The organism is Bacillus sp. FSL W8-0770, from assembly GCF_038008705.1.
In the GTDB taxonomy this organism is placed as follows: Bacteria; Bacillota; Bacilli; order Bacillales; family Bacillaceae_G; genus Bacillus_A; species Bacillus_A cereus.
This window is the reverse complement of record NZ_JBBOZR010000002.1, coordinates 173,014-288,356: the sequence shown is the minus strand read 5'-3', so window position 1 is coordinate 288,356 and position 115,343 is coordinate 173,014. Positions and strand designations below refer to the sequence as shown.

Genomic DNA, 115,343 nt, shown 5'->3' with positions numbered 1-115,343 from the left:
TTTCGAGAAAATCCATTTTATAGCCATATAGACCTTGTACGAAGGTTCTATTTTTCAACGTATCTTGTAATACGTCTACTAATGGGCCGTTACCAGATAAATAAACTGCATTTTTCATCTCGTGTGCAATGGTCAGACCTAAATATGTTTTACCTGCTCCTGGCTCGCCAGATACCAAAATAAGATGATGGGTATTTGTATGTTGGGCTTCTTCAATAATTGAGCGTACAGTTTGTTGTACTTCTGGGAAATTACTGCTTGATACAGCTTTAATGTCAGGGAGTGGTTCATTATTTAAAATAGAACGAGCAGCTTCTAGCATAGAAGGTGAGGGTTCATAGACACCTTCCATTATTTCCTCTAGCGTTAAAGTTGGTACTTTTGTTTTATTGATTATTCGTTTAAGAATGCTTTCCAATCCATCAACTGTTGAAATGGTTACTTGATAATCTTTTTGGAAAACCCAGCGTTCGCCTTTATAGTTTGTAAGCAGTAAAACACCAATGACTTGTATGTTAGATTGTTGAATAGTCGAGTGATAATGTTCGAGATCACGCATATAAAGAGATGTTTGGATATATTCAGAAGGGGAAACGCTATTATAACTTTTACATTCGAGAACGATTAAATAACCATTAATTAATAAAAGTACATCAGGACGACGACCGCCTCCGCGTAAAATCTCATATTCAAAAATAAGTGATGCATCTAAATCAGAAAATCGATTAAATAAATCTTGTAGTTTATTATAACTATCAATCCATGCTCTCTTTTGAGAATCTATTTTTGGATCATTTGTATTGGTTTTATAGACGTGATCTAGCAGTTGTTTAACAAAAAAGTGTACATCTAATTGCTTAAATTGTTCAATAGTTCCAGCCCAGCCATAGTTCAAGATAAAGGCCTCCTTGATGTGTAGTAGGATATATTCTTATTATAAGGAATAATATAACTAGCTTGGAATGAAAAATATTTAGGTCGTATTTTTCCTAAATTATTGTGTTTCAATCTATAATTAATGAGGCAAGCTTTCAACTAGATACATAAGAAATGCCTAGAAAAAATGCACATTGAGTGTTAGATGTAGTTTAATACTCAATGTGCAATTAATATTGGTTTTAGTAAATTGTAAGTAGAGCTATAAATAAATTTGGTAGTTTTTTTATTATTAATTTATCCAATTTTTTATTTTATCTAGTAAGCTATCCTTATAGCGTTCCCTAAATATAACAGTATTTTTTACGTCTTCTTTTTTTAGAATTCTTGTGTAGTTTTTGTTAGGATTATTTTTGTCTATTTTCTTTAAACGTTGGTGACTATATCCTAATATTTCGAGTTTATTTAGACTTTTTATAAGATATATTTTTGAACCATCATCTTGTTTAATATAAAATGCATCTTTACCTAGTGGATCAGAAAGGTAAGGTATGTATATTTCAAGCACAAGTATTGTACTCACTAAAAGTGAAACTATAATAAAACCTATAATTTCATTAATATCCGATATATTTAACGATCTATCAGATAATATATAGAAATATAATACGGTAATTGGTGTTATGAATACTGTGAAAATAATAATGTGAAGTATTTGGATAAGTAAAATTTTCTCTTGATTGAAAAATAGCTTTTCTATACTAGAAGCCCTAAGTATTGTGCATGTTTTTAGTAATAGTAGACCTGCAGCAACGTAATATGTAATATTTAAATTTTGAAAAATGTTTGTTAAGTCCATATGATGATATTAACTCCTGTTTGATAATATTTATTATTTATTACTTATAGTACACTAGTTATTATAAGTAATAAGTAAGTATTGATTAGCGGGTTTATTAATTATTTAAAAGAAATCCTCCTTCACAAAGTTTGAATTTAATAAACTAAAAATTAAGAAAAATGAATAAAAAATTGGAATGGATTGTTTTTTAAAGGGGTATATATGGATCTACATTGCTGCTTCTTTAATCTATTAATAAGATACTAGTTGAAATAAATAATATATTTTTCTACTACATAACATTATTATATCATATTATTATATCTTGTTATAATGTTATATAATATGAAATGATCTTAGTCTAGAAGTAGAAAGACATTTTTTATTATAAATACTCATCAAAAAATATTGATTATCCTGTTTCTTGGAGTAGTGGATAATTGAAGGCTATAATTTTTATTTATAATAGACTAAGATCGATAAGTAGTTATATTGGCTAAGACACAAGAAAAGTGATTCAAGTCAATCAAAGATTAAGCGGTAGATCTAATCTGTTATAAATTTGGAGGATATGAATTTTTTTATGGTTTTTACCAGTGAATTATGCTTTTGAAAATTAAATGATTTTTTTAAAACTAGCTTTCTTTTTAATAGAAAGCTAGTTTTAAATTCTTTCACTTAAAAAAAATAAATATTATATTTTTTCTTTAAATTTTATATAGGAGAGGAAATAGGCTAAGATAAAGATACTATTAGTAGATTTTTTTATTTCAAAATTAGTTTGAATGAAGGGACAGTTTGCTAAATACACTATGTTGTTCATTTCCCTCTTGGTTCATACTTGCCTGATAAGATGAAAATCCTTTATATGTTTTTCTTTTCCATTGCCATAAGCCATTACTTTGATCGAATTCACCATAGTAATGATTGTAATCAAGCTTGTTTCCTGTGTTTTTATTAAAATTATTGCTAATAAAAATACGGCTATTACTAGCATAAATTTGGTTATTGGTAATTACATTGTTCCGGGTATCGTAATTTAATTCGATTTGGCCACTCTCTTGATCTTTTGTATCATTTTTATAAATCACATTGTTCGTAATTGTGTTATTTTCTGCATATCCTTGCTGACTATCATACCCACCAATTGCAATGCCACTCATGATATTATTGGATATAGTATTCTCTCGAACGGTAATTTGGCTTGCGCTTTTTCCTGCATGTTCGCTGGCTACTTCAATACCAAGGTCGTTTTCATAGCTCTGATTCTGCTCAATGATAATGTCCTTCCCACCATCCACGTAAATACCATCAGCTGAATATTCATTATAACTAGTATTATTGATGGATGAATTATGATGGACAATGTTATTACGAACAATTCCATTCCGTGCTTGATCTAAAGCAGCTACTGGAGATACTCTTTCATGTCCAATCAGAACAATTCCAATATTGTTGTTATCATGTACTTTGTTATTGGTAACTTCAAAGGAATCTACATTCCCATTCACAGCAATTGCTTCACTCAGTCCTAATTTCAAATTTGCTACTTCGTTATTATCGATGAAAATATGATTTGAATTATTTTGTGCACTAGATGAAGTACCGTAGACCGCAATACCATGTGCGTTTCCATCCTGTACATTTGCTTCAATGTGGTGAATATAATTATTTCTAATATCAATGTAACGTCCTGTTCCAGTGATATAAATACCAATAGGGGTTTCGTTAACTTTTGTTGACTTTAAGTTACGAAATTCTAATCCCTTTACTTGAATATAATTTTTGTCTTCTATTGTAAATAATCCATCATCTTCTAATTTGACCTTAGAACCATCGAGAATGACTTTTTCATCCTGGTAATTTTGAAAAGTAATGGGTGCGCCTGAGGCACCAGAACGAGCGACACGAACCTTTTGGTTATAAACTCCGCCTCTTATGTATATTGTACTTCCTTCTTTAGCGACGTTAGCAGCTTTTTGAATGGTAGCGAAAGGTTGATCTAATGTGCCGGGATTGAGGTCATTTCCTGTTGGAGATACATAGTAATTTGTAACAGAAATTCCATTGCTATTGGATTGTGCAAAGGTAGAGGTAGGGAGTGTGAAAATTAACATACTGAAAGAAAGTATAAAGATAAAAAGCGATTTTTTTAATAAGGGAAATATGGTTTGATATTTCATCATGATCCTCCTTCTTTATTAAGCATTCCTTCTCAACTATATAGTTAAAACTGACGATTTATATCTTGTATCAATAAAAAAACAGGAATGTATTGCGGGTTAAGGGACATCAACTCCTATGGTCTATGTCTTCTATCTGAAACTAAATTTTTAATAATTCATGGTTTTTCGTATAAAATCAAATCATATATACGTGTACTTAAAGAAATATGGATATTAAAATCGGTAGACGAGGGAATGAGAGATACTGATACTAATTTTAAGGAGAGTTATTCAAAATATGTTTTCTATTCAATTAAAGTTTCCCTGTGTATCATGTTAACTGTTGTACTAATTTGATTGGTAAGATTAACAGATAATTATTTAAAGTGGGGGTGGTTCAATAAATCTGAAATTAACATTGTTTAATATGAGTGTTAGAAAAAATTTATCAAGTTTTAATATTCGGAAAATCATTTATATAAACAAGTATGTTATGGTAACCTTTAATAAAAGGGGGTAGCGTATATGAATGTTGAAATTATTTCTAAAGAAGAAATCACAAAATTATTAAACGACTGGTATCAAGCTATAATTTCACAAAGTGTATTACAGTCTAATAAAATAAAAGAAGAGATTGCAGATAAAATCAATAATATTAAGGAAGACCAAACAATATTAGTCTACTATGCTTTATTGAATGCACGGTATAATCTGCTAATTCGTGATATGGATAGTTCAAAAGATATTTTGGATAAAATTGAGCCATTACAAGAGTCTACAGAAACATTTTTAGAGTACTATCATCATTTATTTAAAGCAATTTATGCTACTAATACAGCAAACCATAGTGAAGCAAGAATGCAATTTGAAAAAGCTGAAACGTTTTTAGAGTACATGCATGATGAAATTGAAAAAGCTGAATTTAATTATTGGCTTGCAGTCCATTACTATCACGTATTAAAACCAATCCTAGCAGTTCAATTGGCTACAAAGGCGAATGAAGTATTTTCAATTAGTCCAGGGTATGAATTAAAAACTGCAGCATGCTTAAATACTTTAGGGATGGCACACATTCGACTAAATGAATTCGAAAGTGCAGAGGAATATTTACTTTCAGCACTAGGTACCTTCCAAAAATCTCATGACGAAAGTCTTACTAAACGTGTAAAGCACAATTTAGGACTTTTATATGCAAGTCAAAACATGTCAGAGTTAGCAATTAAGCATTTAGAGGAATCACTAGAAAACAACGCTAAAACGATGTTTCTTTTAGCAAGAGAACATTTTAAGTTAGGTCATAATCATAATGCTAATGAATATATTGAGAATGGCTATAAGATTAGTGACTTATGTTATCGTCATCATTTTCAAATTTTAAAAGCAGTCCATAACTATGCACCACAAGAAGAATTAGAAAAGGTGGTCATGGAAGGTATTTCGTATTTTGAAAAAGAAGAATTATATGATTGGGTAAAAGAATATGCTTATCTTTTAGGTAATATATTCTATGGTTCAGAAAATCACGAAAAAGCCAGCAAGTATTTACACATCGCTTTAGATGCAGACAAAAAGAGTATAGAAAGAAGGGCGCTAAAATGAAAAAAGCAATCTTATTAATGATGATGTTATCCGCTGTTTTTACTTTTGGTCTTACTAATGTAAAAGACGTATCACAAAATGAAACTATTGAAGTGTTTATGGATCATGGAGAGCATATTTAATTATCTAAAAAAAGAGGGAGCTGCGAGCACCCTCTTTTTTTATTATGAACATAATAATTTAGAAATAACATAAGTAGCAGTAGGAATGAAAAATATAAGGGATAATGTTCCATAGTACCAAATACAGTCTGATTTACATTCTTAAATACCAAACCATACATTCTTCTTTACACCCAATGCTTTTAAGGGTGGAGTTACGGCTAGAACGATTGAACCGCTTCGATTTACATCACCAACTACTGCTAACTTTGTATGCATAGGGTCTAATCCCATTTTGATGCAACTTACTGAAGCGTAAAAACTTCATAGAAATACACATAAGATGATTTTATTCGTTAGGATTGAATAGTCATACACTGTGATTGTCCCTTCATAATAGAGCGTATGTTCTTTTATGAAGGGGGATTCCTTTTTGACGATCAGCGCCACCAGCACAGACAACGCCAACTGTTTTTGTATCATCCTGATAAAGCTGATGTAAAGTGAGTTTGGCTTTGTTTAAATCGCGTGTAATAAAAAGGTGATAATGTTCTTTCGGTAGATGATGAATCAGTTGTTTTGTTTGTTCAAAATTAGCATCCAATAAAGTATTAATAATTTCATAGTATTTTAAAGCTGCATGAGCGCGGAAAGATGAGTTTAAATGTAGCTGAGAATGAGTTCTATAATGTGCTGCATTTGTAAATAAAGAATTAGGATGTTTAGAGTGAACAGTCACGTTTTTTCCAGCGATCGCAGTATTCCATAGAGCGAGACCGCCTTCCTCACCAGAATAGATCTTTTGTCCTTCACCAATTAAACCAATTGTTACACTCCACGGTTTATTATTTGTTGTAACATTCATTATAATATCCGGTTCGCTTAAGTTTTGAGCTTCTCGATTTCTTCGAGTGAGTGATTGGTCGACTTTTTTTGCATCCCATGCTCGTTGGGCCTCATCAAAAATGATTATTTGTTCTTTTGGAATCATTCTCTTTTCGAGAAAATTCATTTTATTATTTTGATTTGCAATAATCCTAATCAGTTAGTAATTAGAATCAAATAAGAAATATAGAAATAGGGGAAATAATGTGAATTGGAGATTCCTTTCTGAGAGTAGGGAGTCTCTTTGAAAGCGCTACTGCTAATCAAATGATATGTTAATTAGATTTGAATATTGTATGCATCGTCTTTTCTTCAATAAATATTAAGTGATGAACTTCATATGTAGTATATAAGGAAATTATCTCATGGGTTATTTGTAAATATTAGATGGGGAGTATTGGATACCTACATAACCTAGGGATTTAGATGAAATAAATAGATAAATAAATATTTACGATAGCCTTCCTATTTTTCTTAGACTTCTTTTAGTGAATCAAAATTTAAATTCTGTTTACATCTTTTGTACTAGTAGAACTAAATCTAAAAGTATGTACAATTACACCATTTGACTAATGGGTAAACTTTACAAACTCTTATATACTAGTATTGTGTCTAGCCTTTTTAGGTGCAGTACACAGCCGGTGATTGGCTAGTGGATGTTCTTCCATTTTGCCAGTGCCGTTTTTTTGTTGGATAATAGAGAAAATGAAGTTTTTATAAGGAAAGAAGGGGTTGTTTTGAAAGATGTAAGTTCTATCTTTATGAGAGAAAAGATTGCTAGTTCTTATCTTTATTTCTTTTCTTGCTTTGGTTATTATAACTATATTTTTACGTTAAATTAAAATCACTTTTCCTCCAACAATAATAATATTGTTGTTACTATTTATGGGGATTGCAGAGCATTTTCCTGTAAGATTTTGGAGAGGAACTAGCTCGCTTACCTTTCCGATAATTTACGCTATGAGTTGGCAGTTTGGAATCCATATAACTATGTATCTCAATCCTTACTTTTATTTTTCAGATGATAAGATTATAACATACTTTGTTAATCCTTCCTTTTAAAGTGTTATTCGGAATAATTTTCTATCGTAAGAAAGATTTCTTTTTTTAGTAAATAAATTCATTTACAATAATATTAAGATGAATTTAAGGCGACGGGAGGGTCTCTATTGAGTGGTCTAACAGATGCACAGAAAAAGAAGGCGTATAAAGAAATTATGCCAGTACCAATAAATGTTCATGAGGAAACAGGGGGGAGTTTAGGAGAGTTCCTAAGTTTATCAAGTATGGATTTTGGGAGAGGCATGCTAAATCATCAAAAATATTGCCTGTATGAATCATTAGATTCGTTCGAATCCATCGTTAAAACAGAAAAGGTTGAACCTTCAGATATTGATAATATCATTTTAACAACGTCCTTGAAAGCATTTTCTTTATCAAAAAAAGAAGAAAATAAAGGGGACATTTTGTATTCTATTCCTTCATTTTCTTATGGCTTTCCTCTTTTACTTTCTTATCATTTAATATTACAACATGTAGTTGGTAGTCTATCTTCAGAAATTGGAGTTAGATTTAATAAGAATTCTGGAATTCTTATTTTAACAGATAATATTGAATTATTGTCCCACATTTGGAGAACTTCAATCGATAATACCTTTTTGAGGGATTACATTAAGATATACACAGTTGAAGCGGAGAAATTTAAAACGTTTACTTTTAATGAAAATAAGAGTAAAAAGAAAAAAAATAAAATTAATAATAATGATGGGACGCTGCCATGGCTAGCACTTTTCAGAGCGTATAGGCATTCTCTTCCAGAAAATTTAGATATGGAGCCAGATGTTATTGTAATTGATTTATTGCCATTTCGACATAGAGCTAGAGCGATGAATCTAGTAAAATGGGCAAAAAAACATGCTAAGCATGTGATAATAATAGCTCCGGCTCGTGATGAAATCTCATTAAACATTGCGGCGGAGCTCGATAATTGTATCCCAGTAGATATGTATACAATTGAGAGTTTCGAAAACCTTTTTAATATAAATATAGATTCAGTTTCTAATCCAGTCACTGCAGCTTGGAGCATCCAGTCTTCTATTCCTTATCTTAAGCAAGGAGAACGAGAAATAACGATTCAGCAAATTAAAGGATTACGCTCCTTAAATCAAAGTTTTAATCGGGCATTGGCTATTTTTGATAAAAGTTATACCGAATCAGGTAAACAAGTTCTTAGCTTTAAAAAAGTACAGAATGTTCTCTTAAAAATGTTATCAATACCGATTCCTCTGGAATGGTACGAAAGAACAAGATGGTCACAAGGTAAACCAACAATAAAAGAAATATTATTAACAGTTTCTAAAATTCAGAGTGATGGTTATGAAGAAAAAATTATTGTGGATACTTTAATGCCGCATTTGTTAAAAGATGTTATTGAAATTTATGATATTTTATTAGAAATGGGAGACAGCCCTAGGGGAAAAGTAATTAAAGAACTTTTAAATACTTATATGGATAACAAGGATAATATCTTGATAATAGTTTCAGATAAGCTTGTTGCTGAGGAACTTAAAGTATGGCTTCGAGCCACATTAAATGTTACTTTAAATGATCTAATAAAAGTTAATGTGATGACGCAGGAGAACTGGGCAAAAAAACAGTTGAAAGAAATATATTTAGATGAGTTAAATGAACCAGATTTTGTGATTTTGGTTAATCCATGGAATAAAAAGTACCTGAGCTCATCTTATTTTTCAAAAAGGACCGAAGTACATATTATTGAGGGATTTAAGGAATTACCACTTATAAAGTATCAGATTAATAAAATGACAAGTAATTTATATCCACAACGGCTGAACACTACCTTTAGTAATTTTTTTGGGGCTAATATTGATGCTTCTAATAAAAAAGGAACTGTACCATTAGTGAAAATCAATTTTAATAATCATATAATTAACTTTGCAGATACTAGAGTTATATCTGATATATCTAACAAAACGGAAATTGATTATTTATTTAAAGATGATGTTCTAATTAAAATTTTAACAGAGGAAAATGATTTCGATGAAGAGTGGGGACTAAATTCCAATATTGCTGATAAATCATATCTTGACAATCTATTTGTTGATAATTTTTCAGATACTTATTTTACATGTGTTAAGGTTTCGGTATCAATAGGTTTAAAACAGGATAAGGATAACGATAACTATGTATTTATCCCTAATGATTCTACAGTGAAAGTTAAGAAATTTAATGAGCCGGATGTTAAAACTATTAACCCATTAGAAATGAAATCGGGTGATATTTGGGTTAGGATAAAAAAACAACAGAGAAAAGAACTTTTTAATACTATCCTTAGTATGTCATCTAATGCGTTAATCATGAAATGGATAGAAGCGAATGCAAATGAATGGAAAGATATGTTAAACTTATTGTGGCATAAATTTCATCATGGTAGCACGTATAAATCTGAATCATACGAAAAAATTTTAAATGCCATTAATAACAATGGCGGGAAAATTATTTCCCCATTAACAATTTCTAACTGGATTAATGGAGATGTTTCCCTTGTTCGAGATTATGCTAATGTTAGAGCTATAGCTAGGGTCTTAGGAGAGAAACAATATGAAGATAGAGTTCAGTCAATTTATAAAGCAATGAGGGAACTTTGGGGTATTCATATTAAATTAGGAAAAGCTTTGGGTAAAATTGTTACGGAGCAAGCTACAGGATTAGTAGAAGGATATGAGTTGGATGAATCACGATGGATAGATTTAGGAAAAGGAATGCGTATTTCAATGAAAGATGTCTTGGATATACTGGAATTTTCTGAAATTAAACGTCTGGATATAAATCAGGAATATTTGGTTCATCCAAGTATAGTAGAAAAAATTATTTCAGGCGAAACAAAGAATTTGTTTATTGAAAGGGGATTGGTTAGATATGGCGAAACGGCAGAGGATCAGTAAACAGCAGAATACTAATAACGAGATTAAGTTTGTTGAACATATGGAGCAAATTTTAAAAGATGGTTTACGAGGAAATAAAGAAAAAATCGTAATTGGTGAAGAGCCTATTCGACGCTTTTTTTCAGGTGTTTTGTTTCCAGATATTGAATTTATGAATCAGGTAAATGAAGAAGACGAGGAAAATGATCCGCAGCCTCAGTTTAAGAGTTTGGCGAAAAATTGTAATATGGGGCTGGAGTTTTTAGTAGACCCGAATAAAGTAAATGTAAGGGGAACAATTTCAGGGAAATTCAATTTGTATCCAAGGTTTTTCCCTACTTTCCTAGAACAGAGCAAGTCATTTGAATACTTAATTAATAGTGAAAGTGAAGATAATCCCCAATCAAAAATATTGGATGACATAAATAAGGTCGAGGCAGAAAATATTAAAATTAGTTCTAATGACACTAAAAGGACAAATGAACAAAATAAAGGGCTTAAATTGTTAGAAAAATATGAACAAACGGAAGTTTGTTTTAATGATTTACCTTTTGAAATAGATTTTAATGAATTAGAACAACAGAATATCCCATTAAAAGAGATTTTGAAAGAAGAAATAACGCAGCTTTTAGATAGGGAAGATTTATTTTCTGTATATTCGAATGTTATAGAAAAAACGGGTGCTGTACCACTCCTTAAAAAACCAGAAACAGAAGAAGAATTTAAAGATATGCTGGAGGGAATAAAGGAATCGAATACTAATATAGCTAATTGGGATGCAAATTTAGTTATTGATCCAGTTTATTATAAGGACAAATTAGGAAATAATTTATTGAAAATTAATATAAGTTTATTAAATGATACGAAGGTTCCAGATATAACAATAGGAGAAAAAACAACAGGTCATCCAACACAATTTTTTGATTGTTTTTTCGAAGTTAAAATTCAGCAAGGAAAACACATTCCATTTTATTTTGATGGAGCTATCGATGATTACAAGTATGACAAAAGATATAATGTCAAAGGTATTAATTGTGTAGGTATTTATAAAGAGAATGATACGGATAGTGAATTAACTTTATCAACAGAAACTATTCCATCTTACTTTCAAGAACATTATAGAACACGGGAAGATTTATCGGTTGCTTTTGAAGATCTTACAACACCAAAATTAGTGGATAGAACGCTTTCAAATGTAGTGTTAGAAATGAAAAATTATTTAAGAAAGTGGAAAGATTTTATTGATTACAAAGGTGATGAAGAGAAGCAACTAATAACTGAAGAGGAAATTAGCAGTTGTACCAAAGATATGAAGGAATTCGAAGAGGAAATCGATTCGTTTGAATTAGGAATATATGCACTAAAGATGGATTCAAGGCTGATGACTGCCTTTAATATAATGAATAAGGTGTTTATGGAATCAGGGAAAGGAAAATATACTTCTTGGCGTTTATTCCAAATCATATTCATAGTAAGAATTTTGCCAAGTTTATATGCTCGAGAAATGCCTGAAACTGATAGTAAAAAAGAGGAAATTGCTACATCTGCAAAATATGCAGATGTATTATGGTTCCCAACTGGTGGAGGTAAAACAGAGGCATATCTTGGATTGGTAGTTACAGCGTTATTTTATGACCGATTAAGAGGGAAAAAGCGAGGATGTAGCTCTTGGATTAGATTTCCGCTCCGCATGTTATCCAAGAACCAACTAGATCGTCTTGCTAAGATGTTAATATATGCAGAGGAATATAGACAAAAAAGTGATGAGATTCCTTCGAAGGGAAAACCATTTTCAATAGGATTTTTTGCAGGGGGAAGTAATACCGACAACTTTGTAAAAGATAATATGAGAAAGAAGTATTTCGAAAATGAGATAAGTAAAAAAAGGAAAATGTTGTTACATAAATGTCCTAGGTGTGACAAAAACCTAAAACTTGAATTCAATGAGTCTTTATGGAGATTTGAACATCAATGTACTAACCAAGAGTGTTTTGTTGTAAAAAGTAAAGAACTAAATGGTGTTGTACCAATATATATTACTGATTCAGAGGTTTATAGATTTGTTCCAAGTGTGTTATGCGGAACCGTTGATAAGTTAGCTATTATGGGGAGATATAGAGAATTTTCACATATTTTTGGACAGATTGGTGGGACATGCAATAAGCATGGGTTCTATTCTGATAGGTGTATCGTTGGAGCATACGATGAATATCTATCTTGTAGTGAAAAAGTAAAAAATACGGCTAAACATAAGGGTGATTTATTAAAGAAAAAAGATAGCTTTTATGATCCAGTGCCATCTCTATTTATTCAAGATGAGCTGCACTTATTAAAAGAAGAATTAGGGGCATTAAATGGTCATTATGAGGGAGCATTAAATGAATTCGCTAGGTCATTTGGAAGAAAACCGGATCATTTACCTAAAATTATTGCTGCAACTGCTACAATTGAATCGTATGAACATCATATTAACCATTTATATTTACGTGCACCTAGGAAGTATCCATCCATGGGATTTAAAAAAGGTGAATCTTTTTATGCTACAAGTACACCAACTGTTAAAAGACGTTTATATTTGGGGATTTTGCCACATTCACGTTCTCAAGAAGAAGTAATTGGAAGATCGGTTTACTTATATCAAAAAGAAATTAGAAATTTACATTATAAATCTAGTTATATTTTTAAAGAATTCGGGTTTGAAGGAATTGATTGTGAAGAGGATTTTTTAGAATTACTATCAAAATATGATTTGTCTACAGTTTATGTAAATCAAAAGGCTATGGGATTAGACATTGCAAGACGTATGGAAGAAATAAAAGATCCAGAATTTAGTATACAGACGGAAATGCTGACGGGCGATAATGACATGGATAAAATTATTGATGTTATTGATAAAATTGAGTCTCAAGGTGGAAGAGTAGAATATAAGAATAAGCTACAGTTGTTAATTGCTACCAGCCTTATTAGCCATGGAGTAGATTTAGAAAGAATAAACAGCTTTTTTATGGCAGGTATGCCTTCAAAACAAGCTGAATATATACAGGCATCAAGTCGTTCTGCTAGATCGCATGCAGGATTAGTATTAGTAAGCTTTCGAGCGAATGACCTGCGAGAAAGATCACAGTATCAATTTTTTATTCAAAATCACACTTTTATGGATCGTTTAGTAGATCCAGTCCCAATCAATCGTTTATCTTTAAAAGCAATAGAGAGAACTTTGCCAGGATTGTTATCGAGTTTATTATTAAACGTACATTCTCAAAAACAAAATAAAACTATTTATAATTGTGGTTTGTTTCAGCAGTATATTGCAGATAGGGTTACAAGTGGAGACTCGGTTAGTAAAGAAATCATTGAGCAGTTGGAGAGAATATATGGTGCAGGATATGAATATTTTTCACTAACAGCTCGAGAACGGGTTAAAGAAACAATTGAACGAATATATAGAGAAAAAGAGCATCTTTTAAATACAAGTTCAAAAACTTTAAAATTTAAGGATGAACAAGTGTTAAATCCCATTTCAAGTTTTCGAGATATAGAAGAAGGGCTTACAATACAGTCTTGTAGAGAAACAGATGTTATTTTAAGGTATGCACTCCCTCTTAGCGAAAGGATTGGTAAGTAATTATGGTTAAGAATTTTAAAAGGGGTAGAAGTCAAGTTCTATTTCGTTTTCTTCCTGGAGCAGTTTTTATGGAGAAGAAGAAGTGGTATCAAGTAACAGATATAGAATTAAATAAATTAAATGAGAAGACAGGTCACCTTCTTGAGGAAGTTAGAAAGTATGTTAGCGATTGGAAGGTGAATTCAGGGTTAAATACCAATTTATATCCTGAACAGGATGAACTATATTTTTTTGGTGAAATCGATCAGGTTGAATTTTCACTTTTTCCATTAGTTTTTCATTGTAACAATCGTTCTTGTGAAAATGTACATTATTATTTTAATCTTGAAGATTTGTCTAAAAAAAATCCAGAATTAAAATGTCAATTTTGTAGAAATGATGTTATAAAGCAATACCCTTATGCTCTTGTGCATCTGAATGGAGACCTTCAGTCTATTAATGTTAAAGCTAATAAAGGTGCTAAAACTTGGCATGAAAAATATGATGGAATTCGAATGCGTGATACGAGGCGTTTTACTACTGCAACTTGGTATAACTATAAAAAACATATATCACTAGGTGAACTGGGAACTAAGCATACTAACCTCCCTTTAACTGGAGAAATGCTACAAAGTAACAAGCGATTTTTGGGAGGAACGCACCTGTCAGAAGGTGATATTCATTATCCAGCATTAAAATCAATGGTTAATTTAGAACAACAGGTATTAATAGAAAGAAAAGAACATGAAAGTTTTGCACATATCCAAATGGCAGCTTTATTACAAGTAGATTCAATCAATACAGCAAATTATTCGCAAAATTTCGAGGTTGAAAAAAACAATAGTACGCTGCAAATATTATTAAATTCTGCAAAGAATGAAGAAGAAAGAAGAATAATATTAAATACAATTAAAAGTAGTGACTTGGGTTCGCAATTTTCAGGTAAGGATATTAAGGAAGAAGTAGAAAAGGTATTTGAACAGAATTTTCCTATTGAAATGGTTGATGAAGACAGGTTATTACATGAATTTTTATTTTCATGGTATGAAAATGAAGGACAAACTATTGAGGATAAGTTAGAAGAATCTAAAGCGAATGGTGACTTAGTACAAGAAACTGCTTATTTAAGAGCAAAAAATGAGATTAAAAATCTTGGTTTAGAAACAGTAGCATTGTTGGAGAAGTTTCCTGTTATTACTATGGGGATAGGATATACTCGTAAATCATTTGATAGAAATCGATCCATTTTAAATCCATTCCGGAAGCAGATAAATAATAAGCGATATACAGTAATTCCAGTTTTGAAAAATGATAATGAAGCTATTATTTTTAAACTAGATCCATTAAGAATTTTAAGATGGTTAGAAATAAATCAATTGATAAGCCTTGATAGTAGATTTCCGAGTGATAAGAGAGAAGCACATGCGATATTATATAAATATTTACGTCTTGCCAAAATGGATAAGGAAAATATAGTAATGCTCAATCCAGAAGATTACACTGAGAATCAAAGGGTTTTAGCATCAATTATGACATATCAATTGGTGCATACAATGTTACATATGCTATTACATGCTGGCAAGTCAATTATAGGATTAGACGTAGATAGTATGTCAGAGTATATATTTCCATCAGCTTTGGCTGGCACAATTTATGTTTCTAAATTACAAGGTGGAGGCATGGGTGCTCTTATTGCTGCATTTGAAAATGACCTTGAAAGATGGCTTAGAAATACTTATGAAAAGTCTCAGACGTGCTTATATGACCCAATTTGTAAAGGGCAGCATGGTGCTTGTCATGCTTGTTCATACTTGAAATTTTCATGTCAGCACTTTAATCGTGGTCTAAGCAGAAATTTGTTAACAGGTGGTTATGTTGGAGAAATACCCGTAATTGGTTATTTTTCTAAAGAATTAGACGAGGTAATGGAGAAGGGGAAAGTAAATTTTGATAAGGCTTATAAATTTAACTAAAAAAAACAAGTTAGATTGTTCATTAATTAAATGGGCTGGAATTTTCCGTTATTTACAGTGTATTCAACCAAATGGCTTTACCTTAAAAGAATGGATAAGCTTAAATAAACAACATATAGATGAAGGTATTGTACATACCCTTTTTAGAATATTGGAAGATATGGAATTAATAAAGGAAAGTCAAAAAAAATATATTGTCATTAATGATATTCAGTTGCAAAGAATATTTGAATTAGCTGAAATGGTAGGACATTTTGATTATGCTTCGTTAGAAACTGCGAATGAACAACTATTGTGGACTAATCCACATGGTATTGTTATCCCGAAGGGAATTTCGAAACATTTCGAATACCTAAATACATGGATCCAAAATTTAATACAAACAGCAAATAAAAGAATAATATTTTTTTCACCATACTATTCAGTTGGTGGTATACAACAATTAATGATAAGCCTAAAGGCGCTCAGTGGAAATAAAAGTGGTATTACTATAGATTGGATAGTAAATGATTTTGATTTAGATATGAATAGAAAAGCTTTTGAATATTTATTAGAACAGTTTTTATACGAAAATATTCAGATGAGAATATTTGAACCTTTAGAAAAACAAGAGAAAAAATTATGGCTCCATGCTAAGTTATTATTAGTAGATCAAGAAAAAGGCTATATGGGATCAGCGAATTTTAGTGAACGGGCATTGCAAGCACAATTTGAGTTGGGAGTTCCACTGAGTGAACAACAAACTAAGGCATTGGTCCAACTTATTGATTTTTGGATAGTAAGTGGTCAATTTAGCGAAAAAATACTAGTGTGAAGCTTAAAAATATGATAAGTAGTCGCTTTAAGATGATGGAATTTTTTAATGCAGATACTAACTAATATGGTTTTATATTGTGATAATTTTATAATGGGAAAAGAGTACATCGGGAACAATCCTTATGTACTCTTTTCTATAGATATGTCGTGTATTTTAAAAATTTCATGTAACAATTAATTGAATATAAGATATTAAATCTATGCTTTTCAGAAAGAAATGTATGCATATTGCAGTCCTAAATAAATGTGTAATATTTTTATTCTTGCATGTTCTTTGTCGATACCAAAGATTTTCGAATTCACAGGCTAAACACCATTTGAAAGAAATATTGCGTTTATACCAAATGGTTCAAGGGTATATATATATCCTCAAAAAATTTGGGTGTATTTTATCTGAAAATTACAATTAATAAAGGCGCTATGAGTAAATTTATGTCTAAACTTATATATTTTTAAAGATTATTGGAGTATATATTATATAGTGAAATAATGATAGAATTTTAATATACAAAAACAAAGGGGAAGGTGGTGACAGCTAAAATGGATAAGTTTAATAAAGCGTTGGATGAAGCGATTTCAGCGTGGAGTAATTTAAGTGACGAGTGGGAAAAAATTGAGTTAACACATTCAGACAAGCTGGCAGAAAAGTATCCGTTCAATAAAGATTTTAGAGAAGTATTAATGGATATGATGGATTGGAAAGAGAGTTTGAAAAAATAAAGGACTTTCTTTTGGAAGTCCTTTATTTTTTCAATGAATTTAATTATACAATGTATAAATTTCGAGTAATAGTTTGGAAATATATTTTGCAGGAGGAAATAAAAGGCCCATACATATTAAAGAAGTAGAAGTGATGAAAGGTCTTACTAAAAGAATATTCATTTGTCAGAAGAATGAACAGAAGACCACAGATTAAAGTAATGCTTAAGATGTTGAAAGAGATTAATAAATATATAATTCATATTCAGTTGATATGGATAGCTACCGCAGTGCCCTCCTTTTTTACTAATACGAGAAAAGGAACATTTTTTATACTCTGTATTATAAAGTAATATATATCATATTAAGGATAATAAACAGCCTTTATCAAGGGCATGCATATCCCATAAATTTTGATTTAAAGTATCAGTTTCATTAATATTAGCACATCTCCTTATTGGAGCATATTTTATAATTGTATTTTTTTTGATATAATTAATTGCAAAAAAGAGCAGAAAACTTTTTTCCTACTCTTCTGTGCTAGTCATAATAAATGTATTATAATAAAGTATTTTCTCTTAAATCAACAAACTCGCCATTTAGAATTCTTTGATGTAATTCTTTAGCCTCCTCCAGATCTTGAGCAAATCTGAAAACAGATGCAGCAACAAACTCCCTATCTAAATCACAGCTTATCCATTTTCTATCTAAATTTTCTGCTGTCTCACCTGTAGTATTAGATCCTGCAAAGATGTCTAATACAGTATCATCAGGTTCAGTAAGAAATTTAATAAAAAACTCAGGAAGTTTAGCTGGAAACCTAGCAGGATGTCCTTTTACTCCTGCAAATTTACAATACTTTAAATATTTTGAGTTGCTTTCTGAGTTAGGAATCTGTAATAAGTTTGAAGGTATTGCCCCTCCATTATCCTTATTAAATCCCCCTGATATATTATGACCTGAGGGTCTTTCTTTTGGGTCATAATATTTTTTACCATCTTTAAGTAGCTTTTGCATTCTATCAGAATAAGGTACTAATACATTTCTTACATCAGCTTTAGGAAACTCTGTTTTAGAAAACCACCAAACGGTATTTACTGAATCCTTAGCTCTAATTTTTCTTTTATTAACCCACTCGATAGGAGATGGTAACTTTGATGAGTTATACCAAAAAAATTCCTCAGCTAAATGAAATCCTAACTCTTCTACAAACTTAATCAAAACTTTGTAATTATAAAGATTTCTAACAGGAACTCCTTTTTGATAAGCTCCACCTAAATCTAGAACAAAACTACCATCCTCAGTAAGTTTATCCTTTACTTTCCTTGCAAACCCTGTAAGCCATTCAATATAAGCATCTCCATTAAGATTGCCGTAGCTTTTTTGTCTGAGTAAATCAAAAGGTGGAGATGTCATAACAAGGCTAATAGAGTTGTTATCTAGGCTGTCTAACAGGTCTAAAGAGTTACCCTGATAGGCCATTCCTTTTCTTGTTTGATAAGCTAATTCCAATTGTAACACTCCTATATTAGTTTCCACATCCTGCTATTTCACACTATAGTGTGCAGATTGTCTATCCTAATTATAATATAATTTTTCTTATAGTGAAACCCTGTTATATAAAATGATTTAATTAAGAAATTGAGGCAAAATATATGGATTATGAAAACATCTATACTAAAGACCTACAAAAACTAGGAGAAAAGATTAGAGCAATGAGAGAACAAAAGGGTTACTCTCAGGAAACTCTGGGTTTTAAAGCAGGTCTCCACAGAAATTATATCAGTAGTTTAGAATTAGCTCAAAAAAATCCGACTTATACAACATTGATTAAACTTGCAAGAGCTTTAGAAGTTAGAGTACAGGAGCTAATACCTGAGGAGAAAAAAATATGACACTAAAGATTAAAGAGGATGTTAAATATTTATTAGATTTGGCTGATGCATTACAAAAAGAGGCAACAAAAGAGAATATTATTAGTGTATTTGATGATGGAGGATTTAGAGAGTTACTATTAACAAAGATATTTGGACTTAAAAAGATGGCAGGAAGACACGGAGATGATGGTCTAGATGAGGAGACAGGTAATCAGTATGAGCTTAAAACTGTAAACCTTATTGATACCAAAGGAGAGCTTAGATTTAGACCTGGCATTACAACCTGTCATCATGTTAATGATGAGATTATTAAGAGGTACAGGGCTGTATCGGGATTTTTAGTAGGTATATTTTATATTAATGACCCTGTTAGAATATATGAAGTTCCTACAAAAGCATTGGAGCCATATTTTACAATGTGGGAAAACAGACTCAAAACTGAGAAAAGATTAGAACATATAAATAATCCTAAGATTAGTTTTGTTGATATTATTAATAACGGTATCCTGCATTATCATGATAAACAATATGATGAATATTTTAAAATACTAGATGAACACAAACCAATCAAAAAGGCTAGAAAAATTCAATTAGATCAAAAACTTAAAATGGTTAGAACTTCAGATTTAATGAGTAAGAATATAGAGCCGGTTAAAGAAGTAGAGCAATTAAGCCTTCTGGATAATTAAACCAGAAAGGCTTTTTTGTATAAATATATAAATAAGAAGTGAAAAATAGCTCTTTTTAATATCAACTAAATGCTCTTTGATTATCTTTATTAAATTAGAAAAAGAAACATTGAGACTTATAACAAATCAATGTTTCTTTCCCTTCCAGTTTATTTTAAATATAAGAAGTCACTAATAAATTTTAAATGAAATTCTTAATTAAATAAAATGATGTTGCTGATTATTATTCCTTTTATATAAAAGAACTATCCATAACCAAGAAAATTCCATATATTGAATGTACAGTATGTAGTTGAAATGATTCGCTGATAGGTTACTTAGTTGAAAGAGAAAAAAGATAAGAAAACTAGGAATTGTTTTTGTATTGTGGACATTGGTATTAATCGACTAACAGGTAAAAGAAAGTAAAATAAGGAAGAGGAATTACTATCAAAAAGAAGAAAATGCTTTAACAAAGCTACTTTTATAAGTTCATGTTGAGACATATATAATCTAGTAAATTCATTAATGGTGAAAATCTTAAAAGTTGGCTTAATACGAAAAAGTATAATGTTTATATTCAAACAGAGAATTTACTAAAAGGCTATTCGAACAGACATAGTATCCTATTTTTAGGTAATGTGAAATTATCCAGATTATAACACCATTAAATGTGCAAAAATACGTCAATTGGTTGAAGAAGAAAGGTCTAAGAGGTGAACAATTGAGAAGATAATCAAAAAGATCATATTTAATGATGCAGTAAACGTAAAAGACCACCCATTGCGGGTGGTAGATTTTTCGTGTTATGTTATATAATGAAGTCTTTATTTAAGAAATATTAATGTCAGCCTTATTTGCTTTTTCAGTTAAGTAATTACAAAACGCGGAACAGGTTATTAGCATAAATTGAGCATCTTCATAAGAAACATTTGGTACATCTTTATGAGCGTGGCGAATACCATCGTTATCACTTGTATACCAGTATATTCTTTTGAATCCTTCTTTTAATGTATCCTGAATGACTATTCCGTTTTGTTCTAGTTTATTTAAAGCTTGTCCTAGAGTTCCTTTTTCATCTTTTACAATAACCTTACATATAGATTCAACTGCGCTTATCGATTCTTTAATAGAATTAATATAGTCTGGATTAGTTCGATTAGCCATTAAACGCAAGGCCTGTTCTATATGCATACTTACAAAGGACTTAGTACCACTAGAACTCATTGCCTTTTCAATGGATTCCCTCTCTTGTTCTGTAGTAATTTGAGTAAGTATATTACCTGTAAATCTATAGGCGGATTTTTCTTGTTCTAGAATCCGGTTACACTCTTTTTTAAATAACTCAAAATTATCAAGAAAAGGAAAACTTTTGGCCACATATTCGATGAAATCATATGCTTGGTACCATTCGGCTGCGAAGTATCGAGTTTCTATATATGCAATAAAACTATCTAGATTAGAAGGTATTTTACTAAGGGGTAATTTGTAAAAGTCATACCATAAAGTAGCTGTTAGTATATTTAAGTTCTTTAAACCTTCTTTTTCTGAAACGCTAGATGTAGAGCTTTTATATTTTTTGTATTCTGTTCGCCAAATAAAAGTATAAAAAGAATTCCATAAACCGTTGCGTAATGGTTCGTTCATGGAATCGATTTGTATTAAGTGTTTTACAGGAACAAATCCCGTTCGTTCAGAAAATCGCATTAAAATTTTCCTCCATATAATGTATTTTTATTACATTATATCAATAATTAGATAAATTAACCATTTGTTTAGCCAATCTTAAACTGAGGAAAAATTTTTTGAGTTTAGAATTTACTCTTACTTTTCAAAAGGGTAACATAATTTTCGGGATTTATAAGGTTTGAAAACTACGAAAATTCAAAATAACGATATTAATTTGCATCCTCCTTATGTTCTACGATTAATAGTATCTCATTTATAACGGGAATACTCAATTCATTAGCAAACTTCTCAAACACTTTTTTCGGTATCTATTCATCTTCAAACTCGTTAATCTACTGGTGGATCTTGTAATATGTATCGTATGATCTGTTTTTGGGGGTTACTTTTCTTTAATCCTCTACTTAAAGGATTTCTGTATAATAATTTTCTTTTTCAATATAACCAAACTCCACTTTTTAAGGAAACATTGAAACATTTAATTCTTTTGCCATCATAAGTGAACTAGTAGCCCATTCTACATATTGTTGAGGAAGTCTATGTGTTATCGCTTGTCATTTCTCTTTTACCGTAACGATAGGTGTGTTCATTCCTAACATACCTACAAACAATACTTCATAAATTGCCCTTTGTTCCTTTTAATTTAAGGTATTGATAAAATGGCATGCTTGTTAACATCGATATAAATTTTAGCCCCTTGTTTGTTAACCATATAATCCTTAGTAGTCACGTTATATCCTCCATCTTTTTTATTGTAAGAACAAGTATAGTATATAATATTTTTCAGTATACTGTTTTAGATATTCGAAGTTGGTTTTTAAAAAATTATAAACAGTCAAACTTTTCGTTGCTACCACATTACTTTCGATAATTAAAAAAGAAAAAAGTTGTTAGGGCTGATAGCAAATTTAAGCAGTAAAACCCACTTCCTTTCCGGTTTATATACTAAAAGAAAATGGTTTTTCCATAATATAGTTGAGAATATCTTTTACAGCATAAGCAATGTTCCAATGTCGTACACAAAAATTGATACAATTGTAAAAGATACAGGAATAAACAGAAAGTCCGTTGTGGAGTGTCTTAAAGCGTTGTATGAAGAGGAAATTCTATACTTTGTACACTTTCATATTAACAATTCAATTATAAGGAACTACTGCACAAGATGGATTCATAAAGAGTATACTTCTGAATGGGCAATTTGAGAAGCAAAATCCCAATACAAGATAGATAGAAAAAATTTTAAAGGTGGAGGCGTTGGAGTATCAGAGGAATAAAAGGGACGGTTAAAGCCGTCCTTTTTGTATTGAAGTAGATGATTGAACGTGAAGTCGTAATTTCACTGCATTATACTTAATAAAACCCGTCTTTTATTATCTGCTTACGAATGAATTGGATAGGGAACAAATTTAAAGAACAGGTTTAAACATCCTGTTTTCTCTAAAAATATATATGTAAAATATATGGTATAATATTCCTGTATTGATTTTTCAAGTACAGGCTATACTTGAAATTTATGTCATTTGAAGTTATCCATTTAGGATAATGAATTAAGTTGAATTTTGTCTAAGAAAATTTTTAATTGGATGGGGGAACGTGTTTTGACGAGTTATATAATTCCATATTTAGACCCAGAAATACATAATAGGGAAGAAGACCCGTTATTCTCAGAGTATACTTATGGAAATAGTAAGAAGAATGGTTGGATTTTGAAAACTAAAGTTTCGAAGGGGGATTTCTTATTTTTTTATAAAAGTATAGAAAATAACCCCTGCATTACCGCATTTTACGAAGTGGAAAAAGTTTTGGATATTCAAAAAGCAAAAATGGATAATACAATCATGATAAAATATAAAAATCCGCACTTATTTAGAAATAAGGTTCAAGAGAATGAAGTAATTGTTTTTGGTAATCCAGAAAAATCAATGGTATTGGATACCCCTCTGATAGTTAACAGGGCATTACTAGAGGAATTATCAATTGATTATAATCCATCTCCAAATCAAACAGAATTGCAAGCTCTTACGTTAAAGGTCAGATGGAAGCGGTTAAATAATTCACAATTAAAAATATTGCTTAAGAAAGTGAATCCACTGCATAGCGAGGGTTTTCTGATATTTCAGAGAAAAATGGAATCACCGATTGTTTTGGATAAAACCGAAAAAGAATCGGTTGTTAAGGCACGTATAGGTCAGTCAATTTTTAAAAAGGCGCTTTTAGCTGTAGAAAAGAAATGTAAATTGTGTGGTGTATCGGATGAACGCTTCTTAGTAGCTAGCCATATTAAGCCCTGGAGTCAATCTAATGATAAAGAGCGGTTAGATGTTAATAACGGATTGTTATTTTGCCCTAACCATGATTCTTTATTTGACAAAGGATATATTAGTTTTGATAAAGGTGGGTCGATTTTAATTTCAGATAGTATAGATGAAGTAACTAAGGTTTTTCTAAATACCAATGAAACCATGAGGATAGAGTTGAATGAGCAACAACAGAAATATATGAATTGGCATCGGGAGAATATTTATAAGTCTGAACAATTGGTTTAAAAGCTGATTAATATCCAAAAAGGATTGATGAAAATGAAAGAGGTTCAACTTCATGAAATTTTAATTGCAAATCCGTACCTAATTGAAGAAGGGTGTATTTTTTAGAAAGTGAGGTTAACTTGAGTGGAAAACGGTGCGATCTGTTATTTTTGGATAAAAACAAAAAGAAACTTTTTGTTGAAGTTAAATTAAAGGTAAGTGATAGTGCTGTAGGTCAATTAATTCGATATGATGGGCTTGTAAATAATCCAGATGCCCGATTCATGTTGGTTGGACTTACTTTTGTAGAAGGGCTCAAAGAAGGACTTAAAAAACACGGTTATGAATATAAGGAAATTAATCTTGAAAATGTTAAGGAAAACAAAGGAAACATTGCCTTATATAAAAAGAAAGTTCCAAGAAATATATCTAAGTTTGAAACTGTGGAGCAATTAATTCAAACGTATAGTTTAAGGGAACAACGAATTACTAAAGAAATTTTTGAATATGCTTATGGTCTAGAAGGTGTTTATTATTATCTGGCAGATGGTATTATGATGAGACGAGCATCTAGACGTTTTAAGTTTTTATCAATTTCAACAAAAGGAAATAGAGTTTTGTTCCATGTCCCTACTAAAATGAGAGATTCTGTTTTTGAAAGGTTTAGAGACAAGATAAAGATTTTCATCCCCGCTGACACAAGAGACAAAAATCAGATTAATATAGAGTTGAAAAACATTATTTCTCTAGAAAGCATTAAGAAATTGATTTATTGTGCATATCAAGAGCGTGAATGATGCTTAAGTTTAATGACTTTAATTGATTTCTTGAAATTTAAGAATGTGTGTAACTTATTTTAGTAAAGATGTAAGGGTGTAACCCGATTATCTCAAGTAACTACTGAGTTGATGTTTTAAATTGAATATGTCTATGATAAACAGGGGGAAGGAATTTATTGAATTTCTACATGTTAAGCTATTAGCACGATAGATCAAGAGATTGTTGTTGACGCTAATAATGCCCTTGTTCCTATATATTAACATCTCTATACGGTAATATACGTAAGTTGAGGGGATTATTACAAAAAGCATAACCCTGTTAGTAAAATAGATTTAACTAATTCTCTAATATTAAGAAGATAACTATGTTTATGGTAAAAAATATATATGGTGGAGGATTTTTATGACTGATTTCTTATATTACCCTGGTTTTGAAATAGAAGATGATGAATGGTTAAAGTTTGCTTTACTTTATATGATAAAGGTACATACTATAGTTCCTTTTGAAGCTGACAACTATTTAAGTGTTAAACACAGGGATTTAAAAAACTCAACTAATTTATTAGAAAGTTACCGTCCAACCTATGATGAAGGAGAAAAATCCACGTATGATGCAATTGATATTATTCAAAATATTATTAATAAACCCAAACGAAACCTTGGAATTTTAGGTGAAGTTAATATTCTTGATTTTTGGAGACAAATACAATATCAAGATACTGAACTATTCAATACAAAGTTTTCTCCAGAATTTGTTAGTTTTTGTGGTGATTACGGTCTTTGTCATGAAACTTATAACGGCATTAGACTTCCAAAGCAATTAGCTTTAATTTATATGTCAGTCTTTGCTCATAATATTGGAGACCATACAGGGATGTCGGTTATTACGGATACAAAAGAGCAAAGGCAAATCTCTAGAATAAATAATAAAGCTTGGAAATATAATCCTTGCTTCGAAGAGCTAAAATCTATGAAAAAATTAATTGAACTTCAAATTCCAGTAAACTTAAAAGAAATTCCTCTTGTGGAAATAATAAAACTGCGTAATAAGCAATCTTTTCAAAAAAAATTGAATGCCTTTCACACCGCCCTTAGTGACTTTACAAACACTACAGGACAAAATTTAACAGAAGGTAACTGTATGCAAATCAAAGAACATCTTAAGGCTTCAATTCTTGACCTAACTGTTGATATTACAGGGGTTGCAACTGGGACAGTGGCTACTGCGTTAGGGGTATGGTTAGTTTTTTCTAGTCATGGCAGCAACTATGAATTAGCAAAAGAGTTTTTAGGTTTTGGAGCAACAGTAGGCGGAGCAATTCAGGTTTATGATAAGATACAAACAACTCAAAATAAATATTTAGCTGCAAGATATCTTACTGATTTAAAGAAATTAGGTAGGAATTATCGGGCATTATCACCAATGAGTTAAGTAGTTAGTTAAACCAATTGAATCATTTGATACGTACTGCATATTAATAAAAATTTGATTTTATTTTGTACTTGTTTAGTCAATTAATAGACTTTAAGAGCATTAGAACGCTTGACTTCCTTTTTAAAGAAAACTACTAGTTCTATAAAATGGAAATAACATTTTAATAGAAGGTGATATTAGATGGCTGATTTTGATGAATTTATTCAAGTTTGGCAAAAGAAAATTGAAAACATGAAAAAACAATTTAGTGAAATTAACATAAAGCAATCGCTCGATATAATGGAAGAAGTCGCTGTTTACGGTGCTGAACAAGGTTGGACAATTCCTCTTCATACAACCATGAGGGAAAGTCAGGAGCTTATACATGGAAAATCCAAAAGTGAAATGGACAAAGTATTTGAGGAGCACTATTTAATAGAAGAAAATTATATGAAAATGAAAAAAAGACTTACCAGCAATGCTTTTGAAGGGAGATGGGAAGTACTACTTGAAGAGTGTTTTCAAAATTACGAGGAAGGTCGTTTTAGGATTACTATTCCCAGCTTATTTTCTATATTAGAAGGAACATTGTTTAATATTGTTCAAGACCAAGATTGGAAGCAAGCTTTCAGAGAAAAGGAAAAAGAGTTGATGGAAGGGAGTATAAGAAATCAAGTGTATTACTCAGTAATAACCTTTATTAATCATGCTTTTTCTTTCGGTAAATTTAAAGAACTTAATTATAAGCCAGCCTTAATTAATCGTAACTGGGTGCTTCATGGTAGATATAATGTCAACGAATGGGAGCGGGTTGATTCTTTAAGACTGTTTAATGCCCTATACAGTATCACTCTTTTAAATTTCAATACTCAAAAGAAATAAAGAGGAAAAGTAATGGCTTAACCTAGAACATGGCTTCATAAAGTTATAAATGCTCTCAAGGAGATTGGAGGGCATGGAATTCTTAACGATATTGCTAAGAAGATAATCGAAAGAGATGTTATGGGCTTTAATACTGTTGAATATAAAAACGAATTCATTTAAAGATTTTGTTTAACTTTGACCTCGAGAAACCTTGCGAATAATCGTTCTACTGCATTTTCCTTTGTAATTCTTTCAGCTTTTCGCTTATGTGGTTGTCGTTTTCGCATGTTTTTTTTCGTTAAAGTATCCTAAAGACAATAAAAAACACTCCCTGTATTCTGAATTTCAGATTTAACGGAGTGTTGTGTTTCAATCAATATTTGAGTGGAACCTAATGTTAATTTTTTAGGTTTGACAGTATACATATATCAATGTTTTTCAAGTTCATAATTGATAATCCGCCTATAACCCTGTCAAGATAGAACTGTATGTACTCAAAAGAGCCCGTTAGTAACCTAGAATTTGTATGTGTCCAAGAAATTAAGGACATTATCTATGTGAAATTCCATGCAATGCACTTTAATATCCTGGTATTTCACATAATTGTTGACCAAGTTGTGACCAATTACTTTATTTGCACATGTATAAAATTTTTATGCGTAGCCTAACATTTTTTTCTTGTTTTGTGCCATAATATATAATATAAGAAACGGAGGTGTAATAATTATGCGCACACATGTGCTTTATTTTTATCAAAAAATAAAATGTTTAGATAGCGATGATTTAAAAAGTGCAGACATTCTAACCCAGTCATCTCCACTGGTTGCCTCCGTCGATAAAGCTATTAGAAAAAATAATGAACGGTTAAGTGCAAAACTTAGACCATTTGAGTTACAACAAGATAGATTACTTTCGTTGATTCAAAACGCTGATTATTTAGGTATTCAAGTACTTGATATTGAATTTACTGAAGAAATCGATTTAGAACTGCGTGATGAATTAAATGAAGCGTTACTTACAAATGATAAATTTTATATTAATCGAGTGTTAAGCATGATTTTGAAGAATGGGCATGATATTTTCGCTATCTCCTATTTAGAAAATGGAAGGACTTTTCGTATTACAAAGTTCGCTGTAGCGGAAATTCCTGCTGAAATAAATGAGTTAGCTTCTCTTGCTTTTTCTTTACCTATAGAATTAGCGACTGGGATTAAAAATATTCCAGTGGAGAGGATGTAAAGTATGTTAAATTTAGATAGAAAAAATTTTTTCACACAAACGATACAATATTTATTGTTACTTATATTGTTTAACCAATTTTGGGGTGAGGAAAAATGGTTTGCAAATAAACTTCGAGATTCACTATTAATGATAGGAATTTATGTATCATTTTTATTAGTTGGTTGGTTCTCTTTTTTATTTAGACCGATTAGTATATCTGTTGTTCAAAATAATGCCCTAGGTAGTAACATAGAATTTACTTTAATTACGCAAGAAGGTAATAGGATATCAAGTGAACTTCAGCGCACAGTTAAATTAGACCTGGAGGTTACAAGGAAAGGTAGTGTATGGTGGCGTATATTACTTCGGTTAATCAAAAATAAGGAACTTTTATTAGAAGTTGAGCCTACGCCTAGACAATTGATGCTTCAAGCGAAGGACCAATTTCAAAATGATGAAATAATAGTTGATAATCAAACGGGTTTTAAAATTAGTTTAAATAAAATAATAAATGATCTTGGATCTTTACAGACCGGTAAGAATAACGTGGTTATAACGAAAACATATCCGTATTACATTGCTAATCATACTGATATAAGTATTCCGGATAATTTATCAGCGAGTGTTATTCCGAGATTTACTGTCAATGGCGAAGGATTAAAATGGCTTAAATTTTTTATTAAGGTAGATATTAAAGAGCAGAAAGTAAGATTTTTTCGTAGATAATAGGGGGAGTAGCATTGTCTAAAAATAACACCAAAATTGTAATTTGGGCTATGGAGCCACGCTTTCGATTGAATTATATTATTGAATTATTACAACTGAACTATAAACAAGAGATTGATTATCTTGTTGATCATGCTGATTTATCAGCCTATGATAAGACTCTTCAAAATAAATGGTTACCCGCTCCTGGAAGGGCTGACTTTGTCATTGAAAGAATGAATATTGTAGGGCAAGAAATTGAGTATATTCCAGCCTTAGGCCAGTATGAACTCCAGTTAGGAGCTTCAAAAGGACTAATTAATAACACTCCTCTTCCAAGGGATATAAGGGTATTTAATCGTTCTGTGAATGCTGTGTTCTTTGAATATTTCGGTAGAGTGTATTGCGCTTTAGAAGTGAGTGCAAGCCAAGAAGGAAAAGTAAGATCGGCTTTATTTGGTCAAGGTTACAGAAACCCAAAAGAAGAATGGGGGAAAGTATACTATAAAGATATTGATACATATGCTTTGGATAGCAGATTTTTCTATTGGATCTTTAGTAAAAGAGGACAAAGTATACCGTGGAACGGTTCAGAGGATGAAAGTATCCAAGTGGTAGATGTTTCGGCTGTTTCACAACTTGCTGAAAGACAAGCTTATGATAGTACAAGTCAAGGGGCTAATGTTTTAGGATCAGTCCAAGCATTATCTGGATTAGGAAGTAATCAGAGTGTGTATAATGGAGGTTTTTATTTTTTAAAGCATAATGACTTTAGTTTGTTTATGGAAATAGGAGCGGATGGTTCCTGTACAATAGATACTGGAAGATCAAATTTTATCAAAAATGGTCAAATTGAAAATGTATCACAGAACTTCCAATATTTGATTCTAGTACTCTACACATCTCTATTTCCTGGTTTGAAAGAATTATATAATACAGAGCGTACAGGTGGGGTATGGACAATTCTTAGAGAAGCCGATCAAAGAAAACAATGGGCTTTAGAAGTAGTTAAAGAATTATGTGAGGAAAACGAAATAGCTTTAAGTGAATTAGAATCAATTCTTACATAAATAAAAAGCCTGGTCAATTTGAAGTGCCCCCGAAAACAGGACACATATCAAAACACCTAAACCATCTGTTCCTTAAATTCTTTAGGGGATAGGTGGTTTAATTTCTCTTGAATTCGCACACAATTGTAGTAATGAATGTATTCTAGCACAATCATTCGTACAGTTGTGTTGGATACTTTTGTTATCTTTTGTGAATAGAAAGCTTCACTTTTTAAATGGCCAAAGAAGCTTGCCATGACGGCATTATCATGGCAATTTCCTTTCCGGGACATGCTGGTGATGATGCCGTTTTGTTTGGCATACGCTTGAAATTCCTTCCCAGTATAAATACTTCCTTGATCTGAGTGAAGGATGACATCTTTTACTTTTCGTCCTCTCATCGCTTGTTTTACTGTCTTTATCGCTAAGGCTAGATTTTGCGATTTACTGATGACATAACTTATAATGTCACGATTAAAGGCATCCATAATCGTTGATAAATACAAAGTACGCTCTCCAAATAATAAATAAGTTACATCTGTAAACCACTTTTCATTTGGGGCTGACGCTTCAAATTGACGTTCTAATCGATGAGGAGTTACGACTGGTTCCGCACCATTCATCTATTTCTTTTTCTTACGACGTACTTTTGAGAGTATATGATATTGTTTCATAACCCGTAATACCTTTTTGTGATTGACACACATCCCCATCTTTCGAAGAGTAGCAGTCACTCTTCGATATCCATATCGTAATTTATGCCTAAGACAGACCTTCTTTATTCTTTCTTCTACCTCATCTTTAGGGCGTTCCGTTATCTGTAACCAACGATAAAATGTAGAACGCGGTAATTCTAATACTTTACACAGTTCTTGGGCGGTTACCCTTGTTTTTAATTCATTCCATAGAGTAATAACGGTATGTGGTTTCAGCTCCTTTCGATTTCCAGATACTTTCCCCATACAAGTAATTTTGTTTTTAATGTTTATTTTCTAATCGTAGCTTTTCCAATTCACTAAGTTCGTTTGGCCCTTTTCCATAAGCATATTGTTTTCCTACAGGTTGTTGAAAACGGTGCGTTTGACCGGTCCTATACCATTTCATCCATGTCTTAATTTGGGAAACATTTTTAATTCCAAGCTTCTCCATAATGGTCCGATTGGAATACCCATCCTTTTTCATTTCAATCACTTTTCACTTTACTTCTTCTGGGTAATGAACTCTTGTTTTTTTCATGTACCACTATTCGGGTTCACTTTAATTTGACTTGGCTTTTTATTTATGTAAGCAAGGTTGAATAATTATCTTATGTTTCGAGTGGTGTCCTCTAGTTAGGTATAATGGTTCATGTACATAAAATCCATTGACCAAAATTACCTTTAATTATTAATAGATAGTGACAAGTTTCTAAACGACATAATCAAAATTTAATTTATATTAATTGAATATAATTTTAAAATGCTAATCTCAAAATAAAAATAACAATAGTAAATTGTTATAAAATAAATATTACCATATAAGTTGTATAATATTAGATGAATATAGATATTTGGAGGGATTTCATGGATAGTAAATTAACAATGGGGTTATCAATGCAAGCGAATAAAGGGATATACGCATTGTTTCTCGGATCAGGTGTATCGTATTCAGCAAGGATTAAAACAGGTTGGGGAATTATCGAAGACATTTGTGACCATATTAGAACATTGAGACCCGAAACGGTGGAAGAGGGAGAAATATCTACTGATTGGTATAATAGAATTTATCAAGTAGAGCCTCGATATGATGATTTACTTGAGATGATAGCTCCAACACCTGCGGAAAGACAAGGCTTTTTGGAAAAATATTTTGTACCAACAGAACAAGAACGAGAAGATGGGATGAAAACACCTACACAAGCGCACCGTTCTATAGCTCAATTGGTTAAAAAAGGTTATATCAAAGTTATTCTTACAACAAATTTCGATCAACTAATGGAACAAGCTTTAGGATTTGAAGGGGTAAACTATCAGGTAGTGCATGATGAAAGTTCTATTGCGGGTATGAAACCTTTATTACATTCAGATTGTACGGTTATAAAAATTAACGGAGACTATAAGGATAATCGTTTTCGTAATATTTCAGAAGAACTATCCTCTTATTCTCCTAAGCTAGAAGAACTTTTGAAGGATATTTTTGATAAATGTGGACTTATTATCTCTGGATGGTCAGGTGAATGGGACGTAGCGATTAAAAATATTATGAAGAGTATTAGCAGTCGAAGATATTCTTGGTATTGGCATTCATATAGTGATCAACTAACAAGCGGAGCGCAGGAGTTAGTTAGTTTTAGAGATGCACAGGTAATACTTGATAATAAAGGGGCGGATGGTTTCTTTTCTCAATTATTAAATAATGTAGAGGCAATTGAAAATCATCTCACAGTTAACACTTTTACTGTCGAAACTATTATTGCACAGGCGAAAAATTTACTAAGTAAAAATAAAATAATAGAGCTTCATGATTTAATGATGTCTGAAACAGAGAGTGTAATGCAGAGCATTAGAGAGCTTCAAATGGATAAATCATTTAATGGTTTGGAAGATTTTAAGAATTCGATCAGAGGATTAATATCAAAGTCGGCAAATCTATGTGCTTTACTCACAACAATTTGTTATTATAATGAGCATTCTCGCATAACAGAATTTGTTATTGATACATTATCAAGGCTAACATGTATGCCTAATATTGAGGGGACATATTTGGAGGTAAATGAGGGGATTAGAAGAGTACCTGTAATTGTTGCGACTTACAGTGTAGGTATAGCTTTATTAAAAAGGAACTCATTCGGAGAGTTAGAAAAGATGTTAACGAAACCGCTTCTATATGATAATTTTTATTCGGAGCATGATATGAAATATTTAGAGTATGCTAACCCACGTGTTCTTCATGGATATCTAAAGGAAGGTGGTGATAGCAGCTATGTTCCAATGAGTGAAATGATTTTTGAACAATTAGGTGATATATTTAGCGGTATTTTACCAACAGATAGGGAGTATATGGAATGCTTCGAACTATTCGAATTGATATTTTGTCTAAAATCAAGTCAATATCGATCAGGTAAAAGCTATGGTAGGTTTGTTTATCATCATTATCAGCCGTACTTTAAAAAATTCCTAATGGATGGTGCTAAGGAAAAAAAGAAATGGGCTGCTTTAGAGCTGTTTAATTATGATCCCTCAATGTTTAAAGCTGTTTTGGAGTCGCTTCAAGAAACAACAGGAACTGAGTTGTGGCCATTTGATTTAGCACAGCATTACCAAGTTGACTAAAAATGAGCATTAAAGAATGTGTACATAAATTTTATTAGAAAAATGATTTTTAAAATAAAGTTAAGGGCGATTATTAGGTTTTGTAATAATTGCCCTTAAACAATTTTAATGGTGTTATTAAATGTAAAATATTATATGTGAATTTTAGAAGAGATTATTGATAGAGCACTTTAATAAGATTCAAGATTTATTAGATACTTATAGTCATGTATTACCGAGTATGCAACTTGAGACTGCAAATAAAATAAATCAGCTATTATTCTAAGTTATTGTACAGGTGGATGTTTTAAATGGAGAAAAATGGTTTAAATTATTTATTAAAATAAAATACGCCGATTAATTTTATTGAAGGCAAGGATATAAGGGTAGTTATTCAAGATGATGATATTCAAAATGAAGGATGGAAATCAAATGTTAAGGCTATAAAACTTTTAATTGATGAGTTGCCTGTAGGATTTATTCAAAAAGATACAGAAGACTTTTTAATTAATGAAAAAATTACTTTTCTTTTACTTAATTCAATTGCTGAATTGTTGAAGGATAATGATCCTATTGGATTTATACGCAATAAAAATAATATGGAAGTAATAAGTTATCTCATAGACTTAGTAAGTGATCAAAAATGGGAATATAATCCAGTTTTTCAAGAGTTTATTTAAGAATGAAACGACGATTAAACAAAAACATTTGAAGGAGATTATTGATGTCTTATTGCTATTGTACGAAGTGTGAGAGTGTTTATAGATGTGAAGATGTAAAAGTGTGTTGTGGTAATAAAAATAATTTAATTGACTGGGCAGAATTTGCTTTTATTATGGGATATTCTTTATATCCTGTTGAGAAGAAATATGCTGGGTTTCATTTAGATTTATATAAACGTTTAGATGCTAAATCTATGTATGGTCTTAGGGAATATGATCCTGAACTTTTTTATTATGAGTTTAATGGCTGGAAAGAGAGTGAATTAAAAAAACATAAATAATAACGTTATATTATTATAATGCGTTTAATAGTGTCGGGCGAAAGTCGTAGAATAAATGTCCTAAATTATTTTGTAGAGGGCAGCAAGTGGAGCGAGGTAGTAAATGAACAACTTTATGGTAGGGTGACCAATATGTGACCAGAAAGTCTGTGACGGCTTTAAAATTAATAAATATAAAATAGAACCTCCTTGATTATCAAGGGGGTTCTTCATATGATCCCGACTGGGTTTGAAGCAGTGACCTCCACCCTGTCAAGGTGGAGGCCTTTTAGCTAATTTAGTCTTCCTTTTGTATTAAAAACTCCCAAAACTTCTTTAATTCCTCCTGCTTTTGAGGAGAGGCGCTTTTAATAGCTTTAAACCACTGTTCTAATTCTGTATCAGTTACCTCAATATTATCTCTTGTAATGAATCCTATTTCTTCTAATAAGGATTTTGTGCTTATATTCATGGCATTTGATATCTTTTCTATTACTAAAAGTGTGGGTTCTACAGGTTTTCCAGTTCTTGAATCTACACCTTTTTCAAGTTTGTCTATATAAGTATGACTAACATCACATTTTTGAGCAAACTCGCGTAAGGATAGTTTATTTGTTAAACGATAATTTTTTATAATTTCACCAAGAGTTTTCTTCATATTTAATCCTCCTAGTACAATTGTAAACAATAATTTACAAAAAGAAACTAAAATAGAGAAAAAATATGTAAAACATTGTTGACGATTAAGTAAACTATGGTTTACAATTGTTTTGTAATCATATGAATACATAAGTGGAGAGGAGTAGAGCAATGAATAAGATAGCTGAATTAAGGAAAGAAAAACTAATATCACAAGAAAAGTTAGCGGCACAAGTTGGTTTATCGCGCACTTATATTTCTGAGATAGAGAATAATAAAAAACAACCTAACGTTAAGTTAGCTATAAAAATAGCAAAAGTTTTAGGAACAAGCGTGGAATCTATTTTTAGTCCCTCTTGTAAACTATAGTTTACGATGGTGGAGGTAGAGAATTTGATTGCCAATATAGCTGTTCCATCATAATTTAGATAGTCCAATTAATAGTAAAAAATACAGAAGAGGAAGTGTTTAATATGAATATGAAAACATTTGAAATGCGTGAAAAAAGATTAGCGGAACTACTAGGTGCAAAGGTACTATGGGAATTTATAAGTGCTGTTACAGAAGAAATTGAAAAGCAGGAGTTAGAGTCTACACCTGGATTATTAGAAGATCTATTCATACATGTGAAAGAAACGATTCAAATTCAAAATGTGAATCAACGCATAACAAAAGCCCCTGTACAAACAGAGGTTGATGGTATAAATAAAGATACATTATTTATGGAAGCGTATGTAGAATTAATTAATCATAAGTTTGTTATTTCTGAATTAGCTGTAGAGCTTTCATCTGTTCTAAAAGAATTAAATTGTTTTGTTCAATCATCTTTGCCACAGCTTCAAAGTGAGCTTGATTCTCAAGAACCTCAATCTGCTTCTCTTTAGGGAGTGATTGAAGTATTCTTTACACTCATATATGTTATTGCCGGAGTCTTGGATTAATTTATTATATAGTATGGGTAGGAAATAGATTCGATAGTTTACAATGAATTATATTTTGCCATTTGCTGGCGTCTGATACAAATAAGACAGTAATTTTCGGAAGTAGTGTGATGTCGTTGTATATAGTGTGGGAAACTTTAAACGATCAATTTCGTCAATAATGATGAGATCAATCCTAAATTTATCTGCTTTTTTAAAAGGATTTGTCCAACTATTTTCATAATTATCTCTTATTTCTAGATAACTATCTTTAGACATTTGAAAGCTGAAGCATGTATGAATAATCATGTCATATAACATTATTTGTTTAGCAATTTAATTTTTAAATTTAAAAGAAAGCTAAAATATGTTGAAGGGAAGCCATTAACTAATTATAAGTTATAAATTTGAATAGTTGCTACAGTCATATAATCCCATATGGTATAATTTTCTATAAAAATATTGGAAAGGGTTTAAGCGATGGGGCAATTACAAAGTAATTTTCAAACGGCAGAACAAATCGCAACGCAAATGAGGCATGCTTCTGATACTATCCAGAGTGCGATAAATCGTTCTATTACTAAGGCGAATCGTACTACGCTAACTGTTAATTCCAAAGCACAAGAAGCAAATCAGCAAGCTTTAGATTTAACGAAACAATTTTGTACCGCCTTTCAACAGGCAGTCGATAATATTCATTCGGTAGCTAACGAATTTGAGAGAATGGATAACGAACTTCAAAATACTTTTCGCTAATGTGACCACCTTCGTAAAGGTAAAACGGTAGGAGGAAAAAGATGAGTCAAGGTATTGAAAACCAAATCAAACAATTAAATCAAAGGTTACGAAGTGTATCTGAAGAACAGGACCGAAATCAATCCACAATTCAAACTCAAGAGCAAGCAGAAGAGGGCTTTTATGAATGGAAAAATCAAAATCGTCGTTTGTTTAATCGAATTTTAGAAACTTGGTATGGAGATAGAGAATTATCTCATTTTTTTATAAATATCTATAAAGAAGCACAACACATTGAGCGGAAACTTACATTTGAATTCGAAAACAAAAAAGAAGCGTTACTTAAAGAAAGACGAGATCTTAGTGATTTAGAAAATGAGCTTTCCTATCAGCAACAACAATTAGCAAAGGGGGGCAATGCATGAGTTTAAATATGTATTTGGGAGAAGTACAGAACCAGACTCAAAGCATGAATGCTGTATGTATGGCTACCATTCAAGGGATGGAACAAGCCATTCAGTCGATTGACGCTTTTGCAAGTGATACTGTTTTACAAGGTCAAACTTACGAAAGTGCAAGAACATTCTTTGTCCAAACCTTTCGACCTTTGGCTCAAGGAATTATTTTTTTATGTGAAGAGTTAATTCGTCAGAATAATGCTTTTCCCAATGATTTCGAATCACAGGTAGCTTCAACTGATGTCATTGAACAAGAGTTGCTAGAACAAATTCGAGAAATTGACCGAATGAAAGCAAGTATGGAAGCCATCAATCAAGCTATGCCAATCCCGGGTATGGAAGCTATGGCGAATCTTTTTACTGTCATGAGGAAAAAACTGCAAAAAAAGCTAGATCATCTACATGAATTTAATCAAACATCTAGTAATAACTATAGTACAGCAATTCAATTAGCTGCTAGCATTGCTACTGGCCTGGCAGAAGTACAGAGTGGAAAAGGATTTAATCCTGCAAGCGGCACATTTAGTACGAGAGAATTAAATATGGAATGGCTAACACCTATTCAAGAAATTATGTATGAACAAGCTATTCAAGATCAAATCGAAGAAATGGATTTAATAGAAAAACAAGTGGCTTTAAGGGCTCAGGAAGATAATAGATCATGGTATGAAAAAACAGCTATTGGTGCTTGGGAGTATTTGAATGGTGTTATCGAATTTTTTCAAGGTGCTGGTAGTGCAGCAGCGGAAAACTTTATTGGACTTAAAACGCCTGATAATGATAAATTAGAAAGCAAGATAACTTATCAAGCTGGAAGGCTTACTGGAAATGCTTTATCGATGGTAGGATCTGTTATAGAAATTTTTGAAGGTATTTCACTTATAGGTGGCTCTAATTTCTTAACCATCGTGGCGGAAATAGGAACCGGTGGATTGGCATCACCAATTGTTCTTCCATTAAATGGAGTTGCTACAGTAGCTGGTGCTGGTGTGGTTGGACATGGTGGATTTGTTTTACATAAATCAATTCAAAATGCTAAGGATACTCTTCAAAAATTCCAGTCTTCTTCAAATGGATCTGCTAGTACTATAAAAAAATCGTCACCTAAAAAAGTTAAAAGTTTAAGAGAACAATATTTAGGAAAGACACCTGGAAAGAAATCAAGAACTGGCCGTGAAGTAATAGAAAAAATGAAAAATGAAAATCCACCAAGAATTAGGACAACACGTGCCGGTAAAATGCAATTTAAGGCAAGTGATGGAGTGTGGTATGATCTTAGTAAATCAGATATGGCTCATCTAACCGATGCTGTCTCGTGGTGGAATAGTATTGGTAGGCATTATGGAGCAAAGTCTAAGGAAGTTAGAAAATGGATGCTAGATTCTGTTAATTATGAATTGGATCATTTTAGTTTAAATAGATCAGCAGGCGCTAAATTAGGTGAGAGATATTTGCCACCAACTAAAAAATAATTGGAGGTAAAGGGAATTGGAACTAGATGACAAAATATACAATCAAATTGTACAACTATGTGAAGAGGGAGATATTCTATTTGAAGTAGAACAATTTGATCAAGCACTGGAGAAATATTTAGTGGCTTTAGATATGGTGCCAGCACCAAAGACTAATTGGGAAGCAAGTACTTGGTTATATACAGTAATAGGCGACACTTATCTTATTAAAGATGACTATGAAATGGCAAAAAGTAATTTTTATAATGCTTTAAACTGTCCAGACGGTATTTCGAATCCATTGATTTTATTGAGACTTGGAGAGAGCTTGTTCGAATGTGGAGAACTTGAAAAAGCTAAGGAATATTTATTAAAAGCATACATGCTAGAAGGTTACAAGATATTTTTTGAAGAAGATGATAAATATTTTGACTTGATTAAAGACATTATTTAAGGAGGAGCAAAATGGCTATATTACAATCACCTTTAAAAGAGAAATTCGAAAGTCTCGTTAATCAGAGTAATGATGAATTTGATAAAGGTAATCATAATGAGTCTATTACATTATTAGAAGAGGCTTGGAGTGTATTGCCTAATCCGAAAGGTATTTATAATGAAAGTTTTGATTTAGTGAATGATATTATTGATACTTGTTTTATTGTAAAGGATTTTAAGACAGCAAAAAAATGGTCAGATAAAATGTTTTTAACCGGATTTATGCGTATTGATACAGGGGAAAAAGAATTTATTTCAGGAAAAGTTGCGTATGAATTGGGTGATTTAGAAATTGCAAAAGAGTTTTTCAACTTTGCTAACAAAAAATCGGAAGGAAGATGTTTTGAAGATGAGGATGTTAAGTATCTTAAATTCTTCAAAAGTTAAGAGTGTAGGTTAGTTGGTAGATAGCTAAACATTTTATATATGACGAAGATGAAGAATAAATAAAATATAGACGTGAACTTCGGTTCACGTCTTTTTTTGTGTTTTTTTAGTTTCTCCGCTACAAAATCGACTTAAGGTCAGAGATTTAATAGTGTGAGAGATGAGAGTAGTAGCGGGCCATCTTTCTACCGGCGCTTCTTCTAAGATATACGAATGAGGAGTTTTGAAGCTTTTGTGAAATTAACGTTACGAAGCAATTCAGGGGTCGGATTTATACATAGGAAAAAGAATTTAATAACAATCGGAGGTAGTTACTATTGAAAAATCAATATCGTGAACTGTAAGTGACAGCACTTCGCTGATACGCAAGAATGTGTCTATAAGAGATTCATAATAACGTAATCTTGAAAATCGCTATAGCTTCTTTTATTTGGAGTATCAAGTAAACGTCGTAATTCATCAACTGTAAGTACAGCAATCTCCTCTTGTGGTTCGTTTACATTTTTTATTTGCTTCATAGGATTAGGCTCAATCAATTCTTCATCAACTAAAAAGCGGAACATTACTCGTAATGTCTTGAGCTGTGTATTAATGGTTGAAGGAGAGAGACCAACTGTTTTACAATCATCAGGTTTGTAATTATGGATCACATCAGTCGTAATTGTATCTATCTTTCTGCTAAGACCTTTGTAATCGAGGGAATACGTAAAGTATCGGAAGTTTTCCTTATACTCATGCAAAGTGCGTGTAGCGCGTCCTTCAGCTACTTTGGCATGATAGAATCTCTCGAACAAATCATCAATCGTTTGTGTAGCAAATGTTCGTAACTCTTTCTTTATACGTTTCCCTTTATGTTTTGAAAATGTTCCTTCATTATTAAATGTCATAGAAAAAACGCCTCCTATTTTGTTTTTGAAAACGAGATGAGAGACGTATATCTACCTGTTGCAGCCGACCGCCATCGTGTTTGGAAGGCAACCGCCACCCTGCGTCAAGTCAACGCTAAGTCAACGGAAAATAAAAAAGCGCTCTCTCAGTTGATAGAACGCCATTTTACCGTACTGTATGACCCCGAAGAGGCTCGAACTCACGACCTCCACTCTGTCAAGGTGGAGGTTGTTTAAATAATCTAGTCTTTTCTTTGTATTATAAACTCCCAAAACTTTTTTAATTCCTCACGCTTTTGAGGAGTCGCATTTTTTATATCTTCAAACCATTGATAAAGCTCAGGATCTTGTACGTCTGTAATTTGTCTTATTTCAGTTGTACCAAGGAGGTAATCAATAGATACTTCAAAAAAGGTGGCTAATTTTATCAATGTATTATAATCAGGTTCTCGATTTCCTTGTTCATACATTGCATATGTAGTTCGAGCGATCCCTAGTTGTTTTGCCATGTCTTCTTGACGCAGTTTGCGTTCTTTTCGAAGAGTGTGTAGTCTAGTGCCAAACATATGCTACCTCCTTTTAGGTGTTTTCTAAATCAATTATAACGTCACAATATGTAACATTTAATAAAGTACACGAAATGTGTAAAAAATATTGATTTTAAACTAATTATTATGTAATATAATCATTAGTTACACATTTTGTGACAATGAAAGAGGGGGAATAATGAGGTTTTGGTTATTGGAAAAACGTAAAAATAAAGAGAAAACACAAGATTATATTGCATGTAAGGCAAGAATATCTAGAAGTATGTATGCAATGATTGAAAGTGGTGAAAGAAATCCAAGTGTTCCTGTCGCAAAGAATATAGCTAAGGTACTAAATTTTGATTGGACTCTTTTTTTTGAAGAGTAATGTCACAATACGTGTAATTAATAAGGGGATTTCATCTCTATATTGTTTTCCTAAAACGAAATAATATATTAATTATTTTTAAGAAAATATGAAATAAGGGAAGTGTTTAAATATGAACATGAAAACATTTGAAATGCGTGAAAAACGATTAGCAGAACTACTAGGTGCAAAGGTACTATGGGAATTTATAAGTGCTGTTACAGAGGAAATTGAAAAACAAGAACTAGAGTCTACACCAGGTTTATTAGAAGATCTATTCACACATGTAAAAGAAACCATTCAAATCCAGAATATGAATCAACGCATAACAAAAGCCCCTGTAAAAACAGAGACTGATGGTATAAATAAAGATACATTATTTATGGAAGCATATGTAGAATTAATCAATCATAAGTTTATTATTTCTGAATTAGCTGTAGAGCTTTCATCTGTTCTAAAAGAATTAAATTGTTTTGTTCAATCATCTTTGCCACAGCTTCAAAGTGAGCTTGATTCTCAAGAACTTCAATCTGCTTCTCTTTAGGGAGTGATTGAAGTATTTCTTTTATTTCTTTACACTCGTATATGTTATTCTCCGAGTCTTCGATTAATTTATTGCGACGATTGGTGTATTCAAGTGCACCTAAGGTCGCTAATGCGCGAGGATCTAATCCTAGAATTTCCATGTATTCCTCTCCTTTCCTCTACAATAATTCGATAGGGGGAAGGAGATTCCTTTAATGAATTAGTAGAGTCTTTATGTAGCTATACAAATTGTTAATGTTTAGTAGACATGTTACCAAGCAGGAATGTAATAGAATTAGACTTTAAAGAGCTTCTAAAAAAGATCAAAAGAAAGGGGAATCCAGTAATTCTCACTCTTTTTCCTTAAATAATCTACATATGATACGGTTGTTTTCTTTTATCATGAATTTTACATTGGATTCTTTGGGGAAGATTAGGTAGATAAAGGATATGGGGGATGAATGAATAGATAAATAAAATGAAAGAGAATTGTAAGAATTACAGGGATTGTTAAGGGGTTATTAGGTGGAAATTTTCAAGTACTTAAGGGTGGGAAGATGTGTATCAATCATTACTTAAAAAGTAAAAGATTAGTCATTAAATAGGGAGAAGTGTCTAAGTTACTTGTATAGATGAAATAATGGAGCATATGAAATTAAAGCATGATGAAACATGTTGAAATAAATAGAAGGAGATCTTTAGATAGGTTAAGCAGAGAAATAAGACATGCTGAGAAAGTGGCTATTGAATTCGAAGAAGTTAAAGTGTGAAAGGTAACACTTATGTAAGAATATCTATTACTAATTTACTCTATATAAAAAAGCAGCTGCACAAAAGTACAGCTAGTTTTCTTCACAAATTTATATAGCTTTAATGACAAATTGAGATTGAGGTATATATAGTAATTGAGCTGTTAAGGAAGTTGTTGTGTTAGCAAATGGGTATGCTTTCTTATAAGGAAAATTACTATACACTATTTCATTCATTTCATAGGTCGTACACATTTTTTTTGGGGATTTTTTGAGAAATTTTATTTGTACAAGCAGCATTGAACTACCCCCACTTTCACTTCGTTTAGAAGTGAAGGATTCCTAAGTAAAGAGTTCTATCGAACTCTAATTGATTAGGCTAACCCCGCAGTCCTTGCGGTTAGAAGCCTTATCGCTTCATTCTTTAGATTGATACTTGCGTTAATATCTCTATCATGATGTGTTTGACATGAAGGGCAAAACCATTTACGTAGGTTTAGATTTTTAACGTCTTTATTTTGATACCCACAACAAGAACATAATTGGCTGGAAGCAAATGTTTTCGATACGACAATGACTTGTTTGCCATACCATTTTGCTTTGTATTCTAACATGGATCGAAATTGCAACCAAGATACCTCACTAATTGCTTTTGCTAACTTATGATTTTTTAACATATTCGATACTTGCAAATCCTCTATACCGATAAAATCGTGGTTTTTGATGATTTCAGTTGAGATTTTGTCCAAGTAATCTTTTCTAGCATTTGATATGTATTCATGAATTCTAGCTATCTTTACTCGTTGTTTATTCCAGCGAGAAGATCCTTTCATTCTTCTAGAAAGGACACGCTGTGCTTTCGCCAACTTATCTTCTAATGATCGGAAAAACTTCGGATTTTTATAGTGTGTTCCATTTGACAAAATAGCGAAATCTTTTAGTCCTACATCTATTCCAATGTAAGAATGTGTTTTCGGAAGTTCTTGTACTTCTGTTTCAACTAATAGTGACACAAAATATCTACCAGAAGGGTTCCGTCTAACTGTAGCATTTACAATACGTCCCTCTACTTCACGACTTTTGGCAAATCGAACAAGGCCTAGTTTCGGCAACTTTATTTTGTTCCCTACAACGGCAATGTTTTCATTTGTTTGTTTTGTGGTATAAGATTGTACGTTGTTCTTCTTAGATTTAAAGCGCGGTGCGCTGTTTTGTTTTTTGAAAAAGCGTGTATAAGCATCCGCAAGGTTGCGAACAGACGACTGAATCGCAATACTATCCACTTCTTTTAGCCAAACAAGCTCTTTCTTCATGGCAGGTAGTTTGGCAGAGCATGTACCATAGGTCAAGCCTTGTCCTGTTTCTTTGTATGTGTGATCCCATAAGGATAGGAAATGATTGAATACAAAGTGAGAACACCCAATCGTTTTATTGATTAGAATTGCTTGTGCCTGATTTGGATAGATACGAAACTTATAGGCTTTATTCATCATTATTTGATTCACCTCCATTTCGGTATATGACTATTATACACCAAACGTACATTCGGTAGGTAGTGGAGTAACACTTTCTGTATGGCGAACGATTAAGATGGCTTCCTGCCATCCCTTGTTCGAAGCCAATTCATCTCCCAGCTACTCACTGGGCTGTGACCCTTCACGCTCCTTGAGGAAGGAGTCTTCTTGGCTAAAATGATAAATTGGTTTAGCTCTTCTATAACCTCAGACATAGTGATTCCAGCTAGTGGAATATGACTTTGGTAAATTAAGCTATTGTAGTATCCTTCTGATTTTTCCTCACATTTACCTAAAGTAGCTCGCTCTTCATTTTTTTATTGGTCAAGATTTTTTATTTTTTTGCATAGATTCTAGTAAAGAAAAATTTTTTGATTAATTTTAAAAAAAGTAATTGTGAGATAATGAAGTTTCTAAAAATATTTCTGAATTAATTGTTTTTTTGGTTTGCATGATACTCTAGCATGTATTCAACTAGTGTAGTAGATATTTTAATATAATGTAGAACGTACTATAAGGTAGTTGAATAAAAGGGTTCAACTACCTTATAAACTGTAGATATTGTTGGGAAAAGATAAAAAATAGGGTGGAAGTGCTAAAGATATGTTCTAGTGGAGAAGAAGTAGTAGTATGGATTTGGTAGAAAAATCAGCATAATTTTTTATGGAAGAATAATTATTTGATCAAAGTTGTTTAATGAATTCAATTTCATTATCTAATAATAATGGACGAGTTAAGTGGGAAGAGTTCTCTTCAACCTGGGTAGAATTTTTTGCACCAGGAATAGCAACTGAAACGGCAGGGTGACTTAAAACATAACGTAAAGCAACTTGCGCTAAACTTCTATTTGATCGTACAAGTGAACGTAATTTCTCTACTTTGTTTAAGCTATCTTTAAACCACTTTTCCTTTGGCCAATCCTTTCTTAAATCATCGTCTGGAAATTGAGTTTCATGATTAAATTTCCCAGTTAAAATCCCCATTTTAAGTGGGCCTCTTATCACAGCACCTAAATTATGTTTTTCAATATAAGGAAGGATGTCTTTTTCAGGTTCTTTATTCAAAATACTATAATCGAATTGTACGACATCTAAATCATTATCCTGATTAAAATGTTTTATATAATCTAAATCATTAGTAGAAACACCAACAGCTCTTACTTTGCCAGATTTTTTTAAGGTTTGGAAAGCTTGTAGAAAGGCTTCTGTTTCTTCAGGTTTATCCCACCAAATATGACAAAAGTACACATCTATATAATCCGTTTTAAGCCGCAGTAAACTAGCCTCAAACGCATCAATGATCTTTTGAGAATCTCCATAAACGGCTGGTTGATTTGGGTCATAATGATGACCAATTAATCCACCTTTTGTAGAAAGAATAATATCCTGTCTGCGATTATTTATAGCTTTTGCAACTAACGTTTCACTATGACCTAATCCATAAACATCAGCAGTGTCAATAAAATTAACCCCTAGGTCAATTGCTTTTTCAATTGCATCAAGTGATTCATTATCTTTTACTGCTCCCCATTCATCTCCACCAATCGCCCACGAACCGAATCCTATCTCTGAAACTATTAACCCGGTGTTACCTAATAATCTATATTCCATTATGTACGGACTCCTCCTTTACAGTTTATGTTATTAGAAGTATATATAGTGACCAGTTGGAATATTCTTGAATTTATTTTCGGAGTATAAATAAGACTATTTCCTTTAATAAAATATGTAAGATTACTGTATAAAAAGAAATTAGAATTATTAGTGAAATGGTTTTTTATGCTTAAATTGAATAAAAGTATGAACTGTTACGGTATAAATATGAGTTTTATTCATAATTTTAATAACTATGCAATAAGCGAAATAAATGTTGAATTTAGTCGGAAAATATAGATTTACAAATTGCAGAATATGTACATATAGTTGTAACTGTAAATATTATCCGTTTTTAAATATTTATAAAAGGAGAAATTCATATGAAAGAAATACAAGAGAAATATGAAATTGTAGAAGAATTGGATGCAACGGTAGGCCAAGAAGCATTATGGATAGCTCATCAAATGGAAATAGAAAAAGGAATGAACAATGAACCGATTATAATAAAGTTAAAAGGAAAAGTTCAAATAGAGGCCTTGAAGAAAGCGCTTACCGTAATAGTGCAATCACATCCGGCGCTACGTACAATATTTAAGAAGAGGGATGAAAAAATAAAGCAATTAATTCAAAAGAATGTAGAATTTGATATACCAATTAAGGATTTAACTGCTTTTAAAAACACAGAACAAAAATCTATTTTTGAAAATTTCTTAGAATCTATAGTGAATGAGAAATTTAGTTTAGAAGAGGGGCCTTTGTTTAAATTCCACATCATTAAATTCAGTGAAGATACATTTATTTTACATTTAATGTTTCATCATATTATTTATGATGGATGGAGTTTAGGAGTTTTCATCCGACAATTATCCAATACGTATGGTGAATTACTTCAAGGGAAGACGAATGTAGAATTTGAATCTCCTTATCAGAACCTCGTAAAGTATGAGGAGAGTTTTATTGATAGTGCAATATATAAAGAGGGATCATCGTATTGGAAAGATTATTTACAAGGTGAATTGACTCCTACAGAGTTTCCTATTGATTTTAATAAAATAAATGAAAAGAGATATACGGATAAAAATATAAGCAAGAATATTAATTCGGATCTATTTTATCAAATACAATGTTTTGCTAAAAAAAATAATATAAGTATTTATCGAGTAATGTTAAGTACTTATTGTACGTTACTTCATCAGATGACAAATGCTGAAGAGATAATTGTTGGTATTCCAATTAATACTAGACCACATACAGAAGAACGAAATACTTTTGGTTACTTTGTTAATACAGTACCTATACGTATAACAATAGAAAAGGGAGAGACATTTAAGGGAATACTTAATAAAGTGAATAAATCTATTCATCTAGCTATTACGTATAAACATAATCCTTATTCACATATAGTAAAGGATTTAAATCTAAATAAAAATACAAATACAAATCATAATCATAATATGGTATATTCCACAGCATTTAATACGATGAAGATACCGGAATTAAAAATTCCTGATATGGAGTCAACAGTTTTAACAAATTGTAAAAGAGTAAATCCTTTTAATATGACCTGGAGAATAATGAGATACGAAGGGGAAACAGAGAATAAAATTGAGGTTGACTATAACTCAGCATTATATAAACCAGAGAGTATTAGTGATTTAATTGAAAGATATGTATATTTGTTACAAAAACTAATGAAGAATGTGAACGAACCTATCCATTCATTGGATTTGCTTTTAGAAAAAGATCATCGTCTATACAAAGAGATGAACTCAAATGCTCTTACATATCCTAATTCAAAAACATTAGATCAATTAATCGATCTACAAGCATTAGAATCGCCAAATCAAATAGCGATTTCAATGGGGGACAAATCCATTACCTATTATGAATTACAGCAAAGGTCAAATCAAATAGCGAATTATTTACGTGAAAATGATTTGAAAAAGGGACAACGTGTAAGTATTACAATGGAGAGAGAGATTGATACCATTGTATGGATTCTAGGCATCTTAAAATCAGGTGGAGTTTATGTACCAATTGATCCAAAGTTTCCTGAAAAAAGAATAGAATACATCTTAAAAGATAGCGAAAGTCAAATGATTATTACGAAGAAAGAATACAGGGGATTGGTTGAACGGTTTGCGATTCATACAATTTATCTAGAAGATTTTCATTACGCTAATTCCATAGAAAATATTACGCCTACACATACCATAGAAGATGCAGCTTATATTATCTACACGTCAGGTTCAACAGGTTTGCCAAAAGGAGTCGTTGTACCACATAAAGGCGTAGTTAATTTATCATATTCAGTAATCAATACATTTCATTTAGGCAAAGAAGATGTATTTTTACAATTTGCAACGATCATTTTTGACGCCTCCATTATGGAAATATTTCCGATTTTGCTATGTGGAGGAAGAATGCATTTAATTTCTGATATCGAAAAACGTTCAGCAGAGGAATTTATAAATGTAAGTCAAAAGAATGGTATTACAAATGTGGTTTTACCAACTGCGTTTTTTAAATTAATAGCTGATATGCCAAAAGAAATGTTACTTAAATTAAATTCTGTAAAACGTTTATTTGTGGGAGGGGAAACCTTACCTGCAGAATCAGTTCGTAAATGGCAAAGTAAACTAGGGTTAAAGATTCCAGTTCTTAATGCATATGGTCCTACTGAAACTACTGTATGTGCAACCATGTATGAAGTAAATGGTGAGATACAAAAAGAAATCTCTAATATCCCAATAGGTAAACCAATTGCTAATAGTGAAGTTTTCGTGGTTAGTCCGTTCAATACATTATGTCCGTCAGGTGTAGTAGGTGAGTTATTTATTGGCGGTGATGGAATTGCCAACGGATATTTAAATCAACAGGAAAAAACAAAAGAGGCGTTTATTTCTTTCGAAAAATCCTATAATCTTGATAAAAAGATGTATCGCACTGGAGATTTAGTACGTCTTTTACCGAATGGAAATTTAGAATTTATCGGAAGGAAAGATAATCAAGTGAAAATACGTGGGTATCGAATTGAGCTTGATGAAATCGAAGGAACATTATTTAAGCATCCAGAGGTGAGAGATGCTGTAGTATTCACTTATCAAAACGACAAAATCGTTAGTTTTTATTTATCAAAAGACAATACAGAAATAAAACAAGAGGCATTAAAAACATTCTTAAGTGAAAGTTTACCAGATTTTATGATGCCAAATTATGTATTTCACCTTGAAAGTTTTCCTGTATCACCAAGCGGAAAACTAGATAGAAAAAAATTAGAATTACAAATCCCATCTTTACTTGCAAACATGCAGAAGCAATATGTCCCACCAATAAGTGAAACAGAAAAAAGATTGGCAAAAACATGGGCAGAGATTTTAAATTTAGGGAAATATAGAATCGGCAGAGATGATGACTTTTTTAAACTTGGGGGACATTCATTAATTGCTGTGCAAGTGTTAAATCAAATTCAAAAAGAGTTTCATCTAAAAATTGAAATTAGAGATATTTTTGAGCATACAACGATTGCTAGTCTATCTGCTTACATCGATAAATTAATGGCAGTAAATTATGATAGGGAAGAACAGGAGATGCAAGTATTAAAAGTTGCAGATAAGGAAAGTTATCGGTTATCAAGTGCTCAAAAAAGAATCTGGTTTTTAAATAAGTATAACGCCATTAATAGAGTATATGATACACCACTACACATATATATTGAGCCGAGTTTAAATAAGGATATTTTACAAGACACCATAAGATTTTTAGTTGAACGACACGAGATGCTACGAACAGTGTTTATTGAAAGAAATGGAGAGCCTAGACAAGTCATTTTAAACTCAATAGCGATTGATCTGATTCACGATGAGATTGAACATATGTCTAAAAAAGAACAACAAGAATATATACGTACAACAATAAATCAAACGGATCATACACCATTTGATTTAGAAAAGGGCCCTCTTTTTAGGATTAGAATTTTTAATCTGAATAAGAAAAAGTCTTATTTATATATTAATTTACATCACATTATTACAGATGAGTGGAGTGTAAGGAATTTATTAGATGAATTAATGAAGGTATATAGTGCTTTTGCTAAACGTAGAAATCCTGAGTTGCCAACTATTTCTAATCGATATGTAGATTATGCAGAGTGGGAACAGGCGCAGTTAAATTTAGGTCGATGGGATACAGAAAGATCTTATTGGATGGCCGAACTGGCAGCACCTCTTCCTATATTAAATCTTCCTTTAGATTTTAGTAGGAATCGTCAAAGTACAAATAAAGGTACAGTATTTGAAATGAAGTTAGATAATGAAATGAAAGAGTCTTTGAAACAAGTATGTGAACAAGAGAATGTTTCTATGTATATGCTATTTTTAGCAGCGTATATTCAATTGTTACATTATCTAACGGATCAAAAAGATATTATTGTAGGTACACCGGTTGTTGGAAGGAATCATCAAGAATTTGAAAAAATACAAGGATTTTTTGTAAATACCTTAGCGATCAGAACACAATTGAATGATGTGAAAAATTTAACACAGCTATTACAAGTAGTGAGAGAGAAATGTTTGAATTCATTCCAAAACCAATCGTACCCATTTGATAAAGTAATTGAGCAAATAAATCCTGATAGAAGCTTTGGGAATAACCCGATCTTTTCTACTATGTTTAGTTATCAGAAAGATATTCTGCAGCAACATGATGCGTATAAGCTTCAGTTGTTACCTAATAAACAAGATATTAGTAAGTTTGACATTTCTTTAGCTGTTGAAGAAGGATTGGATTATGTAGGGATTTCATTTGAGTATGATATTAATCTTTTCAAGGAAGAGTCAATTAACAGGTTTACTCAAAACTTACTTAATATACTGGACGCCTTTATTCATCAACGAACAGTAACATATGAAAATCTTTCATTCCTATCACAGGAAGAAGAATCTTTATATAAAAAGGTAAATCATACAGAAAGACCATATCCTTATTTTCAAAATATACAGGAGCAATTCTATATGCAAGTAGATAGACAACCCGATCGGATTGCTATAGTGACTGCAAAGGAATCTTTAACATATAGACAATTAAATATGAGCTCTAATCAAGTAGCTCAACATTTACTCGAAAAAGGTATAAAAAGAGGTGATAAGGTAGCCATATTTTTAGATAGAAGTATGAATAGTATCGTTTCTATGCTTGGAATATTAAAAGCCGGTGCTGCCTATATACCAATCGATGTAAAATACCCTGAGGATAGAATAAATTATATAGTTCGTGACAGTGAGGCATGTAGAATTATAACGAGTAACAAATTTAAAAGTCATTTGAATGTAAGTGATTATAAGGTTTCAATAATAGAGGATATATATCGTACGACTATAAATGATGATGTAAAAATTTTAAATAAACCAGATGACTTGGCATATGTAATTTATACTTCAGGCTCAACAGGAAAACCAAAAGGTACATTATTAACGCATAAAGGAGTATTAAATTTAGTTGAATGGAGAAATGAAGTGTTTCAGATCTCTCCAAATGATAAAGTAACACAGTTTTATTCCCATAGTTTTGATTCTTCAGTATCAGAAATTTTTTCTACCTTGTTAAATGGGGCAGAACTATATTTATTAAGTGATGAACAACGCTATTCAACTGTCGCATATGCTCAAGCCATTCAAGAAACTCAAGCAACTATTTCCGACTTACCAACAGTCTTTTTCAATGAATTATCGACTTCATTAACGAAACTGGATAGCGAAAAGATACGTTCTTTAAGATTTATAATAATGGGAGGGGAAGCTGCATCAACAAATGCTATTAGAAGTTGGCAAAATACTTTTAAAAACCAAGTACAGCTGGTAAATGAGTATGGCCCTACTGAAGCAACCGTTTCAGCAATGTATTATTTCGTACCAGTTTTAGAAGAAGAAAATAATCTTTTAGGAAGCGTACCGATTGGTATTCCGATTTCTAATACAAAGGTTCATATATTGAATTCATATATGCAACATTGTCCGGTAGGGGGCATGGGTGAATTATATATTGAAAGTTTAGGACTGGCCCAAGGGTATTGGAAGCAGGAAGAGAAAACAAAACAGGCATTTATTTCAAACCCATTTTCAGAAGATAATAGTAAAAGATTATATCGAACAGGTGATTTAGCAAGATGGTTACCAAATGGAAATATAGAATTTATGGGAAGAAAAGATAAGCAGGTTAAAATTAGAGGGCACAGAATTGAATTAGGAGAAATAGAAGATGCAATGTTACAACTTGAGGGAATAAGTCAGGCTGTAGTAACACAAACGGAAGATGGAATGTTACTGCAAGCTTATTATAAAACAGTGGACGGTATAGGGATAGAGAAAAATAAGTTAGCTTTACATTTATCAAATGTATTGCCTGAATATATGGTCCCTAAATATTACTCTCATGTGTTAGAAATACCAATAACGGCGAACGGTAAAATTGACTTTGAAAAGCTGCCAAAAATAGAGTTTGGTCATGAGCAAAAAGATGAGTGTAAACTTAAACCTCAAACTAAAGTGCAAAAAGACATTGCAAAGGTATGGTCTGAAGTTCTAAACATAAAATCTATAGGTTTAAAAGATGATTTCTTTAATTTGGGTGGACATTCTTTAAAAGTTATGCCGGCATTAGTCAAATTAAAACCGTTATACCCTAACTTGAAAATTCAAGATTTCTTTAAGTATAGAACAATAGAAAAATTAGCCTCTCATATTGAAGAGATGGAAGGCATGTCGTCCAAGAAAGAGAAAAATATGAATGTAGCATGTATGGAAAATGAAACGAAAACGACTCCTGTTTATGAAAGAACTAAATTAGAAGAATGTGAGTTAGATCTGGTGAATTATCCAAACACAGTTTTCCTTACAGGGGCAACAGGATATTTAGGAGCACATATTTTAGAACGATTATTACAGTTGCCATCTACGACTATTTACTGTTTAGTAAGAAAAAATGAGGATCAAGTAATTGGTGCAAAGTTAAAAGAAAGAATGGAGTTTTATTTCGGTAAAGAAATCCTTCAAAAGTTGAAGGAGAGAGTAGAATTAATTGAAGGAGATTTATCTTTGATGAATCTAGGTCTAGATTCAAAGCAAATGGACCATTTAAAGAATAGGGTAGAGTCAATCATACATTGTGGTGGAGAAGTTAGACATTATGGAGAACGTGAGCATTTTCAAAAGGTAAATGTTCAGTCTACAAAATACTTATTGGAATTAGCTAAGAACACAAATGCACGTTTTCATTATATATCGACTTTAAGTGTAGTAGGTCAGGCTGAAAGCGATCCAAAAGAATTTGAATTCTTTGAGTCTAATTTTGATAGAGGGCAAAATTTGGATAATCTGTACCTAGAAAGTAAGTTTCAAGGCGAGAAAATGGTCAGAGAAGCAATGGAAAAAGGAGTTCGTGCCACGATATACCGTGTGGGGAATTTAGTGGGTAACTCTAAAACAGGTAAATTTCAATACAATATTAATGAAAACGCATTTTATAGATTATTAAAAGGGATATGCCTATCTAGCATAGCTCCTGACGTCAATACGTATGTAGATTTAACGCCTGTAGATTATGGAAGCTTAGCTATTACTGAATTATCTTATAAGGCTAATACAGTAAATAAAACCATGCATATTTGTAATCCAAATCAGCTTAAATGGGACCAATTTATTAATAGTTTACAAGCTTTTGGATACGATATCCTGTTAATGAAACAAGAGAAGTATATAGAGAAGTTTTTTAATACGAATCTAACTACTGATGAACAGAAAGCTTTAGAGCTCATAATGCCTTTATTAGAATCTGTAGAAGAGCTATCAGTAGCTATACCATCTTGTTTATACACGCAAGGATATTTGAAGAATGTACATTGTTTAGAGCCAAATCAAGAGTATATCAATTTGTTATTAAATTATGCTATGAGTATAGAGTATTTACCATTAATTAAAGAACCAATACTGTTGTAGTATAATTTATCGATTTTGAACAAAAAAGAACCTGTTTTCCATTGAGAACAGGTTCTTTTTCTGGAAAGAGATCTACTTAGTGGTACGGAATAGATTTCTTTTCAATAGGGTTGGGAACGCACTATTGAAAATATGAATATACAATTATGCGTTTTTAAAGTAATAAATTTGATATTTAATTGAAAAGTTTTTGATAGATAGTTTTAAATTATTTTTAGAAATTTATTTATTAATATTAAAAATCGAAGGTGAAAGCTTGAAGTTAAATGACATTTAAAACATTGCTTAATTTATGCATTCTAGAAGGGGGAGTTAAGTTGATGGGAAATGAAAACATATCAATGAAAGAAAAGATTATGAATACAATATTGGAGTTAATTAAAGATGAACGTTTGTAAAAGGTATTCATTGAAAAAACGTTTATAAAATAAACTTAATCACCTTTATAAACTGGATATTTCAATGTTTCGTATATAAACCCTTTTTGTTTGTAAAGATATACCTTTATAAACGGAAGTTCACTTTCTTCATTGTTGTATGGAACTCTTCTTTTCTGATAGGGGGAGGATCTCTACATTGGGAAATACGTCAATTTCTTTGGTGCATATAATTTTGAGGAGTTACATTTGACTAATTTACAATCCTTACGTCCTTTGTATATAAAAGAGCTGACTTATTTTTAATAAGGTAAAATCTGGATTTTTTGTCTGAACGTACTTTGCTTGTTTTTTTGAAATGTTAATGTTGCTCTTTGTAGGGCAAAGGGAAAAAATATTAAGAATAGTTAGTGTTAATTATATCAATTTACTACATATTATATTTATGTAAATATTATTATAATTACATTTTTTTAAACTTTCCCCTAATAAAGTTTTGAAAGAGTTATCTCTGTATTCTCCATGTTGTAAATATGCAAAGAAGAGAGAAAATTAATATTATTATAATGGGATTTTAAAATGAAATTTATAACATTTTAAGAGAAATAATACCTTGATTTCGACGTAATGGAATGAATCTGGAAGGGGGGCTATGTTCCCAGCTTGTACAAATGAAGAAATTATTGTTTCAACAGGCAATGGCGAATCAATCGTAGAAATAGGTACTTTCCGTGTGAAAGTTAAAGTTGAAAATGCTGCTGGTTTAATTGATACAATGTACACAGCGTCAGTAAAATTAACAAGATAAAATAATTGAAAATTGGGAGGAATTTCACATGAAACCATGGAAAAAGAAAATGGGTATGACAATGTTGGCTTCAGCAATGGCATTAGGAGGTGTAGCTACTCTAGAATTAGTTAACCCCGTATCAAAAGCAGCTGCGGCTTCAGGTTACGGAGCTAGCGTAAATACAACAAAAGCAAATCATTATGTTGGTACAGATTCATATATACATATTAAAATTAAAAATGACAACAAAGCTTATGAAGTTGAGCTTCGTATACAACCACAAATTCAGCGCACAAATGGCACGTGGGAAAATGTGAATAAACCTTTAATTTCTTGGTTTGTACCTGGAGAATATGTAGGAATGAACATTGATATTGGTAGAGTCAATTATGATGGCGTAGGCATTTATGAAAAAGGCAAATATCGTTTGAAAGTTGATACGTACAAAACAACATCTTCAGGTTCTGTATATTTAGGAACGTTTAACACAGACGTATTTTATTTAAAATAATATCAATAATAAAACTCCCTTTTAGGAGTTTTCAGAGTAAGGTAAGAGGTATCGAGGATTTAATAGTAGATTCTTTTTAGGACTTTTTAGGGTAGAAAAATACTAACCATATAGAAGTATATTTATAGCGGACGCCCCTATGATGGGAGTATCCGTTTTTTGTTTTAGGGGTACAGACCCATTGCCATCAACCTAAGAAAACAGTTCACCCCCAAAACGATAAATAAGCTTTTTCGTTACAAGAAATCCTAAAAATTTCGTTCTGGGGGTGTAATAAAACTTTGGGTTGATGGGCATGTGTCTGTGCCCCTAATTTAAGATGATGTCGTACTTCCTCTTAAATCAGATCCGACTATACTTATTCTAACTTTCTACCTGTTAATAAACTTTACAACAGAACCCTAATTTGCAAGCTGGCGGAACAAATCGAAATATCATGCTTTCCCATCAAATAACAAACAGCAACAGTACTTTAAATTTATTTCTTAGGATATCGCTCTTTTACAAGTTCTTCGATGTTAATAGCTTTTTTAATTTCTTCTGATGATAACCAAGGTGTATATCTTGTTCCATTCTTAGTTTGTAAATATATCTGAAATTTTTTATTATATAGTTCTTCTTTAAGGATTGTGGTTATCTTGATTAAATCTTTAATTACAAGGGGATTATTTTCAAATTCATTACTACCGGTATTAATAATTAAATTCACCTTATATCCTCGAACATCCATATATTCCAAATTTGCATAAGTAATACCTTGTAATTCAAAACGATTGTTTTGAATTGCAATTAATCTCTCTTCTATTTTTGTATGATTTTTAATCCAATTTTCCAAATAAATGTCTATGGTATTGTTCATCGTTTTTTTCATTGTTAATAACAGCTCTTCTTTTGTTATCATTTTTTGCACATTTTTAAAAGGTCCACCTAAAGATTTTCCATTATAATCCTTAATTTCAAGTTCTGTTATCTTTTTATTATTTTTCTGGATGAGTTGAAATAGAGTATATAAACGATCTAATTCTACTGATTCAAATTGGCTAAAGTCAATCTCGTTACTCATTTGCAAAGTTAATAATAATTCATTAGTTGGTTTTCCTTCATCTGACCTTCTATCCTCTGACAAATATTGAAGAGTGTTATCAGTTTTAGTTTCCACGTACCCTAACTTTTTTATTTCTTCTAGAGTTGGTTGGAATTTCTGATATGCCTCATATGTTTTTTTTCCATATTTGTATTCATCACTTTTTATGGATGAATAGAAGAGACCATCTACCTCTACTCGAAATTGAATATTTTTATTATTCTTTACTTGCACAGTATGGTATGCATGTCCCATATTATTTTCATTTAAAGGGCTCATATGTGTTACAACAACATCGATTCCGTGTTTTTCTTTTATATATTTTTGTACCTCATCTTCATTAACTTGATTACAACCACTTAAAAATATGAAACATACTACTAGCAATATTACATTTTTCATGCTTTTCATATAAGCACTCCCTACGTAAGGTTAATTATTGAATATGCAGCACACTGCAAAGCACTCTTTCCTTAGTCGTATACTTCAACTTTTATATAGTGTGAATCTTAAATCATTTAAGTTCTTGACGTTCCCGTCTATACTGCTTGGAACATTACTGTCTTAAATATATAACTTATTTGTTTCAAGGTCTTTCTCAGTTCTAAAAGCATATGGTTCATTGGGCAAATATCTAAATTGTACATTCATACCATGAGACCTATTTTACTATAAAATAATGAAAAAATACGCAATTCTTTCTGTAGAATCATAGGAAAGGATGGCGTTTTTTATGTCTGTTTCTGTGTCTAACGAATTACAACTATTTGCTCTAGAGATTCAAAGTGCCCTATCTCCAAATGCCTTACGAAATCTTGCTAGAGATGTTGGCTTTGTACAACGAACCAGTAAGTACCAAGCAAAAGATTTAGTCGCTTTATGTGTATGGGTGAGCCAAAATGTAGCTATGACTTCTTTAACTCAGTTATCTAGCTGTTTAGAAGCATCAACAGAAGTACTCATCAGCCCTGAGGGTTTGAATCACATTGCCATCAAGTTAAAAAAATATTTTTCACCCAAAACAAAAAAACGAGCTAAATTCAAATAAATAACCGTAGAGAGATAATAATTTTATTTTGGGAGTCCTTTAATCTTAGCTTGATGGTGATGTGGCGGTACCCCACATCCATCAACTTAAGGGATATTTTCAAACAAAATGTGGTTTTTTTATATAATTTTTTATTATCTTTTATAGATTTTATAAAAGTAGGCATATCAAATAAACCCTGACAGGTTTCAATTTTTTACTATGCTACCTGAGGATTAGAAGTGGTATACTCATAAACAACACCCAAAATATCAAAGACTGTCTTTTTCTCGTACCGATGAGATTTTCGTCCGTTGTGCTGTAGGAGGTTAAACAGACGAAGGAGAACCTTTGATAATTCTTGGGTGTTTTTGTGTAATGCTTGGTAAAAAAGTGAAAAATAATCCTTAATTATATACATTGCTTTATATTCACTTAGTTCTTTCTGTTTTTTACGTAATAGGAGTTCTCGCATTTTAAACATAGTAGAAGAACATAATAGAATACTAATGAGTTGCCCATAAAGATGACATTCTAATCGCTCTTGTTTAATAGATTTACAACGATGAATTTGAAACCAAGATTTCCATATTTTAAATAACAGCTCAATTTGCCAACGTAATGAATATAGGTCATAGATTTTCTCTTTTGGTACCCATTCCGTAGGAATGTTTGTCATATATACCGTGATACCTTGTAAAAGCTTCGTGCGCTCTGTATATGTAATCCCTTTTTTCTTTTCACGAATAGCTCGGTCACGTAAGCGTTTCTGTTTTTGCTCCTCGGTACATCTATAAACTACAATACGAGTAGGCAGTTTGTCTTTACTCCCTACATATACATCGTGTAATTCATAAACTTGGCCAGGTTTTAATTGTTTCATAATGTCTTCCAAATGAATTTGTATATATACTGGTTTCAATTGAGGAGGTTTTGTTTTAAATACGACTGTTTCGAACTCTTTTCTATATATTTTAGTCGGTAACTTAAGACGGGATAAATAATACCCCTGCTTGTCTTGAATAGACTTAAAGTCTTGTAGACGAAAATATCCTAAGTCACGGATATACAGCTCATTCTTTTGTATCATGTCTGTTCGAGTCGCACCATACGCCTGATCACTTCGTTTTCCTGGTTCAATTTTCACATCAGAAAACTCTCCACTCAACAAGTCATACTCTAGTTGAATTTTCACACCAGCTTTATGACTACATCCTCCGGCACCAGGATACATAGCTGCGAATCGATCTGGAACTTGAAAGGTTGTAGAATCAAGGATGCGAATGCGCTCAAAGTAGGAAGAAAGAGAATGAGAAATCTTAGATACGCCTCCAATCTTAGCCTGTAGAAGCGTAGTAAATACAGTACGAAAAAAGGCTACAGAAGCCGAGTTAAATCGCCGATTAAGTCCTTCCGGACTTAATAAAACTCCTGTTGAAGTTTCTAATTGACTACATAGTTGGGTAAGAGAGGTAGTAGCGACTTGTTGATTTAGCCATACACACAAAGATAAAAAATGATGCCCGTGGCACTTCCGTTTTCGTTTCATCCCGCCTGCTTCTATAGCTAATTGATTAAGTGTAGCGGGAGACATATATCGATATAACTCTTCGGCAAATAAAGACAACTCTTGCTTTTGATGCATATTCATAAAAAGCACGTCACCCTTTCTCATTAATATAAGAAAATAGTAACGCGCTTTTAATTTCAAAAATAGCCCGAATCCTTAAGTTGATGGATGTGTGGCGGTACCCCCTTTTATCAAAAAAAGGGTATCGTAATGGGAGCATCAATAATTGACTACGACAATAAGGTAAGATCGCTTCTGTCAGGAACAAGTAATTTATTATTAGTATTCCCTTTCTTTAAAATTCCGGATGTCCTATTGTATACTTAGGTTTTACTGGTCCTTTCATGAACCAGAGAAGGCTAAAAAAGAATTGTTGGAATATTTCGATGATTGGTCAGACGATTTAAAAAAATATATTTTATGTGCGAATGGAGAAATAATCCCTAGAAGAATCTATATGCTCCCTGTGCATCACCGATGGGAAAATAGATTTGGAGTTACGCTTATCGGTGATGCCGCTCATTTAATGTCTCCTTTTGCTGGTGCTGGAGCAAATTTGGCCATGCTGGATGGCGCAGAACTAGCGCTGTCCATCATTAATCATTCTAATTTGGATGATGCAATTAAAATCTATGAAGACAAAATGTTTGCATACGCTGGAGAAATGGCAGCCATTACTCAAGCTAACTTAGATATGTTTTTCTCAGACCGTGCAGATGAAAAATTGGAGGAGGTTTTTCGTGATATCCAGCATTGATACATTAAAATTTGCGCAGTAGAATTAGTAAAAATATTTTGTTAGTTGTAGCAAGTAGTATTTAGTAGAGAGACATAGTGTTTTATGTCTCTCTACTTTTTTAAACATCTTTTGTAGATTTGAAATAAAGTTATGATGTTTATTTATATAAAAAAATAGGAAACAATGATTCTAAATCATTGTTTCCATTTAAGAAGGTTATTTGGTACGTTAAAATATGAATAGACAACATGTCAGCAACATAAAAAAGATATGAGAATACATGTAGTGTCCGACTTCCATCTCTTAGAAAGATTTTATAACGGTTTGGATAGATCCTGTTTCATGATTAAAATAAAAATGAAATTTTAATACTAATTTGTGTTTATAACAAGAAAGTGAGGGGATTTTTACTATGGCGGAGCAAAAAAGCAGAAGTAGACATTTGATTGATCCAGAAATTATCAGGGCAGTAGATTTAATATCAACAAACGCTCTTACCCAATCTACGCTAATGGAATCACGTAAGAATCAATCACAAATGATGCCACAAATAGATATAACACAGATGTTCCCTGTCACATTTGAAGAAAAGATTGTGCCAAGTTATTTTAGTGGTCCGGATATTCGAATAGAAATCATTAAACCAACCCAATCAAAGTATTATAGGATGCCCTTATTTTATTCGATCCATGGTGGCGGAATGGTTTTAGGAAGCCCAGTCGTTGATCGTTCAAGCAATGCATCATTGGCCGTACAGCATGGTTTTTGTTGTGTATCTGTGTATTATCGCCTGGCGCCTGAGCATATTCAGCCAAGTCAACTTGAGGATTGCTATTCAGGGCTAAAATGGTGTATTGAACATGCGGAGGAATTAGGAATAGATACGCAGAAAATTGCTCTTGCGGGTAGCAGCGCTGGCGGCGGATTGGCAGCTGGATTAGCCCTATACATTCGTGATCAGAAGGAATTTGAAATCCATCATCTAAGACTAATAAGGCCAATGCTAGATGACTGTACGAGTATTGCACCAGAGCATCCCTATGCAGGGGAATTTATTTGGACAAAACAAAGTAATTATTTTGGCTGGAAATCCGTATTAGGGCATGAACTAGGTCTGGAGGAAGTAAGTGAATATTACGTACCTGCACGTGCAAAGTCATTGGCTGGGTTACCACCGACTTATATGAATATAGGTACCATTGATTTATTTATAGACGAAGCCTTAACATTTGCGAAACAACTGATTTTTGATGGTGTTTTAGTGGAATTACATGTCTACCCTGGGTACCATCATTTGTCTTCTATGTTTCCAGATGCACATTTTTCAAAAGAAGATGCTAAGTCAAGAGAACACGCCTTACTGAAAGCACTGAAGTTAATTTGATATTAATGGTGAAAGTGGGTGCTGTTAGAGGAAGTTTAACAACATAGTTATTAAAATAGTAAATGAAAAGAGTACACAGATAATTATGCTCTTTAAAAAATAAATTTTTATGAGGGAAGAGTGTAAATTAAATAATAGAAATTATTCATTGTTTTTATAAAGAGAAGAGTTCATAGCAAATTCTTCTTTTTATTACGTTTCAAAAGGTACACCCTTTGGTTCGCTTTTTATTATTACGTGTTCAAAGATATAGAGAGCATTTGATATGCCTATAAAAGTGTACCTTTATAAAGGGTTTTGAGCTGGAGGTTAGTAACTAGAAACGAAATCAATTTTTTATTAATTTATAATTTTATTAAGGAATAAAAAGGCCCTATACTTCATTGAAGTATAGGGGGAGAGAGTACAATCAATCAGTTATTAGTTTCGAATAGATACTTAAATCGATGAATTTTCCATTTGATTTTTCACTTTTTCTTAGCGTTCCTTCTAATGTAAATTTTAATTTTTTTAAAACACTTATGGAATTTAGATTTTCAGGTTCAACTTTTGCTTCAATACGGTTTAGCTTTAAATTAGTAAATGCATAGTCTAATAAAGCGGAAATTGCTTCAGGTGCATATCCTTTGCCCCAAAATGCTTTTGAAATATCATAACCAATCTCAGTTTTAGAGTTTTCGAAATCTAAGAAATTATAACCACATGAACCAATGATTTGATTAGATTTTGCTTCGATAATAGTAAATCGGAGCGCTTTATTGCTTTGAGCCAGCTCGTTTAGAAATTTAATCATGTCTTTTGCTTGATCCTCAGTAGTGAAATTAATAATATTCATGAATTTCGTAACATCTGGATCAGACCATATTTTAAATAAGCTTAATGAATCGGATTCTTCTGTTTTTCTTAAATGTAATCTTTGTGTGTATAATTCTGTAATCAATACTTTTACCTCCATTATATTGGTGATGGGTAGATTAAAAATATTGATATCTGCGCATAATTCAGCCCTTTCTACTCTTAGTTATTTTTTATTATACATGAGAGAAATAGAGAGAGGGAATTATGTGATTTTTTATATCTACTTTGTTTCTTAATTGTTTTTTCCATTTAATAGCACAAGTGATTTCATTAAAATGAAAGGAGAAAATCTTTACCTTTACTTCAAATATCAGTACGTGATTGATATTAGTAATAATAGAATAGTTATTTAAACTTTGGGGGAGGAACAATAATATGGCAAAAGTTCTAATGTTTAATTTTCCAGGAGAAGGACATATTAATCCGACAATTGCACTTGTCGAAGAACTAATAAAAAGAGGCGAGGAAGTTATTTACTATTGCGTAGAAAAGTATAGAAGTAAAATAGAGAATACAGGAGCTTTGTTTCGACCATATGAAAATTTCATATCACAAATAGACATGGTAAAAAGAATGAGTGGGCAAATAGATTCTCAAGAACTATTATTACACATGGTAAAATCCATGGATAAAATAATAGAGATAATTTTAGAAGAAGTAAAAGAAGAAGAATACGATTATGTTATATATGATAATAACTTCGCTGTTGGATGGATCATAGCAGAAGTATTACAATTACCTAAAATTTCCTCATGTACAACATTTGCCATTACTAAAAAGATAGCCTCTACTCTTATGAAAAATCATGGAGAAGAAAATAAAAAATCCCTTTTATATCAGGAGGTCATGTGTATTTTAAAAAAATGGGTAGATATTTATGGAATTACTCTTAATGAAAAAAAGAATGTGATGACATGCCCAGGGGATATTACAATTGTATATACATCAAAATTGTATCAACCAAATGTCGAAGAATTTGATGGTTCTTATATATTTGTCGGGTCCTCTATTGCACAGCATAAAGATGTAGATTCTTTTTCCTTAGAACAGGCAAAGGGAAACAAGCTGATTTTTATTTCTATGGGAACAGTATTTAACCAGCAACCCGATTTTTATTACACATGTTTTGAAGCATTTCGAGATAGCTCGGTTACTGTCATATTAGCTATAGGGGAACAAAATGATATTAGTCAATTAGATAATATTCCTTCTAATTTTAAGCTATATAATTACGTTCCTCAATTAGACATTCTACAACAAACTGATCTATTTATTACACACGGGGGAATGAATAGTTCCAGTGAAAGCTTATATTTTGGTGTTCCTATGCTAGTTATTCCAGTTATGGGAGATCAGCCTATAGTTGCTCAAAGAATAGAAGAATTAGAAGCCGGAGTCCAGTTAGATCGTAATTTGCTTACTCCGGAAATATTACGTAATACAGCAATGCATGTGTTATCGAATGATATTTATATAAAAAATAGCCATAGAATTGGAGAATCTTTAAAAAATGCTGGAGGATATAACAAGGCAGCCGATGAAATTGAAACCTTTAAATTTAAAATGGGTATTAAGTAAAGCAAAACTACTGTGACTTTAAAAGTGAACTATGAAAATGATTTATATGGAGGGAACTAAAATGAAGATTTTAGAACAAAAATATCAAGAAACTAACTATCTACAATCTTATGAGAAAAGTCTAAAATTATGGCCAACTAGTTTTTTATCTTACTTTGTAGAAACATCTCAAGGGAAGACTCATATTATTGAAAGTGGTAATAAATTAGCACAACCTCTCGTATTACTCCATGGAGCAAAGATGAGCTCGACAATGTGGTATTCAAATATTTTACACTGGAGTAAACATTTTAGAATAATGTGTATTGATATTTTAGGAGATAAAAATAAAAGTGTTCCAAAAAAGGGCTTTACAGATCGCTTAAGTTACGCACTATGGTTAAAAGAAGTATTACATACATTAGAAATTAATAGCACCAACATTGTAGGATTGTCATATGGTGCTTTGCATACCGTTAACTTTTTGACATTTTTTCCAGAGAAGGTAAATAAGGCCGTAATAATGAGTCCTGCAGCAACGTATATTCCTTTTTATCCTTTGTTTTTTTCCTATGCTTCAGGAATGATGAATAGTAGGGAAGGGGTCGAGAAATTTTTAGAGTGGATTTTTGATAATCGATACACTACTCATCCATTTATTCAAGAACAATTGATAGCAGGAATGATGTGGAATAATTCAGTGAAAAATGAAAATCCAACAGAACAGGGATTTCCATATATTTTTACGAATCAAGAGTTAGCCAAAATTCAAACGCCTATGCTGTTAATGTTAGGAGAGAATGAAGTAATGTATAACCCAATAGAAGCTTTCAAATGTGCTGAAAATTCATCACCCAATCTAACTGTAGAATTGGTGAAAGATGTAGGACATTTAATGTCCATGGAGAATCCTCAATATATAAATGACCGAGTTTTGGAATTTTTTAACAAATAGGACATCTCTAGTATCACATTGCAGATGTAGAATCCATAAAGTTAGTATCTACAACTACTTGAACACCACGTGTGTGGTAACTGTCCTTGATGTGTTATCTCATGTAACTATGTCGTTTTTAACGTGGGAATTGGTTTGGATATAAACAGAAATATTGCGAGGATAGTAGTTAATGATTCAATGATTTAAAAAAAGGAATGAATCGACGAGTACTATTCATTTCTATGGTCAAAGGTACCTGTAATACATTTCCTTCAAGAAGGGGTTTATTTGCTAAAAAATTGTGGCTGAGGAATTTGTGGAGTATGTGGTGATTGGTATAAAAATTCTATCTAATAACCTATCAGTTTTATGTTGTTTATTGTTATTCAGTTAGTTTTATATCTTGCTTTTTACTTTATTCATTTTAAGCATTTTAATTTTTGGGATACTAGAAGTTGAATAATTACGAATAAATACGTTTGATTTATATTCTATTTTTTAGTTATTAAGCTAACTTATTATACAATAGTTCAATATTTTATTATGGAAGGAACTCAAGTTAGGTTAGTCTAAATGAAACTGATGTTTGATTCTAAATTAAGTACATTTTGGGTACCGCCACATGCCCATCAAGCTAGTAAAATGAAACATTCCTCAAAAGAGAAAAATTGATATCTCTGGAGTAAAAATATACAATTTTTCTCTTTTGAGGAACATGATGAAAACATAGCTTGATGGCTATGGGAAGTATCCATATAGAAGGGCGTTTTAAAAAGGGTTAGCTAAATTTTATCCCCAAATTTAATTCTGAAATTGATGATAAAACGTTGATTATTTAATATAGGGTAATGTTTACAAATAATAAAGTTGGGTTTAAAATCTCTTTTTGTCTTTCGTGTACAATTCCTAGAATCACATAGTACCCCTAATAAAAGGAGAAAAGAAAGTTGAAATCATCCTTAGATAATATTCAAGAAAGTGAAAAATCACAAAATCAAGGGCAACCAATATGGAAATCCATGTCTATGTTTTTAGTTCCCTTGCTTTTAAGTAATATATTACAATCAGTTGGACAATTGTTTGGTATGGTAGTGGTAGGGCGATGGCTTGGTGTGAATGATTTAGCTGCTATTTCAGCATTTTTCCCATTATTCTTTTTACTTGTATCATTTGTAATTGGGATTGGATCAGGTAGTTCGATTTTAATTGGTCAGGCATTTGGTGCCCGTAATGAAGATCGTTTAAAAGCTATCGTTGGTACGACGCTGACTTTTACCTTTATAATAGGAGCTATTTTGGCAGTGGTGGGAAGTATATTTGCCCTAAATATTATGCGCCTTATGGGTACGCCAGAAAATATAATTGATATGAGTGTGCATTATGCGCGTATTTTATTTATTTCTATGCCAGTTTTATTCTTATATTTTGCCTATACAACATTTATGCGAGGTACAGGAGATTCTAAAACACCATTTTATTTCTTAATTGTTAGTACAGCTTTAAATATGATTTTATTACCTATTCTAATTTTTGGCTGGCTAGGAATACCTAAGTTTGATGTGTATGGGGCCGCTTATGCTTCTGTTATCTCAACCATTGTAACATTTGTTGTTATGCTTATTTATTTAAAGAAGAAGAATCATCCACTGCAATTAGATGAGACAGTACGGAAATATCTTCGTATGGATTGGGATTTATTAAAACTATTATTACGCCTTGGGATTCCAGCGAGTATTAATATGATACTTATTTCGTTATCTGAGATTGCGGTAATCGCATTTGTGAATCGCTTCGGATCTGATGCGACTGCTGCATATGGGGTTGTGAACCAGGTTGCAAGTTATGTTCAGATGCCGGCAGTCAGTCTTGGAATTACAGTATCCATTTTCGCTGCACAATCCATTGGTGCGAATCAATTTAATCGATTACAGAAAGTTATTCGAGCTGGAATTGTTATGAACTATATAATTGGTGGAATATTAATCACTCTTATTTACTTGTTTTCAAGAGAAATCCTAGCGTTATTCTTAACGAGCCCGAATACAATCGAAATTGCACATAGTTTAGTGATGATTACACTTTGGAGTTACTTAATTTTTGGTCATGCTCAAATTATTGGTGCGACAATGCGAGCAAGTGGAACTGTACTATGGCCCACTGTTATCGGTGTCGTATCAATATGGCTTGTAGAAGTCCCAGTTGCATATTACCTTTCTTATCATACAAATTTTGGTATAAAAGGAATATGGATTGGATATCCAGCTGCATTTATTGTGAGTTTACTTTTGCAATACGGATACTATAAACTTTCATGGCAGAAGAAACGAATTTCGCGACTTGTTAGTTAGAATAGAAGGTGAAAAATGAGGTTGTCCCATAAGTCAATTGTAGGGGTATGGAAACATCGTCATCAAGGTAACAAAACGGAGATACCTCAAAACGGGAATATCTCCGTTTTATATTTCCAACACAATTTTATCCTTTTAGAGAAGAATACATTTCTTAAATTGATGGTAATATGGTAAGTTGTGTTTTAAAAATAATGTTATGATGTTTATAAACAAGGTGCGATGAAAAATGAGATATGTTGATAGATTTCTTAATAATATTCATATAAAATACTATTTTGAATTTGATAAAACTGTGTTTCAAACTAACGATAGAATGTATTTTGAAGAAAGGAACATAGGATAACAAATGAAAGTAAACATTAACATCATTGAAAAACTTAAAGAAGAATCTTGTACTTTTTACGTTCATAAAGTTACATCTTTCATTCTAGATATGGTATCCACACTAGAGAATAGTTCTGATGATTATTTAATAGTAAATTCTATCCACAAAAATGAACAAGAAAAAATCTCTTGTTCAATTATTTATTATTTGGAATACCTTGAAAGAAAAGTGTTTATTTATACAAAAGAAAATATATTTGAGATGAAAAGTCCTTTATATAAATTGCAATATACACTTCCAGATAACTTTATTAGAATTTCAAAGACTACAATTGTCAATATCCATTTTTTAAATAAATTCTCGGCTAAGACGAGTGGAAATCTAGAGGCACTGCTTTCAAATGGCGAAAATTTAATTGTATCAAGAAAATATGTTTCTTCTTTAAAAAAAAAGCTAAAACAGTATTCTAAATAACCACATATGTATTGATTTTTACCACTTATGTTTAAACGTATTTCTTTATATCTCCTTTAATGTAAATATTAATAAAAACAAAGGAGGAGATACAATGATTAAAGAAGTGCTTATAAGAACTCCATTATGGGTATGGATATTATTATTTATTTTAATAAAAAGAGGTATTGCTATTTCTCAAGAAAGACCGATTAATTTGTCTAAAATGTTTCTTGTTCCTGTGATTTTTATGATGTGGGGTTTGGAGAAAATTATTAATAAATTTTCTCACCTAGGGTATTGTTTAATAAGCTATACTATTTTCATTCTTCCAGGCATTTTAATTGGATATTTGTTATATAAAAAATATCAAATTTATTTTAAACAAGACACAGTTATTTTTAGAAAGAAATGTTATTTGCCATTAATAATTATTTTGATTAACTTTTTTGTGAAATATCTTTTAAATGTAACTTTAGAAGTATCTTCATCATTTTATGATGATATTGCATTTAATGTAATGTATTCTGCTATAAGTGGATTGTCTGTAGGTTTATTTTTTGGAGGAATCTTATATACATTTTATATGCAATCAAAATTAAAGAATATTACCTTACAGTCATAAAAAAATACGAAAGGAAAAAAATATTGAAATTAAAAGAACGACTATATAAAGGCTTAGGAACGGGATCATTTATATATATGATAGTTTTACTATCGAGAAACAATAGTACCTTTATTACAAAAACTGAAATAATAAGTGTTCTGTTAATTTCTGCTTGTGCAGGTATTTTCACATTTATTTTTGATGTTGAAAGAATAAGCTATGTATTTGCTTTAGTAATTCATTTTTTCATAATGATTTTAGTTATTTTTCTTATATCTATATATAACCATTGGATAGCAACCTTTCCAACTGTTGATTTTTTCGAAAGTATAGTTTTGATATATGCATTTTCTTGGCTTATATCCTATTTAAATACAAAAAAAGATGCTAAAGAATTAAATATGTTACTAAAAAACAATAAGAGTATTTAAAATGTTCTTCTAGGCGTCTCGTCGCATTGTTATCAAGCTAAAAAAAGCAGTTATCCCAAAACAATAAAAAGCAAAACGCATAAAATATCCGTTTTTAAGGTATTTGCTTTTCTTAACTCGATGGCTATGTGGCGAGACTATCCATTACAAGAATCTATTAAATTCATTTATAAAAAAGTACCCCTAGATTTATCTAGGGATACTTTTTTATAAGGAATTACTTTCAATATAAACAGGAGGGGTATACCCATTAATTAGTATTGGAACAATTAATGAAGAAGCCCAAACATCCCAGTAAATCTTTTTTCATAATTCTTCATCTCTAGCTTTATTAAACTATTTATTTACCACACTTGCATCAACTTTTACAATTAGTTTTCCTTTTTCAACAATTCCTGAAACTTTTTTAATTTTTAATGGAGCATTTCTTGGTAATATTAATTCCGCATATTCATTTCCCATATATACAGCATGTGTTCCTTTTGGAACTTCAATATCCATACGAATTGTTTTTGGCTTTTCTCCTAGATATTTATCAAGAATAGCTAGTGACGTACTTGTAAAACCTTTGTCTTTAACAGTTTTCCCTTCAAACTTTTTCTTGAATCTTTCAATTGATTCTTTATTAACTATAGTTTCTTTTGGGTTTTTTGGATCTTTGGGAAAAAATGTCCCCGGGGCAATTCCAAACTGTTGTTCATCTGTATATCTGTATACCATAATTGCATCTGGTACACTAGCAGTATTTTGTTTAAATACTTTATCCATTTCTGCAGCGTATTCTTTTGCCACTTTTACATACTCTTTAGGATATCCATCTACTTTCCCTTCTCTTAAAGCTTGATTAATCCTTGTTCCATTTTGCTCATAGTTATTAAAAGCTTCTTTTGCTTTTGGTGTTACTACAATTTTATCTCTATGATTAGGAAGGTTCTTTCCATAATATTTTGCTTCTTTTTCTTTGTCTTTAAAATCTATCAATTTATCTAAAAATGTATCAGTATTTTTTGTAGATTCAATAGAAGAAATAGGTTAATCGAGAGTTGAACTTTGCTCCATTGCAGATGCTACATTAGCTGTTCCACTCATAAGAACTATAGTAGCTAGACTAAAAAAAGCAACTTTTTTACTTAACATGCGAATTTTCCCCTTTCAATGTCTTTAATATTTTTCAATTAGCTAAAACAATACAGTACTCAATTAATTGTGTAAACATTAAGAAAATAATATTTACTAGTACTAACATTGTAGATATTGATTTAGTGGTAAATTAACAATTTTTTCGAAATAACTTTATTCAAAAAACTTCCCTTAAAAAACAAACTTCAAAAGGTACACCTTTTTGAACATATTTAAAGATTACAAAGAAAAAATAAGTTTTACAAAACATACAAAATGTTAGATTTATAAAAGCCATTGATTTCAAGCAGAAATGCTGAAATCAATGGCTTTTTATATAGATATTTAACGAACAGTTTTACAAACAATAAAAAAATTATCAACTTAGTTTTACTTTTTATAAATAATACGTCCTTAAAGGCCTATGGAAACGATTCTTTCTTTTTCAGGCCACTTATTAAAAATTATATATTTTTAAGGTGAAACTTTAATTTATGAGATTGTAGCACTACAAACTTAAAAGAGACCTTGTAAAAATTAGTTCCGTAAACAAATGCTCTCAAAAACAATATAAAAAGTTAACGGAATTTCAATTCTGTTAACAAAAGATAAATAACTTAAAAATTTTAATTCTTTTTACAAATAACTCACAAAATTAACATATTTTAAATTTATTGTTATATATGTTGATTATTTTATATGGATAGTTTTTTTAATTATTACATGACAGGAGGTTTTTCAATGGATATGGATACTTACTATTGGGAAATGGTAAAAAAGAACATTGGTGTCTATTCAAAAGCAGAACAAGAATGTCTTAGGAATAAAAGAGTAATTATCTTTGGATTAGGGGGAGTAGGAGGTTATGAAGCCATCCTTTTTTCTAGAATGGGGGTTGGGCATATTACAGGGGTTGATCCAGATGAATTTGAAATATCTAATATAAACAGACAAATGTTAGCGCTTTCTAGTGTAGTAGGAAAACCAAAAGCAACAGTTGCTGAACAAGTTGTAAAAGATATTTATCCTTATATCTCAACAAACTTTATACAAACAAAAGTAGATGAAGACAACGTGGTGGAATTAATGAAGGGTCATGATATTGTGGTAGAAGCTGTGGATGATATGCCTTCTAGGGTGATTATACATAGAACAGCTAGAGAATTAGGGATACCAAGTGTAGGTATGTCAGGGAGTCCCCCTACAAGAGGGTTCGTTTCTACATTCTTTCCAACTGGGATTCCATATGAAGAGGCTTTGAATGTTTCTGTTGTAGGATCCATATTAACAGATTCAAAGTTAAGGCAGCAAATTGCTGATATTAAGAAAAAAAGAGCATGGTATTCGGTCGAAAAGGGAGCACCAGAAGATTGGGCAAAAGATTTTTGCAACGGAAAAGTAGGATGGATTATTACCCCTATGCGTGCTCATCTTTTATCACTTTTTAGTTTTCATGAAGCAATTCAAGTGCTAACAGGTCGTGAACCTTTAGCTAGAGCACCAAAGGGCATAGTTATAGATGTAGATAGTCTCACTCCTGTTCAGGTAAAAGACGCACCAGAAAACGGTTGGGATTATGCAACATTATAAGGGGGAAGCAAATTTGTTCACTGAAAATTTAAATACACAAAATATATATGAAGAAAGCTTTACACGAAATATTGGTGTAATTTCTATAGAAGAACAGAAGAAATTAAAGAATGCTCGTGTTACTGTAGTGGGTGCTGGAGGAGTAGGGGGGATTACACTTATCCAGTTGGCACGAATGGGGATAGGAAATCTTCATGTGATTGATCAGGATATTTTTGAAGCGAGTAATATTAATCGACAAATGCTTAGCTATATAAGTAAATTAGGGGAGTCAAAGGCACTTGTGGCTCTAGAAACCTTAAAAGACATTAATCCTTTACTACAAGTAAAGATCACACAAGAGTTTGTCACAGAAGATAACGCAAAAAATCTGCTAGCAAATACAGATATCATTATAGATGCTACTGATAATTTGGTCGCAAGAGTTATTATTCACCGTACGGCTCAAGCTTTAGGAATTCCTTCTATCTGGATTGCTGTTACTCCTCCTTTTAGAGGTGGGGTAATGTCATTAACCCCTGAATCTGTCCCTTATGAAATTGCATTAGGATATCCTTCTTATCAACAAGAACTGACGCCTGAAATGCAAAATAGAATTCATAGTTTAAAAGATGGACGGGCTCTGTATTCTATCAAACATGGTGCAGATGAACAGTGGGCGAATAGCTATGTGAAAAAAGATCGCCCATGGGCTGTACTATCTCCTGTTGCAAACACTATAGGGATTTTAGCAAGCTTTGAAGCATTTAAATTTATTGTAAATCGAGAAGATTTACAACCTATTATCAGTCCAAACCTTATACAGATTAACCTTTCACATCCAAATATGGTACAGGTATGTGAACCCGAAAACGGCAGTTGGGATTATACAACTTTATAGAAGAGGTAAAATTTATGGTTTCTTTTCTATTGTTAGGAATTATTTTTATACTTGCTTTGATTGTTAAAGATTATGCACTAGCTATTGCAGCAAGTTTATTAGGTGTGTTATTTGCTATGGGACAAAAAGCTATCTTGTATGCTATTCAGCAATATGCTTTTCCAATTGGTATTTTCTTTCTCATGTTATTTCTTTTAGTTCCCATTACATCAGGTAAGATTTCGAGTGATAACATAATGAGGTTAATTACTTCTCCAATTGGATGGGGATCGATTTTAGCGGGATTTATAGTGTCGTTTATAGGAGGAAAAGGAGTGGGGGTACTACCGTTGAATCCAACTATATTATTGGGTGTTTTAATAGGTACTTTGATGGCTGTATTGTTTACAAAGGGGTTACCGGCGGGGTTAATTATTGCAGCTGGAATAATAGCCATCATTTCTATGAAATGAAAGGGATTTTAAAAATGAAAAAGAATTTGAAATCTATAAGTTTAATAGGAGTATTTTTTATTCTTTTACTGTCTAGCTGTTCTAATCACCAAGAGATTCCAAAGCAGGGCAAAGCATTTAAAATATCAAAAGAAGAATATAAAATCTCACAAGAAGACGAAACATTATTTTTACTTCATAAAAGTATAAATACCAAAAAACAGTATACATCTGACGAAATCATTCTGTTTTTAGAACCGTTTAGCGTTCCTACTGCAGAAGCTTTTGATGTATCAAAATACTCATGGATGGATGCGTATGCTAAAAAAGGATATGACACGTGGGCAATGGATTTTAGAGGATTTGGGCAATCTTCAAGACCGAAAGAAATGTCAGAACCCCCTAACCAAAATAAACCAATCATTCATTTGGACGATGCAACAAAAGATTTAGAAACGGTTGTGAATTGGATTAAACATAAAAGGAATGTAAAAAAAATTCATCTTGTTGGTTGGTCATACGGGGGAGTGGTAGCTGGAAATTATGCAATATCACATTCTGATGATGTTAATACACTTGTTTTATATGGGTACATGCATGGATTTACGCTTCCAATGATGACGGAGCCCTTTGACAATCCGTTACAGCAAGGGGAATTTAATCCTCATGCACCCTCTTATCAAACTGTAGACTTTGATAAAGGAATGCATCACTGGCATATGATGATGGGCGAGAAAAAAATTGTCACAAATGAAGCTATGGATTCTGTAAAAGACGTATTTCTTCATTCAGATCCAATTAGCGAGAAAAATAATGGCATCATTCGCCGACCGATGGGGCCTCTAGAAGATTTATATTCTATTTGGAATAACCGTCCTTTATATGATGCATCTCAGATAACTTCTCCTGTGCTGGTTATTTATGGAGAAGAAGATTTATTTGCCGATAGAGATATGCTATGGAAATTAACTGGGACTAAGCAAAAAAAGGAAGTTGTGATTCCTAATGCAACACACTGGGCAGTATATGAAAAAAATCATGATGTTCTATTTAAAGAAGTATTGAATTTTATAGAAATGAAAGAAGGAAAAAGGGAATGAACAGGGATATAACAATCTTAGATGCTACTTTGCGAGAAGGGGAACAACAATATGATGTTCGCTTTTCAAAGAAAGATAAAATTACATTGGTTCATATGCTTGAGGATTTTGGAATCCGGTTAATTGAAGTTGGACATCCTGGAATTTCTCGTGAAGAAGAAGCGGTTTGCCGAGAAGTTGCGGCGGCTGCAAAACAAGCTGATATTTTAATGCATGCTCGAGCGAAAAAAGAAGAAGTTCATGCTGCATATCGAGCAGGAGCTGATTGGGTAGGGATTTGGGCATCTATTAATCCGATTTCTTTACAAACCAAGTATACAAATCGATCAAAAGATTATGTGATGAAACAAGTGAAACAAGCGATTGAAGAAGCTCGTTACTTAGGCATGAAAATCCGATTCACAATTGAAGATGCTTCCAGAACTACTTGGGAAGATATTTCTTACCTTGGAAAAATTGCATATCAAGCGGGAGCAAATCGAATTAGTTTAGCTGATACGGTGGGAATTTGGGAACCTAATGAGTGTGCAACCATAGTCAAGAAAGCGGTTGAAACATTCCCCTGTGAAATTGAAGTACACCTACATAATGATTTAGGACTAGCACTAGCAAATGCTCTTGCGGCTATTGATGCTGGGGCTTCTGTCATTGATGCAACTTTATGCGGGATAGGTGAACGGGCTGGGATTGTTGATTTACTAAATTTATCTGTTCTGTTATCACAAAAATATAATCAATACTTTCAATTGAAAATGATTCCAGAATTAACACAATCTCTTCAATTGGCTACAGGCTGTAAAGTCGATCATTGGAGACCTATCATTGGAAAAAATGTTTTTACACATACAGCACCTTATCACGTAAAAGCTGTGAATCATAATGTTTTAGCATATGAAGGAATTCAACCTGAAATGATAGGAAGAGTGAGGAAGATACAACAAAAATGGGTAGAACGAAAAGGACCTCGCCTTTCAAAGAATTTACGCGTTAGTAAACCATTTGTAAAAGGGGCATCTGAACTTTTGTATCATAGGGATGGGCCTGGAGAACGATGGGTACAAATGGATTATAGAACAGATGAGCGTGCTTCATTTTATGTAATACAACGTATATTCTGTAATCAGCATATGGACGAAAATTTGGGAGGTCATGTGGATTATCATGCACATCATTGTGATAGTGCTTTTGTGTTTTGGGGTAATAACATAGATGGTACAGGGCTTATATGTGAAGTGGAAATCGAAGGAGACATACAAATCATTGAGAGCCCCGCATCTGTTTTTATTCCATCCGGCTTCAAACATAAATACAAGTACCTTTCAGGTGTAGGAACATACACAAACATTGTACTAGCTCCTAATTATAATTCAAGCTTGTTAGAAGAAAATCTTTCGAAATTATATATATATTAACAAAGATTAGAAACAGATGGGATCCAATAGATTCTTTGAATCCTATCTGTTTTTTTGAATGGCCCCAAAAAGAAGGAATCGTTGCCGTGCCCCTTTAAAAGGATACATAAATATAACGAATCTTCGCTATACCCTTAGTAAAGGTCTCAAGATAAAACCGCTTTCAGTCCTATAAAACTAAGGAGCGGTTTCTTTCCGCCCATCGTAGAAGAATAATCTCATCTGAAGTCTCTCTAGTAGGGTCTTCAGAAAAACAAAAACTGATTGTTAGATCATCCTTTAATTTTTTAAATAATTCTGGTCTCAATAGTTCTGCTTTTTGATTATTTTCAGGCCTTCTTTGCCCTGGTGTACCATCATTTTTAAGTCCGTTTCTTTTGACACCAAAACAGTAGATACCATCGGAATCAGATTTATTCAAATACCTTGTTATAGATTTTTCTAATGCCGACTCTTTATTTATAATTAATTGATTTGGAATAAAAGTAGAAAAATATTGTGTGAATTGTTGAATGATATCTCCTAGATTTTCTTGATCAAAATCGATTTCGAAAAACTCTCTAAACGATTTATAAGTTGGAAAATGTAATTTATATAAATCTGCATACGCACATAAGCTTTCGGAACCATGTCCTTTTTTTATAAATTCCAGTTTAACAATCGCATATGGACTATCCTTAGTTTCTCCTTTTGAATAAACTTTTACTAAAACAATATATTCTCTCTTTTTATAATGAAATAGAAAAGCGTCTACAGCCCAATCTCTTTTCTTTAATTCATCTCGGATAAGTTTTAAATTGTATAAACGAGCTTTTTGTGAACACATTAAGTAATCCTCCACCCCTCTCAATATTTTAAATATTCTTACATATTTACTTTAAATATAAAGTGAAATTTTTACAAATTCAATCATGTCATATAATTTAGTGTCCCAAAAAGTAAAGTTTTTGGGACACTAAATTATATACAATACGTTATGTTGTAATCCAAAGGTTAGGGATATTACAAAAATTAATTTCAGAATTGAATAAGAAGAGATATGTATATACTTCAAAAGGTACACCTTTTGGAACATATTTAAAGATTAGAAAGAAAAATGGATTTTACAAAACATACAAAATGTTAAACTCATAGAACCTAGTAATGTTAAGCAAACATACTGATATCACAGGATTTTTATTTGGTTATTTAATGACGGATTCCACAAATTACAAAAAATGTAAAATTAGTTTTACTTTTGTAGTTGAATTTTCCTAAAAAGTGATATTTCAAATTGGATACTTATTTCATAGCAAAGCCAAAAGCACCCACCATGGATGCTTTTTAATTTATATATGTTTGTACTAGAACCGTTTTTAAAATTTTTAACAATACAAAAGAATTTAAAAAACGACAATTATGAAATAAATGTACTCATTATACTAATGAATTGGCCAATCTTAGCTGCAACTTGGGAGCCATGAACAACCATTGAGTTAATATCAGTTAAAGCCGCTTTCGCTCGTCTAAGAAGAGAGGGTTTTACAGCTGCACCTTGTTCTACATTTTGTGCTATCTCTTCAACAAAATCCAAAACATTCTCTTTAACATCTGAGTTCCCTATAGATATCTCTTTTAGTAATTCTATTTAGTAGAATATTCCCCTGTATAGCATCATTATTGGGTCCTGATTCCATGAGTTTGAAGTTAAGATATATTGAAAAGATCTTATTGAGATTTCTTGTCAATTTCTCATAAGTTTTCAGTTTATTCGGAAATTTGTCGGTTTTAATTTTACAGTTTAGTGAAATAGTCGGTTTGAAGATAATAAAAAGCGTCTACAGGACAATAGTTATGGATATAAGATGAAAATATCATATGTGCATAGCAAAACATAAGGGAAAATCAACAACATAAATGGAAGGGTAAACAGTACTGTAGCATATGAACTTATTTGGTCTGTCTTAGGAGTCGTACAATGCATAATTGTAAGTCAGCAATCCTAGAAATAAGTTTGCCTTCGGTAGGAAGCGTTCCACTAACGATGTTCATCCTCAATATTTTCTTAAAACGTTTGAAGGAATTTAGTTTATGTATATAACTTTATGAAGAATATTAAATCTGTAGCATATGTAATTCCTCTGGAATGGATTCACGTATAGATCCTCATCTAAATTAAAAAATTTCACATATAATTTCATTTATGTTTAAAGTTTAAAAGCTCACCATAGATGATTTATAGAGAATGCAATTATAAATGCAAGAAAATCTAATTTAAAATTGAAAATCCGTTCTATTTTGGTTAGATATGGAATAAATGAATTTTATTTCTCAATATTCACTGTATGTCACTTTTTTGTTTTTTTCTATATGATATTGGAAAAAGTATGCTTAATTTTATAACATAAATCCCCTACAAAATTATTACTCTACAAATTAATTTCTTAAAGAAAACTTCTTGTGAATATGTTACTAACTACATAAAGTGTAATATTAACAGAATTATTACCAAAGTATTAGGTTTTTAGAATGAAAAATGAGTGCTCAAAATATCATTGAAATCCAGGAATAGAAATCGTAATTAAAATTTTTTGTTTTCTGTCAGGTATGTAAATCACTTTAGCTACTTTATGGGTAATTTCATGTGTTTTTTCTTTTGCTTAAGTTTATGAAATAGGAGTATTAGCTCTAAGTATTGTAGCTAAGAGTATGTAAAGCATAGAAAATCCGAATTAAACAAAATAGGAGGAAAGTGAAAATGAAGCATCAAGATGATAGTAAAACTGGTTTGGAAATAGCGATTATTGGAATGGCAGGTAAATTTCCAGGTGCAAATGAAATAAACCAATTCTGGGATAACCTAAAAAATGGTGTTGATTCAATTTCTACATTTACTGAAGACGAGTTAATTAAAGAAGGTGTTAATTTAGATGTTTTACAACATCCTAATTTTGTGAAAGCGAAAGGGTATTTGGAGGAAGTAGAATATTTTGATGAATCCTTTTTTGCTTATACACCTAGAGAAGCGAAAATAATGGATCCTCAGATCCGTATGTTACAGGAAACAACATGGGAAGCATTAGAGATGGCAGGCTATAATCCATTTGATTATGAAGGATTAATAGGATTATACGTAGGAGCATCTACTAATTTTAATTGGATGAAGCACACGCCATTATTAAACAGTGATAGTGTGGTTGAGTTTTCAGAGGCGGGTACTCTTTCCTATAAAGATGCAATTTCAACGCTTACATCCTATAAGCTGGGACTTAAGGGACCGAGTTTTACATTATATACAGCATGCTCTACATCTCTTTTGAGCATTCATCTTGCATGTAGATCATTGTTAACTGGAGAATGCTCTATTGCAGCTGCAGGTGGAGTATCTATAACGTATCCTAAAAAGAATGGTTATAAATATCATGAAGGAATGACAAGTTCACCTGATGGCAAAGTACGTACTTTTGATGCAGAAGCCCAGGGTGCAGTTTTTAGTGATGGTGTAGGTATGGTAATACTAAAGAGATTAGAAGATGCGATTGCTGATGGGGATACAATCTATGGTGTAATTAAGGGATCAGCAGCAAATAATGATGGTGGTCGAAAAGTAGGCTATACTGCTCCAAGTGTTGAGGGACAGGCTGAAGTAATTCAAGCAGCACATAATTTTGCTGAAGTTGATCCTTCTACAATTAGTTATATAGAAACACATGGGACGGCAACGCCATTAGGGGATTCTATCGAAGTAGAGGCTCTAAAGAGAGCGTTTCAAGATGTGGACAAGAAATCTTTTTGTGCAATTGGTTCTGTTAAGAGTAATGTAGGTCATTTAGATACAGCTGCAGGGGTGACGGGACTTATAAAGACAGTTTTATCTATGAGACATAAACAACTCCCGCCAACTTTAAATGTGAAGCGCCCTAACTCGAAAATTGATTTTATAGATAGCCCATTTTATATCAATACTGATTTGGTGAATTGGCAAAGTGAAGATAATGATCTTCTTCGAGCAGGTGTGAGTGCTTTCGGATATGGTGGAACTAACGTTCATATTGTATTAGAAGAAGCGCCTAAAGTTAAAAGTTCTGCTTCTACTAGAGAGAAAAAGTTAATGGTTCTTTCTGCTAGATCAAAAGAAGCTTTAAATAATGCTACAGTAAATATGGTTCAATATCTGGAATCTAATAAAGATGTTGAATTAGCAGATGTAGCATACACATTGCAAACTGGCCGTCGATCATTTCCGTATAGAAGAGCGGTCTTATGTAAGGATATAGATAGCGCCATAGACAATTTAAAAACAGTTAAAGATTTTCACGTAAAAACGCAAGAAAATCCAGATTTGGTATTTGTGTTACCTAGCGAATACTCATCAATTATTGAGAATGTAAAAGAACTATACCAAAAGGAACCATTATTCTTAAAAGTATTTGAGCGTAATATGACTGATGCCCAAATGTATACTGGAAAAGCATTGAAAGAAGCATTCTTTAAAGGAACAGATGATAGCTTGGTTGAAGATTTAACCTTCTTCGTCTGCTTGCAATCGATTATTGATGTATTAATTGAATGTGATGTACGTCCTTCTAACATTATTGGTACAGGCCTAGCTGGAATGGTTTCAGATATTTATAATAAATCTCTTAAGCCAGAAGATGTCCTGAATCCATTAGTTGAGAACTATATAGAGTTACAGACAGAATGGACGCATGGAGAAAAAGTAGAACTTCTAACACAAGTTAAGGATGTAGATCCTAATTTTGTGATTGTACATATTGGAGAGTTATTAAATTCTGAAATTAATAATAATCAGATTATTTTACTGAACGACTTGTTAGAGGTATTGGGACAAGCGTGGGGGTTAGGGGTAGAAATTAATTGGAGTAAACTGTATGAAGAGGAATATAGATTACGTATTGCCTTACCAACTTATCCTTTTGAGAAAAAACGATATTGGATAGATCCAGCTGAACAGCAAAATATAACTAATAGTGAAGAAACATCGATAAAGAAACGTTCTAATATAGCTGAGTGGTTCTATACTCCAGGTTGGATGGAAAAAGAAATTGTAGATGTAACTAAAGAATCTACTAAAAGTTGGTTGTTATTTTTAGACAATGAGCATATAGGCTTAGCTCTTAAAGAAAAGCTTGAAAGAGATGGACATCGTGTTATAACAGTCGGTATGGGTCCTTCATATAAAAAGATTAGTTTAAATGAATTTACAATATGCCCTACTGAACAAGAAGATTATTATCAGTTATTTAACGAGCTACAAAAACAAGAGTGTTTACCAGAAGAGATTGTTCACCTATGGAATGTGGATAATAAGGATTTAGGTATCAAGACCTTAGATACTGGATTCTATTCATTAATATCACTTGCAAAGACAATTAGTAAATTTAATTTACTTTATCCTATCAATATAAATGTTATGACGAATAATATGCAAAAGGTAGTAGGAGACGAGTCTATTATTGCAGAAAAATCTACTCTTTTAGCTCCTATAAAAGTATTTCCGCAAGAGTATCCAAATATTAGATGCCGTAGTGTAGATTTTATGTTGTCTGATAATGAAGAAGCATTAATATCAAACTTATATTCTGAGATTCAAATGGACATTATTGACACTGTAATAGCAATTCGAAATAATACTCGTTACATTCGAATTTATGAGCCTATACCTGATGAAAAAGTAAGTGAAATGCTAGTAATAAATGAAAATGAATCAGCTTCAAAAATTCGAAATATTCGATCGGAAGGGGTTTATTTAATTACTGGTGGAATGGGAGGAGTAGGCCTTAAATTAGCAGAATATTTGGCGCGTACAGTAAAGGCTAAACTAATATTAGTTAGTAGAACAGCTCTTCCTGATCGTGAAGAATGGGATCAAATTCTTCAATCACAGATTGAAAATGAACAATTATCTCAACGTATTAACCATATTCAGAAGTTGGAGTCATTGGGAGCAAAAGTAATGACAGCTGTTGCAGATGTAGCTGATGAAGAGCAGATGAGAAGCGTGATTGATCAGGCTGAGGCTAATTTTGGTCACATAAATGGGGTAATTCATGCAGCAGGTGTCTTACGTGTTAAATCAGCTCAGTGTCCAATGGAAAAGATAAGTAGGATTGAATGTGAAGAGCAATTTCTTCCTAAAGTACATGGTGTGCTAGTTCTTGATAAGTTATTGAGTAATTATGATCTTGATTTTTGTTATCTTGTTTCATCACTTTCACCTATATTGGGTGGATTAGGTTTTGTAGCCTATTCAGCAGCAAACCTTTACTTAGATAGTTTTTCAGACAAAGTGATTAATACATCTAATAATCGATGGACCAGTATTAACTGGGGAGATTGGCAGTACACGGGAACTCAACAGGTTAATAAAATATTCAATGCACAAAGTATAGAAGCACTTGAAATGACATCTGAGGAAGGACAAAAAACATTCCAATGTGTGCTTGGTTTAAGTGGCTTAAATCAGGTAATTATTTCTTCAGGAGATTTAAATAAACGTTTTGATCAATGGATTAATCTGAATTCTCGCAAACGAATTTCTAAATTGGAAACTCAAACGAAAACGGGAGATAAGTTCAGAAACCAAGATGAAGTAGAGGAAATAATTATAGGAATTTGGAAAGAGTTTTACAGTGTTGATACTGTAAATGTAAATGAAAATTTCTTTGATCTTGGTGCAACTTCACTTCATATAATTCAAATTCATGAGAGATTAATTAATAGATTAGAAAAACAGATTTCAATCGGAGTTATGTTTGAATATCCAAGTATTCGTTCTTTAGCGAGATACTTAAGTGGAGATAAGCAAAAGAATCAAGTTAAACATACAAAACGTTTTGATCGAAAAACGAAAGAAGATAACGATATTGCAATTATAGGAATAGATGGACGTTTTCCTGGAGCACAGAATGTAAATGAATTCTGGAATAATATAAAGTCTGGTACAGAGTCTATTCAATTTTTTACAGATGAAGAGTTAATTGAATCTGGTGTGAATCCTATGGAAGTAAAAAGCCCTAATTATGTTAAAGCGAAAGGGTATTTAGAGGGAACTGATAATTTTGATGCTCCATTCTTTGATTATACACCTCAAGATGCATCGTTAATGGATCCGCAACTACGAGTATTTCATGAATGTGCGTGGTCTGCCCTTGAACATGCTGGATATAATATCGAGACATACCCGGGCCTAATTGGTGTATATAGTGGGGCATCTCCTAACTTATATTGGCAAGTGTTATCTACTCTTTCAGAGGCAAATGAACCAGCTGGACAATTTTTAATTTCATTACTTAACGACAAAGACTCGCTAAGCACTCAAATTTCTTACAAATTTAACCTAAAAGGACCAAGTATGAATATCTTTACGGGATGTTCAACATCATTGGTGGCTATTCATAATGCATGCCAAGCATTATTACAGGGGCATTGTGATATTGCTATAGCTGGGGGAATTACATTAACTCAACCTGAAAAAGCAGGTTATACCTACCAAGAAGGAATGCTGTTTTCTTCAGATGGTCATTGTCGTCCTTTTGATGAAGATGCAAATGGAATGCTTTTTGGAGACGGAGTTGGGATTGTTGTTCTGAAGCCTTTACAGGAAGCTATAAATGATGGGGATACTATACATGCAGTAATAAAAGGAACGGCGATCAATAATGATGGGAATCGGAAAATTGGTTACACTGCACCTAGTGTAGAGGGCCAAGTAGAAGTTATTAAAATGGCGCAACAAGAAGCAAATGTAGAACCTGAGTCCATTTCCTATATTGAAACACACGGAACTGCTACTAAACTAGGAGATACCATTGAGATCAAGGCGCTTAGTGAAGTGTTTAACTCTAATGAAAAACAATCTGTACCAATTGGATCTGTTAAAGCAAATGTAGGCCATCTAAATGCAGCGTCCGGTGTTGCTGGTCTAATTAAAACGGTCTTTGCGATGAAAGATCAGGTTCTTCCACCAAGTGTGAATTTTACAAAACCAAACACGCAAATTGGATTTGAAAAGACACCTTTTTATGTAAATCAACAATTAAATGAGTGGAAAGAGGATAATAAACCATTACGTGCAGGTGTTAGTTCATTTGGTATTGGTGGTACAAATGCACATATTATTTTGGAGGAGGCACCAAAGCTTGAAGCAACATCAAATAGTAGACCATACCAGATGTTAATGATTTCGGCAAAATCAAAAGATGCTTTGGATCGTATGACTTTGAATTTAGGAAATCACCTTGAGCAGAATCCTCATGTGAATTTGGCAGACGCTAGTTATACATTGCAAATTGGACGTAAGGAATTCAAGCATAGGAGAGCTTTAGTTTGTTCCAGTACTCAAGAAGGAATTGAACTGTTAAACCAGCCAGAAGGAAGAAGAGTACAATATGTAAATGTAAAAGAGGAACATCCTAAAGTTAACTTCCTGTTTTCTGGGAATGGGTCGCAATATGTAAACATGGGGTTAGAATTATACGAACAAGAGGCAATTTTCCGTGAAGCTATGGATGAATGCTTTGCAATCCTTCAATCTGTTACGAATGTAAACATGAAAGAAGTGTTATACCCAACTACTTTGAGTATTGATGAGGCGACGGAAAAATTAAAAAGAATGGAATTTAGTCAACCAATTCTTTTCGCGTTTGAATACTCAGTTGCGAAACTATTAATGGGTTGGGGAATTAAACCTGAAGCAATGATTGGATATTCATTTGGTGAATATGTGGCTGCTTGTTTAGCAGAAGTATTTACTTTGGAAGATGCACTTAAATTGGTTGTAAAAAGAGGTCAGCTAATGAGTAGTCTTCCTGCAGGAGTAATGCTTAGCGTTCCACTTCCAGAAGAGGAATTAATTCATTTGATTAATTCTTTTGAAAAAGAATATCAACATACCATTTCTTTAGCAGTAGTTAATGGTCCAGCTTGTATAGTTTCTGGGACAGAAGAAGCAATTGTAGATTTTGAAAATGAATTAAAGAAAAAGCGTTTAATGTGTATGCGAGTAACAATAGAAGGAGCAGCACATTCACACGAACTGGATTCAATTCTGGACGAGTATGCTTCCTATGTTAGTACATTGACACTTAGAGAACCAAAAATACCTTATTTGTCAAACTTGACCGGTACTTGGATACGACCTGAAGAAGCAACAAACCCAGTTTATTGGGTAAAACATATGCGTGGAACTGTTCGATTCTCTGATGGAATTCAAGAGTTGAATAGGGACAATACAAGTCTATTCATAGAGATTGGTCCTGGAAATGACCTTAGTAGGCTTACTAGTCGCCTTTTAGACTATGAAAATGGTAATGAAAGAATATTTAATACGGTTCGATCTGTTCAACAAGATGTATCAGATATGTATTTCTTATTCAGTCACATCACTCGAATGTGGGTAACAGGTATTTCTGTAGATTGGGAACAATTTTATAAAGATGAGAAGAGAAGACGTATCCCATTACCAATGTATTCTTTCAATAAAATATCTTATAAATTACAAGGTAATCCGTATGATTTAGGTCAAAAGCTTAATAGTAAGCAATCTAAAATTAGTAAGAATAACAACATTTCTGAATGGTTCTATACGCCGCAATGGAAAAGTTCTACATTGTTTGAACCAAATCATGATGTGAATGAGACATGGATTTTTTTTGTAGATCAAGAAGGATTAGGTAATGAACTAGTTAAGGACTTATTAAATAAAGGGCAGAGAGTAGTTACAGTAGAACCTGGCTTTGCTTTTAATAAGGAGAATAACGATCGCTTCATTATAAATCCTGAAGAACGTACAGATTACGTTAAGTTATTGGATGAAGTACAAGAAATATATGGTTTACCTACAAGAATAATTCATATGTGGGGAATTACCAATGAGGAAAGACAAGCCTCAATTGAATATGTAAATTGTAAACAAAACTTAGGATTCTATTCAATGTTCTACTTAACTCAGGCACTAGGAGACAAGAATATCTCTGATTCAATCTCAATTCGAATCATTACAAATGGTGTTCAACAAGTGATTGGTGATGAAGAATTAATTCCAGAAAAATCAACTGTACTTGGAACGTCATTAGTTGTTCCGCAAGAGTATTCTTATCTTTCTTGTTCAAGTGTTGATGTTGTTTTACCTCTAAAAAAAGAATGGAAGAATAGGTTAATAAATCAATTAGTAGAAGAATGTCTTTCAAATACGAATGATAAGATGATTGCTTATCGAGGAAATAAAAGATTTGTTCAAACTTACGAGCCTTTACAACTAGAACAGCCAGCTAAAGAGAAACTGCCTTTACGAAAAAATGGAGTTTACCTTATTACAGGAGGACTCGGAGGTATTGGTACAATTCTTGCGAAACACTTGGCTCAAACTGTACAAGCCAACTTAGTTCTTCTTACACGTACAGGTCTGCCAAATCGTGATGAGTGGGATATGCATTTGAAGGAAAATACGATGTATTCGGACAGAATTCGTAAAGTTTTAGAGATAGAAGAAACGGGATCTAAAGTTTATGTACTTGCTGCTGATGTTACAGATCAATCACAACTATACGAAGCAATTCATAAGGCAGAACAAAAATTTGGAAAGATTAATGGTGTAATTCATGGTGCAGGTATTCTCGGTGGAAAGACTTTTAATTTGATTCAGGAACTTGAAAAAGAGGACTGTGAGGAACAATTTTCTGCAAAAATTTATGGTCTTCTCAATTTAGAAGAGTGCTTACGAAATAAAGACTTAGATTTTTGTGTTCTAATGTCTTCAATTTCAGCGGTCTTAGGTGGATTAGGTTATGTTTCATACGCTGCTTCAAATATATACATGGATGTTTTTGCACAATATATAAATCGTTATTCCAAACTACCTTGGATAAGTGTCAATTGGAGTGATTGGAAATACTGGGAAGATGAAGAAAAAGATATGCAAATAGGTGCAAGTGTACATGAATTATCTATGACACCTGAAGAAGGAGTTCAGGCCTTTAATATAGCACTGTCATGGAAACAAGGGGAAGTACTGATTCATTCTCCAGGAGAACTGCAAGCGCGTATTGATCAATGGGTGTTATTAAATTCTTTCAATGATGAGAAGGAAGAAGAATTAGATTCTACGTTATACCATTCTAGACCACAACTCTTGACTGAATATGTAGCACCTCGCAATGAGGTAGAAGAAAAGCTTTCAAAAATTTGGAGAAATATATTTAAAGTTTCAGAAGTTGGTGTTCATGATGATCTTCTGGAACTAGGTGGAGATTCACTTAAGGCTATTACTATTGTTTCAAAAATTCATAAAGAGTTTAATGTTGAAGTTCCTATTAAAGAGCTCTTTACTCTATCAAATATTGAGAAACTAGCAAATTATATTTCAAGGGCAGATAAGAGTGAATTTGATGTTATTGTTCCAGCTGAACCTAAATCTCATTATCAGCTTTCTTCAGCTCAGAAGAGATTTTATGTATTACACCGATTGTATCCAGAAAGTACAGCTTATAATGATACTTCCGTTATTCTTTTAAATGGAAAATTAAACATTGAACGTTTAGAAAAGGCGTTCACTCAATTAATTAAGCGTCATGAGATATTTAGAACTACTATTGAAATGAAAAATGATAAACCGGTACAAATTATTCATGATCATGCTGATTTCCATATTACTCAAATTGAGGGCTTTGAATCTGAAGTGGAACAAATAATTAATGAATTTATTCGCCCATTTAATTTTAATAATGCTCCATATTTCCGTGTAGGGTTAATTAGATTGGAAGAACAAAAACATATTTTAATTATTGATTTACATCATATAGTAACCGATGGAGTTTCCTATGATATTTTCGTTAGAGATCTATTTGCGCTTTACTCAGGAGAGAAATTACCAAACTTAAAAATACAGTATAAGGATTACTCAGAATGGCAGCAGAGTGAAAAAGAAAAAGAAATTGCTCTCAAACATGAACAGTATTGGCTAGATCAATTTAAAGATGGTGTACCTGTCTTGAATATGCCTACTGATTATACAAGACCTGAAATATTAGATCTAAAAGGTAGTAAAATATCCTTTACTATTGATTCAAATGTTACCAAGAAAATTAAGCGTTTATTAGCAAAAGAAGAAACTACATTATATACGCTAATGCTCTCTGTATATAATATTTTGCTAGGTAAATATACTGGCCAAGAGGATGTTGTTATTGGTTCACCAATTACTGGTCGCCCGCATGCGGATTTACAAGATATTATAGGAGTATTTGTAAACATGTTAGGAATAAGGAACTATCCAAGAGCTGAACAAAGGTTTACTCAATTCCTATTTGAAGTAAAAGAGCAGGTCTTACAAGCATTTGAACATCAAAAATGTCAATATGAGGACCTGGTTAATCAATTAGGACTTCAGGGCACGTATAATAGGAACCCACTTTTCGATGTTTCATTTGTTATGCAAAATATGGATGCAGATCATATGTTTATAGATGGTTTAGAACTAAGGACATATGATCACGACTTTAAGCGCGCACAAATGGATTTATTGCTAAGAGTGGTTGAATTGGAAGATACAATTGAACTGACTATGGAATATGCAACCTCTTTATATACTAGGGACACGGTTCAAAAGTTATGTGAGCGTTATGTTGAGATTTTTGAACAAATTGTAGATCATCCTGAAATTTTATTAAAAGATATTTCATTTAAACAAGAAATTCAAGAACTGCAACCAGTTAAGGTATCAGTAGATTTTGGGGATTTTAACTTTTAATTGATTATTGTCAGGAGTGAGTAACTATGGTTGAACGAATAGCAAATAAAGATAAAGTAATTGCCGCAAATGAACGAATAAAGGAAAGAGAATTTTGGTTAGAAAACTTATCAGGGGAACTGGCTGACTGCCATTTCCCTTATGATTACCGGACATCAAACAAACAGGTGAATTTATCAAATGTTAATATAAAACTAAAAGAGGAATTGTCCGAGAAGATTTTAAAGTTAGCAAATGGATCAGATCTTCAGTTGCACATGATTCTTACTGCTGGACTTACCTTGCTGTTAAATAAATATACTAGATTGCAAGATATATGCATTGGTACACCTGTTTTAAAACAAGACAGTGATACTAACCTTATTAATACTTTGTTAGTTTTAAGACATGGTCTTGAGGAACATATGACATTTAGACAAATTCTCCAGCATGTTAGTACAGTAATGGTTAATGCTTTAGAACATCAAAATTTCCCATTGGAAAGTTTACAACCGGTTTTGAGTAACTACCTTCCAGAGGGGCGTAATTATCCGTTCCGTACTGCAATTTTGCTAGAGGAAATTCAAGATTTAAATTATTTAAGTGAGAGCAATGCTGAGATTATATTCTCTTTCCGTCAAGTAAATGGGTGTATAGAAGGTGATATGTATTTTAATGAGCATCTATACAAAACATCTACTGTTACGCGATTTGGTCAGCATTTTATAGACTTGTTAGAGCAAGCTTTACTACAACCGAATACACCGCATATAGAGTTAGATTGGGTTAGTGATAATGATGTAAGAGAGTTAATGACATTTAATCAAACTGAGTTAGATTACCCGCATCATTTAACGGTGATACAGTTATTTGAAGAACAAGTCATGCATAATCCAAATAAGCTTGCTGTTTCTGATGACAAAAGAGAAATAACATACGCTCAATTAAAAGAAAAGGTAGATCTGGTTGCCGGTTCTCTACATAAAAAAGGAATTGGAAAAGGACACATTGTTGGCCTTATGATGGATCGATCCATTGATGCAGTCATTGCAATGCTAGGTATTTTAAAAAGTGGGGCTGCTTATTTACCTATTAACATATATTTGCCGTATAAACGGATAGAGGCGATGCTAAAGGAATGTAAATCTCCACTTTGTATAGTAAAACCAGAGGTTATTAGTGAAGATTTTACAAGAGAAATCCATGATTGTAGTATGGTGAGTTTTAATGAACTACTTGAAACAGAGTTGGTTAGTTTCCCTTCAGTAAGTACACCTTACGATTTGGCATATGTTATTTTCACCTCTGGAACTACAGGTAATCCTAAAGGAATTATGGTTGAAAATCGTAGTGTTGTAAATTTAATATTTGGGTTAAAAAATGAAATATATGATAAATATAGTTCTTCTATGCGAATCGGGTTAGTTTCACCTTTTGAGTTTGACGCTTCAGTACAAAACATGTTTGGTGCGCTTCTATTAGGAAATAGTTTATTTATAGTACCTGAGGAAGCGAGAACTGATGGGCAGAAGCTAATTAATTTTTATCAAGAAAAGCAAATAAATATCGCGGATGGAACGCCGATGCATCTTCGATTATTAACTAATTTTATAGATGAAGAAATAGAATATTCATTTAAACATTTTATTATTGCTGGAGAGGAATTACCACCGAAATTAGCACGGAAATTCCTTGGTTTATTTAATGAAAACTGCCGACCAAATTTAACAAATGCTTATGGACCTACAGAGACAACTGTAGATTCTACATGTTATCATGTTCAGCACGCTGAGTTAGAATTTATGAATCAATTACCAATAGGAAGACCACTAGCTAATCAAAAAGTTTATATTATGGGTGATAATCAACAATTACAACCCGTTGGAATTCCTGGGGAATTGTGTATTTCAGGAGAAGGATTAGCAAGAGGTTATTTAAATCAAACTAAGTTAACTATGGACAAATTTGTTCCTATACAAATCAACAAAGAGGGTTCTTCTATTATAGATGACAAGGTATATCGTACTGGAGATTTGGCTCGCTGGTTACCAGATGGAAATCTTGAATATTTAGGCCGTATGGATGATCAAGTCAAAATTCGTGGATTACGAATTGAATTGGGAGAAATAGAAAAGCAACTATTACGATATCCTGAAATTGGTGAAGCTATTGTAATTACACGTAAAAAAGAGGGAGAAGATGCTCCGGTTTTATGTGCATATGTTGTTATGAATTCTTCAGCTAAAGTAGAAGAGGTACGCCAATTCCTTAGGGAGTATTTACCTTTTTATATGATTCCTGCATACATCATCCCGATTGAGCAGTTTCCAATCTCATCAAACGGTAAAATAGATCGGAAAGCTCTTCCAGATCCAATTTGGGAGCAATCCACAGCTTTATTTATTGAACCACGTAATGAAATTGAACAAATGCTCTCTGAGATATGGAAAGTAGTACTTGGAATAGAGAAAATAGGTGTGAATGATAACTTTTTCGAATTAGGAGGTAATTCATTACAAATTACTTCTGTTGTTTCACACATATATAAACGTTTAGGTGTAGATGTACCTATACGTGAAATGTTTCAAAGGCCTACAATTATGCTATTAGCGGATTATATAGAGAAATATGAAGGGAAGAAAAATTATTCTCAAATTGAGATCGTACCTGATACAGAATTTTATCAAGCTTCTTCCTCACAAAAAAGATTATATATATTAAACCGCTTTGCTGGAATAGGAACTGCCTACAATATACCAGGTGCAATGTTAATAGAAGGTGAGTTTGATTTTATAAAGGCAGAACAATGTGTCAAAGAATTAGTGGAACGTCATGAATCATTAAGAACTTCATTCCAATTTATTAAAGGTGAACCAGTTCAATTTATTCATGATAGTTTAGATATTAGAATTGAACATTTATATAAATCTGATAGATCAACAATTGAAGAGTTAATACAGGAATTTGTTCGTCCTTTTCAGTTAGATAGGGCTCCACTTATGCGCGTCGGTTTAATGAAATTAGAATTCAATCAATACCTGTTACTTTTTGATCTTCATCACATAATAGCAGATGGAGTATCTTTAGCGAAGTTAGAAAAAGAGTTTATAGATTTATATTCAGGCAAAGCCTTAGAGCCTATAAAAATACAATACAAAGATTATGCCAATTGGCAAACCAACCGTTTACATGATGAAGGGCTGAAAGAAATTGAAGAGTATTGGATAGATAAGTTTAAAGGTGAGTTACCAATTCTTATGTTCCCAACCGATAAGCCACGTGGGCTAAATCAAACTTTTGAAGGTGATAGATTAGTATTCCATCTAACACCTGAACTTTCTAATAAATTAAAATCCTTTGCGGATGAAAGAGAAGCTACTTTATATATGGTACTTCTTTCGTCACTAAATATAGTATTGCATGTGTATACGCAACAGGAAGATATTATAGTAGGTTCTCCAATTGCAGGAAGAATTCATCATGATCTTGAGCCTATCATAGGTATGTTTGTAAATACTCTACCTATGAGAAATCATCCTAAAGCGGAAAAGACGATAATTCAATTCTTAAATGAAGTAAAAGAAAATGCGCTAGAAGCATTTCAATATCAAGAATACCCATTTGATGAGTTAGTAAATAAGTTAGACATGGCTTATCATACTAATCGAAATCCTGTATTTGATGTCATGTTAGTAATGCAGAATATCGGAAGAACATCAGAAAAAATAAAAGATATTACATTTAAATCATACGAAATTAAGCATCAAGCTTCAAAGGTAGATATGAGTATAGAAGTATTTCCGGAAGAAGAGGGTCTGCGATTAGAATTGGAATACGCGACAGGACTATATTATCCGCAAACTATAGAGCGGTTTATGATGCATTTTATAAATACGCTAGAGTGGATGGTAGCTAATCCTGAAGCGAAAATTGAAGACGTTAATGTTTTAAGTAAAAGTGAATCCACAAGGATGTTAAATGAACTTAATAATACAAAATTAGATTTTACTCAGGGTAAATTAGTTCATCAATTTTTTGAGGATCAGGTTGAAAATAAACCAGAAGAAATCGCAGTTATTTCAAATGATATACCGTACAGTTATTCGTATATCAATAATCGAGCAAACCAGCTTGCTCGTATTCTTAGAAAAAAAGGTGTAGATCAGGAAACTAAAATTGGTATCGTTGTGGAAAGATCCGTAGAAATGATTATAGCTATATTTGCTGCGCTAAAATCTGGAGCTGCATATGTACCAATTGATCCTGAATATCCAAAGCGTCGAATAGAACATATTTTAGAGGATTGTAATCCTCAATTTATACTTACAGAATCTAAATACGTAGGTGAAATTCCATTTGTAGGAGAGATTATTGATTTAAAGCAAGAAAATTTGTACGCTGGTGATACAAGCAACCTGGAGGTTACTGGAAAACCAAATAACTTAGCTTATATTTTATACACCTCCGGTTCTACAGGTAGACCAAAAGGAGTCATGATTGAACATTGTAGTATTGTGAATTTCTTATTTTCAATGTCTCATTTATATCCTATGGATGAATCAGATACGTATTTACTGAAGACACCTTATATATTTGATGTATCTGTTCTAGAGTTGTTTGGGTGGACCATAGTAGGTAGTAAATTAGTAATAATGGACAATGGGGAACATCGAAACCCAAGAGCAATTTTAAGAACTATAGATAAATATGATGTGAAATTATTAAATTTTGTACCGTCTATGTTTAGAGCTTTCGTAAATACACTTAATAATGAAAATTGCCAGGTTTTAAATAAAGTGAAGTATATATTACTTGCGGGTGAAGCTTTGACACATGAGGTGGTTAATAAGTTTAAAAAGCATCGACTATCGACTCAAATAGAAAATATGTATGGTCCTACTGAGGCGACAGTTATCGCAAGTACGTTTTCACTTCAAGAAAGTGAAAACTATAATACTATTCCTATTGGAAAGCCTATTCCGAATGTAAGGCTTTATATACTTAATCAAAAACAGAGACTTCAGCCTATTGGCGCGGTAGGAGAGCTGTATATTGCGGGAGAAGGGCTTGCAAGAGGATATGTAAATCAAATGAGATTAACTGAAGAAAAGTTTTTACCAGACCCATTTGTAAAAGGGGAGAAAATGTACAGGACAGGAGATCTTTCACGCTGGTTACCTGATGGGAATATAGAATTCCTCGGTAGAAATGATGAACAATTAAAAATTAGAGGATATCGAATTGAGCCAGGGGAAATTTTAGATGCTTTATCTTCACATCATGCAATTAAAGAAGCAGTGATAGTAGACATTCAAGATGAAGATGGGCAGAAAAAACTTGTAGCTTATTTCGTAGCAAAATCACTTGTATCCATTTCTGATTTGAAATTGCATCTTGCGAAATTAGTTCCGAGTTATATGATACCTACTTTCTTTGTTGAAGTTGAAAACATACCATTAACACCAAGTGGAAAGGTTGATCGACATTCCTTACCTTCACCTAGATCTTTACCTAAGAATGAGGAGGAGAGTATGATGTCTCCTAGTAATGAGTTAGAATCTCGTTTGGTTGAAATATGGAAAAGTATATTGAAGATTGAAGCTGTCGGTGTAGAGGATGATTTCTTTGACTTAGGAGGAAATTCTCTACTAGCTATTGAGCTTGATCTTGCTTTAGAAAACGAGAATCTTAATACGGACGACTTAGTCGCATATACAAAACGCAATATTAAACAACTAGCTGCTTATATAGCAGAAAAGAAAAATAATTAGTATTACTTCATATTGTAAACACGACTTTTAAGAGTTTAAATTTACACTTGCTATACTGTGGGATTAAAGGAGCTTTCCCTCTTAGCTTTCTAGAATGTTAGTGTTTATTCTGGTGACTATGAGTTAGGGAATTCTCCTCCCTATTATAGAATGATTAAAATAAAAAAGTGATTCGAGAAATAAGATTCTTTATATGAAATGCGTTAATAATAATAGATAGCTTTTTAAAGAAGATATACATATCTCTGTCAACTTAGTATAGAGAAATAACCAAATTACAATAGTTTTTCCTGTTGGTAAAAATATAGAGGTGAGTAAATGGGAAATTATACTTCTTCAATCTTATATGATGTAGAGCCTTGTAAAAGTTCTGAACAGAATTGTATTGATGATGTAATTGCTACGTTAGCTAATTGGTTTAAGCGTAAACATTATTTAATGTACGCTAGATTATGGGATTTTGGTTTTTCTCCTGTCGATAATGGAAATCTAGGGGATGGTTTATATACAGAGTCTGGTTATTTTGTAAGTGATTTAGAAAAATATCATGGTATAAAAAGTACTATATTTGATACAGATTCATCCGATGAAGGATTTGAAATTATATTAGAACAATTATACTCGGGATTTCCTGTGGTGGTAACCATGAATGCATACTGGCTTCCTTGGGATGAGAATTATCTAAAAAATCATATTGTTCATTCATTTGTTATTGTAGGATATGAGCCCGAAGAAGACTGTTTAATTATTACCGATCCATATTTTATGGTTAAAAATGCACAACTTTCAACAGAACTTTTTCATAAGGGTTATCAAAAAGTAAGTACTTTAAAAGTTACTGAAGATGAAATCACAGACATACAATCGATTACAACCGATTTGTCAAATTGGATAAAACATATAAAAGATGAAAAACATATTTTTTCACAAATGCACCTTTTTGCTACGAAACTAATAAGTAGGTTTGATTTAAATAAAGAGACAGATGGATATTTAGACTTTAATGATGTTCCGTTATTCTCACATTTAGGTCAAGTTGTAGATGGCCGAGTGAAGTTTTCAAAAATGCTTTCGTTTCTTGGTGAGCGTTATCACTCGGACTTCCAAACTATCGCTGAATCTATGAAGACAGCAGCTGCCAATTGGGGAGTAATTCGTGGATCATTGATAAAAATGCACTTAACAAAATCAGTAACTAAAGAAGGAATAGTAAACATTTCAGATAAAATTCACCATGCTGCAGAATACGAGCAAAATTTAGCTGAACAAATAATGATATTTCTTTTTTCTGTTATAGAAGGTAATACAAAGAATGTAATTATAGATTCTTCTCCATCGATGGAGACTACTAATTATGTAAAACCACTCGATGATATGGAGAGAAAGCTAGTTGATATATGGAAAGAAGTTATAGGTAATCCTTGTATTGGTGTGGAAGATAATTTTTTCGCACTTGGTGGTCATTCCCTTCATGCTACTCTAATCAACGCTAAAATATGGAAAGAATTTAACGTGCAATTATCATTGGCAAATCTTTTTGAGTATCCAACAATAAGCACTTTAAGTCATTTTATTAAAAATTCAAAAGAAAATAGGTTGCAAGATATAGAAATAGTACCGGAATCTGAGGTATACCCGGTTTCATCGACTCAAAAAAGAATGATGTTATTACAAGAGATGGATGGGGCACAGATGACATACAATGTACCAAGTTGTTTTATTCTTAAAGGAATGGTGGACCGGAAAAGGATAGAATTAGTCTTTGAAAAGCTTATTAAACGCCATGAAATACTCAGAACACAGTTTGAGTGGCAGGGAGATCAGTTAGTACAGAGAGTATTAGAACAGGTAACATTTGAGCTAGAAATGATAAAGGGAGAGTATAAAGAATGGTTGCAACCATTTAATCTTTCTAAGGTTCCGTTAATGCGGGCTGGACTAAAGGAGTTAAAAGATAATAGTTATTTACTTGTAATTGACCTTCATCACATCATAACAGATGGCGTGTCTTTAAGTATATTTATGCATGATTTTAAGGCCCTATATGCTGGGGAAACATTGCCGGAAAATCGTTTGCAATATAAAGATTATGCTGTGTGGGAACAAAAATTATTATCTTCTAAAGAATTTGATATCCATGAGAAATACTGGGAAGAATTATTCTCAGGGGATATACCAGTTCTTGAATTACCATATGATCGAGGTCGACCACCTGTAAAGAGTTTTGAGGGTGAACAATATAATTTCCAAGTAAACAAGGAAATTACTCGGAAAATAAAAAAAATAGCACTAGAAACTGATACGACACCTTTTATGTTACTTATGGCTACCTTCACTATTTTTCTGTACAAGCATGGGGAACAAAAGGATGTCATTATAGGATCACCAGTTGCAGGTAGGCCGCATGCTGATCTGTTACCTCTTATGGGGTTGTTTGTAAATACAATTGCATTACGTTATCAAATAAATCCAGATCAATCTTTTATTAATCACTTGAAAAAAGTGAAAAACGATACGTTAGAAGCTTTCGAACATCAGGTGTATCCATTTGATCAGTTAGTGGAAAAATTAGATCTTTCTAGAGACTTAAGCCGAAGTGCTTTATTTGATGTCATGTTTGTATTACAAAATTCGGATGAAAAACATACAGTTGTGGATGGATTAGAAATTAGCACGGAAACAAACACAGATACACTAACAAGTAAGTTTGATTTAACTCTTATTGCTGAAGAAAATAAAGATATATATGAATTCACTTTTGAATATGCTACATCTTTATTTGATAAATCAACAATAGTAGAATTTGGACGGCGATTTAACCTTCTATTAGAAGAAATAACAACTCATCCTAATGTTAGTCTAAAAGATATTCAAATGTTAACAAGTGAGGAAAAAGAACTTGTTTTATCTGCGACTCAGGAGAAAGAAAAAATAAAAATAGAGACTGATTTTAATTGGGATATAGGTTAATTGATTTCCCAGGTCTCAGAAGGAGTAATTACATGGATAATCATGAAAAAATACGTCAATACATTAAAAAAAATCTTATTATTTTTAATGCAGAGGAAACTATTGTTGCTAATGATGACAACATATTTGAAAAAGGTTATGTAAATTCGCTCTTTGCTATGCAAATGTTAAATTTCATAGAAACGGAGTTTGATATAGTAGTAGATAATGATGAACTTGATATTATTAACTTTTCTACTATTAATAATATGGTTGATCTAATTAACAAAAAGAAGAATGGGAATTTCACAGTATGAGTAATGCAGAAGAGATTCTGGGAGTAGTTGATGAGTTTGCGGAAAAGAAGCTTCGGCCTCGAGCAAGTGAGTTTGAAAGTAATGAAGAGCTTCCCTATGATGTGATACAAGAAATCTCAAGTTATGGTGTATTGGGTGCAACGATACCAAAAGAATATGGTGGGCTTTCTCTTGATTCTTTAGATTATGGTCGTCTTACTGAAATCATTGGTAAAGCTTGTAATTCGGTTCGTGAATTACTTACAGTTCATGTATCTTTAGTAGGGGAGTCAATTAAAAGGTGGGGGACTGAAGAGCAAAAGAGAAAATGGTTACCTGAGATGGCAAAGGGGAACCTATTATTTTCATTTGCCCTAACTGAGCCAGAGGTTGGTTCTGATGCAAAAGCTGTTGGAACTTCCTATAAACAAGTTAATGATCATTTTATTCTTAATGGGCACAAAAAATGGATTTCTTTTGCTGACATTGCGGATTGTTTTTTAGTTTTTGCGTCTAGTGAGGGAAAAGTTAGCGCTTTTATTGTTGAACGGTCAATGACGGGTGTTTCTACAAATAAAATGAGTAAACTGTTAGCAAGTAATTCCTCGCATATAGCTGAGATTCATTTGCAAGATGTAAAGGTACCAGCTGAAAATTTGTTAGGACCAATTGGGGGTGGATGGAGTTATGTAGTTAATACAGCTCTTGATCATGGTAGATATAGTATTGCCTGGGCGGGAGTAGCCATTGCTCAAGAAGCACTAGAAGCAATGGTAGCTTATTCAAGAAGAAGAAAACAAGGAAATAAATATATATGTGAATATGAAGCAATTCAAACAATTTTAGCAGAAGCAAGTGTAAATATAAAAGCAGCTCGTTCGTTATGCCAAGAGGCTGGGAAAAAGCGTCAGGATAGACATACTGATGCTGTAATTGAAACAACCATTGCAAAATATTTTGCCTCAAAGATGGCTATGAAGGTAGCCACAGACGCTGTCCAAGTGTTTGGTGGAAACGGGTTTTCAAGAGAATATCCTGTTGAGCGTTTATTTAGGGAAGCAAAGGTTTTAGAAATTATTGAAGGTACCTCGCAGGTACTTCAGCCAATTATTGCGCAGCATGCACTTCACACTTGTTCTCAAAAGGGAGGACTTTTAAGAATATGATTTATGAATTGGTAAAAGAAAAGGATGAATTTAAACAAATATCACCACTTCTCGTTGATTATAAGAACCATCCAATACTTAATGGTATAGCTCATGGTTACAATAAGGGACATATTTATGTGGATAATCCTAATAACCCTAGATGTGCACTTGTATGGGCAGAACAAGAAATTTTTTATTTATTAGGTGATCCTACAAGTAATTTTGTTTCAAGTCTACCAACTTTTATTAAAGAAGTAATTGCACCTGAGGCTCAGCAGATAGGGGATGACTTTTTTCAGGTTGAATTATTACCCGAATCAAAATGGAAACAGGTTGTCGAGGAACAATTGCAAATGTTTATTCCTAAACCTTACACTCGAGTAACATTTACTTTTGATCCGGAGTCTTATAATAAGTTATCTAAACCTAATATGCCTGATGAGGTAACGGTGGAACGAATTACAATCGACATGCTATCAGATAAAAAGTTCGCAATGGTACGGGATGATATTGTTGATTTTTGGGAGTCAACTCAGGATTTCATCCGAGATGGATTTGGTTATGTAGTAATGGTACATGAACAAGTTGTAACTAGTTGCTTATCGGTTTTTGCAACAGATACTGATGTGGAAATTGGAATTAATACTTATGATTTATTCCAGCGAGGTAAAGGGTATGCTTGGTTGGCTGCAAGAGCATTCTTGGATGACTGTTTAAAACAAGGAAGAACACCACATTGGAAGACAGAGGATTTTCGTATTCCATCTATTAAACTAGCGGGAAAAGTTGGATTCACAAATCTTCAAACCTATACAGCTTATGTGTTTCCTTATAACGAATTAGATAATTTCGTTTTTACCGCATACCATCAACTAAGATATTATTCAGATTTTAATAAAGCTAGTGAGTTTGTACAAAAAGCTCGTACTATAGGAGATTTAAATGCATGGCATCATTTTTTACTTTCATGTGGTTATTCATTAATTGATAGAATCGATCTTTCGTTAAAGCATATGAATCTTGCACTGGATTTAGGATGGAATGATGTATCAGATATTCGCTATGTAGTTGATTTAGTGAATTTAAGAAAAACTGAAGAGGGACGAGCTTTATTAGATAGAGTTGAAGATAGCTTAAGATGAAAAAAAGGGAGATAAAAAGATGAATATTGTATTTATGTTTCCTGGCGTAGGATCCCATTATTCTGGAATGGGTAAGTACCTTTATGAAAACTTCCCTGTAGCACGTGAGATATTTGAAGAAGCAAGTGACACTCTAAAAATAGACATGGCTTCCCTTTGTATGGAGAAGATATACAAAGCTGACCTTGAAAAGTTACAAAATTCACAGACTGCTTTAGTAACAACTAGCATGGCAGCTTTTCGAGTTTTTGAACAGGAAATAGGCAATAAACCAGAGGCAATGATTGGATATTCTTTGGGAGAATATACAGCTCTATGTGCTTCTGGAGCAATTGCATTTTCAGATACCTTAAAATTAGTACAAGAACGTAGTACGATTTTGAGTAGCTATGCATTGACTATAGATGGAACTATGGCATGGGTTAACAATCTTGCTCCAGAAATTGTTGAAGGTATTTGTTCAGAATTGTTAACCAAGGGACAGGAAGTATATATATCGGCTTATGACACTCCAAATAAAACATCAATTTCTGGTACAAACTCTGCGGTTCAGTTAGCTTGTGAAATGGTAGTAGAGCATGGGGGAATTGCAATCCCCCTTAAATTAAGTGGGCCATTTCATTCTCCTATGATGCAACCTGCTGCTGAAAAATATAAGAGTGTACTAGAAAATATAGATATGAAACAGCCATTAGTACCTGTCATAGCGAATCATGATAGTTCAATGTATAAAGGTGTAGAAAATATAAGAGAAAACCTTTACTTACAATTAATAAAGCCTGTGAAATGGTTGGACATGATTCACTATCTAATGAATCAAGGGTCTATGAAAGCTATTGAAATGGGACCAAAGGAAGTCTTGAAGTATCTTCTGCAAGCTATTAACCCTGCTATATCGACATTTAATTATGAAAGGGAGAAAGATATCCTAAATACAAAAAATTCTTTTACATTACAAGAATCTGATTATGAAGAAGTTATATCAGGGTGTTTAACTGTAGTTGTAAGTACAAAAAATTATAATACAGATTTAAGTGATTATCAGAAAAAGGTAGTACTCCCATTTCAAAAGGTCCAAAGTCAATTGGAAGAAAAAATTAATTCGGGGTATTCAGTGGAGAAAAGTGATGTAGAAGAAGCAATCCAAATGATGAAAACAGCACTTACTGAAAAACAGATTAAAGAGAGAGAACAAAAACGTTACCTGCAAAGAGTTCTTCAATGTAAAAGTTTTTAGATATAAATTATAAATATATTAAGGGAGCGATGATGGATAAATGTTCAAGAAAATTGGTATTGTAGGTGCTGGAACAATGGGGATCGGCATGGCAGTAGATTTAGTGCTGCATGGTCTAGAAACGGTATTAATTGATGTTACAGAAGAGCAGTTAGAAATAGCGGAAGAGAAAATATTAGAGACAGTTCGCTTTGCTCCTCTAATTAATAAAGCATTTCCTAGAATGCATAAGGAAGAAGTACTTTCGTTAATAAGCAGCTCTACTAATCTTGATGAAGTGGCTGAATGTGATTATATAGTAGAAAATGTTCCAGAAAACTGGCAAATTAAAGAGCCGATCTATAGAAGATTAGATGAGATATGTAAAAAGGATACAATTTTTGGAGTCAATACGTCTTGTATCTCAATAACAAAAGTAGGAGGAGTAACAAAGCGTCCAGATAAAATAATAGGAATGCATTTTATGAATCCGGTATATATGAAACCATCTATAGAAGTTATTAGAGGGTATTTAACTTCAGATGAAACGGTCGAAAAAGCTCAATCTTTCCTCAAACAATTAGATAAAGATGCAATTGTGGTTAATGATCAGACTGGGTTTGTTTCTAACCGTATCTCCCACTTATTCATGAATGAATCGGCTTGGGTTGTAATGGATGGTGTAGCAACGCCTAAACAGGTAGACGATATATTTAAAAAATGCTTTGGACATACAATGGGTCCATTAGAAACAGCAGATTTAATTGGGTTAGATACAGTATTACATTCTTTGAATGTACTTTATGAGGAATATCAAGATCCAAAGTTTAGATGTTGTCCATTACTTAAAAAGATGGTGGATGCAGGTGAATGTGGTAGAAAGAGTGGTAAAGGTTTTTACGCTTATTAAAATTAAAAATTACAAATAGGGGTGTATAAAATGCAAGATAAAAATTTAGAACAAATTATTCATATGTATATTCAAGATCATGTAGGTATTGAATTTAATGATGATACTGAGATTTTTGAAGAAGGATTAGTTAATTCTTTATTTGCAATCCAATTGATGACTTTTCTTGAAAAAGAATTTGCCATAAAGGTAACTATGGATGACTTAGATATGGATAACTATAAGTCTGTAAATTCTATTGGTAATTTTATAAGAAATAAGCAAATGGTTCGGTAATGGACATGAAACAATACTTAGAGCCATCTCAATATAAAATGTATCAGAATTTTTTGGATTTTGTTTATGAAAATATAGAACCTTACGCTAATAGTTGGGAGATTGAACAGGGCATTCCATCAGACATAATAAAGACTTGTGCTAAAAATGGTTATTTAGGTGGAACACTTCCATCAGAGTATGGTGGATTAGAATGGGATTATGTAACGTATGGGTTATTTACTGAAGCAATAGCAAGAGGTAGTGTCTCTCTTTCGGGATTATTTAATGTCCATACGATGGTAACAGAAACGATTTTAAAATGGGGAACAGAAAATCAAAAAAATCAGTGGTTACCATTACTTGCATCTGGTAATCAAATAGCTGCATTAGCCCTTACTGAACCTGGAGCAGGATCAGATTTAAATATGATTAAAACGAACTTCGATCAACACGGGGATAAATTAATACTTAATGGAGTGAAGAAGTGGATCACTTTTGGTGCAGCTGCTGATGTGTTTTTGGTATTTGGAAAACTAAATGGTGAACAACCAGTTGCCTGTTTAGTACCAAAAGATAGTGCGGGTGTAAATGTTACTCATATAAGAGACATGCTTGGATTTAAAGCTGCATATTTGGCAGAAATTGAATTCAATAATGTAGAAATACCTTTAGAAAATATCATTGGTAGACCAGGATTTGCTTTTACTTACCTTGCACCGTATGCTTTAGAATTTGGGCGTATTTCAATTGCCTTTGCTGCTCTTGGTGTATTACGTACTTGTTTAGAAATCTGTGGGAATCATGTATTACATAGAAGTGCATTTGGTAACTCTCTAATTGATCATGGCATGATTTCACATATGATTACGGATATGGGAGTAGATTTAGAAGCTTCTATACTCCTTAGTTTAGAAGCTTGTAAGGCCAAAAATGAACATCGAGCTGATGCTACTGAAAAGATTATGATTGCAAAATATTTTGCATCGCGCTCAGGTACAAGGCATTCAACGAATGCTGTACAGATTATGGGAGCACTTGGTTGTAATGATAATTATTCAATATCAAGGTGCTTTAGAGATTCCAAAACAATGGAGATCGTTGAGGGGAGTAATCAGATTCATCAGCTATTACTTGGTAAGGGATTTGCTAAAAAAGCGAAACGTGCCATTGAAAAAATACCTGTAACTAAAGGAGTGATACAACCCGGATGAGTACATGTATACAAAAGCTGTTTGAAGAACAAGTAGTCCGTACGCCAGATGAGGTTGCTGTTATCTTTAAAAAAGAAACATTAACCTATAAGGAATTAAATGAAAAAAGTAACCAATTAGCTCGTCTTTTACGTGAAGGTGGAGTTGGTCCAGATACAGTTGTAGGTATTATGGTAGAGCGATCTATCGAAATGGTTGTCGGAATTTTCGGGATATTGAAAGCGGGCGGAGCATATCTTCCGCTTTCCCCGAATCATCCATCATCACGATTACAATTCATTATAGAAGATAGCGGTGCTAAATTAATACTTACGCAAAAGCAAATCCTACATCGTTTTCAAGATAGTTTGAAGGCTGATATGTTGGCTTTAGATTCGATTTCCTATGAAGGAAAGAGTGAAAATCTAGAGTGTATTAACAAACCCTCTGATCTTGTGTACGTAATATACACTTCCGGTTCAACCGGGAAACCTAAGGGTGTTATGATTGAGCATTCGGCCTTAATAAATCGAATTGAGTGGATGCAAGAGGCTTATCCAATTAGTTCAAAGGATACTATATTACAAAAGACCCCTTATACATTTGATGTATCCGTATGGGAGATGTTCTGGTGGGCCATAGTTGGAGCCAAAGTATGTATTCTTGCGCCGGGGATGGAGAAGTTTCCACAGGCTATTATTGAGACAACTGAAAGTAATGACGTGACAATTATGCATTTTGTACCATCTATGTTAAGTGCATTTTTACACTATCTTGATGTGACAGGTGAAACTAACCGAATAAAATCGTTGAAACAAGTATTTGTTAGTGGTGAGGCACTACTGTCTCAACATGTAAACCGTTTTAATAAGTTGCTAAATTTCTCTAATGGTACACTTCTTACTAATCTGTACGGACCTACTGAAGCAACCATTGATGTGACTGCTTATGATTGTCCGACACATGAGATTACAGAAGGGAGCGTTCCAATAGGGCGACCAATTAAGAATATTGAGATGTTTGTTGTTGATAAATATGGTAATAAACTTCCGGAAGGCCATATAGGAGAATTATGTATCTCAGGTATAGGATTAGCACGTGGATATGTAAATAGGCCGCAATTAACGGCAGAAAAGTTTGTACAATATTCCCTTGATACCCGTATATATAAAACTGGTGACTTAGCTTTAATAAGATCGGATGGGAATATTGAGTTTCATGGAAGAATTGATTTTCAAGTTAAAGTTAATGGGCTTCGTATTGAGTTAGGGGAAATAGAATCGTGTTTAATGTCTTGTGAAGGAGTTTTACAATGTGCGGTAATTGTAAGACAAGAATCAGAGATGGTAGTTAAGTTAATAGCTTTCTATGAGTCAGAAAATGATATTGAGTTAGAAAGGTTAAAAAAATATCTTCGCTTATTTTTACCAGATTATATGATACCTAACCGTTTTGTACGTGTAAATGAAATGCCATTAACGGATAGCGGAAAGATAGATAGAAAAGCACTTGCCTTATTAGGTTCCGATAAATATTCACACCATACCACACTTGTAGGAGGTTCTGTTAATGAGGAAAGCAGTAAAGATTCATAAAGAAGATATTGAAGATGTAATCGCCCTTACACCAGTGCAGGAAGGTATTCTTTATCATTACTTGAAAGAACCCGAAGGAAAGCTATATCATGAAGAACTTCGACTTTGCTTAACTGGAAAAATTAATATTCCAAAGTTTGAAGAGGCGTGGAATTATGTAACGCGGGAAAATGAAATGCTGCGTACAATTTTTCGATGGGAAAAAGTTAAACAACCTGTACAACTTATACTAAAAGAGCATACTCCGAACATTATTTATAGTGATGGCAAAGTATCTAATGATACAGAAAGCTTTGATTTACAAACAGTTCCCTTTTCTATCGAACTGTGCCATTTGAACGAAGGCGAATATGAAATGGTTTTACGTCATCATCATATTTTGTTTGATGGTTGGAGTAATAGTATTATTTTACAAGAGTTTATTAAGGTATATCGAGAGTTAATAAAGGGAGATGTACCATCATCTATAAATAAAAAGAAATTTAAAGAATATATACTATGGCAACAAAAACAAGATAAATCAAAACAAAAGCTTTTTTGGGAACAATATTTAAATGAATTAACTGAACAAATAAATTTATCCAATAAAAATTCTAATCAACTAAAAAAAGCAAAAACATATGTAAAAGAGATAGATAAAGAGCAAAGTGATAGATTTCGAAGTTTTGCAAGTAATCAAGGTGTAACATTGGCTACATTATTCTATACAGCCTGGGGTCTATTATTACAAAGGTACAAAAATTCAGAGGACGTAATATTCGGTACAACAGTATCCGGGCGTTCAATTCCAATGCACGGTCTGAGTGAAATGGTAGGTTTATTTATAAATACACCACCACTTCGTGTAAGTGCTGATGGGAGAATGACTGTTTCAGATCTTTTACAAAGAATTCAAAGTGATGTCCAAAGAAGAACTGAATATGAAACGACTCCAATTGTTGATTTAAACGTGTCATTTGACACTATTATGGTAGTTGAGAATTATCCTCTTGATATAGAACAGCTGAAAGAAATTGATGAAAGTGTAAGAATTTCAGGTTATGAAGTAAATGAAATGACCAACTATGATTTAACCGTCTCAATAGAGTGTTTCGATTCTATTAAACTTGCAATGATGTGGCCTGAAGATCTATTTGATGAATCCATTATTACCAGTATAACTAACCATTTTATACAACTATTAGATTCAATGCTTTTAGATGAAGGACAACCAATACAAACTCTTAAGATGTTAGATGAGGCAGAAGAAAAGTTTTTGCTTCAAGGTGGTCAAAATCAAAGTGCTACATTCCCACACACAACACTTCATCAATTAATTGAGATGCAAGCTGAAAAGCATCCTGAGAGAGTGGCACTTACATTTGAGAATAGTGAGATGACTTATGGAGAATTGAATGAGCGTGCGGATAAAGTGGCATTTGCTCTTCTAAAAGAAGGTGTAACTTTAGATTCGCCAGTAGCTGTAATGTTGGATTACTCATTTAATATGATTATCTCTCTACTTGGTATTTTAAAAGCAGGTGGGGCTTATGTTCCAATTGATCCTGATTATCCGCAGGAACGCATTGATTTTATTCTTCAAGATAGTGGTTCAAATGTAATAATAACCTCAAATTTATTTGAGGATAAAGTTAAATTTGATAGCACAATACTTTTTATTGAAGAACTTAATAAGACACCGATGCAAGATTTCGAGAGAGTAGATGTTGCCCCAAATAATTTAGCATATGTCATTTATACTTCTGGAACAACAGGACGTCCTAAAGGGGTTATGATTGAACATAGTAATGTAATACAACTTGTCATGCATCAACCAAATAGTTTTAAATTCTCTAGTAATGATGTGTGGTTACTATTTCATTCTTTCTGTTTTGATATGTCAGTTTGGGAGATATTTGGATCACTTACTTATGGTGGACGTCTTGTCCTGGCAACAAAAGAAACAATCCGTGATACGTATAAACTTGCTCAGTTGATTGCAGATGAGGGAGTAACGGTATTGAATCAAACTCCATCTGCATTCTATGTTTTTCAACAAGTAGTTGAAGAGATGCCTAAACTTGCTTTTAAAATTAGGTTAATTACATTTGGAGGGGAAATGCTGAAGCCAGGTTTACTGCAAAGTTGGTTTAAGCGTTCACCTAATACGGTCATAGTAAATATGTATGGAATAACTGAGACAACAGTACATGTTACTTATAAGGAAATTGGAGAAAAAGAAATGCACAGTAATCTTAGTGCTATAGGCGTGCCTCTTCCTACGTATTCGTGCTATGTATTTGACAAACAAATGAATCCTACACCTAAGGGAATGCAAGGGGAACTTTATGTTGGAGGGTATGGAGTTGCGCGGGGATATCTAAATCGTCCTGAACTAAACAGTGAACGTTTTATACAGAATCCTTATAATCCAAGTGAAAGATTATATAGATCAGGAGATTTAGTCCGTATTCTTGAAAATGGCGAAATGGAGTATATAGGTCGTAGTGATCATCAAGTGAAGATACGTGGTTATCGAATTGAAACAGGAGAAATAGAACATCATTTACAACAGCATGCGGATGTGAAGGAAGCGGTAGTTTTATCTATTGCTTTTGGAGAGGAACAAGAACTGTGTGCTTATATACTAACTGATCAAGATATATCTCAAAATGAATTACGTTATTATCTTACTGACAAAATACCTTCGTATATGATACCTATGTATTTTGTACTTTTAAGTGAAATGCCATTAACTACGAATGGAAAAGTTAATCGTCGTGCTTTGCCTAAGCCTACTAAGTTAGTACAACCAAATGATTTACTAGATGAGCTTGAAACAACGGTAGCTGATGTTTGGAAGGAAGTTTTGGGGGTAGAAAAAGTAGGGTTGTATGATAATTTCTTTGATGTTGGAGGGAACTCCTTAAAAATGGTTCGATTGTTCTCTCGTTTACGAAGCAAGTTTGAAAAAGAACTTACAATGCCTATGTTATTCCGATACCCAACGGTTCATGATCAAGCTTCCTACTTTAGAAGTGATAATGCTATGGAACACCAACCTGAAGAAGTTAAGAAAGAAAATCTTTTATCTATGAATAAAAATGATGTAGCAGTGGTTGGTATGGCGGTTCGTATGCCAGGCGCTTCTAATCTTAAGCAATTCTGGTCAAATTTAGAACAAGGGATAGAATCCATTCGTACATTTACAGATGAAGAACTTAGTGAGATGGGCATACCAAAAGAAGTGATTCAAAAACCTAATTATATAAAATCTAAAGGGTATTTAGAAGATGTAGATGCATTTGATAATGAATTTTTTGATTACAGTCTAAAAGAAGCTGAAATGATGGATCCACAACTGCGAATACTTCATGAATGCGCATGGGAAGCACTAGAACAAGCAGGTGAGGTTAATTCTTCTCATATGGATACAGGAGTTTATGTTGGAGGATCACCAAATTTCCACTGGCTTCGTTCTATTGCTAGTGAATCTTCTAATACATTAGAAGATTTCCAAGCAATGTTGTTAAACGAAAAAGATTTCTTTGCTACTCGATTGGCTTATAAATTAAATCTAAAAGGACCAGCGATTACAGTACAAACAGCTTGTTCTACCTCCTTAGTTGCTATTCAAAACGCATGGGCAGATCTTATCGATGGACGATGCGACATAGCCTTGGCCGGGGGAGTAAGTATAACTTATCCAACAAAAACAGGATATTTATATGAAGATGGTATGATTTTCTCACCAGATGGTCATTGTCGAGCTTTTGATAAGGATGCTCAAGGAACAGTGGGTGGAAATGGTGCTGGTATTGTAGTACTGAAAAGGTTAGAGGACGCTCTTCGAGATGGGAATTTAATACATGGAGTTATTAAGGGAGCTGCAGTAAACAATGATGGATCCAATAAGGCTGGATTTACAGCGCCAGGGGTTGATGGACAAGCTGCTGTTATAAAATCGGCTCATGAAATAGCTGGCGTTAAGCCTGAAGAAATCTCATATATAGAAACTCATGGTACTGGTACGCAACTAGGTGATCCTATAGAAGTAGAAGCATTGAAGTTAGCTTTTGGTAAGCAAGAACCAGGTAGAGTTTTAATTGGATCAGTGAAGACGAACATTGGACATTTAGATGCTGCAGCAGGAGTTGGAGGATTTATAAAGACGGTCTTAGCTTTGAAAAACAAGAAAATTCCGCCGAGCCTTCATTATAATAACCCAAACCCTAGCATTGATTTTGGAAAAAATCCGTTTCGTGTAAATACGGAACTTATCCCATGGAAAGAAGAAGTAAGAAGAGCGGGTGTTAGTTCGTTTGGGATGGGTGGAACTAATGCACATATAGTGTTAGAGTCTGTTCCTGACAATGCTAAGAATTTTGAAAAACAATCTTGGAACTTATTAACTGTTTCAGCAAAAACAGAGGAATCCTTAGATAAAGCTACTAACGATCTATTATTGCATTTGAAGGAGAATCCAGAGATATCACTATCTGATACAGCTTATACATTACAAAAAGGTCGTCGTGAATTTCCATACAGAACTGCTGTAGTTGCTAATGGAATAGAGGATGCCATAGAAAAACTTGGTGATACGGGACTAGAGAAAACAAACGCAATGGAGAGTAGACCTTTAGCCTTTCTTTTTTCAGGTCAAGGATCACAGTATATCAATATGGGTAGAGATTTATATGAAAATGAACCTGTATTTCGTGAACACGTTGATCAAGGTTTAGCCTTACTCTCAAATTGGTTAGAAATAGACATGAAAAATATTTTGTATCCTACAAAGGAGACAGAGGATAAAGCAACTGAACAGTTAAATAGAACTTCAATGACGCAACCTCTACTATTCACTATTGAATATGCATTAGCCAAGCTTCTAATGAATTGGGGAGTTTATCCAAGGGTCATGTTTGGCCATAGTATTGGTGAGTTTGTAGCAGCTTGTTTAGCAGAAGTAATGTCTTATGAAGATGCATTACATTTAGTAATGATTAGAGGGAAGTTAATGAATAGCGTACCAGAAGGCGCTATGCTAAGTGTAAATTTATCTGTTGAAGAATTAAAAACCTATATAACAGATGATGTAGATATAGCAGCTGTAAATTCCTCTCAACATTCAGTAATTTCTGGTACTGTACTTTCAATCAATAAGATTGAGGAATTACTTTTAAATCATGGAGTAAAGACAACGCATCTATTTACTTCGCATGCTTTCCATTCTCGAATGATGGATGAAGTTCTAGATGCATTTGAGCAAGCTGTAGGAAATATAAAATTATCAAGTCCTAAAATACCTTATATATCTAATGTTACAGGTGAAATGATTACAGCAAATCAAGCCACATCACCTTCTTATTGGGCACAGCATCTACGAAGTACTGTTCAATTTTCAAAGGGATTATCTGAAATTTTTCATTTGAAAAATGTAATTTGCCTTGAGATTGGACCAGGTAATGCATTATCAACTTTTGTATTAAAACATTTAAATAGAAGTAAAGATCAATTGGCTTTAAACATGTTACGTCATCCTCTGGATAAATCAAATGACTTCGAGCATTTATGCAAGCAAATGGGACGGTTATGGATGCAAGGTGGAACTATAAATTGGAATACTTTTAATAACAGTGAGAATAAAAGGTTATTAGATTTACCAACGTATCCTTTCATGAAAAAACGATTTAAAGCTGATCCATTTTTTAATACTCAATCTCAGAGTTTAACTCAGGAAACAAGAGGCCATAATAAACAGGCTAATATTAAAGACTGGTTTTATTTGCCTTCTTGGGAACGCAAAACATTAAAATCTATACAAATAAAGAAAGAACAAAAATATAAATGGCTTATTTTCAATGATCATCTAAATCGATTCAATCGACTGATAGAAAAATTAAAAAGAGAAGGTCATGATGTAATTGAAGTTAAAACAGGTGGTATTTTCTCTGAAAAATCCGACGGTTTATATACGATATGTCCATCTCAAAAAATGCATTATGAAATGCTATTTTCAGAATTAGAACAAAAAGATTTATTACCAAATAAGATTATACATGCTTGGAGCTTTAATCCAGTTAATGAGGTTATTCTCGATCAAGAGAGAATTGAACGATCAATGGATGAAGGATATTATTCGTTACTTTATATTGCACAAGCAATTGGGAAAATTAATTATGAGGGAGCATTACAGTTAAACATTTTTACTGACCGTATGTTTGAAGTTACAGGTACAGAGCTGAACTTAAAGCCAGAGCAAGCTACAATTCTAGGCTTTTCAAAAATATGCAATCTTGAGTTTCAAAATATAAAATGTCGTACCATTGATATGGATACAGATTCTCAACAAATGTTTGAAGAAGCGGGTTTAATGGAGAGTTTTGTGGATTCTACTGATATAGTTGTAGCTTATCGAGGACGTCATCGATGGGCGCAAACGATTATTCAAAGTCCTTTTGAGGAAGAAGATGTAGAAATTGATAGATTACGAGAGGGTGGCGTTTATTTAATTACTGGTGGACTTGGTGGACTTGGATTTGAAATTGCAAAAGATTTAGCTAATAGAGTACCAAATGTCAAACTTATATTGATTGGCCGCTCAGAGTTCCCACCTCGTAATCAATGGGAACAGTACTTAGAAAATAAAGACGAGCGTGTAAGCCGAGTTATTTCTGATTTGTTGACAATGGAGTCTCAAGGTGCAGAATACATGATCCTTAGTTCTGATGTTTCCAATCAAGATGATATGAAACAGGCAATTGATAAGGCTAAATCTCGTTTTGGTTCTATTAATGGCGTAATTCATGCAGCAGGTGTCGCTGATTATCTAGGTATTATGATGAATCGTGAAAAAGAATCTAATAATAAAATTTTAGCTCCGAAAATTAAAGGTACACTAGTACTCGATGCTTTATTAAAAGATGAACCAATTGATTTCTTCGTATTATGTTCATCAATTGGTAATGTGGCGTATCATATGAAATTTGGTCAGAGTGGTTATAATGCAGCGAATGAATTTTTAGATGCATTTGCGTTTTATAAGCGGGCTCATGATGGAGTGTTCACTGTAGCTATTAATTGGCCAGATTGGCAAGAGGTGGGTATGTCACTTAAGTCGGCTGAAATATGGGCAAAGCAATTTAATATGGATATGGAAAGTGTATTACATGATGGTGTAACTGTAGAAGAGGGTTTAAAAGTATTCCGTAGTATCATCAATAGAAATCAACAACAAGTCGTGGTTTCTCCAATAGATTTACATTGGAAACTTTTAAATGGTGCCAACTATTATAATGAACTATTGGAAAAAGGAAGTAAGAATAGATTAAAGCAGAATCGTTCAGATGTTTCCACAACGTATAGACCACCAACTAATGAAATTGAACAACAATTATATGAATTATTAAAAGATATGTTTGGAATCGAAGAAATAGGAATTTACGATAATTTCTTCGATCTAGGAATGAGTTCTTTAGATCTTGTTCGTATTAATGTGAAATTAAAAGAGGCCTTTAAACGAGACTTACCTATAGTTGTTCTTTATGAGCATACGTCAATTAAATCTCTTGCTAAATATTTAAGTAATCAAGAAGTAAATAACAATTTAACAAATAAAAAAGAGTTATTGAAAGCGAAATCGGTTATGAAAAATACATTATCTGCTTTAAAAAGTAGAAAGTAGTAAAGGGAGGGGAACAACATGATTAATAAAGAAGTAGTTCCGTCAAAAGTTGAGTTTTGCTGGGGATTACCTGTTATTCCAACACCACAAACAAAAGAACTTCTAGAGGAATATGTTAATCAAGCTAAAAGAGCTGAGAAGAATAACTTTGACTCGGTATTGGTTTCCATTGCACCAACATCTGTTGATCCAATGATAGCAGCGTCTATGATTGGAATGAATACGGAGTTTGTAAAGATTTTGGTTGCGCAAAATACAAACCAGATGCTTCCTACCGTAACAGCAAAAGCATTGAATACTTTAAATAGTTTAATTGGTAATCGTGCAGATATTAACATTGTAACTGGAAGTGCCTCGCTTGTCCTTGCGCGTGATGGATTACCAGAACCGCACCATGTTCGATATGCTAGGACAAAAGAATATATTGAGCTGTTACAACAATTAAGACGAGGAGTAACTAGCTATAAAGGTGAATTTTATCAAGTAGAAAATACTGATATTTATCCAAAGGAAGATCTCTCTCGAAGTGCCCGCTACTTTGTAGCGGGGTCCTCCGAGGAGGCAATGAGAGTAGCTGCAGAGTATGGTGATGCTTATATACTTTATGCAACAGATCGCAAAAGTCTTAGAGAACACTATCAAACAGTTAATAATTACGCTAAGCAATATGGGCGCGAGAAAATTCCAGGTGCTATTTTAGTAGACATCATTGCTCGTGAGACTTCAGAAGAAGCATATGAAGAGGCATATGAATTACTTGAGAGAACACCAGCAGCCTTAAAGAGGATGACTAAGCTATTTTTAGATAATGCAGATTCTGTTGGACTTCGCCGATACAAAGATTTAATTACAAAAGATAGTATGTGGATAGATGATCATCTTTGGGGAGGTCTAAGTTTAGTTAACCCATCTAATTCAATTTCTATAGTTGGTAGCTATGAGGAAGTCATCTCGACGTTAACTGATTTTTGGGAAATAGGGGCAAATTATTTTCTTATTACTTCTCAGATTAGTGAGCATGAAATTGAACGTATTGGTCAAAATGTTGTGCAACCATTTAAAAAGAAAATTGAAAAGTTAATCCAAGTTAACTAAAAGAGGGCTAAAAATATGAAGTTAAACATATGGTTGAAGTTTATCATTTTAATGACCTTAATAGTACTCCCTTATCGACAGGTGGAAGCACAGGAAACGGTACAGTTTAATGAGAAGAAAATACAGAAGCATATAGAAGAACAAATATCTCAAGCGGGTATTCCTGGACTTTCAGTAGTAATTGTAAAAGGAAATGAAACGATTTATAAGAAGAATTATGGCTATGCCGATACAAACAAAAAACGTCAAGTTACGAATGAGACGCTTTTCGAGCTAGGTTCTACTTCAAAAGCTTTTACGGCATTAGCTGTATTGCAGCTAGAAAAAGAAGGGAAAATTAAACTTAGTGATTCTTTAACTAAATATGTTTCATGGTTTGAAATGGAGTATAAAGGCAAACCTTATGAAATTACACTTTATGACTTATTACACCATACTAGTGGAATACCGGAAAAGGCCATTGGATATATTCCTATAACCAATGGCAAAGATTCTATTGAGAAAACGATTAGGAATGTTATGCCAATAGGACTAAACCGAGAGCCGGGTAGCAGTTTTGAATATTCTACGGTTAACTACGATCTATTAGGCTTAGTAATCGAGAAGGCAACTAATCAATCATTTGAAAGATATGTTCAAGATCATGTGCTATCAAAGTTGGATCTATTGAGTACATACGCTGGACGTGAGATGGCCCCATTAGATAACATGGCCCAAGGTTACAAGCGTAATTTCTTACAATCATTACCCTATGACGCTCCTAATTATAGGGGGAATACACCGGCTGGATATTTTATTTCAAATATAAATGATATGGAAAGATGGTTAAAATTACAGCTTGGGGTTGAAAAGCCTAGGATGTTTCCGGAGGAATTGATTAACGATTCTCATAAAGCGAATAGAAAGGTTGCCCCAGATAGCAATGGAGCCTCATATGCAGCTGGATGGGAGGTCTATCAAAGTGGTGGAGGGGAAATTTCACATGGTGGAAGTAACCCAAATTATTCATCGTATATTGGTTTCCGTGATGAGGAACAGATAGGGGTCGTAGTATTAGCAAATCTGAATAGTAATTACACTTACTATATCGGTAGCAGTCTTTTAAATATGATGATAGATAAAGAAGTTAAACCGTTACTCTATGATGAATATAAGAAAACGGATCAAATAGGAACAGCCTTATTTGTGATCTCATCTTTGTGTTTACTAACGTTATTGGTCATGTTATTTCATTTAATCAGGGAGATTATTTTTAGAAAAAGAAAGTTTATATTACCAACGGGAAAAACATGGTTACATATGGTATTAGTTGTTGCGATATATGGGCTAATGATTTATGCACTTTATCAACTACCAAATCTCTTGTTTGGAGGGCTTCCGTGGGCATTTATAAAAGTTTGGGCTCCTTCAACTGTTGTACTTGCAATATATGCAATTGCTGGGGTGGGTTTGTCCTATGTTATCCATACATTCTTAAATCTTTGTTTTCCAAGACAAAAGGGAAAGTCGCTTTTGACTTTAATTGTTTTGGGATTAATATCAGGATTTGGTAATGCCTTTCTCATTTTTGTGATTAATGAAACGTTTGTTAGATCAAATAATTTGGAAAATGGCTTGTTGTTTTACTTTGTACTTGGAATCGTTATGTATGTCTTTTCACAACGTATTATTAGAACTAGCATTGTATCGTATACAAACGAGCTAGTTTATGAAAAAAGGATGGAATTAACAGATAAGTTGTTACAGACTCCTTATTACAAATTGGAGTTGATTGAGAAGGGCCGAATAGAGGCGACATTAAATAACGATACGGAAGTTATCTCTCGTTCTCTCAATCTATTAGTTACTGCTGGAACAAGTTTATTAACGTTACTATTTTGTTTTCTCTATCTTGGTGTAATGAATATGTATGCCTTTTTACTATCCTTGTGTATCATCTTTATTACTGCAGGGGTATATTCTTTGATCGGACGACAAGCAGATAAAGTTTGGAATGAAACAAGAGATATTCAGAATGTATATTTTCGTTTGATTGGTGATCTAAGAC

72 protein-coding genes and 8 pseudogenes (2 of these 80 only partly in view) are annotated in these 115,343 nt (G+C 32.6%); 59 read left to right on the top strand and 21 right to left on the bottom strand.

Going from position 1 to position 115,343, the window contains the following annotated elements:
• From NST27_RS28045 to NST27_RS28035, 3 genes and pseudogenes are all read right to left on the bottom strand, one after another.
• A protein-coding gene (locus tag NST27_RS28045) for a DNA/RNA helicase domain-containing protein (RefSeq protein WP_061661750.1) crosses the window boundary here: on the bottom strand, nucleotides 1–895 show its start. The gene continues 941 nt to the left of window position 1, outside the view; 895 of the gene's 1,836 nt are visible here — the first part of the coding sequence; the start codon lies at nucleotides 893–895; its stop codon lies off the left edge, out of view.
• 273 nt (nucleotides 896–1,168) lie between these two features.
• Entirely contained in the window at nucleotides 1,169–1,735 is a 567-nt protein-coding gene (locus tag NST27_RS28040; RefSeq protein WP_047387856.1) for a hypothetical protein, read from the bottom strand.
• A gap of 747 nt (nucleotides 1,736–2,482) precedes the next feature.
• A pseudogene (locus NST27_RS28035) lies at nucleotides 2,483–3,900 on the bottom strand (right-handed parallel beta-helix repeat-containing protein).
• 507 nt (nucleotides 3,901–4,407) lie between these two features.
• On the opposite strand from NST27_RS28035, the gene NST27_RS28030 reads away from it, so the two are divergent.
• Both NST27_RS28030 and NST27_RS28025 read left to right on the top strand, forming a co-directional pair.
• Nucleotides 4,408–5,481, top strand: coding sequence for a Rap family tetratricopeptide repeat protein (locus tag NST27_RS28030; protein ID WP_047387853.1), 1,074 nt, complete (start codon nucleotides 4,408–4,410; stop codon nucleotides 5,479–5,481).
• Nucleotides 5,478–5,603 (top strand): hypothetical protein, encoded by a 126-nt coding sequence (locus tag NST27_RS28025; RefSeq protein ID WP_000709205.1) that lies wholly within the window; start codon nucleotides 5,478–5,480, stop codon nucleotides 5,601–5,603. Before NST27_RS28030 ends, NST27_RS28025 begins: the two co-directional genes overlap by 4 nt.
• Before the next feature lie 162 nt (nucleotides 5,604–5,765).
• On the opposite strand, the pseudogene NST27_RS28020 reads toward NST27_RS28025, so the two are convergent.
• Together NST27_RS28020 and NST27_RS28015 are read right to left on the bottom strand one after the other, a co-directional pair.
• Nucleotides 5,766–5,960 (bottom strand): annotated as a pseudogene (locus NST27_RS28020) (DNA repair protein); the annotation flags it as partial.
• 31 nt (nucleotides 5,961–5,991) lie between these two features.
• Nucleotides 5,992–6,597: pseudogene (locus NST27_RS28015) on the bottom strand (DNA/RNA helicase domain-containing protein); the annotation flags it as partial.
• A 607-nt stretch (nucleotides 6,598–7,204) separates the two neighbouring features.
• Between NST27_RS28015 and NST27_RS28010 the strand changes: the two are divergent.
• From NST27_RS28010 to NST27_RS27985, 6 genes and pseudogenes are all read left to right on the top strand, one after another.
• A pseudogene (locus NST27_RS28010) lies at nucleotides 7,205–7,460 on the top strand (GAF domain-containing sensor histidine kinase); the annotation flags it as partial.
• Nucleotides 7,461–7,636: 176 nt separating this feature from the next.
• Nucleotides 7,637–10,432: a DrmE family protein gene (locus tag NST27_RS28005; RefSeq protein ID WP_047387835.1), complete on the top strand. Its 2,796-nt coding sequence runs from the start codon at nucleotides 7,637–7,639 to the stop codon at nucleotides 10,430–10,432.
• Nucleotides 10,407–14,036, top strand: coding sequence for a helicase-related protein (locus NST27_RS28000; RefSeq protein WP_047387832.1), 3,630 nt, complete (start codon nucleotides 10,407–10,409; stop codon nucleotides 14,034–14,036). Before NST27_RS28005 ends, NST27_RS28000 begins: the two co-directional genes overlap by 26 nt.
• A 68-nt stretch (nucleotides 14,037–14,104) precedes the next feature.
• Nucleotides 14,105–15,988 (top strand): hypothetical protein, encoded by a 1,884-nt coding sequence (locus NST27_RS27995; protein ID WP_047387864.1) that lies wholly within the window; start codon nucleotides 14,105–14,107, stop codon nucleotides 15,986–15,988.
• Nucleotides 15,963–16,802, top strand: coding sequence for a phospholipase D-like domain-containing protein (locus NST27_RS27990; RefSeq protein WP_047387830.1), 840 nt, complete (start codon nucleotides 15,963–15,965; stop codon nucleotides 16,800–16,802). The genes NST27_RS27995 and NST27_RS27990 overlap by 26 nt, the downstream gene beginning before the upstream one ends.
• 542 nt (nucleotides 16,803–17,344) lie before the next feature.
• A complete protein-coding gene (locus tag NST27_RS27985; protein WP_016078331.1) occupies nucleotides 17,345–17,524 on the top strand; it encodes a hypothetical protein in 180 nt (59 codons plus the stop codon).
• Nucleotides 17,525–18,061: 537 nt separating this feature from the next.
• On the opposite strand, the gene NST27_RS27980 is transcribed toward NST27_RS27985, so the two are convergent.
• Nucleotides 18,062–19,024: a DNA-methyltransferase gene (locus NST27_RS27980; protein ID WP_233276727.1), complete on the bottom strand. Its 963-nt coding sequence runs from the start codon at nucleotides 19,022–19,024 to the stop codon at nucleotides 18,062–18,064.
• 134 nt (nucleotides 19,025–19,158) lie between these two features.
• On the opposite strand from NST27_RS27980, the gene NST27_RS27975 reads away from it, so the two are divergent.
• Together NST27_RS27975 and NST27_RS27970 are read left to right on the top strand one after the other, a co-directional pair.
• The gene (locus NST27_RS27975; RefSeq protein ID WP_016078333.1) at nucleotides 19,159–19,398 is read left to right on the top strand and encodes a helix-turn-helix domain-containing protein; all 240 of its coding nucleotides are present in this window, start codon (nucleotides 19,159–19,161) and stop codon (nucleotides 19,396–19,398) included.
• Nucleotides 19,395–20,069, top strand: coding sequence for a hypothetical protein (locus tag NST27_RS27970; RefSeq protein ID WP_047387825.1), 675 nt, complete (start codon nucleotides 19,395–19,397; stop codon nucleotides 20,067–20,069). The genes NST27_RS27975 and NST27_RS27970 overlap by 4 nt, the downstream gene beginning before the upstream one ends.
• Before the next feature lie 810 nt (nucleotides 20,070–20,879).
• On the opposite strand, the gene NST27_RS27965 is transcribed toward NST27_RS27970, so the two are convergent.
• Nucleotides 20,880–21,755: an AbiJ-NTD4 domain-containing protein gene (locus NST27_RS27965; protein WP_047387822.1), complete on the bottom strand. Its 876-nt coding sequence runs from the start codon at nucleotides 21,753–21,755 to the stop codon at nucleotides 20,880–20,882.
• 1,577 nt (nucleotides 21,756–23,332) lie between these two features.
• Between NST27_RS27965 and NST27_RS27960 the strand changes: the two genes are divergently transcribed.
• The 7 genes from NST27_RS27960 to NST27_RS27930 all read left to right on the top strand — a co-directional run bounded on the left by NST27_RS27960 (nucleotide 23,333) and on the right by NST27_RS27930 (nucleotide 30,312).
• On the top strand, nucleotides 23,333–24,280 hold the full coding sequence (locus NST27_RS27960) for an HNH endonuclease (RefSeq protein ID WP_047387818.1): 948 nt from the start codon (nucleotides 23,333–23,335) through the stop codon (nucleotides 24,278–24,280).
• Nucleotides 24,281–24,399: 119 nt separating this feature from the next.
• Nucleotides 24,400–25,056 (top strand): DUF91 domain-containing protein, encoded by a 657-nt coding sequence (locus tag NST27_RS27955; RefSeq protein WP_233276726.1) that lies wholly within the window; start codon nucleotides 24,400–24,402, stop codon nucleotides 25,054–25,056.
• A 385-nt stretch (nucleotides 25,057–25,441) separates the two neighbouring features.
• Nucleotides 25,442–26,470: a hypothetical protein gene (locus NST27_RS27950; protein WP_047387816.1), complete on the top strand. Its 1,029-nt coding sequence runs from the start codon at nucleotides 25,442–25,444 to the stop codon at nucleotides 26,468–26,470.
• A gap of 183 nt (nucleotides 26,471–26,653) precedes the next feature.
• Nucleotides 26,654–27,334: a hypothetical protein gene (locus NST27_RS27945; protein ID WP_047387814.1), complete on the top strand. Its 681-nt coding sequence runs from the start codon at nucleotides 26,654–26,656 to the stop codon at nucleotides 27,332–27,334.
• A gap of 708 nt (nucleotides 27,335–28,042) precedes the next feature.
• Entirely contained in the window at nucleotides 28,043–28,555 is a 513-nt protein-coding gene (locus tag NST27_RS27940; RefSeq protein WP_047387811.1) for a hypothetical protein, read from the top strand.
• A gap of 3 nt (nucleotides 28,556–28,558) precedes the next feature.
• Nucleotides 28,559–29,263, top strand: coding sequence for a hypothetical protein (locus NST27_RS27935; protein ID WP_047387809.1), 705 nt, complete (start codon nucleotides 28,559–28,561; stop codon nucleotides 29,261–29,263).
• 14 nt (nucleotides 29,264–29,277) lie between these two features.
• Nucleotides 29,278–30,312, top strand: a complete 1,035-nt coding sequence (locus tag NST27_RS27930) for a hypothetical protein (protein ID WP_047387806.1) — start codon at nucleotides 29,278–29,280, stop codon at nucleotides 30,310–30,312.
• 56 nt (nucleotides 30,313–30,368) lie between these two features.
• Here the strand turns inward: NST27_RS27930 and NST27_RS27925 are convergent.
• Nucleotides 30,369–31,473 (bottom strand): annotated as a pseudogene (locus tag NST27_RS27925) (IS3 family transposase).
• 380 nt (nucleotides 31,474–31,853) lie between these two features.
• Here NST27_RS27925 and NST27_RS27920 point away from each other — a divergent pair.
• Together NST27_RS27920 and NST27_RS27915 are read left to right on the top strand one after the other, a co-directional pair.
• Nucleotides 31,854–33,602: an SIR2 family protein gene (locus NST27_RS27920; RefSeq protein ID WP_047387803.1), complete on the top strand. Its 1,749-nt coding sequence runs from the start codon at nucleotides 31,854–31,856 to the stop codon at nucleotides 33,600–33,602.
• Nucleotides 33,603–34,305: 703 nt separating this feature from the next.
• A complete protein-coding gene (locus tag NST27_RS27915) occupies nucleotides 34,306–34,584 on the top strand; it encodes a hypothetical protein (protein WP_047387800.1) in 279 nt (92 codons plus the stop codon).
• A 277-nt stretch (nucleotides 34,585–34,861) separates the two neighbouring features.
• Here the strand turns inward: NST27_RS27915 and NST27_RS27910 are convergent, their stop codons facing one another.
• Complete coding sequence (locus NST27_RS27910) at nucleotides 34,862–35,221, bottom strand: helix-turn-helix domain-containing protein (protein ID WP_047387797.1); 360 nt, start codon at nucleotides 35,219–35,221, stop codon at nucleotides 34,862–34,864.
• A gap of 152 nt (nucleotides 35,222–35,373) precedes the next feature.
• Here NST27_RS27910 and NST27_RS27905 point away from each other — a divergent pair, with 152 nt between their 5' ends.
• The 7 genes from NST27_RS27905 to NST27_RS27875 all read left to right on the top strand — a co-directional run bounded on the left by NST27_RS27905 (nucleotide 35,374) and on the right by NST27_RS27875 (nucleotide 39,648).
• The gene (locus tag NST27_RS27905; protein ID WP_001033047.1) at nucleotides 35,374–35,571 is read left to right on the top strand and encodes a helix-turn-helix transcriptional regulator; all 198 of its coding nucleotides are present in this window, start codon (nucleotides 35,374–35,376) and stop codon (nucleotides 35,569–35,571) included.
• Nucleotides 35,572–35,675: 104 nt separating this feature from the next.
• Nucleotides 35,676–36,086, top strand: coding sequence for a hypothetical protein (locus NST27_RS27900; protein ID WP_047387795.1), 411 nt, complete (start codon nucleotides 35,676–35,678; stop codon nucleotides 36,084–36,086).
• A gap of 516 nt (nucleotides 36,087–36,602) precedes the next feature.
• Nucleotides 36,603–36,878, top strand: a complete 276-nt coding sequence (locus NST27_RS27895) for a TIGR04197 family type VII secretion effector (RefSeq protein WP_047387792.1) — start codon at nucleotides 36,603–36,605, stop codon at nucleotides 36,876–36,878.
• Nucleotides 36,879–36,919: 41 nt separating this feature from the next.
• Entirely contained in the window at nucleotides 36,920–37,282 is a 363-nt protein-coding gene (locus NST27_RS27890; RefSeq protein WP_047387788.1) for a DUF3958 family protein, read from the top strand.
• On the top strand, nucleotides 37,279–38,787 hold the full coding sequence (locus NST27_RS27885) for a T7SS effector LXG polymorphic toxin (RefSeq protein ID WP_047387785.1): 1,509 nt from the start codon (nucleotides 37,279–37,281) through the stop codon (nucleotides 38,785–38,787). Before NST27_RS27890 ends, NST27_RS27885 begins: the two co-directional genes overlap by 4 nt.
• Nucleotides 38,788–38,803: 16 nt before the next feature.
• Nucleotides 38,804–39,220: a tetratricopeptide repeat protein gene (locus NST27_RS27880; protein ID WP_016083030.1), complete on the top strand. Its 417-nt coding sequence runs from the start codon at nucleotides 38,804–38,806 to the stop codon at nucleotides 39,218–39,220.
• Between the two features lie 11 nt (nucleotides 39,221–39,231).
• Nucleotides 39,232–39,648 (top strand): hypothetical protein, encoded by a 417-nt coding sequence (locus NST27_RS27875; protein ID WP_000996349.1) that lies wholly within the window; start codon nucleotides 39,232–39,234, stop codon nucleotides 39,646–39,648.
• Nucleotides 39,649–40,025: 377 nt separating this feature from the next.
• Here NST27_RS27875 and NST27_RS27870 read toward each other — a convergent pair whose 3' ends face one another.
• Both NST27_RS27870 and NST27_RS27865 read right to left on the bottom strand, forming a co-directional pair.
• Nucleotides 40,026–40,535 carry a tyrosine-type recombinase/integrase gene (locus NST27_RS27870; RefSeq protein WP_052133355.1) on the bottom strand — a complete coding sequence of 170 codons (510 nt, stop codon included), beginning with the start codon at nucleotides 40,533–40,535 and terminating at the stop codon, nucleotides 40,026–40,028.
• Nucleotides 40,536–40,777: 242 nt separating this feature from the next.
• A complete protein-coding gene (locus tag NST27_RS27865; protein ID WP_000468117.1) occupies nucleotides 40,778–41,101 on the bottom strand; it encodes a helix-turn-helix domain-containing protein in 324 nt (107 codons plus the stop codon).
• A gap of 160 nt (nucleotides 41,102–41,261) precedes the next feature.
• On the opposite strand from NST27_RS27865, the gene NST27_RS27860 reads away from it, so the two are divergent.
• A complete protein-coding gene (locus NST27_RS27860) occupies nucleotides 41,262–41,450 on the top strand; it encodes a helix-turn-helix transcriptional regulator (protein ID WP_001213252.1) in 189 nt (62 codons plus the stop codon).
• Nucleotides 41,451–41,562: 112 nt separating this feature from the next.
• Nucleotides 41,563–41,973 (top strand): hypothetical protein, encoded by a 411-nt coding sequence (locus NST27_RS27855; protein ID WP_047387782.1) that lies wholly within the window; start codon nucleotides 41,563–41,565, stop codon nucleotides 41,971–41,973.
• 841 nt (nucleotides 41,974–42,814) lie between these two features.
• On the opposite strand, the pseudogene NST27_RS27850 reads toward NST27_RS27855, so the two are convergent.
• The 4 genes and pseudogenes from NST27_RS27850 to NST27_RS27835 all read right to left on the bottom strand — a co-directional run.
• Nucleotides 42,815–43,007, bottom strand: a pseudogene (locus NST27_RS27850) (hypothetical protein); the annotation flags it as partial.
• 70 nt (nucleotides 43,008–43,077) lie between these two features.
• Nucleotides 43,078–44,196, bottom strand: coding sequence for an IS200/IS605 family element RNA-guided endonuclease TnpB (gene tnpB / locus NST27_RS27845; protein ID WP_341035286.1), 1,119 nt, complete (start codon nucleotides 44,194–44,196; stop codon nucleotides 43,078–43,080).
• 200 nt (nucleotides 44,197–44,396) lie between these two features.
• Nucleotides 44,397–44,577 (bottom strand): annotated as a pseudogene (locus NST27_RS27840) (aspartate aminotransferase family protein); the annotation flags it as partial.
• Nucleotides 44,578–44,900: 323 nt separating this feature from the next.
• A complete protein-coding gene (locus NST27_RS27835; protein ID WP_061662000.1) occupies nucleotides 44,901–45,827 on the bottom strand; it encodes an aldo/keto reductase in 927 nt (308 codons plus the stop codon).
• Nucleotides 45,828–46,192: 365 nt separating this feature from the next.
• On the opposite strand from NST27_RS27835, the gene NST27_RS27830 reads away from it, so the two are divergent.
• From NST27_RS27830 to NST27_RS27820, 3 genes are all read left to right on the top strand, one after another.
• Nucleotides 46,193–53,803: a non-ribosomal peptide synthetase gene (locus NST27_RS27830; RefSeq protein ID WP_098289701.1), complete on the top strand. Its 7,611-nt coding sequence runs from the start codon at nucleotides 46,193–46,195 to the stop codon at nucleotides 53,801–53,803.
• Nucleotides 53,804–54,832: 1,029 nt separating this feature from the next.
• A complete protein-coding gene (locus tag NST27_RS27825) occupies nucleotides 54,833–54,988 on the top strand; it encodes a hypothetical protein (RefSeq protein ID WP_170924503.1) in 156 nt (51 codons plus the stop codon).
• Between the two features lie 28 nt (nucleotides 54,989–55,016).
• Nucleotides 55,017–55,481, top strand: a complete 465-nt coding sequence (locus NST27_RS27820) for a hypothetical protein (RefSeq protein ID WP_061661974.1) — start codon at nucleotides 55,017–55,019, stop codon at nucleotides 55,479–55,481.
• Nucleotides 55,482–55,959: 478 nt separating this feature from the next.
• Here the strand turns inward: NST27_RS27820 and NST27_RS27815 are convergent, their stop codons facing one another.
• Nucleotides 55,960–56,976 carry a hypothetical protein gene (locus NST27_RS27815; RefSeq protein WP_098289699.1) on the bottom strand — a complete coding sequence of 339 codons (1,017 nt, stop codon included), beginning with the start codon at nucleotides 56,974–56,976 and terminating at the stop codon, nucleotides 55,960–55,962.
• Between the two features lie 322 nt (nucleotides 56,977–57,298).
• Here NST27_RS27815 and NST27_RS27810 point away from each other — a divergent pair.
• Nucleotides 57,299–57,547: pseudogene (locus NST27_RS27810) on the top strand (IS4 family transposase); the annotation flags it as partial.
• Nucleotides 57,548–57,812: 265 nt separating this feature from the next.
• Here NST27_RS27810 and NST27_RS27805 read toward each other — a convergent pair.
• Nucleotides 57,813–59,243 (bottom strand): IS4 family transposase, encoded by a 1,431-nt coding sequence (locus NST27_RS27805; RefSeq protein ID WP_001055922.1) that lies wholly within the window; start codon nucleotides 59,241–59,243, stop codon nucleotides 57,813–57,815.
• Between the two features lie 289 nt (nucleotides 59,244–59,532).
• Between NST27_RS27805 and NST27_RS27800 the strand changes: the two genes are divergently transcribed.
• Nucleotides 59,533–59,919, top strand: coding sequence for an FAD-dependent oxidoreductase (locus NST27_RS27800; RefSeq protein WP_270173256.1), 387 nt, complete (start codon nucleotides 59,533–59,535; stop codon nucleotides 59,917–59,919).
• 394 nt (nucleotides 59,920–60,313) lie between these two features.
• Nucleotides 60,314–61,285: an alpha/beta hydrolase fold domain-containing protein gene (locus NST27_RS27795; RefSeq protein ID WP_047387514.1), complete on the top strand. Its 972-nt coding sequence runs from the start codon at nucleotides 60,314–60,316 to the stop codon at nucleotides 61,283–61,285.
• A 409-nt stretch (nucleotides 61,286–61,694) separates the two neighbouring features.
• On the opposite strand, the gene NST27_RS27790 is transcribed toward NST27_RS27795, so the two are convergent.
• Nucleotides 61,695–62,225: a GNAT family N-acetyltransferase gene (locus NST27_RS27790; protein WP_000627284.1), complete on the bottom strand. Its 531-nt coding sequence runs from the start codon at nucleotides 62,223–62,225 to the stop codon at nucleotides 61,695–61,697.
• Between the two features lie 293 nt (nucleotides 62,226–62,518).
• Here NST27_RS27790 and NST27_RS27785 point away from each other — a divergent pair, with 293 nt between their 5' ends.
• The 6 genes from NST27_RS27785 (at nucleotide 62,519) to NST27_RS27760 (ending at nucleotide 68,804) form a co-directional block, all read left to right on the top strand.
• Nucleotides 62,519–63,721 (top strand): macrolide family glycosyltransferase, encoded by a 1,203-nt coding sequence (locus NST27_RS27785; protein ID WP_047387510.1) that lies wholly within the window; start codon nucleotides 62,519–62,521, stop codon nucleotides 63,719–63,721.
• A gap of 61 nt (nucleotides 63,722–63,782) precedes the next feature.
• Nucleotides 63,783–64,655: an alpha/beta fold hydrolase gene (locus tag NST27_RS27780; RefSeq protein ID WP_052133346.1), complete on the top strand. Its 873-nt coding sequence runs from the start codon at nucleotides 63,783–63,785 to the stop codon at nucleotides 64,653–64,655.
• A gap of 1,001 nt (nucleotides 64,656–65,656) precedes the next feature.
• Nucleotides 65,657–66,985, top strand: coding sequence for an MATE family efflux transporter (locus tag NST27_RS27775; protein ID WP_238143091.1), 1,329 nt, complete (start codon nucleotides 65,657–65,659; stop codon nucleotides 66,983–66,985).
• Between the two features lie 349 nt (nucleotides 66,986–67,334).
• A complete protein-coding gene (locus tag NST27_RS27770; RefSeq protein WP_047387505.1) occupies nucleotides 67,335–67,787 on the top strand; it encodes a LytTR family DNA-binding domain-containing protein in 453 nt (150 codons plus the stop codon).
• 94 nt (nucleotides 67,788–67,881) lie between these two features.
• Nucleotides 67,882–68,391, top strand: coding sequence for a DUF6622 family protein (locus tag NST27_RS27765; RefSeq protein ID WP_047387503.1), 510 nt, complete (start codon nucleotides 67,882–67,884; stop codon nucleotides 68,389–68,391).
• Nucleotides 68,392–68,414: 23 nt separating this feature from the next.
• Complete coding sequence (locus tag NST27_RS27760; protein WP_087947940.1) at nucleotides 68,415–68,804, top strand: DUF3021 domain-containing protein; 390 nt, start codon at nucleotides 68,415–68,417, stop codon at nucleotides 68,802–68,804.
• Between the two features lie 336 nt (nucleotides 68,805–69,140).
• Here NST27_RS27760 and NST27_RS27755 read toward each other — a convergent pair whose 3' ends face one another.
• Nucleotides 69,141–69,785 carry an ADP-ribosyltransferase gene (locus tag NST27_RS27755; protein WP_047387499.1) on the bottom strand — a complete coding sequence of 215 codons (645 nt, stop codon included), beginning with the start codon at nucleotides 69,783–69,785 and terminating at the stop codon, nucleotides 69,141–69,143.
• Between the two features lie 879 nt (nucleotides 69,786–70,664).
• On the opposite strand from NST27_RS27755, the gene NST27_RS27750 reads away from it, so the two are divergent.
• The 5 genes from NST27_RS27750 to NST27_RS27730 are packed head-to-tail and all read left to right on the top strand — an operon-like array spanning nucleotide 70,665 to nucleotide 75,336.
• Nucleotides 70,665–71,513, top strand: coding sequence for a HesA/MoeB/ThiF family protein (locus NST27_RS27750; protein WP_061661753.1), 849 nt, complete (start codon nucleotides 70,665–70,667; stop codon nucleotides 71,511–71,513).
• 13 nt (nucleotides 71,514–71,526) lie between these two features.
• Nucleotides 71,527–72,393 carry a HesA/MoeB/ThiF family protein gene (locus NST27_RS27745; protein WP_047387494.1) on the top strand — a complete coding sequence of 289 codons (867 nt, stop codon included), beginning with the start codon at nucleotides 71,527–71,529 and terminating at the stop codon, nucleotides 72,391–72,393.
• A gap of 14 nt (nucleotides 72,394–72,407) precedes the next feature.
• Nucleotides 72,408–72,845, top strand: coding sequence for a DUF441 family protein (locus NST27_RS27740; RefSeq protein WP_047387493.1), 438 nt, complete (start codon nucleotides 72,408–72,410; stop codon nucleotides 72,843–72,845).
• Between the two features lie 14 nt (nucleotides 72,846–72,859).
• Nucleotides 72,860–73,924, top strand: a complete 1,065-nt coding sequence (locus NST27_RS27735; protein ID WP_047387490.1) for an alpha/beta hydrolase — start codon at nucleotides 72,860–72,862, stop codon at nucleotides 73,922–73,924.
• A complete protein-coding gene (locus tag NST27_RS27730; protein ID WP_047387487.1) occupies nucleotides 73,921–75,336 on the top strand; it encodes a homocitrate synthase/isopropylmalate synthase family protein in 1,416 nt (471 codons plus the stop codon). Before NST27_RS27735 ends, NST27_RS27730 begins: the two co-directional genes overlap by 4 nt.
• A 169-nt stretch (nucleotides 75,337–75,505) precedes the next feature.
• Here NST27_RS27730 and NST27_RS27725 read toward each other — a convergent pair whose 3' ends face one another.
• A complete protein-coding gene (locus tag NST27_RS27725) occupies nucleotides 75,506–76,162 on the bottom strand; it encodes a DUF6037 family protein (RefSeq protein WP_047387485.1) in 657 nt (218 codons plus the stop codon).
• Between the two features lie 570 nt (nucleotides 76,163–76,732).
• On the bottom strand, nucleotides 76,733–76,909 hold the full coding sequence (locus NST27_RS27720) for a hypothetical protein (RefSeq protein ID WP_170924502.1): 177 nt from the start codon (nucleotides 76,907–76,909) through the stop codon (nucleotides 76,733–76,735).
• Between the two features lie 1,164 nt (nucleotides 76,910–78,073).
• Here NST27_RS27720 and NST27_RS27715 point away from each other — a divergent pair.
• The 14 genes from NST27_RS27715 to NST27_RS27650 all read left to right on the top strand — a co-directional run.
• Entirely contained in the window at nucleotides 78,074–88,084 is a 10,011-nt protein-coding gene (locus NST27_RS27715; protein ID WP_047387484.1) for a type I polyketide synthase, read from the top strand.
• A gap of 26 nt (nucleotides 88,085–88,110) precedes the next feature.
• Nucleotides 88,111–93,834 (top strand): non-ribosomal peptide synthetase, encoded by a 5,724-nt coding sequence (locus NST27_RS27710; RefSeq protein ID WP_047387480.1) that lies wholly within the window; start codon nucleotides 88,111–88,113, stop codon nucleotides 93,832–93,834.
• A 318-nt stretch (nucleotides 93,835–94,152) separates the two neighbouring features.
• Entirely contained in the window at nucleotides 94,153–96,804 is a 2,652-nt protein-coding gene (locus tag NST27_RS27705; RefSeq protein WP_001988175.1) for a condensation domain-containing protein, read from the top strand.
• A 32-nt stretch (nucleotides 96,805–96,836) separates the two neighbouring features.
• Complete coding sequence (locus tag NST27_RS27700; protein ID WP_000368639.1) at nucleotides 96,837–97,100, top strand: acyl carrier protein; 264 nt, start codon at nucleotides 96,837–96,839, stop codon at nucleotides 97,098–97,100.
• On the top strand, nucleotides 97,097–98,245 hold the full coding sequence (locus tag NST27_RS27695) for an acyl-CoA dehydrogenase family protein (RefSeq protein ID WP_000063355.1): 1,149 nt from the start codon (nucleotides 97,097–97,099) through the stop codon (nucleotides 98,243–98,245). Before NST27_RS27700 ends, NST27_RS27695 begins: the two co-directional genes overlap by 4 nt.
• Nucleotides 98,242–99,369, top strand: coding sequence for a GNAT family N-acetyltransferase (locus NST27_RS27690; RefSeq protein WP_000638850.1), 1,128 nt, complete (start codon nucleotides 98,242–98,244; stop codon nucleotides 99,367–99,369). The genes NST27_RS27695 and NST27_RS27690 overlap by 4 nt, the downstream gene beginning before the upstream one ends.
• A gap of 19 nt (nucleotides 99,370–99,388) precedes the next feature.
• The gene (locus NST27_RS27685; protein WP_001028177.1) at nucleotides 99,389–100,606 is read left to right on the top strand and encodes an ACP S-malonyltransferase; all 1,218 of its coding nucleotides are present in this window, start codon (nucleotides 99,389–99,391) and stop codon (nucleotides 100,604–100,606) included.
• 40 nt (nucleotides 100,607–100,646) lie between these two features.
• On the top strand, nucleotides 100,647–101,495 hold the full coding sequence (locus tag NST27_RS27680) for a 3-hydroxyacyl-CoA dehydrogenase family protein (protein WP_000473347.1): 849 nt from the start codon (nucleotides 100,647–100,649) through the stop codon (nucleotides 101,493–101,495).
• A gap of 30 nt (nucleotides 101,496–101,525) precedes the next feature.
• Complete coding sequence (locus NST27_RS27675) at nucleotides 101,526–101,771, top strand: acyl carrier protein (RefSeq protein WP_001152970.1); 246 nt, start codon at nucleotides 101,526–101,528, stop codon at nucleotides 101,769–101,771.
• Nucleotides 101,771–102,964 (top strand): acyl-CoA dehydrogenase family protein, encoded by a 1,194-nt coding sequence (locus NST27_RS27670; RefSeq protein WP_000367337.1) that lies wholly within the window; start codon nucleotides 101,771–101,773, stop codon nucleotides 102,962–102,964. Before NST27_RS27675 ends, NST27_RS27670 begins: the two co-directional genes overlap by 1 nt.
• Nucleotides 102,961–104,538 (top strand): zwittermicin A synthase ZmaJ, encoded by a 1,578-nt coding sequence (zmaJ, locus tag NST27_RS27665; protein ID WP_002099041.1) that lies wholly within the window; start codon nucleotides 102,961–102,963, stop codon nucleotides 104,536–104,538. Before NST27_RS27670 ends, zmaJ begins: the two co-directional genes overlap by 4 nt.
• Entirely contained in the window at nucleotides 104,513–112,201 is a 7,689-nt protein-coding gene (locus NST27_RS27660) for a hybrid non-ribosomal peptide synthetase/type I polyketide synthase (protein WP_001224106.1), read from the top strand. The genes zmaJ and NST27_RS27660 overlap by 26 nt, the downstream gene beginning before the upstream one ends.
• A gap of 18 nt (nucleotides 112,202–112,219) precedes the next feature.
• Nucleotides 112,220–113,296, top strand: a complete 1,077-nt coding sequence (locus NST27_RS27655) for an LLM class flavin-dependent oxidoreductase (RefSeq protein ID WP_000608550.1) — start codon at nucleotides 112,220–112,222, stop codon at nucleotides 113,294–113,296.
• A 15-nt stretch (nucleotides 113,297–113,311) separates the two neighbouring features.
• Nucleotides 113,312–115,343, top strand: partial view of a cyclic peptide export ABC transporter gene (locus NST27_RS27650; protein ID WP_061661910.1) — the 5' portion only. 1,052 nt of this gene lie beyond the right edge of the window; the window shows 2,032 of its 3,084 coding nt (coding positions 1–2,032); the start codon lies at nucleotides 113,312–113,314; the stop codon falls past the right edge of the window.

What these genes read in the sequence shown, in the direction of transcription:
- NST27_RS28040 (WP_047387856.1), bottom strand. Translation starts at nt 1,735, where the DNA reads ATGGACTTAACAAACATTTTTCAAAATTTAAATATTACATATTACGTT.
- NST27_RS28030 (WP_047387853.1), top strand. Translation starts at nt 4,408, where the DNA reads ATGAATGTTGAAATTATTTCTAAAGAAGAAATCACAAAATTATTAAAC.
- NST27_RS28025 (WP_000709205.1), top strand. Translation starts at nt 5,478, where the DNA reads ATGAAAAAAGCAATCTTATTAATGATGATGTTATCCGCTGTTTTTACT.
- NST27_RS28000 (WP_047387832.1), top strand. Translation starts at nt 10,407, where the DNA reads ATGGCGAAACGGCAGAGGATCAGTAAACAGCAGAATACTAATAACGAG.
- NST27_RS27995 (WP_047387864.1), top strand. Translation starts at nt 14,105, where the DNA reads ATGGAGAAGAAGAAGTGGTATCAAGTAACAGATATAGAATTAAATAAA.
- NST27_RS27985 (WP_016078331.1), top strand. Translation starts at nt 17,345, where the DNA reads ATGGATAAGTTTAATAAAGCGTTGGATGAAGCGATTTCAGCGTGGAGT.
- NST27_RS27975 (WP_016078333.1), top strand. Translation starts at nt 19,159, where the DNA reads ATGGATTATGAAAACATCTATACTAAAGACCTACAAAAACTAGGAGAA.
- NST27_RS27970 (WP_047387825.1), top strand. Translation starts at nt 19,395, where the DNA reads ATGACACTAAAGATTAAAGAGGATGTTAAATATTTATTAGATTTGGCT.
- NST27_RS27965 (WP_047387822.1), bottom strand. Translation starts at nt 21,755, where the DNA reads ATGCGATTTTCTGAACGAACGGGATTTGTTCCTGTAAAACACTTAATA.
- NST27_RS27950 (WP_047387816.1), top strand. Translation starts at nt 25,442, where the DNA reads ATGACTGATTTCTTATATTACCCTGGTTTTGAAATAGAAGATGATGAA.
- NST27_RS27945 (WP_047387814.1), top strand. Translation starts at nt 26,654, where the DNA reads ATGGCTGATTTTGATGAATTTATTCAAGTTTGGCAAAAGAAAATTGAA.
- NST27_RS27940 (WP_047387811.1), top strand. Translation starts at nt 28,043, where the DNA reads ATGCGCACACATGTGCTTTATTTTTATCAAAAAATAAAATGTTTAGAT.
- NST27_RS27935 (WP_047387809.1), top strand. Translation starts at nt 28,559, where the DNA reads ATGTTAAATTTAGATAGAAAAAATTTTTTCACACAAACGATACAATAT.
- NST27_RS27920 (WP_047387803.1), top strand. Translation starts at nt 31,854, where the DNA reads ATGGATAGTAAATTAACAATGGGGTTATCAATGCAAGCGAATAAAGGG.
- NST27_RS27915 (WP_047387800.1), top strand. Translation starts at nt 34,306, where the DNA reads ATGTCTTATTGCTATTGTACGAAGTGTGAGAGTGTTTATAGATGTGAA.
- NST27_RS27910 (WP_047387797.1), bottom strand. Translation starts at nt 35,221, where the DNA reads ATGAAGAAAACTCTTGGTGAAATTATAAAAAATTATCGTTTAACAAAT.
- NST27_RS27905 (WP_001033047.1), top strand. Translation starts at nt 35,374, where the DNA reads ATGAATAAGATAGCTGAATTAAGGAAAGAAAAACTAATATCACAAGAA.
- NST27_RS27900 (WP_047387795.1), top strand. Translation starts at nt 35,676, where the DNA reads ATGAATATGAAAACATTTGAAATGCGTGAAAAAAGATTAGCGGAACTA.
- NST27_RS27895 (WP_047387792.1), top strand. Translation starts at nt 36,603, where the DNA reads ATGGGGCAATTACAAAGTAATTTTCAAACGGCAGAACAAATCGCAACG.
- NST27_RS27890 (WP_047387788.1), top strand. Translation starts at nt 36,920, where the DNA reads ATGAGTCAAGGTATTGAAAACCAAATCAAACAATTAAATCAAAGGTTA.
- NST27_RS27885 (WP_047387785.1), top strand. Translation starts at nt 37,279, where the DNA reads ATGAGTTTAAATATGTATTTGGGAGAAGTACAGAACCAGACTCAAAGC.
- NST27_RS27875 (WP_000996349.1), top strand. Translation starts at nt 39,232, where the DNA reads ATGGCTATATTACAATCACCTTTAAAAGAGAAATTCGAAAGTCTCGTT.
- NST27_RS27870 (WP_052133355.1), bottom strand. Translation starts at nt 40,535, where the DNA reads ATGACATTTAATAATGAAGGAACATTTTCAAAACATAAAGGGAAACGT.
- NST27_RS27865 (WP_000468117.1), bottom strand. Translation starts at nt 41,101, where the DNA reads ATGTTTGGCACTAGACTACACACTCTTCGAAAAGAACGCAAACTGCGT.
- NST27_RS27860 (WP_001213252.1), top strand. Translation starts at nt 41,262, where the DNA reads ATGAGGTTTTGGTTATTGGAAAAACGTAAAAATAAAGAGAAAACACAA.
- NST27_RS27855 (WP_047387782.1), top strand. Translation starts at nt 41,563, where the DNA reads ATGAACATGAAAACATTTGAAATGCGTGAAAAACGATTAGCAGAACTA.
- tnpB (WP_341035286.1), bottom strand. Translation starts at nt 44,196, where the DNA reads ATGATGAATAAAGCCTATAAGTTTCGTATCTATCCAAATCAGGCACAA.
- NST27_RS27835 (WP_061662000.1), bottom strand. Translation starts at nt 45,827, where the DNA reads ATGGAATATAGATTATTAGGTAACACCGGGTTAATAGTTTCAGAGATA.
- NST27_RS27830 (WP_098289701.1), top strand. Translation starts at nt 46,193, where the DNA reads ATGAAAGAAATACAAGAGAAATATGAAATTGTAGAAGAATTGGATGCA.
- NST27_RS27825 (WP_170924503.1), top strand. Translation starts at nt 54,833, where the DNA reads ATGTTCCCAGCTTGTACAAATGAAGAAATTATTGTTTCAACAGGCAAT.
- NST27_RS27820 (WP_061661974.1), top strand. Translation starts at nt 55,017, where the DNA reads ATGAAACCATGGAAAAAGAAAATGGGTATGACAATGTTGGCTTCAGCA.
- NST27_RS27815 (WP_098289699.1), bottom strand. Translation starts at nt 56,976, where the DNA reads ATGAAAAGCATGAAAAATGTAATATTGCTAGTAGTATGTTTCATATTT.
- NST27_RS27805 (WP_001055922.1), bottom strand. Translation starts at nt 59,243, where the DNA reads ATGAATATGCATCAAAAGCAAGAGTTGTCTTTATTTGCCGAAGAGTTA.
- NST27_RS27795 (WP_047387514.1), top strand. Translation starts at nt 60,314, where the DNA reads ATGGCGGAGCAAAAAAGCAGAAGTAGACATTTGATTGATCCAGAAATT.
- NST27_RS27785 (WP_047387510.1), top strand. Translation starts at nt 62,519, where the DNA reads ATGGCAAAAGTTCTAATGTTTAATTTTCCAGGAGAAGGACATATTAAT.
- NST27_RS27780 (WP_052133346.1), top strand. Translation starts at nt 63,783, where the DNA reads ATGAAGATTTTAGAACAAAAATATCAAGAAACTAACTATCTACAATCT.
- NST27_RS27775 (WP_238143091.1), top strand. Translation starts at nt 65,657, where the DNA reads ATGTCTATGTTTTTAGTTCCCTTGCTTTTAAGTAATATATTACAATCA.
- NST27_RS27770 (WP_047387505.1), top strand. Translation starts at nt 67,335, where the DNA reads ATGAAAGTAAACATTAACATCATTGAAAAACTTAAAGAAGAATCTTGT.
- NST27_RS27765 (WP_047387503.1), top strand. Translation starts at nt 67,882, where the DNA reads ATGATTAAAGAAGTGCTTATAAGAACTCCATTATGGGTATGGATATTA.
- NST27_RS27750 (WP_061661753.1), top strand. Translation starts at nt 70,665, where the DNA reads ATGGATATGGATACTTACTATTGGGAAATGGTAAAAAAGAACATTGGT.
- NST27_RS27740 (WP_047387493.1), top strand. Translation starts at nt 72,408, where the DNA reads ATGGTTTCTTTTCTATTGTTAGGAATTATTTTTATACTTGCTTTGATT.
- NST27_RS27735 (WP_047387490.1), top strand. Translation starts at nt 72,860, where the DNA reads ATGAAAAAGAATTTGAAATCTATAAGTTTAATAGGAGTATTTTTTATT.
- NST27_RS27730 (WP_047387487.1), top strand. Translation starts at nt 73,921, where the DNA reads ATGAACAGGGATATAACAATCTTAGATGCTACTTTGCGAGAAGGGGAA.
- NST27_RS27725 (WP_047387485.1), bottom strand. Translation starts at nt 76,162, where the DNA reads ATGTGTTCACAAAAAGCTCGTTTATACAATTTAAAACTTATCCGAGAT.
- NST27_RS27715 (WP_047387484.1), top strand. Translation starts at nt 78,074, where the DNA reads ATGAAGCATCAAGATGATAGTAAAACTGGTTTGGAAATAGCGATTATT.
- NST27_RS27710 (WP_047387480.1), top strand. Translation starts at nt 88,111, where the DNA reads ATGGTTGAACGAATAGCAAATAAAGATAAAGTAATTGCCGCAAATGAA.
- NST27_RS27705 (WP_001988175.1), top strand. Translation starts at nt 94,153, where the DNA reads ATGGGAAATTATACTTCTTCAATCTTATATGATGTAGAGCCTTGTAAA.
- NST27_RS27700 (WP_000368639.1), top strand. Translation starts at nt 96,837, where the DNA reads ATGGATAATCATGAAAAAATACGTCAATACATTAAAAAAAATCTTATT.
- NST27_RS27695 (WP_000063355.1), top strand. Translation starts at nt 97,097, where the DNA reads ATGAGTAATGCAGAAGAGATTCTGGGAGTAGTTGATGAGTTTGCGGAA.
- NST27_RS27690 (WP_000638850.1), top strand. Translation starts at nt 98,242, where the DNA reads ATGATTTATGAATTGGTAAAAGAAAAGGATGAATTTAAACAAATATCA.
- NST27_RS27685 (WP_001028177.1), top strand. Translation starts at nt 99,389, where the DNA reads ATGAATATTGTATTTATGTTTCCTGGCGTAGGATCCCATTATTCTGGA.
- NST27_RS27680 (WP_000473347.1), top strand. Translation starts at nt 100,647, where the DNA reads ATGTTCAAGAAAATTGGTATTGTAGGTGCTGGAACAATGGGGATCGGC.
- NST27_RS27675 (WP_001152970.1), top strand. Translation starts at nt 101,526, where the DNA reads ATGCAAGATAAAAATTTAGAACAAATTATTCATATGTATATTCAAGAT.
- NST27_RS27670 (WP_000367337.1), top strand. Translation starts at nt 101,771, where the DNA reads ATGGACATGAAACAATACTTAGAGCCATCTCAATATAAAATGTATCAG.
- zmaJ (WP_002099041.1), top strand. Translation starts at nt 102,961, where the DNA reads ATGAGTACATGTATACAAAAGCTGTTTGAAGAACAAGTAGTCCGTACG.
- NST27_RS27660 (WP_001224106.1), top strand. Translation starts at nt 104,513, where the DNA reads ATGAGGAAAGCAGTAAAGATTCATAAAGAAGATATTGAAGATGTAATC.
- NST27_RS27655 (WP_000608550.1), top strand. Translation starts at nt 112,220, where the DNA reads ATGATTAATAAAGAAGTAGTTCCGTCAAAAGTTGAGTTTTGCTGGGGA.